102 protein-coding genes, 3 tRNA genes and 2 pseudogenes are annotated in these 115343 nt (G+C 64.3%); 45 read left to right on the plus strand and 62 right to left on the minus strand.

The window, feature by feature from the left end; all coding sequences use genetic code 11:
• Positions 1–105: 105 nt before the first annotated feature.
• Positions 106–567 (minus strand): Lrp/AsnC ligand binding domain-containing protein, encoded by a 462-nt coding sequence (locus tag AC5V87_RS34150; RefSeq protein ID WP_495369118.1) that lies wholly within the window; start codon positions 565–567, stop codon positions 106–108.
• 114 nt (positions 568–681) lie between these two features.
• Here AC5V87_RS34150 and putA point away from each other — a divergent pair, with 114 nt between their 5' ends.
• The 3 genes from putA (at position 682) to AC5V87_RS34165 (ending at position 5837) form a co-directional block, all read left to right on the plus strand.
• On the plus strand, positions 682–3678 hold the full coding sequence (gene putA / locus AC5V87_RS34155; RefSeq protein ID WP_495369119.1) for a bifunctional proline dehydrogenase/L-glutamate gamma-semialdehyde dehydrogenase PutA: 2997 nt from the start codon (positions 682–684) through the stop codon (positions 3676–3678).
• Positions 3679–3828: 150 nt separating this feature from the next.
• Entirely contained in the window at positions 3829–5034 is a 1206-nt protein-coding gene (locus AC5V87_RS34160) for a CaiB/BaiF CoA transferase family protein (protein WP_456842728.1), read from the plus strand.
• A 155-nt stretch (positions 5035–5189) separates the two neighbouring features.
• Entirely contained in the window at positions 5190–5837 is a 648-nt protein-coding gene (locus AC5V87_RS34165) for a glutathione S-transferase family protein (RefSeq protein ID WP_456842727.1), read from the plus strand.
• 158 nt (positions 5838–5995) lie between these two features.
• Here AC5V87_RS34165 and AC5V87_RS34170 read toward each other — a convergent pair whose 3' ends face one another.
• From AC5V87_RS34170 to AC5V87_RS34195, 6 genes are all read right to left on the minus strand, one after another.
• Complete coding sequence (locus AC5V87_RS34170) at positions 5996–6160, minus strand: hypothetical protein (RefSeq protein ID WP_456842726.1); 165 nt, start codon at positions 6158–6160, stop codon at positions 5996–5998.
• Between the two features lie 81 nt (positions 6161–6241).
• On the minus strand, positions 6242–7774 hold the full coding sequence (locus AC5V87_RS34175; RefSeq protein ID WP_495369120.1) for a hypothetical protein: 1533 nt from the start codon (positions 7772–7774) through the stop codon (positions 6242–6244).
• Positions 7775–7867: 93 nt separating this feature from the next.
• Positions 7868–8875 (minus strand): hypothetical protein, encoded by a 1008-nt coding sequence (locus tag AC5V87_RS34180; protein WP_495369121.1) that lies wholly within the window; start codon positions 8873–8875, stop codon positions 7868–7870.
• Positions 8876–9209: 334 nt separating this feature from the next.
• On the minus strand, positions 9210–9707 hold the full coding sequence (locus tag AC5V87_RS34185; protein WP_456842723.1) for a TPM domain-containing protein: 498 nt from the start codon (positions 9705–9707) through the stop codon (positions 9210–9212).
• A 3-nt stretch (positions 9708–9710) separates the two neighbouring features.
• Positions 9711–10607 (minus strand): TPM domain-containing protein, encoded by an 897-nt coding sequence (locus AC5V87_RS34190; RefSeq protein WP_495369122.1) that lies wholly within the window; start codon positions 10605–10607, stop codon positions 9711–9713.
• A gap of 138 nt (positions 10608–10745) precedes the next feature.
• Entirely contained in the window at positions 10746–11354 is a 609-nt protein-coding gene (locus AC5V87_RS34195; protein WP_456842721.1) for a LemA family protein, read from the minus strand.
• Between the two features lie 270 nt (positions 11355–11624).
• Here AC5V87_RS34195 and AC5V87_RS34200 point away from each other — a divergent pair, with 270 nt between their 5' ends.
• From AC5V87_RS34200 to AC5V87_RS34210, 3 genes are read left to right on the plus strand one after another with little or no spacing between them, the layout of a single operon-like run.
• On the plus strand, positions 11625–12479 hold the full coding sequence (locus AC5V87_RS34200; RefSeq protein ID WP_456842720.1) for an enoyl-CoA hydratase: 855 nt from the start codon (positions 11625–11627) through the stop codon (positions 12477–12479).
• A gap of 4 nt (positions 12480–12483) precedes the next feature.
• Positions 12484–13623 carry an acyl-CoA dehydrogenase family protein gene (locus AC5V87_RS34205; RefSeq protein WP_456842719.1) on the plus strand — a complete coding sequence of 380 codons (1140 nt, stop codon included), beginning with the start codon at positions 12484–12486 and terminating at the stop codon, positions 13621–13623.
• A 15-nt stretch (positions 13624–13638) separates the two neighbouring features.
• Positions 13639–14835 carry an acyl-CoA dehydrogenase family protein gene (locus AC5V87_RS34210; protein WP_495369123.1) on the plus strand — a complete coding sequence of 399 codons (1197 nt, stop codon included), beginning with the start codon at positions 13639–13641 and terminating at the stop codon, positions 14833–14835.
• A 121-nt stretch (positions 14836–14956) separates the two neighbouring features.
• Here the strand turns inward: AC5V87_RS34210 and AC5V87_RS34215 are convergent, their stop codons facing one another.
• The 4 genes from AC5V87_RS34215 to AC5V87_RS34230 form a co-directional block, all read right to left on the minus strand.
• On the minus strand, positions 14957–17281 hold the full coding sequence (locus AC5V87_RS34215) for a xanthine dehydrogenase family protein molybdopterin-binding subunit (protein WP_495369124.1): 2325 nt from the start codon (positions 17279–17281) through the stop codon (positions 14957–14959).
• A gap of 125 nt (positions 17282–17406) precedes the next feature.
• Positions 17407–18513: a S1C family serine protease gene (locus AC5V87_RS34220; RefSeq protein ID WP_495369125.1), complete on the minus strand. Its 1107-nt coding sequence runs from the start codon at positions 18511–18513 to the stop codon at positions 17407–17409.
• Between the two features lie 167 nt (positions 18514–18680).
• Positions 18681–19556 carry a dihydrodipicolinate synthase family protein gene (locus AC5V87_RS34225; protein WP_495369126.1) on the minus strand — a complete coding sequence of 292 codons (876 nt, stop codon included), beginning with the start codon at positions 19554–19556 and terminating at the stop codon, positions 18681–18683.
• A gap of 65 nt (positions 19557–19621) precedes the next feature.
• Complete coding sequence (locus tag AC5V87_RS34230; protein WP_495369127.1) at positions 19622–20587, minus strand: VOC family protein; 966 nt, start codon at positions 20585–20587, stop codon at positions 19622–19624.
• Between the two features lie 220 nt (positions 20588–20807).
• Between AC5V87_RS34230 and AC5V87_RS34235 the strand changes: the two genes are divergently transcribed.
• Both AC5V87_RS34235 and AC5V87_RS34240 read left to right on the plus strand, forming a co-directional pair.
• Positions 20808–21674 carry a S1C family serine protease gene (locus tag AC5V87_RS34235; protein WP_495369128.1) on the plus strand — a complete coding sequence of 289 codons (867 nt, stop codon included), beginning with the start codon at positions 20808–20810 and terminating at the stop codon, positions 21672–21674.
• Positions 21671–22042 (plus strand): response regulator transcription factor, encoded by a 372-nt coding sequence (locus AC5V87_RS34240; protein ID WP_456842712.1) that lies wholly within the window; start codon positions 21671–21673, stop codon positions 22040–22042. Before AC5V87_RS34235 ends, AC5V87_RS34240 begins: the two co-directional genes overlap by 4 nt.
• On the opposite strand, the gene AC5V87_RS34245 is transcribed toward AC5V87_RS34240, so the two are convergent.
• From AC5V87_RS34245 to AC5V87_RS34260, 4 genes are all read right to left on the minus strand, one after another.
• Complete coding sequence (locus AC5V87_RS34245) at positions 22037–23107, minus strand: sensor histidine kinase (RefSeq protein WP_456842711.1); 1071 nt, start codon at positions 23105–23107, stop codon at positions 22037–22039. The two genes, AC5V87_RS34240 and AC5V87_RS34245, sit on opposite strands and share 6 nt — an antisense overlap.
• On the minus strand, positions 23094–23786 hold the full coding sequence (locus tag AC5V87_RS34250; protein WP_456842710.1) for a response regulator transcription factor: 693 nt from the start codon (positions 23784–23786) through the stop codon (positions 23094–23096). Before AC5V87_RS34250 ends, AC5V87_RS34245 begins: the two co-directional genes overlap by 14 nt.
• 100 nt (positions 23787–23886) lie before the next feature.
• The gene (locus tag AC5V87_RS34255) at positions 23887–24387 is read right to left on the minus strand and encodes a hypothetical protein (RefSeq protein ID WP_456842709.1); all 501 of its coding nucleotides are present in this window, start codon (positions 24385–24387) and stop codon (positions 23887–23889) included.
• Positions 24388–24512: 125 nt separating this feature from the next.
• The gene (locus AC5V87_RS34260) at positions 24513–26843 is read right to left on the minus strand and encodes a Tex family protein (RefSeq protein WP_495369129.1); all 2331 of its coding nucleotides are present in this window, start codon (positions 26841–26843) and stop codon (positions 24513–24515) included.
• A gap of 241 nt (positions 26844–27084) precedes the next feature.
• Here AC5V87_RS34260 and atzD point away from each other — a divergent pair, with 241 nt between their 5' ends.
• Positions 27085–28194 carry a cyanuric acid amidohydrolase gene (gene atzD, locus AC5V87_RS34265; RefSeq protein ID WP_495369130.1) on the plus strand — a complete coding sequence of 370 codons (1110 nt, stop codon included), beginning with the start codon at positions 27085–27087 and terminating at the stop codon, positions 28192–28194.
• A gap of 106 nt (positions 28195–28300) precedes the next feature.
• On the plus strand, positions 28301–29770 hold the full coding sequence (locus AC5V87_RS34270; protein ID WP_456842706.1) for an amidase: 1470 nt from the start codon (positions 28301–28303) through the stop codon (positions 29768–29770).
• Positions 29771–29955: 185 nt separating this feature from the next.
• Here AC5V87_RS34270 and AC5V87_RS34275 read toward each other — a convergent pair whose 3' ends face one another.
• Positions 29956–30267 carry a hypothetical protein gene (locus AC5V87_RS34275; RefSeq protein ID WP_456842705.1) on the minus strand — a complete coding sequence of 104 codons (312 nt, stop codon included), beginning with the start codon at positions 30265–30267 and terminating at the stop codon, positions 29956–29958.
• 130 nt (positions 30268–30397) lie between these two features.
• Here AC5V87_RS34275 and AC5V87_RS34280 point away from each other — a divergent pair, with 130 nt between their 5' ends.
• Together AC5V87_RS34280 and AC5V87_RS34285 are read left to right on the plus strand one after the other, a co-directional pair.
• Entirely contained in the window at positions 30398–31306 is a 909-nt protein-coding gene (locus AC5V87_RS34280; RefSeq protein WP_495369131.1) for a PaaI family thioesterase, read from the plus strand.
• A gap of 68 nt (positions 31307–31374) precedes the next feature.
• The gene (locus AC5V87_RS34285) at positions 31375–31740 is read left to right on the plus strand and encodes a hypothetical protein (RefSeq protein WP_456842704.1); all 366 of its coding nucleotides are present in this window, start codon (positions 31375–31377) and stop codon (positions 31738–31740) included.
• Here the strand turns inward: AC5V87_RS34285 and poxB are convergent.
• The 3 genes from poxB to AC5V87_RS34300 form a co-directional block, all read right to left on the minus strand.
• Entirely contained in the window at positions 31737–33473 is a 1737-nt protein-coding gene (poxB, locus tag AC5V87_RS34290) for a ubiquinone-dependent pyruvate dehydrogenase (RefSeq protein ID WP_495369132.1), read from the minus strand. The genes AC5V87_RS34285 and poxB overlap by 4 nt on opposite strands.
• Before the next feature lie 80 nt (positions 33474–33553).
• Entirely contained in the window at positions 33554–34186 is a 633-nt protein-coding gene (locus tag AC5V87_RS34295; RefSeq protein ID WP_456842702.1) for a 2-dehydro-3-deoxy-6-phosphogalactonate aldolase, read from the minus strand.
• Positions 34187–34199: 13 nt separating this feature from the next.
• Positions 34200–35114: a 2-dehydro-3-deoxygalactonokinase gene (locus AC5V87_RS34300; protein WP_495369133.1), complete on the minus strand. Its 915-nt coding sequence runs from the start codon at positions 35112–35114 to the stop codon at positions 34200–34202.
• A 218-nt stretch (positions 35115–35332) separates the two neighbouring features.
• On the opposite strand from AC5V87_RS34300, the gene AC5V87_RS34305 reads away from it, so the two are divergent.
• Both AC5V87_RS34305 and AC5V87_RS34310 read left to right on the plus strand, forming a co-directional pair.
• Positions 35333–36430, plus strand: a complete 1098-nt coding sequence (locus AC5V87_RS34305) for an LLM class flavin-dependent oxidoreductase (RefSeq protein ID WP_456843539.1) — start codon at positions 35333–35335, stop codon at positions 36428–36430.
• A 57-nt stretch (positions 36431–36487) separates the two neighbouring features.
• On the plus strand, positions 36488–37042 hold the full coding sequence (locus AC5V87_RS34310; RefSeq protein WP_495369134.1) for a flavin reductase family protein: 555 nt from the start codon (positions 36488–36490) through the stop codon (positions 37040–37042).
• 174 nt (positions 37043–37216) lie between these two features.
• Here AC5V87_RS34310 and AC5V87_RS34315 read toward each other — a convergent pair whose 3' ends face one another.
• The 5 genes from AC5V87_RS34315 to AC5V87_RS34335 all read right to left on the minus strand — a co-directional run bounded on the left by AC5V87_RS34315 (position 37217) and on the right by AC5V87_RS34335 (position 47063).
• A complete protein-coding gene (locus AC5V87_RS34315) occupies positions 37217–39064 on the minus strand; it encodes a sigma-54-dependent Fis family transcriptional regulator (protein WP_495369135.1) in 1848 nt (615 codons plus the stop codon).
• A 222-nt stretch (positions 39065–39286) separates the two neighbouring features.
• Positions 39287–42589, minus strand: coding sequence for an acetyl-CoA carboxylase family protein (locus AC5V87_RS34320; protein WP_495369136.1), 3303 nt, complete (start codon positions 42587–42589; stop codon positions 39287–39289).
• A gap of 190 nt (positions 42590–42779) precedes the next feature.
• Positions 42780–44462, minus strand: a complete 1683-nt coding sequence (locus AC5V87_RS34325) for a methyl-accepting chemotaxis protein (protein WP_495369137.1) — start codon at positions 44460–44462, stop codon at positions 42780–42782.
• Positions 44463–44639: 177 nt separating this feature from the next.
• Positions 44640–45569: a CobW family GTP-binding protein gene (locus tag AC5V87_RS34330; RefSeq protein WP_456842697.1), complete on the minus strand. Its 930-nt coding sequence runs from the start codon at positions 45567–45569 to the stop codon at positions 44640–44642.
• Positions 45570–45572: 3 nt separating this feature from the next.
• A complete protein-coding gene (locus AC5V87_RS34335; protein ID WP_495369138.1) occupies positions 45573–47063 on the minus strand; it encodes an amidohydrolase family protein in 1491 nt (496 codons plus the stop codon).
• Between the two features lie 255 nt (positions 47064–47318).
• On the opposite strand from AC5V87_RS34335, the gene AC5V87_RS34340 reads away from it, so the two are divergent.
• The 5 genes from AC5V87_RS34340 to AC5V87_RS34360 all read left to right on the plus strand — a co-directional run bounded on the left by AC5V87_RS34340 (position 47319) and on the right by AC5V87_RS34360 (position 52159).
• On the plus strand, positions 47319–48419 hold the full coding sequence (locus tag AC5V87_RS34340) for an IS4 family transposase (protein WP_456836948.1): 1101 nt from the start codon (positions 47319–47321) through the stop codon (positions 48417–48419).
• Between the two features lie 1027 nt (positions 48420–49446).
• Positions 49447–50472, plus strand: a complete 1026-nt coding sequence (locus tag AC5V87_RS34345; RefSeq protein ID WP_495369139.1) for an alpha/beta hydrolase — start codon at positions 49447–49449, stop codon at positions 50470–50472.
• A gap of 39 nt (positions 50473–50511) precedes the next feature.
• Positions 50512–50811, plus strand: coding sequence for a hypothetical protein (locus AC5V87_RS34350; RefSeq protein WP_495369140.1), 300 nt, complete (start codon positions 50512–50514; stop codon positions 50809–50811).
• A 278-nt stretch (positions 50812–51089) separates the two neighbouring features.
• Positions 51090–51560, plus strand: coding sequence for an aminoacyl-tRNA deacylase (locus AC5V87_RS34355; RefSeq protein ID WP_495369141.1), 471 nt, complete (start codon positions 51090–51092; stop codon positions 51558–51560).
• Positions 51561–51739: 179 nt separating this feature from the next.
• On the plus strand, positions 51740–52159 hold the full coding sequence (locus AC5V87_RS34360; protein ID WP_495369142.1) for a CBS domain-containing protein: 420 nt from the start codon (positions 51740–51742) through the stop codon (positions 52157–52159).
• 99 nt (positions 52160–52258) lie between these two features.
• Here the strand turns inward: AC5V87_RS34360 and dctA are convergent, their stop codons facing one another.
• Both dctA and AC5V87_RS34370 read right to left on the minus strand, forming a co-directional pair.
• Complete coding sequence (gene dctA / locus AC5V87_RS34365) at positions 52259–53647, minus strand: C4-dicarboxylate transporter DctA (RefSeq protein WP_456842691.1); 1389 nt, start codon at positions 53645–53647, stop codon at positions 52259–52261.
• A 52-nt stretch (positions 53648–53699) separates the two neighbouring features.
• Positions 53700–54776, minus strand: a complete 1077-nt coding sequence (locus AC5V87_RS34370) for a 4-oxalomesaconate tautomerase (protein ID WP_456842690.1) — start codon at positions 54774–54776, stop codon at positions 53700–53702.
• Between the two features lie 117 nt (positions 54777–54893).
• Here AC5V87_RS34370 and AC5V87_RS34375 point away from each other — a divergent pair, with 117 nt between their 5' ends.
• Complete coding sequence (locus AC5V87_RS34375) at positions 54894–55868, plus strand: LysR family transcriptional regulator (RefSeq protein WP_456842689.1); 975 nt, start codon at positions 54894–54896, stop codon at positions 55866–55868.
• 425 nt (positions 55869–56293) lie between these two features.
• On the plus strand, positions 56294–57361 hold the full coding sequence (locus tag AC5V87_RS34380; RefSeq protein WP_495369143.1) for a helix-turn-helix transcriptional regulator: 1068 nt from the start codon (positions 56294–56296) through the stop codon (positions 57359–57361).
• A gap of 43 nt (positions 57362–57404) precedes the next feature.
• Here the strand turns inward: AC5V87_RS34380 and AC5V87_RS34385 are convergent, their stop codons facing one another.
• From AC5V87_RS34385 to AC5V87_RS34415, 7 genes are all read right to left on the minus strand, one after another.
• Entirely contained in the window at positions 57405–59396 is a 1992-nt protein-coding gene (locus AC5V87_RS34385) for an autotransporter outer membrane beta-barrel domain-containing protein (protein WP_495369144.1), read from the minus strand.
• A gap of 122 nt (positions 59397–59518) precedes the next feature.
• Positions 59519–59986 (minus strand): GAF domain-containing protein, encoded by a 468-nt coding sequence (locus AC5V87_RS34390; RefSeq protein ID WP_495369145.1) that lies wholly within the window; start codon positions 59984–59986, stop codon positions 59519–59521.
• A gap of 101 nt (positions 59987–60087) precedes the next feature.
• A complete protein-coding gene (locus AC5V87_RS34395) occupies positions 60088–60660 on the minus strand; it encodes a PAS domain-containing protein (protein ID WP_495369146.1) in 573 nt (190 codons plus the stop codon).
• 197 nt (positions 60661–60857) lie between these two features.
• A complete protein-coding gene (locus AC5V87_RS34400; RefSeq protein ID WP_495369147.1) occupies positions 60858–61106 on the minus strand; it encodes a response regulator in 249 nt (82 codons plus the stop codon).
• A 274-nt stretch (positions 61107–61380) separates the two neighbouring features.
• The gene (locus tag AC5V87_RS34405) at positions 61381–61791 is read right to left on the minus strand and encodes an alpha/beta fold hydrolase (RefSeq protein ID WP_495369148.1); all 411 of its coding nucleotides are present in this window, start codon (positions 61789–61791) and stop codon (positions 61381–61383) included.
• A 275-nt stretch (positions 61792–62066) separates the two neighbouring features.
• Positions 62067–62141 (minus strand) — tRNA-Glu (locus AC5V87_RS34410).
• 57 nt (positions 62142–62198) lie between these two features.
• Positions 62199–62543 carry a hypothetical protein gene (locus tag AC5V87_RS34415; RefSeq protein ID WP_456842684.1) on the minus strand — a complete coding sequence of 115 codons (345 nt, stop codon included), beginning with the start codon at positions 62541–62543 and terminating at the stop codon, positions 62199–62201.
• Here AC5V87_RS34415 and AC5V87_RS34420 point away from each other — a divergent pair.
• From AC5V87_RS34420 to AC5V87_RS34430, 3 genes are all read left to right on the plus strand, one after another.
• Positions 62542–63549, plus strand: a complete 1008-nt coding sequence (locus tag AC5V87_RS34420) for an RluA family pseudouridine synthase (protein ID WP_456842683.1) — start codon at positions 62542–62544, stop codon at positions 63547–63549. The two genes, AC5V87_RS34415 and AC5V87_RS34420, sit on opposite strands and share 2 nt — an antisense overlap.
• Positions 63550–63765: 216 nt before the next feature.
• Positions 63766–64665 (plus strand): RNA polymerase sigma factor RpoH, encoded by a 900-nt coding sequence (rpoH, locus tag AC5V87_RS34425; protein WP_456842682.1) that lies wholly within the window; start codon positions 63766–63768, stop codon positions 64663–64665.
• Between the two features lie 208 nt (positions 64666–64873).
• Positions 64874–65215: a hypothetical protein gene (locus AC5V87_RS34430; RefSeq protein ID WP_495369149.1), complete on the plus strand. Its 342-nt coding sequence runs from the start codon at positions 64874–64876 to the stop codon at positions 65213–65215.
• A 117-nt stretch (positions 65216–65332) separates the two neighbouring features.
• On the opposite strand, the gene AC5V87_RS34435 is transcribed toward AC5V87_RS34430, so the two are convergent.
• The 5 genes from AC5V87_RS34435 to AC5V87_RS34455 form a co-directional block, all read right to left on the minus strand.
• On the minus strand, positions 65333–65956 hold the full coding sequence (locus AC5V87_RS34435; RefSeq protein WP_495369150.1) for a peptidoglycan recognition protein family protein: 624 nt from the start codon (positions 65954–65956) through the stop codon (positions 65333–65335).
• Between the two features lie 34 nt (positions 65957–65990).
• A complete protein-coding gene (locus AC5V87_RS34440) occupies positions 65991–67202 on the minus strand; it encodes a GGDEF domain-containing protein (RefSeq protein ID WP_495369151.1) in 1212 nt (403 codons plus the stop codon).
• A 649-nt stretch (positions 67203–67851) separates the two neighbouring features.
• Complete coding sequence (locus tag AC5V87_RS34445) at positions 67852–68463, minus strand: LysE family translocator (RefSeq protein WP_456842678.1); 612 nt, start codon at positions 68461–68463, stop codon at positions 67852–67854.
• Positions 68464–68529: 66 nt separating this feature from the next.
• Positions 68530–68904, minus strand: coding sequence for a response regulator (locus AC5V87_RS34450; RefSeq protein ID WP_456843537.1), 375 nt, complete (start codon positions 68902–68904; stop codon positions 68530–68532).
• A 249-nt stretch (positions 68905–69153) separates the two neighbouring features.
• Positions 69154–69960, minus strand: coding sequence for a lytic murein transglycosylase (locus tag AC5V87_RS34455; RefSeq protein WP_495369152.1), 807 nt, complete (start codon positions 69958–69960; stop codon positions 69154–69156).
• A gap of 788 nt (positions 69961–70748) precedes the next feature.
• On the opposite strand from AC5V87_RS34455, the gene AC5V87_RS34460 reads away from it, so the two are divergent.
• Entirely contained in the window at positions 70749–70985 is a 237-nt protein-coding gene (locus AC5V87_RS34460; RefSeq protein WP_456842676.1) for a hypothetical protein, read from the plus strand.
• 212 nt (positions 70986–71197) lie between these two features.
• Positions 71198–71542 carry a hypothetical protein gene (locus AC5V87_RS34465; RefSeq protein WP_456842675.1) on the plus strand — a complete coding sequence of 115 codons (345 nt, stop codon included), beginning with the start codon at positions 71198–71200 and terminating at the stop codon, positions 71540–71542.
• Between the two features lie 247 nt (positions 71543–71789).
• On the opposite strand, the gene rpoD is transcribed toward AC5V87_RS34465, so the two are convergent.
• Both rpoD and dnaG read right to left on the minus strand, forming a co-directional pair.
• Positions 71790–73928 carry an RNA polymerase sigma factor RpoD gene (gene rpoD, locus AC5V87_RS34470; protein ID WP_495369153.1) on the minus strand — a complete coding sequence of 713 codons (2139 nt, stop codon included), beginning with the start codon at positions 73926–73928 and terminating at the stop codon, positions 71790–71792.
• Between the two features lie 376 nt (positions 73929–74304).
• Entirely contained in the window at positions 74305–76314 is a 2010-nt protein-coding gene (gene dnaG / locus AC5V87_RS34475; RefSeq protein WP_495369154.1) for a DNA primase, read from the minus strand.
• A gap of 258 nt (positions 76315–76572) precedes the next feature.
• Between dnaG and AC5V87_RS34480 the strand changes: the two genes are divergently transcribed.
• Positions 76573–77136 carry a chlorite dismutase family protein gene (locus AC5V87_RS34480; protein ID WP_456842673.1) on the plus strand — a complete coding sequence of 188 codons (564 nt, stop codon included), beginning with the start codon at positions 76573–76575 and terminating at the stop codon, positions 77134–77136.
• Positions 77137–77178: 42 nt separating this feature from the next.
• Here AC5V87_RS34480 and AC5V87_RS34485 read toward each other — a convergent pair whose 3' ends face one another.
• Complete coding sequence (locus AC5V87_RS34485) at positions 77179–77577, minus strand: gamma-glutamylcyclotransferase family protein (protein WP_495369155.1); 399 nt, start codon at positions 77575–77577, stop codon at positions 77179–77181.
• A 201-nt stretch (positions 77578–77778) separates the two neighbouring features.
• Between AC5V87_RS34485 and AC5V87_RS34490 the strand changes: the two genes are divergently transcribed.
• The gene (locus tag AC5V87_RS34490; protein ID WP_495369156.1) at positions 77779–78582 is read left to right on the plus strand and encodes an N-formylglutamate amidohydrolase; all 804 of its coding nucleotides are present in this window, start codon (positions 77779–77781) and stop codon (positions 78580–78582) included.
• 130 nt (positions 78583–78712) lie between these two features.
• Here the strand turns inward: AC5V87_RS34490 and AC5V87_RS34495 are convergent, their stop codons facing one another.
• The 3 genes from AC5V87_RS34495 to AC5V87_RS34505 all read right to left on the minus strand — a co-directional run bounded on the left by AC5V87_RS34495 (position 78713) and on the right by AC5V87_RS34505 (position 81462).
• Positions 78713–79333: a LysE family translocator gene (locus AC5V87_RS34495; protein WP_495369157.1), complete on the minus strand. Its 621-nt coding sequence runs from the start codon at positions 79331–79333 to the stop codon at positions 78713–78715.
• 147 nt (positions 79334–79480) lie between these two features.
• The gene (locus AC5V87_RS34500; protein WP_495369158.1) at positions 79481–79996 is read right to left on the minus strand and encodes a hypothetical protein; all 516 of its coding nucleotides are present in this window, start codon (positions 79994–79996) and stop codon (positions 79481–79483) included.
• A gap of 20 nt (positions 79997–80016) precedes the next feature.
• A complete protein-coding gene (locus AC5V87_RS34505; RefSeq protein WP_495369159.1) occupies positions 80017–81462 on the minus strand; it encodes an LVIVD repeat-containing protein in 1446 nt (481 codons plus the stop codon).
• A gap of 201 nt (positions 81463–81663) precedes the next feature.
• On the opposite strand from AC5V87_RS34505, the gene AC5V87_RS34510 reads away from it, so the two are divergent.
• Genes AC5V87_RS34510 through AC5V87_RS34520 form a run of 3 tightly spaced genes read left to right on the plus strand, consistent with a single transcriptional unit; the run spans position 81664 to position 82950 of the window.
• A complete protein-coding gene (locus AC5V87_RS34510) occupies positions 81664–81978 on the plus strand; it encodes an ArsR/SmtB family transcription factor (RefSeq protein WP_456843536.1) in 315 nt (104 codons plus the stop codon).
• Positions 81971–82441, plus strand: coding sequence for an SRPBCC family protein (locus AC5V87_RS34515; RefSeq protein ID WP_456842667.1), 471 nt, complete (start codon positions 81971–81973; stop codon positions 82439–82441). Before AC5V87_RS34510 ends, AC5V87_RS34515 begins: the two co-directional genes overlap by 8 nt.
• Complete coding sequence (locus tag AC5V87_RS34520; protein WP_495369160.1) at positions 82438–82950, plus strand: SRPBCC family protein; 513 nt, start codon at positions 82438–82440, stop codon at positions 82948–82950. Before AC5V87_RS34515 ends, AC5V87_RS34520 begins: the two co-directional genes overlap by 4 nt.
• A 132-nt stretch (positions 82951–83082) precedes the next feature.
• Here AC5V87_RS34520 and AC5V87_RS34525 read toward each other — a convergent pair whose 3' ends face one another.
• The 4 genes from AC5V87_RS34525 to AC5V87_RS34540 form a co-directional block, all read right to left on the minus strand.
• Positions 83083–83853, minus strand: a complete 771-nt coding sequence (locus tag AC5V87_RS34525; RefSeq protein WP_456842665.1) for a DUF2189 domain-containing protein — start codon at positions 83851–83853, stop codon at positions 83083–83085.
• A 275-nt stretch (positions 83854–84128) separates the two neighbouring features.
• Positions 84129–85739, minus strand: a complete 1611-nt coding sequence (locus tag AC5V87_RS34530) for an acyl-CoA synthetase (protein ID WP_495369161.1) — start codon at positions 85737–85739, stop codon at positions 84129–84131.
• Positions 85740–85754: 15 nt separating this feature from the next.
• A complete protein-coding gene (locus AC5V87_RS34535) occupies positions 85755–86465 on the minus strand; it encodes a hypothetical protein (RefSeq protein WP_495369162.1) in 711 nt (236 codons plus the stop codon).
• Positions 86465–86923 (minus strand): GatB/YqeY domain-containing protein, encoded by a 459-nt coding sequence (locus AC5V87_RS34540; protein ID WP_495369163.1) that lies wholly within the window; start codon positions 86921–86923, stop codon positions 86465–86467. Before AC5V87_RS34540 ends, AC5V87_RS34535 begins: the two co-directional genes overlap by 1 nt.
• 227 nt (positions 86924–87150) lie before the next feature.
• Between AC5V87_RS34540 and carA the strand changes: the two genes are divergently transcribed.
• Positions 87151–88341, plus strand: a complete 1191-nt coding sequence (carA, locus tag AC5V87_RS34545) for a glutamine-hydrolyzing carbamoyl-phosphate synthase small subunit (protein WP_456842661.1) — start codon at positions 87151–87153, stop codon at positions 88339–88341.
• A gap of 152 nt (positions 88342–88493) precedes the next feature.
• Positions 88494–89015, plus strand: a complete 522-nt coding sequence (locus AC5V87_RS34550) for a cupin domain-containing protein (protein ID WP_456842660.1) — start codon at positions 88494–88496, stop codon at positions 89013–89015.
• A gap of 112 nt (positions 89016–89127) precedes the next feature.
• Here AC5V87_RS34550 and AC5V87_RS34555 read toward each other — a convergent pair whose 3' ends face one another.
• Positions 89128–89652: a Dps family protein gene (locus AC5V87_RS34555; RefSeq protein ID WP_456842659.1), complete on the minus strand. Its 525-nt coding sequence runs from the start codon at positions 89650–89652 to the stop codon at positions 89128–89130.
• 113 nt (positions 89653–89765) lie between these two features.
• On the opposite strand from AC5V87_RS34555, the gene AC5V87_RS34560 reads away from it, so the two are divergent.
• Complete coding sequence (locus AC5V87_RS34560) at positions 89766–90467, plus strand: class I SAM-dependent methyltransferase (RefSeq protein ID WP_456842658.1); 702 nt, start codon at positions 89766–89768, stop codon at positions 90465–90467.
• Between the two features lie 54 nt (positions 90468–90521).
• Positions 90522–90597: transfer RNA gene (locus AC5V87_RS34565), tRNA-OTHER, on the plus strand.
• An 86-nt stretch (positions 90598–90683) separates the two neighbouring features.
• On the opposite strand, the gene AC5V87_RS34570 is transcribed toward AC5V87_RS34565, so the two are convergent.
• Together AC5V87_RS34570 and AC5V87_RS34575 are read right to left on the minus strand one after the other, a co-directional pair.
• The gene (locus tag AC5V87_RS34570; RefSeq protein ID WP_456842657.1) at positions 90684–91055 is read right to left on the minus strand and encodes an ArsR/SmtB family transcription factor; all 372 of its coding nucleotides are present in this window, start codon (positions 91053–91055) and stop codon (positions 90684–90686) included.
• Positions 91056–91213: 158 nt separating this feature from the next.
• Positions 91214–91330 (minus strand): annotated as a pseudogene (locus AC5V87_RS34575) (MFS transporter); the annotation flags it as partial.
• A 14-nt stretch (positions 91331–91344) separates the two neighbouring features.
• Here AC5V87_RS34575 and AC5V87_RS34580 point away from each other — a divergent pair.
• The 3 genes and pseudogenes from AC5V87_RS34580 to greA all read left to right on the plus strand — a co-directional run.
• Positions 91345–92340, plus strand: a pseudogene (locus AC5V87_RS34580) (MFS transporter); the annotation flags it as partial.
• A gap of 253 nt (positions 92341–92593) precedes the next feature.
• On the plus strand, positions 92594–96058 hold the full coding sequence (carB, locus tag AC5V87_RS34585; protein WP_495369164.1) for a carbamoyl-phosphate synthase large subunit: 3465 nt from the start codon (positions 92594–92596) through the stop codon (positions 96056–96058).
• Positions 96059–96268: 210 nt separating this feature from the next.
• Positions 96269–96742 (plus strand): transcription elongation factor GreA, encoded by a 474-nt coding sequence (gene greA / locus AC5V87_RS34590; RefSeq protein ID WP_027563740.1) that lies wholly within the window; start codon positions 96269–96271, stop codon positions 96740–96742.
• A 148-nt stretch (positions 96743–96890) separates the two neighbouring features.
• Here greA and AC5V87_RS34595 read toward each other — a convergent pair whose 3' ends face one another.
• The gene (locus AC5V87_RS34595) at positions 96891–97370 is read right to left on the minus strand and encodes an Lrp/AsnC family transcriptional regulator (protein ID WP_200498109.1); all 480 of its coding nucleotides are present in this window, start codon (positions 97368–97370) and stop codon (positions 96891–96893) included.
• Positions 97371–97635: 265 nt separating this feature from the next.
• Between AC5V87_RS34595 and trxB the strand changes: the two genes are divergently transcribed.
• The 5 genes from trxB to AC5V87_RS34620 all read left to right on the plus strand — a co-directional run bounded on the left by trxB (position 97636) and on the right by AC5V87_RS34620 (position 101600).
• On the plus strand, positions 97636–98601 hold the full coding sequence (gene trxB / locus AC5V87_RS34600) for a thioredoxin-disulfide reductase (protein WP_456842654.1): 966 nt from the start codon (positions 97636–97638) through the stop codon (positions 98599–98601).
• Positions 98602–98606: 5 nt separating this feature from the next.
• On the plus strand, positions 98607–99530 hold the full coding sequence (locus AC5V87_RS34605) for a LysR family transcriptional regulator (RefSeq protein ID WP_027563737.1): 924 nt from the start codon (positions 98607–98609) through the stop codon (positions 99528–99530).
• 445 nt (positions 99531–99975) lie between these two features.
• Positions 99976–100884 (plus strand): 4-hydroxy-tetrahydrodipicolinate synthase family protein, encoded by a 909-nt coding sequence (locus tag AC5V87_RS34610; RefSeq protein ID WP_495369165.1) that lies wholly within the window; start codon positions 99976–99978, stop codon positions 100882–100884.
• A 289-nt stretch (positions 100885–101173) separates the two neighbouring features.
• On the plus strand, positions 101174–101320 hold the full coding sequence (locus tag AC5V87_RS34615) for a hypothetical protein (protein ID WP_283084047.1): 147 nt from the start codon (positions 101174–101176) through the stop codon (positions 101318–101320).
• A 133-nt stretch (positions 101321–101453) separates the two neighbouring features.
• On the plus strand, positions 101454–101600 hold the full coding sequence (locus AC5V87_RS34620; protein WP_456842652.1) for a hypothetical protein: 147 nt from the start codon (positions 101454–101456) through the stop codon (positions 101598–101600).
• 120 nt (positions 101601–101720) lie between these two features.
• Here the strand turns inward: AC5V87_RS34620 and AC5V87_RS34625 are convergent, their stop codons facing one another.
• On the minus strand, positions 101721–102398 hold the full coding sequence (locus AC5V87_RS34625) for an AAA family ATPase (protein WP_235547902.1): 678 nt from the start codon (positions 102396–102398) through the stop codon (positions 101721–101723).
• 460 nt (positions 102399–102858) lie between these two features.
• Positions 102859–103236, minus strand: a complete 378-nt coding sequence (locus tag AC5V87_RS34630) for a hypothetical protein (RefSeq protein WP_495369166.1) — start codon at positions 103234–103236, stop codon at positions 102859–102861.
• 423 nt (positions 103237–103659) lie between these two features.
• Between AC5V87_RS34630 and AC5V87_RS34635 the strand changes: the two genes are divergently transcribed.
• Complete coding sequence (locus AC5V87_RS34635) at positions 103660–104604, plus strand: AEC family transporter (protein ID WP_495369167.1); 945 nt, start codon at positions 103660–103662, stop codon at positions 104602–104604.
• Between the two features lie 10 nt (positions 104605–104614).
• On the opposite strand, the gene AC5V87_RS34640 is transcribed toward AC5V87_RS34635, so the two are convergent.
• From AC5V87_RS34640 to AC5V87_RS34670, 7 genes are all read right to left on the minus strand, one after another.
• Positions 104615–105091 (minus strand): RES family NAD+ phosphorylase, encoded by a 477-nt coding sequence (locus AC5V87_RS34640; RefSeq protein ID WP_495369168.1) that lies wholly within the window; start codon positions 105089–105091, stop codon positions 104615–104617.
• A 9-nt stretch (positions 105092–105100) separates the two neighbouring features.
• Entirely contained in the window at positions 105101–105688 is a 588-nt protein-coding gene (locus AC5V87_RS34645) for an Xre family toxin-antitoxin system antitoxin (RefSeq protein WP_495369169.1), read from the minus strand.
• A 398-nt stretch (positions 105689–106086) separates the two neighbouring features.
• A complete protein-coding gene (locus tag AC5V87_RS34650; RefSeq protein ID WP_495369170.1) occupies positions 106087–106830 on the minus strand; it encodes a hypothetical protein in 744 nt (247 codons plus the stop codon).
• 553 nt (positions 106831–107383) lie between these two features.
• Entirely contained in the window at positions 107384–107953 is a 570-nt protein-coding gene (locus AC5V87_RS34655) for a Swt1 family HEPN domain-containing protein (protein WP_495369171.1), read from the minus strand.
• A 3-nt stretch (positions 107954–107956) separates the two neighbouring features.
• Positions 107957–108559, minus strand: coding sequence for a DUF5343 domain-containing protein (locus AC5V87_RS34660; RefSeq protein WP_495369172.1), 603 nt, complete (start codon positions 108557–108559; stop codon positions 107957–107959).
• 225 nt (positions 108560–108784) lie between these two features.
• Positions 108785–108861: transfer RNA gene (locus AC5V87_RS34665), tRNA-His, on the minus strand.
• Between the two features lie 336 nt (positions 108862–109197).
• Positions 109198–109632: a phasin gene (locus tag AC5V87_RS34670; protein WP_456842646.1), complete on the minus strand. Its 435-nt coding sequence runs from the start codon at positions 109630–109632 to the stop codon at positions 109198–109200.
• 749 nt (positions 109633–110381) lie between these two features.
• Here AC5V87_RS34670 and AC5V87_RS34675 point away from each other — a divergent pair.
• Complete coding sequence (locus tag AC5V87_RS34675; protein WP_495369173.1) at positions 110382–113783, plus strand: PAS domain-containing sensor histidine kinase; 3402 nt, start codon at positions 110382–110384, stop codon at positions 113781–113783.
• Between the two features lie 93 nt (positions 113784–113876).
• Here the strand turns inward: AC5V87_RS34675 and ltrA are convergent, their stop codons facing one another.
• The gene (ltrA, locus tag AC5V87_RS34680; protein WP_456837647.1) at positions 113877–115256 is read right to left on the minus strand and encodes a group II intron reverse transcriptase/maturase; all 1380 of its coding nucleotides are present in this window, start codon (positions 115254–115256) and stop codon (positions 113877–113879) included.
• Positions 115257–115343: the final 87 nt, after the last annotated feature.

Genomic DNA, 115343 nt, shown 5'->3' on the forward strand with positions numbered 1-115343 from the left:
CCAGTGCATTCGACGACAGGCGTTGCGACTGCACACGGAAAGCTATTTTTCCCGCGAAAACCGCATCCTTAACGCCACAGCAACGACAATCGCGACCGCACTTCGTTACTCCACCGGCAACGGTGCGTCGCGCTTGATCTCCTCCATCACCGCATAGGTTCGCGTCTCGCGCACGCCGGGCATCGACAGCAGGGTCTCGCCGAGGAAGCGTCGATAGGCGGTCATGTCCGCAAGCCGCGCCTTCACCAGATAATGGAAGCCGCCTGCAACCATGTGACACTCGAGCACCTCAGGGGCGAGTTTCACGGCGCGCGCGAAGCGCTCGAAATTGTCGGGCGTGGTCTTGTCGAGCAGCACCTCGACGAACACCAGAAGACCGAGGCCGAGCCGGTGCGGATTGAGCCGCGCGCCGTAGCCCTCGATAAAGCCCTCGCGCTGCAACCGCTTCAGCCGCTCGCCGATCGAGGTCGGCGACAGGCCGATGCGCTCGGCCAGCTCGACATTGGCGATTCGCCCGTCCTGCTGCAAAACCGAGAGGATCTTGCGGTCTATGCGGTCAAGTTCCATATTTTCTTTGGCTAGATCATCGATAATCTTCATTTCTTAAGGCAAAACAACTAGATTGTCTATCGAACGACGGTCATGCCGGCCTTATCTTGGATTTCAGCCACAGGACACGCCATGCCGAACATTCCCCCCTTCACCGCGCCGTACGCGCCCGACGATGCCGAGATCGCGGCAAAGCTTCTGCCCGCCTCGCATCTGGCGCCGCCGCAGGAGGCGCGGATCGACCGCACCGCGACGCGGCTGATCGAGGCGATCCGCAAGCGCGATGACCGGCTCGGGGGCGTCGAGGACATGCTGCGCGAGTTCGCGCTCTCGACCAAGGAGGGGCTGGCGCTGATGGTGCTGGCCGAAGCACTGCTGCGCGTGCCTGATACCCGCACGGCCGACCAGTTCATCGAGGACAAGCTCGGCGAGGGCGACTTCATCCATCACGAGACCAAGTCCACGGCGTTTCTGGTCAATGCCTCGGCCTGGGCGCTCGGCTTGTCGGCGCGGGTGATCCAGCCCGGCGAGACGCCCGACGGCACCATCGGCCGCCTCGTGAAGCGGCTCGGCGCCCCGGCGGTGCGCACCGCGACGCGCCAGGCGATGCGGCTGATGGGCAATCATTTCGTGCTGGGCGAGACCATCGAGCAGGCGCTGGAGCGGGGCAGGCCGCGCTCAGGCCAGAAGCCGCGCTATTCCTTCGACATGCTCGGCGAAGGCGCCCGCACGGCGGCGGACGCCAAGCGCTATTTCGATGCCTATGCCAGTGCGATCGAGACTATCGGCAAGGCGGCCGGTGATCATCCCCTGCCCGACCGACCCGGCATCTCGGTCAAGCTCTCGGCGCTGCATCCGCGTTTCGAGGCGATCAGCCGCGACCGCGTGATGGCCGAGCTGGTGCCGCTGCTGCTGGACCTCGCTCAGCGGGCCAAGGCCCACGACTTGAACTTCACCGTCGACGCCGAGGAGGCCGACCGGCTGGAGCTGTCGCTCGACGTGATCGCGGCGACGCTCGCCGATCCCTCGCTGGCCGGCTGGGATGGCTTTGGTCTCGCGATCCAGGCCTATCAGAAGCGCGCCAGCGCGGTGATCGATTATGTCGACGCCCTGGCGCGCGCGCATGACCGCAAGCTGATGGTGCGCCTCGTCAAGGGCGCCTATTGGGACACCGAAATCAAGCGCGCGCAGGAGCGCGGGCTCGACGGCTATCCCGTGTTCACGCGCAAGGCAATGACGGATCTCAACTACGTCGCCTGTGCCGCCAAGATGCTGGCCTTGCGGCCGCGCATCTTCCCACAATTCGCCACTCACAACGCGCTGACGGTCGCGACCGTGCTGGAGCTTGCGCACGGCAGCGGCGGCTTCGAATTCCAGCGTTTGCACGGTATGGGTGAAGCGCTCTACGAGCAGCTCGCCAAGGATCACCCTGATATCGCCTACCGCACCTATGCGCCGGTCGGCAGCCATCGCGATCTGCTCGCTTATCTGGTGCGGCGGCTCTTGGAGAACGGCGCCAACTCTTCGTTCGTGGCGCAGGCGGCCGATTATCGCGTCCCCGTTTCCGCACTGTTGCAGCGGCCGGCGGATGTCATCGTCCGACCCGAGGCGGCGGTGCATCCCAAAATTCCGTTGCCGGGCGATCTGTTCGCGCCGGAGCGGCGCAATTCGCGCGGCATCGAGTTCGGCGAGCGCGCCGCGCTCGATCGGTTGCTGACGGACGTCAGGGCTGAAGCGGCAGATTTGAAGCCCATTGCCGATGCGACGCCGGATCAGGCCAACGCGGCGGTGGCCTCGGCACGTGCCGGCTTCGCAGCCTGGAGCCGGACGCCGGCGGCCGTGCGCGCGGCAGCGCTGGAGCAGGCCGCGCATCTTCTGGAGAGCCGGGGCGCGCATTTCATCGCACTGCTGCAAAGCGAGGGCGGCAAGACGCTCGAGGACGCGCTGTCGGAGCTGCGTGAGGCCGCCGATTTCTGCCGTTACTATGCCGCGCAGGGCCGAAAACTGTTCGGCACCGATGCCGCGATGCCGGGGCCGACCGGCGAGAGCAACGCGCTCGCGATGCGCGGCCGCGGCGTATTCGTCGCGATCTCACCGTGGAATTTTCCGCTGGCAATCTTCCTCGGTCAGGTCACAGCGGCGCTGATGGCCGGCAACAGCGTCGTGGCAAAACCGGCCGAGCAGACGCCGCGCATCGCGCGCGAGGCCGTCGCTTTGCTGCACGAGGCCGGCATCCCGAAAAGCGCGCTGCATCTCGTCACCGGCGACGGCCGCATCGGTGCCGTCCTGACTGCGCACCAGGACATCGCCGGCGTCGTGTTCACCGGCTCGACTGAAGTGGCGCGCCTGATCAACCGGACGCTTGCTGCCAAGGACGGGCCGATCGTGCCGCTGATCGCGGAGACCGGCGGCATCAACGCGATGATCGCCGATGCGACCGCGCTGCCGGAGCAGGTTGCCGACGACGTCGTGACATCGGCGTTCCGTTCCGCCGGCCAACGGTGCTCGGCGTTGCGGCTCTTGTTCGTGCAGGAGGACGTCGCCGACCGCATGATCGAGATGATCGCGGGCGCGGCGCGCGAATTGAAGATCGGCGATCCCGCAGATGTCGCAACCCACGTCGGCCCGGTGATCGACCGGGAGGCCAAGCAGAAGCTCGATGCGCACATCGCGCGAATGACGCGCGAGGCGAAGCTGCACTTTGCCGGCAGCGCGCCCGAAGGCTGTTTCGTCGCGCCGCACATCTTCGAGCTCAAGGAAGCCGGCCAGCTCAAAGAGGAAGTGTTCGGCCCGATCCTCCACGTCGTGCGCTACCGTGCCGAGAACCTCGAGCGCGTGCTGCAGGCGATCGCGCGCACCGGCTACGGGCTCACGCTCGGCGTCCACTCGCGCATCGACGACACCATCGAAGCCATCATCGATCGCGTCCAGATCGGCAACATCTATGTCAACCGCAACATGATCGGCGCCGTGGTCGGCGTGCAGCCGTTCGGCGGCAATGGCCTGTCTGGAACCGGCCCCAAGGCCGGCGGCCCGCACTATCTTGCGCGGTTTGCGACCGAGCAGACCGTGACGATCAACACCGCGGCAGCAGGTGGCAATGCGGCGCTGCTGGCGGGGGAGGAGTGAGGACGCGTCTGAATTCGCGGCCCGGATGCAGCTGGGCCCTGCGCCCGGCGCCGTTGCATCCCGGCGAAACATCGGTCTAAGTGCTCCGTGACTTTGCCTGCGCCAATTCCAGCGCGCGGGAAACGACAAGAGCGAGGGAGCAACGCCGCGATGGACAAGGGCATTTTTGCGGGGCTGAAGGTTCTGGACTGCGCGAGCTTCATCGCAGCGCCCGCGGCCGCGACCGTGCTGTCGGATTTCGGCGCCGACGTCATCAAGATCGAGCCGCCCGGCGCTGGGGATCCCTATCGCAACCTGCCCAACCTGCCCGGCTATCCCACCGGCGAGCACAATTTCGCCTGGCTGCTGGAGGCCCGCAACAAGAAGAGCATCGCGCTCGATCTCGCAAAGCCGGAAGCACAGGCCGTGCTCTACAAGCTGGTGGAAGAGGCCGACGTCTTCATCACCAACATGCCGCCGCCGGTGCGCGCCAAGCTCGGCATCACCTATGACCACCTCGCCCATCTCAACGACCGGCTGATCTATGCCTCCTTCACCGGCTATGGCGAGAAAGGCGAGGAAGCCAACAAGCCCGGCTTCGACAGCAACGCCTATTGGGCGCGCTCCGGCCTGATGGACCTCGTCCGCGCCGATACCAACACCACGCCGGCGCGCTCGGTCGCCGGCATGGGCGACCATCCCTGCGCCATGGCGTTCTACGGCGCGATCGTCACCGCGCTGTACCAGCGCGAGAAGACAGGCAAGGGCTCGCATGTCGCCTCCAATTTGATGGCGAATGGCGTGTGGGCCGCGAGCGTGCTGGCGCAGGCAAAGCTCTGCGGCGCCAAGTTCGGCGAGCGCCGCCCGCGCGAGCGCGCGCTCAACGCGGTTGCCAACCACTACCAGTGCAAGGACGGCCGCTGGCTGATCCTGTCGCTGCTGAACGAGGAGAAGCAGTTTCCGACGCTGGCGAAGTGCCTCGGACGCGAAGACCTCATCACCGATCCGCGCTTCGCCACCAAGCCCGACCGCCACGCCCGCTCGGTGGAACTGATCAAGATCTTTGACGAGACTTTTGCCACCAAGGATCTCGCCGAGTGGCGAAAGATTCTCGACGGCAACGGCCTCGTGTTCGGCATCGTCGGCATTCTCGACGACATCCCGAACGACAAGCAGATGCTCGACAACGAGGTGCTGGTGCCGTTCGAGAATGACACCATGCTCACCATCTCCAGTCCGATCTGGATCGACGGCGTCAAGAAGGTCCAGCCGCGCAAGCCGCCCGCGGTCGGCGAGCACAGTGACGAGATTTTGCGCGGGGCGGGATACGACGAGGCGGCGATCAAGGAGCTGCGGTCGAAGGGGGCGGTGGGGTAAGGGACGCACCGCTCTAACCCCGTCATTGCGAGCGCAGCGAAGCAATCCAAAATCCCACCGCGGATGCATTGCTGGATTGCTTCGCTGCGCTCGCAATGACGACGTAGAGCCGGCGCGGTATAATCATCGGCAAAACACAAATGCCGTGAGGTCCCATGCCCAGCTACCGCCTGCACTACTTCCCGGAATCCGGCAACAGCTACAAGCTTGCACTGATGCTGACGCTTTGCGGCGAGACCTTCGAGCCGGTGTGGACCGACTTTGGCGGCGGCGTCACCCGCACGGCGGAATGGCGTAAGGCCGTCAACGAGATGGGCGAGATTCCCGTGCTCGAAGTGGACGGCGTGAAGATGACGCAGACCGCGCCGCTCCTCTTGAGACTCGCCGAGCAGTATGGCCGGTTCGGTGCCGAGACCGAGGATGAAAAATTCGAGCTGTTGCGCTGGCTGTTCTGGGACAACCACAAGCTCACCGGCTACATGGCAACCTATCGCTTCATGCGCGCCTTCACCGAGAAGAACGACCCGCAGGTGCTGAAGCATTTTCGCCGGCGGCTGGACGACTTCCTCGGGATTCTCGACGGGCACCTCCAGCACAATGTATTCGCGATCGGAGCAAAGCCGACGGTCGCCGATATCTCGATGATGGCGTATCTGCACTATCCGAGCGATGAGCACGGCTTCGATTTCGCGGCGAGCCATCCCGCGATCCACGCCTGGCTCGGCCGCATGGCCGCGCTGCCCGCCTGGAAATCGGCGTATGAGCTGTTGCCGGGTAAGCGGATGACGAATTACGCGAAGTGAGGGTTTCTTCTCCCTCGCCCCGTTCTTACGGGAGAGGGTTGGGGTGAGCGGCCTCTCTCCACACGTGAGACGGTCGATGGACCTGTACCCCCTCACCCGGATTGCATCTTCGATGCAATCCGACCTGGCCCCGCAAGCAGGACGAGGTGAACTCGCACCTACCTCAACGCCAGCCAGCCGAGCGTGAACAAAACCCCGCCGACGATCACGACCACCGCGACCGCCCAGATGCTGACGCGCACGCTGCCGGTGACCTGTTTGGCCTCTTCATTGCGCGCGATCTCGCGATTGCGCTCCTTGTTGGCTTCGCTGGTGTCCGTCATGGGTCAATCAAATCGCTTGCTTGGCTTTATCTTGCGCGTGATCTTTTCGAAAAACCGCTACACACTTTTTCGGATCACGCGCTAGCGCGTCTTGATGAAGCACATGCCGATGCGGCGCGAGGCCGCGGCAGCCTGACAGGTCAAACCTTTAGCACAGCTCCATGACGTAAAACTCTCGTCCCGCGTTCCCGATCCCGCATTTTGCAGGGAACAATGTGCGCCCCAGCCGTCCTGATATTCGCTGCCGGCGAGCTCTTGGCTGCCGCGGGTCTGCGGCCGGCTGGCAAATCCGCGTGAGAAATCGGGGCGTTTGCCCGCGGCGAACGCGGTCAGTATCTCGCGACGGCGGAGCTGGTCGCCGACAAAATGCGGCGAGGCCGGCACGATGGTGGAGTTGGACGGCTTGTCCGCGAGCCAGTCAACGCCCGGGAAATGAAAGCCGCCGATGCCGCGGGTCTGGTGGCAGCCGGCGCAGGTGACGTCGTTGAGGCGGCGCTGGAAGCCGGCGACCGAGCGGATGTTCTGGATGTCTCCGCGCGCAGCCGCCTGCTTCAGCGCGCCGACCACGTCGTTGTCGGTGAACACCGGATTGTCCTTGCCCTCGCCCTCCATCATGCCGAATTCCGGCTGCAGCGCGGAGGCATCGAGCCCGGCCGGCGTCGGCACCAGCGCGGCCTTGGCCAGGAATATCTCGGGGATCAGCACGGTGCCGCGATCGAACGCGCGCAGATTTTCCGGCGCAAGCAGCCAGTCCCTGAATTCGCGGCGAAGCGCATCGTCGGCGAGGATGCGGTCGCGGTCGATCTGGTTCTCCAGCGCCGATTCCTCGAACGTCTTCGTCGCGGCATCGTACTTGAACACCTTGAGCAGATAGTCGGAGCGGAAATCGTGCAGCGCCGATTTCGGCGCGACGGAGACCTGGATGTTGGTCTCGATGCGGTCGAGCATGGCGTCGGAGGGATGAATTCCGCCGCCGATTAGCCCCTGCCAGCCGCTATTGTCGAGCCAGCGCCGCGCGACCTCGGCGCAGTTGAGCGGCTTACCGCTCGCATCCGTCTGGCGCGGGTCCCTCGCCTTCATCACCAGATTGAACGTCATCGGCAGGCGCGTTGCCGTCTTGGTCCCATCCGGCCCCGTGTCGAAACGTGCCAGTCGATAGATCAACCTAATTTCGCCGCAGGATTCTTCCGAGACATAGGCGCGGTCCATGCGGTTGACGATGCCGGCCATCACGAAGCGCGTGTCGGGCGATTTCAGATTGGCCCGGTCGAACAGCTGCACGTCGAAGCCTTCGCCGACGCCGATGGTCTCGCTCGGCCAGGCCACCTTCTGCTGGGCGACGTAGCGCTCGAGCTCCGCGTCGATCGCGGGTGGAATCTGCTTGAGCTGCGGCAGCTGCGAGAACATCTGCTCGGTCGTCAGCGGAGAGTCCGCATTCCGCTCCGGCCAGAGCAGGCGCGAGATCGTGAGTTCGTCGTGCTGGTCGAGCTTCTTCAGCAGATCAGGATCGGTGATCGCCGTGCCGCGCATCAGCGCGTTCTCCGCCGCGAAAAGCGGAACGGCGCCGGCGACCAATGCGGCAACAGCAACCAGAATTCGCAACGCGCGGCTCATGCCTGAGGTAACACCGCGCGAGGACACCTATTCAAGCAAAAAGGCGCTTCACAGGGTGGTGAAGCGCCTCTTCGGAAGTCGGATATGAGCCACTCAGCGCGCCACGATCAGGCCCTTGCTGGTGACGACCACCCAGCGGCCGTCCTGGCGCCGGATCGCATCAACACGACCCAGGCCGGGAATGGGATCGCCGGCATAGACCTCATAGAGGCCGTCGCGGCCCTCGATCAGTGCGCCGCCATTGGCGACGTCGCGCAGCCTCCAGCCTTCGAGCGTCGGCAGGCGGCCGACCTCGGTCTTCGGCGCGGCCGGCGCGGGAGCCGGTGTGGCGGCTGCGGCCGCAGCCTGGGTCGGCGCGATCGAGCCGGTGGTTTCCTTGGCGGGCGCTGCCGCAGCCTGCGCGGGAGCGGCGGGCGGCGTGGCACGGAGCTTGTCGACGGTCTCCGAAAGCTTCGCGATCTTGGCCATCGGCTCGGCCTGTGCCTTCTCGAGCTTGTCGAGGCGATCATTGGCCCGGTTGAACTGGCTTAGGCCGGTCTTGGAAGTGTGCTCGACATTGGCCCTGAGAGCGGTGAGGTCAGCATCGATCCGGGCGATCGAGGATTCCAGTGCGCTGGTATCGGCGACCTGCACCGGCGCGGGGGGCGGCGCTGCGAAATGCATCATGCCGGCGGTCGCCAGCGCGCCGCTGATGGCACCGACGCTGGCGGCGATCGCGACCACCGCGGCCATCGCCGAGCGGCGGCGGGTGTCGCCGGTCGCGCGCGGGGTGTCCGGCTTCACATGCGGGGCAAACTCCTCGCGCTCCCAGGACCGCTCCGAGGGCGCCATCACGATGAGCTGGGCGGGCTTCGGCTCAGGCTTCGTCTCGGGCTTGGTCTCGGCCTTGCTCTCGATCTTGGCTTCGAGCTTCGGCACCTCGATCCGGGGCGGTTCGATCCTGGGGGCATCTGCTCTCACCGGATCAGGCTTGGGCGGCGCCTCATGATCGGGGGCGATCGAGGGGGCCTCGATGCCGGCGGCAGCCTCCACGGCCTCCGGCGCGGCGGCCTCGGCAACGCTCGTCTGTTCGCCGGTTTCCTGGGCAGCCTGCTCGGGCATTGGTTCGCTCACAGCTCAAATACTCCAGTCTGGATTGACCTTTTGGTAACTTTCATTGCTTGCGAAATCCTTACCTGCGGACCCCGCTTACGGAAATTTTAGGAACTCATCCGGGGCCGAATTGGGTCGGGAAAATGGAACCGGCGTGGCGGGCGTGAAACAATTTGTAACCAGGCAAGATGAACGGCCGCGGAATGGCCGCGTCCACAGCGTCATTGCGAGCGCAGCGAAGCAATCCAGAGTCCTTCTGCGGCGACAGTCTGGATTGCTTCGTCGCAAGGGCTCCTCGCAATGACGGAGCGGGCGGTGCCTGCTCCGTCCACATCATTATCCGTCACATCACCACCGGCGCATCCGGCAGCTCGTTCGGATGCGGGCCGGCCGGTGGAAAGTGCTTCGCCAGCTCCCGCGACACCGCAGCGATGCCGCCGATCACGCCGGGCTCGAACCGGCCCGCGGCGAACTCCGCCTCCATCGCGCGGCAGATCGTCTCCCAGCCCGCTGCACCCACCTTCGCGTCGATGCCGCGATCGGCGACGATCTCGACGTCGCGGTCGGCGAGCAGGAGATAGATCAGCACGCCGTTGTTATGCGCAGTGTCCCAGATCCGCAAATGCGAGAATACGTCGAGCGCGCGCTCGCGCGCCGGCTGATTGCGGAACAGCGGGCGGCCGTCGAGCGCGCCTTCCACCACGAAGCGGACCTGGCCGCAATGGGTGGTCTCGCCCTGCTTGATCGCCTGCGCGATGCGGTCAAGCACGGCTTGCGGAAATATCTGCTTTGCCCGCCAATGATGCTGCACGAGATGTCTGGCAATGCGCTTGATGCTCATGACCTACCAGCTCCCCGAGGCGCCGCCGCCGCCGAAACCGCCGCCCCCGCCGCTGAAGCTACCGCTGTCGCTGGATGACGATCCGCTGCTCCAGGCCCCTCCCGAGCTGCCGCTCGACCACGCGCCGCCGCGCGACGACCGCGTAGCCGGCGCCATCGCCGAGGACAGATCGGCAATGAACCCGATGATGAAGCCGAGGACGCCGAGCGCCATGGCCAGCGCAAAAGAGCCGAGAATGAACCAGCTCAACGCTGCGATGATTCCGCCAGTCGCCAGCGAACCGAGCAGCGGCCCCAGCATGGCACGGAAGAACCCGCCGACCCCGATTGAGGCGAACAGCGTCACGACGAAGAGCGGCCCGAGGTCGTCCAGATTGCCGAAATTCACGCTCGGTGAGGGAACCGGCAGTGGCTCGCCGTCGATGACGCGGATCATCCGGTCGACGCCGTCCGAGATGCCGCCGCCAAAATCGCCTGTCCTGAATTTCGGCGTGATGATCTCGTCGATGATGCGCCGCGAGGTGACGTCGGTGAGCGCGCCTTCGAGGCCGTAGCCGACCTCGATGCGCAAGTGCCGGTCGTTCTTGGCGACGATCAGGATCGCGCCATCATCGATCTTCTTGCGGCCGATCTTCCACGCTTCCGCGACGCGGATCGAGAACTGCTCGATCGTCTCGGGCTGCGTCGTCGGTACGATCAGGACCGCGATCTGGCTGCCCTTGCGCGTCTCGAAGTCGCGCAGCTTCTGCGACAGTGTGGCGATGTCGCTGCTCGACAAGGTGCCGGTCTGGTCGACCACGCGGCCTGTGAGCTGGGGGATAGCGACGTCGGCGAGGGCGGGGAAGGGGAAGGTGAACACAAGAGCGACTAGGGCTATCGCCCCCCACAACCTCGCTGTCATCGCGCGGTTTGACCGGGCGATCCAGTATTCCAGAGACGCCTGCAGGATACGGAGAAGCCGCGGCGTACTGGATTCCCCGCTTGCGCGGGGAATGACGGTGGTGGGTGGGGTGAAGCCCATTCGCAAAACGAACTACACTTACTTCGACGGCGCAGGCGCAGGGTTGAAATCCACCTTCGGCGCGGTCGAGATCTCCTTCTCGTTCTCGACCGAGAAATTCGGCTTCTCCTTGTAGCCGAACGCCATCGCGGTGAGGTTGGTCGGGAACGAGCGGATGGTGACGTTATAGTCCTGCACCGCCTTGATGTAGCGGTTGCGGGCGACCGTGATGCGGTTCTCGGTGCCCTCGAGCTGCGACATCAAATCCCTGAACAGCGCGTCCGACTTGAGCTGCGGATAGTTCTCGGTGACGACAAGGAGCCGCGACAGCGCGCTGGAGAGCTCGCCCTGGGCGGCCTGGAATTTCTGGAAGGCGGCGGGATCGTTCAGCACCTCCGGCGTCGCCTGGACGCTGCCGACCTTGGCGCGCGCATTGGTGACGCCGAGCAGCACGTCCTTCTCCTGCTGCGCAAAGCCCTTCACCGAGTTGACGAGATTGGGCACGAGATCGGCACGGCGCTGATACTGGTTCACGACCTCGGACCAGTTGCCCTTGATCTGCTCGTCCTCGGTCTGGATCGCGTTGTAGCCGCAGTTCGTCAGAGTCAGCGAGGTCAGCGCCGCCAGCACTGTCAGGATCTTGCGCATCAAATTTCTCCCGGTGGAATCTGGTGCAAATTACCAGATTGAGCGCGCACGGCGCCAGCTTGGCGACGTCATTCCGGGGCGCAAAGCGAACTATGGTGCGCAATTGTGCACCTGAGAATCTCGAGATTCCGGGTTCGATGCTTCGCACCGCCCCGGAATGACTCAAACCACATCTCAACCACCAGCCGACAAACGCAAGCCTCTTGCCTATCCCCGGCTGGCATAGTCAACTCCGGCAAAACAACATAGGAAACGCCGGGAGGAAGCACGATGTCCTCGTTCGAGACCATCCTCGTGGAGCGGCCGGAGCCGGCGATCGCCCGGATCGTCATGAACCGGCCCGAGGCGCGCAACGCGCAGAACCTGCAAATGACCTACGACCTCAACGCCGCCTTCGACGCGGCGGTGCAGGACGATGCGGTCAAGGTCATCATCCTCGCCGGCAACGGGCCGCACTTCTCCTCAGGCCATGACCTGCGCCCCGGGGCCAAGAATGTCGCAGGCGTTCATTTTCCGCCGGTAGGAAATTGGGGCGGATTTGCTGAACCCAATGCGCATGGCCGCTTCGCACGCGAGCAGGAAATCTATCTCCAGATCACGCGGCGCTGGCGTAATCTCGCCAAGCCCACGATTGCCGAGGTGCACGGCAAGTGCATCGCCGGCGGTCTGATGCTGGCCTGGGCCTGCGACCTCATCGTCGCCAGCGAGGATGCGCAGTTCTGCGATCCTGTCGTCACCATGGGCGTCTGCGGCGTCGAATGGTTCGTGCATCCCTGGGAGCTCGGCCCGCGCAAGGCCAAGGAATTTCTGTTCACCGCGGACAGCTGGAGCGCGCAAGAGGCGCATCAGCTCGGCATGGTCAATCAGGTCGTGCCGCGCGCCGAGCTGTCATCGCGCGTGCTGGAACTGGCGCGCCGGATCGCGTCAAAACCATCCTTTGCGCTGAAGCTGACCAAGGAGGCGGTGAACCGCTCGGTCGACGTGATGGGCCAGCCCGCCGCGATCGATCAGGCCTTTGCGCTGCATCAGCTCTGTCACGCCCATAATCTTCAGGAGTTCGGCATGATCGTAGATCCGTCCGGCCTGCATCCGTCCGTGCGCAAGCCGCCGGCGGCCGCGGAGTAACGACATGGACCTCAATCTCAGTGACGAGCAACGGCTGCTGCGCGAGAGCGCAGAACGTTTTGTGGCCGAAAGCTACGACGCCGACCACCGCCGCAAGATGGCGAACGATCCGCTCGGATACAGTCCTGATGTCTGGAAGCAGTTCGCCGAGCTCGGCTGGCTGGCGCTGCCGATCCCTGAGGAGTTTGGCGGGCTCGGCGGCGGCGCGGTCGAGATCGGGATTCTGATGGAAGCCTTCGGCCGCGGGCTGGTGTCCGAGCCGTATATCGCGACAGTGGTGCTCGGAGCGGCGCTGGTCGAGAAGTGCGGCAGCACCGCGCAGAAGCAGGCGCGGCTGCCGAAGGTCGCCGACGGATCGCTAAAACTCGCCTTTGCGCATTCCGAGCGCGCGGCGCGGTTCGATCTCGCCAAGGTCGCGACCGTCGCCCACAAGACGGCGGAGGGCTGGCGCCTTTCCGGCAGCAAGATCGCCGTGCTCGACGGCAAGGCTGCCGACGAGATCATCGTCTCCGCGCATATCCACGATCATCAGGGACCTTCGGGACGGATCGGCCTGTTCCTGGTACAGGCGAAAACGCCGAGCGTTGCCATGAGTGACTATCAACGCCTCGGCGGCGGACGGGCCTGCAACATCGAGCTGTCAGGCCTCGAGCTGCCGGAGGACGCGCTCCTCGGTGGCGGCAGCGACGCGCTGCCCGCGATCGAATGGGCCGTCGATCGCGCCATGGCCGCGCTTGGCGCCGAAGCCGTCGGCATCATGCAGACGCTGCTCGACACCACGCTGGACTACACCAAGATCCGAAAACAGTTCGGCCGGCCGCTCTCGGCCAACCAGGTGATCCGCCACCGCCTCGCCGACATGGCGATGCAGGTCGACGAGGCGCGTTCGATGGCGCTGCGGGCGGCGTTGAAGGTGGATGCTGCGCCGCTCGAGCGCGCACGGGCGGCATCAGGCGCGAAAGCCAAAATCGGCAAATGCGCCCGCTTCGTCGGCGAGCAGTCGATCCAGCTTCATGGCGGCATGGGCGTCACCGAGGAGCTCGAGGTCGGCGCCTATTTCAAGCGCCTGGTCGCCTTCGACACGCTGTTCGGCGGCAGCGCGCATCATTATGCCCGCCACGCCCAGCTTGGCCGCACAACCTGATCCAAGGAGCGCATCATGGACCTCACGTTCAATGCCGAGGAGCGCGCCTTCCAGAGCGAGGTGCGCGGCTTCATCGCAAAGAATCTCACCGACGAGATGAAGCGCGCGACCGCGCTGACGCCGTCGGTGTTCTCCGACCCGGATATCGGCATGGCCTGGCAGCGCGCGCTGCACAGGCAGGGCTGGGGCGCGCCGGGCTGGCCGGTCGAATATGGCGGCCCGGACTGGACGCCGGCGCAGCGCTGGATCTTTGAAACCGAATCTGCGCGCGCGGGCGTGCCGAATGTGAACGTGATGGGCGTGAAGATGGTCGGGCCCGTCATCATCGGTTTTGGCTCGCCGGAGCAGAAGAACTTTTACCTGCCGCGGATTCTCTCCGGCGAGGATTACTGGTGCCAGGGCTATTCCGAGCCGGGCTCCGGCTCCGACCTGTCCTCACTGAAGACGCGCGCGGTGCGCGACGGCGACGACTACATCATCAACGGCACCAAGATCTGGACCACGCATGCCCATCACGCCAACCGCATGTTCGCGCTGGTGCGCACCAGCGAGGGCGAGCGGCAACAGGACGGCATCAGCTTCATCCTGATCGACATGAAGACACCGGGCATCACGACGCGACCCATTCTCACCATCGGCGGCGACCACGAGGTCAACCAGGTGTTTTTCGACGACGTACGCGTGCCCGTCGCCAATCGCGTCGGCGAGGAAGGCAAGGGCTGGACCTATGGCAAGTACCTGCTCGAGTTCGAGCGCGGCTCCGGCATCGCGTCAGCGAAGCTGCGCGAGGGGCTGAAGGCGGTCGCAGAGCTGGCCGAGTCCGACCTGACCGGACGCGCGATCAACAGTCCGGATATTGCGACGCGCATCTCGGAGATCGAGATCGACATCGACGCGCTGGAGATGACTGAGCTGCGCGTGCTCTCGGCGCTCCAGACCGGACAAAATCCCGGCGCGGTGTCGTCGATCCTGAAGCTGCGCAACAGCGAGATCCGCCAGGCCGTGACGCGGCTCGGGGTCGACGTGATCGGCCACGACGCCCTCGCCGTCGAGCCGATGCGCCCGCTCTACAGGCTCAACCACGAGCCGGCGATCCCGGAGGAGATGCTGACAGTGGTGCCGGAATATCTCAACGGGCGTGCGTACACGATCTTCGGTGGCACGTCGGAGATCCAGCGCGATATCATCGCGAAGATGATGCTTGGGATTTGAGGGGCCTGGGATTTAACCCAAGCTGGTACGGCACACTCAACTGTCGTCCCGGACAAGCGAAGCGCCGATCCGGGACCACAGTTGAGTGTGTCGCGCCAGCCAGCGCAACAGGGCGCCGCGCTTACCCTGCCGCCTTCGCATCCGTGATCGCCTGCCAGATCTTCTGCGGCGTCAGCGGGGTGTTCAGCTGGGTGATGCCGAGCTCGGCGAGCGCATCCATCACGCCGTTGGTGACGCAGGGAGGACCGCCGATGGCGCCGGATTCTCCGCAACCCTTGGCGCCGAGCGGATTGGTGCGGCAGGGCGCGGAGTCATCCAGCGTCACCACGATCGGCGGCACGTCGTCGGCGCGCGGGATGCAATAGTCCTGGTAGCTCGCGGTGAGGAGCTGGCCGTCCGCGTCGTAGGACACGCCCTCATACAGTGCCTGGCCGATTCCTTGCGCGACACCGCCATGGATCTGGCCGGTGACCAGCATCGGGTTCACTGCGACGCCGACGTCATCGACCGTGGTGTAGCGCACGACCTTGGAGACGCCGGTCTCCGGATCGATCTCGACCTCGCAGATATGCGTGCCGTTCGGCCAGCTCGGACCATCGACCTCGCCCTCGGAATCCACGCTGAGCTTGGCGCCGCTCTCCTTTTCGGCGAGATCGAACAGGCTGATGCGGCGGTCGGTGCCGACCACGGTGAGCATGCCGCCCTGATATTCGATGTCCTCGACCGAGGTCTCAAGCACGTTCGCCGCTTTCTCGCGCGCCTTCTGGATCAGGTCGTTGGAGGAGACCGCCACCGCCGTGCCGCCGACGAACAGCGAGCGCGAGCCGACGCTGCCGAAACCCATGGCCAGATCAGTGTCGCCCTGGACGACGTCGATCTTGTCCATGGGGATGCCGAGCGTGTCGGAGATCATCTGCGTGTAGGTGGTCTGCAGCCCCTGCCCCATCGCCATGGTGCCGGAATGCAAGACGACGCGCCCTTGCGAGGTCGCGTGCAGGCTGACCTTCTCGGTATGGGCGCGGCCCCCGGTCCATTCGATGTAGGAGGTGAGGCCGCGGCCGTAGAGCAGGCCCTTCTTCTTCGCCGCCTTCTTGCGCGCGGCAAAGCCGTCCCAGTCGGCGAGCTTGACGGCGCGGTCGAGCATGTGCGCGAACGCGCCGGAATCGTAAACCTGGCCGGCCGCGTTGGTGTAGGGCAACTGCGCCGGCTTGATGTAGTTCGCTTTCCGGATCGCGCGCGGATCCATGCCGATTTTTCGCGCGGCAGCATCAAAGAGGCGCTCGACGATGAAGACGGCCTCGGGCCGGCCCGCGCCGCGATAGGCACCGACGGGCGCGGTGTGGGTCATCACCGACTGCACCTCGAAATGCACCAGTGGCAGGTCATAGACGCCGGTCTGCACGAACGGCCCGAGCACCAGCGGGATGATGTTGGCCGCACCCGAGGAATAGGCGCCGGTGCAGCCGATCGACTTGACGCGATAGGCCAGCACCTTGCCTTTCTCGTCGAGCGCGAAGGAGGCGGTCGAGGTGAGATCGCGGCCATGGGTGCCGCCGACGAACTCGTCGGTGCGGTCACCGCGCCAGCGGATCTTCCTATTCAGCTTGGTCGCGGCATAGGCGACGATGCCGTCCTCGGGATAGAGGTTGGTCTTCTGGCCAAACCCGCCGCCGATGTCGCCGACCAGCACGCGCACGCTGTCCTTCGGACGCTTGAGCACGGCTTCCGCCAGCACGTCGCGAGTCGAGGCCGGGGTCTGCGACTGCACGTGCAGGAGCAGGCGGCCGGACTTCTTGTCGATCTCGGCAATGGTCGAGCGCGGCTCCATCGCGGAGGGCACCAGGCGCTGGCTGACGAGGTCGAGCTCGACGGTGTGCGCGGCCTTGGCGAACGCTTCGTCCACCTTGGCGGCGTCACCATAACTCATGGCGCCGACAATGTTGTCGGGCGCCTCCGGCCACACCACGGGCGCGCCGGGCTTTACGGCCTCGACCGGATCGACCACCGCGGGCTGCACGTCGTATTCGACCACGATCGCTTCGGCCGCGCTCTGCGCCTCAGCGCGAGACGAAGCGACGACTGCGGCGACGGACTCGCCGGCATAGCGCACGATCTCATGGGCCAGCAGCCGGCGCGGCGGCACCGTCATCGGCTTGCCGTCCGGGCGCTTGAAAATGCTCAGGGTCGGGATGGCGCCGATGTCGTCCTTGACGAGGTCGGCGCCGGTGTAGACCGCGGTGACGCCGGACATCGCGGCCGCCGCGCTGGTATCGATCGAGACGATCTTCGCGTGCGCATGCGGCGAGCGCAGCACGTGCAGCCACAGCGCGCCGTCTTCCGGCTTGTCGTCGATGAATTGCCCCTTCCCGGTGAGCAGCCGCTGGTCTTCCAAACGCTTGACGGGCTGGCCCGCTCCGAAACGCAAATTGCCGGGAAGAATGTTCATTCCGCTGTATCCTCGAGATCCGGAAAACGACCGCGGCGGTTTTAACCGATTTTGCGCGCCAGACAACCGAGCCCCGGCACATCTGCAATGCGCATCGGAGCCCCTTGCAGGCTTGTATTTCGCCGTCAGGAACGCTCGATGTCGACGATGCCCACATTCACGTCGCGAGCGTCCGAGCCGCGCTTGACCGAGAGCCGGACGGTCTTGCCCGCCCCGGCCTGCTCCAACGCATCGGTGAGATCGGAGAGGCGCCGCACCGGTTTGCCATCCACGGCGGTGATGATGTCTCCGACCGCCCCCGTCGAGAAGTTCACGCCGCGAATCCCTGCCCGCTCGGCAGGGCTGCCGGGCGCCGTGCGCACCACGATGACCCCCTCGACGCCAAGCCGCGTCGAGACATCCTCGCCGGCGGCCACGATGCCGATGCCCGGCGTCGGCACCCGGCCGTTGCGGATGAGCTCGGGCACGATCCGGTTCACGACGTCGACGGGCACCGCGAAGCCGATCCCGGCGTTCGATCCGGAGGGCGATATGATCGCGGTCGTGACGCCGATCAGCCGGCCGGCGGAATCCAGCAAGGGCCCGCCCGAGTTGCCGGGATTGATCGCGGCATCGGTCTGGATGACGTTGGCGATCTCCCGGCCGCCATGGGTCGGGAGCCTGCGCTTGAGCGCGCTGATGATACCAGAGGTCATCGACTGATCCAGCCCGAACGGATTGCCGATCGCGAAGGCGGATTGGCCGACCTTCAGGTCGCTCGAACTGCCAAGAGCGACCGGCGACGGAAGCCGGCGCACGCTGCGGATGCGCAGCACCGCGAGATCGTAATTGGGAGCCGTGCCGACCAGGTCGACCTGGGCCACTTCTCCCGACGCAAAGCGCACGGCGATCTCGCCGCCACTGGCGACGACATGATTGTTCGTCACCAGGTGCCCCTCGCGGTCCCAGACGAATCCCGTGCCGGAAGCGCCGCCACCGCCCTGGCTCTCCTCCCCCATCAGGGGACTTGCCGCCGACCTGACCGCAACCTGAACGACCGACGGCGATACGCGCTCGAAGATGTCGATGGTCGCCCTTTCTGCGTCCGACAGCGGGCCGCGCTGCTCGACGGCACGTGCGGAGGGCGCCGCCCAGGGCACATACGAGGACGGAACGTGCAGGATCTTCGCGGCCGTGACGGCGAGCAGCAGGGCGGCGAAGGCTGCCGCGACAATCGCGTAGCGACGATTCATTGGTGATCACCGTGTCTTGTGCTGAATGCGGGCTTTGACATGCGCATGCGTAGGCGACAGACGTCCCTGACGCAGCAACGTCGGAAACGGACGGAAGTTTCTCGGTTGGGTAAGGGCCTTTTTGGCCCCCCGCAGGGAGCCGGGGCATATTGCCGCGTGGCAAACAGCTATTTCAGCTCGCGCAACGCCGCTTCCACCACCTTGCGCGCATCGGCCGCCAGCGGCGCCTGCGGCGGGACGGGGTCGCCGACGTCATAGCCCTGGATCGTGAGGCCCGCCTTGATGCAGGCGGCGAGGTTGAAGCGGGCGAAGGCTTCGTTGATGCGCCACAGCCTGCGCTGGAGCGCCATGGCCTCGTCCCAGCGGCCGGCCTTGCAAAGGTCGTAGAGCGCAACGCTCTGGCGCGGGATGATGCAGGCCGGGCCTGCCATCCAGCCGAGCCCGCCGATCAGCATCACTGCGGCCGGGATATGGGCGGAGGCCGAGAACACGCGCAAGCCATCGCCGCAGCGGTTCATGATCGAGAGCAGCCGGCCGGTGTTGGTCGAGGCGTCCTTGATGTAGCCGATGCGCGGATGCTCGGCGAGGCGCGCGATGACGTCGAGCGTCAGATCAGAACGCTGGAATTGCGGGTTGGTGTAGATGACGACGGGGATATCCACGGCATCCGCGATGGCGCGGAAATAGGATTCCACCTGGGCATCGGTGAGCGGGAAATACGCCTCCAGGATCGCCAGGATGCCGTTCGCACCACACGTCTGGTACGCCTTCGCCTGCGCCACCGCATCCGCCGTCGAGGTGGAGGCGACGCCGGCCACGACCGGCACGCGGCCCTTCGCAGCCTCGATCGTGGTCTGCACGATCGCCATCCGCTGCGCGGAATTGAGATAGGCGAACTCGCCGGTCGATCCCAGCGGGGTCAGCCCGTGCACGCCGGCGCCGATCAGATCGTCGCAGAGCTTTGCCAGCACCTGCCTGCGGACCGCGCCATCGGCATCGACGGGCGAGACGAGATAGGGGAAGACGCCGTGGAAGTCGCTCATGTCAGGTGGGGCCCCCGGGAAGCTGGCTAGCGCCTGACCGGTCTTAGCAACGCCCGCGCCGGCGATCAAACCTTGATCAGCCGCACCCGCGTGCCCCAGGGATCGACGGCTTCCACGCCATCTGCAAGCGAGGTGACCTTCGCGCCGCCCTTGCGCAGGCGTTCCTCCTGTGCGGCGAGCAGCTCCTGCTTCGCCATCACCAGCGAGAACCAGGCAAGGCCCGTCGCAGTTTCGTCGCGCTGGCCGGCGCCCTGGCTCTGCCAGACATTCATGCCGAGGTGATGGTGATAGCGGCCCGACGACAGGAACGCCGCGCCGTTGCGGCTGCGGGTCGGGTCGAGGCCGATCGTGCCGTGATAGAAACTCTGCGCCTGCGCGAGATCGCCGACCCGCAGATGCGTGTGGCCGATGCGCAGCCCGTCCGGCGCCCTGGCATAATCAGGCACGCGCGTATTGGTGAGCGACAACAGGTCGGGAATGTTGAGCTCGTCCGTTGCCATCTTCACGCTGCCCTCGCTCCACTGCCATTGCGAGGGATCGCGGTCGGCATAGACCTCGATGCCGTTGCCTTCGGGATCGTCGAGATAGACGGATTCGCTGACGAGGTGATCGGCAAAGCCCGACAGTTTCACGCGATGCGAGGCTGCGTGCACCAGCCAGCGCGCGAGATCCTTGCGCATCGGCATCAGGAAGGCGGTGTGGTAGAGGCCGGCGGCGCTGCGCGATTCAATCGCGGCCTCGGGACGGGCTTCCAGCACCAGCAGCGCGATGCCGGCCGTGCCCAGCTTTGCTGCGGCCGCCGAGCGCTCCATCACGGTGAGCCCGATCACGTCGCGGTAATAATTCGCGACCGTGTCGAGATTCTTCACCCGCAGCGTCACCATGCCGACCCGCATCGGCGTACGGCTGGCATAGGTCGGTCCGCCGCCTTGCAGCGTGCCCTCGGCGCGCGCAGCCGCAGCCGCGGCCATCGCGAGCGAGGTTGCGCCGGCGAGTTGAAGCAGGGTGCGGCGTGTGAGGTCGATGGTCATCAATCGGGGCTCGCGAGACGGGTTTGAGGCCGGGCGGTGCAATTCGGCGATTGCTACACGTTCCCGTGAGCGCCTCCCAATCACATATTCGTCGGCCGTGGTCCTACGGGAGCCAGGTCCTGACGCGAAGTCCTGGCCACCCGGCCAGTTTCGCAAATGCCGGCGACATCCCAGATTGAGGACAGCTTACAGGAGCCTTGATACCTTGCAGGAGCCTTGCATGACCGATCCCACTCCTCTGTCTTCGCTCTCGTCCGCGCTTGCGGACGTCGTGGCGCGCACCGCACCGTCCATCGTCGCGGTACATTCGCATCGCTCGCGCTCCACCGGCTTCGTCTGGAAACCCGGCCTGATCGTCACCGCCGACGAGGCGCTGGCCGAAGAGGGTGAGGTCCAGGTCGGCCTGCCCGATGGCAATACCGCCGTCGCCACGATCGCGGGGCGCGACCACACCACCGACATCGCGCTGCTGCGCACTGAGACCAGCATCGCCCCGGTCAGGCTGACTACGGCGGTGCCTGCCCTCGGCACGCTCTCGGTCGTCGTCGCCACTGACCGCGACGCGCCGAGCGCGACGCTTGGCATGGTCTCGGCGTCGGGCAAGGGCTGGCGCTCCTTGCGCGGCGGCGACATCGATGCGCGGATCGAACTCGATGTCCGCCTGCGCGATAGCCAGGAGGGCGGGCTTGCGCTCAATGCATCGGGCGAGGCCTTCGGCATGGCGGTGCTCGGGCCGCGACGCGTGCTGGTGATCCCGACGGCGACAATCGAGCGCGTCGCGGCGCAGCTCGAGACGCGCGGCCGCATCGCCCGCGGTTATCTCGGCCTCGGACTCCAGCCGGTACGGCTCGAGGATGGCGTCGGCGCGATGGTGATGAATGTCGACAAGGCCGGACCTTCGGCCGCGGCCGGCATCCGCCAGGGTGACGTGATCGTCGCGGTCAACGACCAGAAACTATCAGGCGTGCGCGCGCTGTCGCGGACACTGGGTCCCGCGAGCGTCGGCACGGTGGTCGATGTCGCGGTGCGTCGCGGCGGCGAGCCGGCCAGCTTCAAGGTCACGATCGGCGAGAGGCCGGAAACGTGAGCGCGGACACGACGCCGGAGATCGTGCTGTCGCTGGAGATCGACGATCCTGCGCTGGCCGATCGCCTCGCAACGCTGCTCGGCAGCGTCGCGGGGCTTCGCCTTGCCGGGCCAGGTGAGCAGGCTGCGGCGACAGTCATCGCGCGCGATCCGCGCCGCATGCCGGAGGATATCGCGCTGACGCAGCGCGAGCTCGACGTGCTGGCGCTGATGGCGGAAGGCGCTTCCAACAAGATGATCGCCCGGCAGCTCAACATCTCCGTGCATACGGTGAAATTTCATGTCGGGTCGCTGCTGGACAAGCTCGATGCCACCGGCCGCACCGACGCGGTGGCGCATGCTGCACGCCGCGGCGTGATCGAGCTATGACGTCGTGGGGAAGCTGAGCCGGACCGTGAGACCAGGCGCATTGTCGTGCAGGGTGATCTCGGCGCCATGGAGCCGCGCGACCGCAGCGACGAGGCTGAGGCCCAGGCCGTTACCCGGCGTGTAGCGGCTCTGCTCGAGCCGGTAGAAGCGCTTGAAGACGTGATCGCGCTGCTCGGCGGGAATGCCCGGGCCGTCGTCCGCGACCGCGATGTCCGCCCCGCCATCGGCGCTGCGGCAGGTCACGGTGACCTGCCCGCCCGCACGGCCGTGCTTGATCGCATTGTCGACGAGATTGGCGATGGCGTCGAACAGCAGGTCGCGGTCGCCCGTCACGGAGACCTCGCGCTCGCCACTGATGCTGAGACGGGTCGCGACCTCTTCGGCAGCAGCGTCGTAGAGCTCGACCACCTCGCCGGCAACCTCGACGAGATTGAGCCTGCGGAAAGCGCCCTTGCGGGCGCGGCTCTCGATCTCCGAGATCCGGGTGATCGAGGCGAACATGCCGAGCACGGCATCGAGATCGGCGATAGTGTCGCCGATCAGCGCGGCGTCGGCTTCGCTGTCGCGCGGGGTGTGGTACGCCTTTTCCAGCCGGCCGCGCATGCGCGTCAGCGGCGTGCGCAGATCGTGGGCGACGTTGTCGCTGACCTGCTTGACCTCGCCCATCAGCGTCTCGATGCGGTCGAGCATCTGGTTAAGGTTCTCGGCGACGCGGTCCCATTCGTCGTGACTGCCGCGCAAGGGAATGCGCCGGTCGAGGCCGGAGAGCATGATGGCGCGGCTGGTGGCATTGATCTCCTCGATCCGCCCGACCGTGCGCCGCGTCACCAGCACCGCCGCCAGGCCGGCCAACATCGCCAGCAGCATGGCGACTGCGATCATCGCAAGCTCGATCATCGCGGTGAAGTCACCGTGATCGCCGGCATCGCCGACACGGCTCCGCACGTAGGCAACCGTGCCGAAATAGACATAGGCCATGATCGCCGCGACGATCAGCCCGAACACCGCGATCGCGATCAGCGCCAGGCGAAAGGTCGAGGAGCGGAGCGTCTTAGCCAGGAGCACGGAGGCAATATCCGATGCCGCGGATGGTGTGGATCAGCGGATAGGCCTGGGCATCGTCGACCTTGCGGCGGACGCGGCCGACATAGACGTCGATGATGTTGGTGGACGGATCGAAATGCAGGTCCCAGACATGCTGGAGCAGCATCGCGCGCGAGACGACGCGCCCCTCGTTGCGCACGAGATATTCGAGCAGCTGGAATTCGCGCGGCAGCAACGGAATCTTGCGGCCGCGGCGGCTGGCGTTGCGCGCAATCAGATCGACGGCGAGATCGCCGACGCGCAAGATCGTTTCCTTGGCGATGGTCTCGCTGCGACGGCCCAACGCCTCAAGACGGGCAAGAAGCTCGACGAAGGAGAACGGCTTGACGAGATAGTCGTCGCCGCCGGCGCGCAAGCCGCGCACGCGGTCGTCGACCTCGCCGAGCGCCGAGATGATCAGGAAGGGCGCGGCGATGCCGTCGTCGCGCAGCTGGCGCATCACAGTGATGCCGTCGATATCGGGCAGCATGCGGTCGATCGTGATCACGGCATAATCGCGCGCCGCGCCGTGGCTAAGGGCCTCGCGCCCCGTAGCGGCGAGATCGACGTCATAGCCCGAGCTGGTCAATTCCTCGACGAGCTGGCCTGCGGTCTCCGGATCGTCCTCGACGACCAGGATGCGGCGGTGACCTCCGGTCATACGAAACTCCGCGCGACGATCGCCACCAGACTATCCCGTTCCGGGGCTGAGCGGAACCGCCCGGTGGCGATCGCGACAATGGTGCGGTACGGCGATGCGACTACCAATAGTCTCCGCACACATTGACCCATTGCCATCCCCAGGGCGTCCAGCTCCGGCGCCAGCAGCCGTCATAGTAGCCGGCGTAGATGAAAGGCGCGCCGAAGAAGGCGAAGCGGTGGAAGCGATGATGCCGGAAGAAGAAGGCGTGGCGGCCGATGAAGGGTCTGCCGTGCCAGCCGGCGCCGGCAAAGCGCGGTCCGATCGCCGCATGCGCGAAGCGTGGTCCGCCGAAGCCAGGTCGAGCAAAGCCCGGTCCGCCGACACGGGCGAAGCTGGCGCCGCCCATCCCGCCGGCGCGCATGCCGCCGAAACCTCCGGCATGCATGCCACCGCCGAAGCCACCCGCATGCATCCCGCCGCCGCCGAAATGCCCGCCGCCGCCGAAGCCGCCATGGCCGCCGCCACCGAAGCCGCCACGAGCGAGTACCGGCGGCGAAGCGAGCGCCATCATCGCGGCGAGCGTCACCGCGGTGAGGCCTTTGAGAAGCCTGTTGTCCATCGAAGCATCCTCCTTGCAGCGCGGCGCCACGCCTGCCGCGCGAGGAGGATCAGATGAGGGGAAGGAACGGGCAGCTTCAACTTACAAACGCGCCAGATTCTGACGCGGGTGTTAGGGAGGAAGAGTCACACCCGCTTGCCGTTGCTCTTCTCGGCGGCGCGGCGCATGGCTTCGGCGAGCGCGCCGCCGCCGGAGGATTCCTGCTTGCGCGGCGCCGACGAGGTCATGCGGCTCGTGTTGCGTGTGTTGTCGCGCGGCATGCCCGGCGCGTCCTTCTTGGCGCCGACCTCGTCATCGAGGCGCAGGGTCAGCGAGATGCGCTTGCGGGCGACCTCGAAGTCCAGCACCTTGACCTTGACGATGTCGCCGGGCTTCACCACCTCGCGCGGATCCTTGATGTAGTTCCTGGACATCGCCGAGATGTGCACGAGGCCGTCCTGGTGCACGCCGATGTCGACGAAGGCGCCGAAGGCGGCGACGTTGGTCACGGTGCCCTCGAGGATCATGCCCTTCTGGAGGTCCTTGATCTCCTCAACGCCTTCCTTGAACACCGCCGCCTTGAACGCGGGGCGCGGGTCGCGGCCGGGCTTTTCCAATTCGCGCAGGATGTCGGTGACGGTCGGCAGACCGAAAGTCTCGTCGACAAAGTCCTTCGGCTTCAGCGTACGGACGATCTCGCCAGAGCCGATCAGCGCCTTGATGTCGCTCTTGGTCGCCGCGAGAATCCGGCGCACCACCGGATAGGCTTCCGGATGCACGCCGGAGGCATCGAGCGGGTCCTCGCCGCCGAGGATGCGCAGGAAGCCGGCGCACTGCTCGAACGCCTTCGGCCCGAGCCGCGGCACGTCCTTGAGCGCCTTGCGCGACTTGAACGGACCATTGGCGTCACGGTGCGCCACGATGCTCTGCGCAAGACCCGCTCCGACACCGGACACGCGGGCGAGCAGCGGCGCGGACGCCGTGTTGACGTCGACGCCGACGGCGTTCACGCAGTCTTCGACCACGGCATCGAGTGATTTGGCGAGCTTGGCCTGGCCGAGATCGTGCTGATACTGGCCGACGCCGATCGCCTTGGGCTCGATCTTGACGAGCTCGGCGAGTGGGTCCTGCAGACGGCGGGCGATCGAGACCGCGCCGCGCAGGGTGACGTCGAGGCCCGGCAATTCCTCCGACGCGAAGGCCGAGGCCGAATAGACCGACGCGCCGGCTTCCGACACCACGATCTTGGACATCTTCAGCTCGGCAAGGCCCTTGACCAGCTCGCCCGCGAGCTTGTCGGTCTCGCGCGAGGCGGTGCCGTTGCCGATCGCGATCAGCTCGACGCGATGCTTCATCGCGAGCCGGCCGAGCGTCGCCAGCGACTCATTCCACTGCCGCTGCGGCTCGTGCGGATAGATCGCGGTGGTATCGACCACCTTGCCGGTCGCATCGACGACGGCGACCTTGACGCCGGTGCGGTAGCCGGGATCGAGACCCATGGTGACGCGGGTGCCGGCCGGCGCGGCGAGCAGCAGGTCGCGCAGATTGGAGGCGAACACGCGGACGGCCTCGGTCTCCGCCGCATTCCACAGCCGCATGCGCAGATCGATGTTGAGATGCACCTGGATCTTGGTGCGCCAGGCCCAGCGCACGGTATCGATCAGCCAGCGGTCGCCGGGACGCTTGAGGTCGGCGATGCCGAAGCGCTTCATGATCTTAAGCTCATAGGCCCCCGGAACGCCGGCGGGCGGCGCTTCCTCGGCCTGGATCTGGAGATCGAGGATTTCTTCCTTCTCGCCGCGGAACATCGCGAGGATGCGGTGCGACGGCAGCTTGGTCAGTGGCTCGGAGAAATCGAAATAGTCGGCGAACTTCTCGCCCTCGGTCTTCTTGCCGTCGCGCACCTTGGAGACCATGCGCGCATTGGTCCACATCTCCTCGCGAAGCGCGCCGATCAGGTCGGCGTCCTCGTCGAAACGCTCGACCAGGATGGCGCGGGCGCCGTCGAGCGCAGCAGTGGCATCCGCAACGCCCTTCTCGGCGTTGATGAAGCCTTCGGCCACGACCTTCGGGTCGTTGCCGGGCTCGGCGATGAGCTGATTGGCGAGCGGCTCGAGGCCGGCTTCCTTGGCAATTTCCGCCTTGGTGCGGCGCTTCGGCTTGAACGGCAGATAGATGTCTTCCAAGCGGGCCTTGCTGTCGGCGGCCATGATCGATGCTTCGAGCGCGGCATCGAGCTTGCCCTGCTCGCGTACGGACTCCAGAATGGCCTTGCGGCGATCCTCGAGCTCGCGCAGGTAGACCAGGCGCTCCTCCAGGGTGCGCAATTGCGCGTCGTCGAGCGCGCCGGTCGCTTCCTTGCGGTAGCGGGCGATGAAGGGAACCGTGGCGCCGCCGTCGAGCAGCGTCACCGCCGCCTCGACCTGCTCGGCCCGAACCCCAAGCTCCTGCGCAATTTTCTGGTTGATATTGGCCACGCCAGAATTCCCTCCAAGCACGCGACGCGAACCGAACCCGGCCGCGGGACGCCGCTTATGGACCAACCGAGGTTGATTCATCAAGGTGCGGCGGAGGGCCGTCGACAGAGGTTTTTTTGCCAGACCGATGCGATCTCGCCACAATCGTGGGGATGCCAACGCACCGCTTGTGGCTTGACAGAAGCCGCTGTTCCACGGCTGGTGGACTCGCCGGACGACCGAACTCCACACGAGGACTATCATGCGGACCACTGCGGTCGGCGTCTTCAAGATCGCCACCACCGGCCCCGGCGACGTCTCCGGCCTGATGGCCATGATCGGCTCCGGCGCGATCGACCCCACATCCGTCCTCGCCATCCTCGGCAAGACCGAGGGCAATGGCGGCGTCAACGATTTTACCCGGGAGTACGCCGTCGCCGCACTGTGCACGGCATTGGCGCCAAGGCTCAGTCTGTCGCCAGAGGCGGTCGAGCAGCGCATTGCCTTCGTGATGTCCGGCGGCACCGAGGGGGTGCTCAGCCCGCATATCACCGTGTTCACGCGTAGCGAGGCTGAGCGGCCGGCAAGCCTCTCCGGCAAGCGGCTCAGCATCGGGATGGCGCACACGCGGGATTTCCTCCCCGAAGAGCTTGGCCGCGCCGCGCAGATCACGGAGACGGCCAAGGCCGTGAAAGCCGCGATGGCGGATGCCGGCATCAACGATGCCGCCGATGTCCATTTCGTCCAGATCAAATGCCCGCTGCTCACCAGCGAACGGGTCGAGGCGGCAAATGCGCGCGGCAACAAGACGGCGACGACGAGCGCCTACAGCTCGATGGCCTATTCGCGCGGCGCCTCCGCGCTCGGGGTTGCCGTCGCACTCGGCGAGATCGCTTCCGACATTCGCGATGAGGACGTGCTGCGGCGCTACGATTTGTTCTCGAACGTCGCCTCGACCTCGTCGGGCATCGAGCTGATGCACAACGTCGTCATTGTGCTCGGCAATTCGGGAAGCTCCGCAAGCGATTTCGAGATCGGACATGCCGTGATGAGAGATGCGATCGATGCCCCGGCTGTAATATCGGCATTGACGAGTGTTGGGCTTGGCGTCGCACCGCAAGTTGCTGCGAACCGCGAGCTCGTCAACATCTTCGCCAAGGCCGAGGCCTCACCCGACGGCGCCGTGCGCGGTTTCCGCCACACCATGCTCGAGGATACCGACATCAGCTCGACGCGCCACGCCCGCGCTGCGGTCGGCGGCCTGATCGCCGGCCTTGCCGGCACCGGCGCGGTCTACGTCTCCGGCGGCGCCGAGCATCAGGGACCCGCGGGCGGCGGCCCGGTTGCGGCGATAGCGCGGCTCTCCCATTGAGCGGCCACCTCTCCGCTCGGCGCAACCCTGCCCCTCGCGGCGGCTCAGTTGATTCACGCTGGCCCTTGCGAAAAAGGTGACGCCACACCTTGAGGGATCTGACTTTATGACTTTGCCGATGAGCTGGAATGAATGGACGCAGCATGACGGCGTCGGACTTGCGGCGCGCGTCCGCAAGGGCGAGCTGACGGCGAAGGAGTTGGCCCGTCAGGCGGCCGCTGCCGTCGCCAAGGTCAATCCGGCGCTGTCGGGCGTGGTCGAGCTGTTCGAGGACGTGATCGCCGATCCCGCCAAGGACGGCGCCAATCTCGCCGGTCCGTTTGCCGGCCTGCCGTTCCTGATGAAGGATCTCGGTCCGACCATGAAGGGCCGGCTGCAGGAGATGGGCTCGCTGTTGATGCGCGGCAACCGCGCCGCGGCCGACACGTTCCTCACCGGCAAGTTTCGCCAGGCGGGATTGAACCTGATCGGGCGCACCACGACGCCGGAATTCGGCGTGTGCTCTTCGGCCGACAATCCCGCGGTCTATGTCACGCGCAATCCCTGGAATACCGACTACACCACCTGTGGCTCGTCGGCCGGCAGCGCGGCGATGGTCGCGGCCGGCGTCGTGCCGATCGCGCATGCGACCGACGGCGGCGGCTCGATCCGCATTCCCGCCGGCGTCAATGGCAATATCGGCCTGAAAGTCTCGCGCGGCGTGTTCTCGCTGGCGCCGCACATGTCAGACCTCACCGGCCTCGTCTCGATCCAGGGCTGCCAGTCGCGCTCGGTGCGCGACACCGCCGCCTTCGTCGATCACGCCCGCGGGCCCGCGCCCGGCGAGTTCATGCCGTTCTGGACCACGGCGCAGCCTTATTCGGAGATGATCAAGCGCGATCCCGGCAAGCTTCGCATCGCGCTGTCGCACACCTGGGGCGATTACACCGCGACGCCCGAGATCGCCGCCGAGCTGGAGAAGAGCGGCCGTTTCCTCGAAGGCCTCGGCCATCACGTCGAGTACGCGCTGCCGGAGCTCGATTTCCGCGCTGCTTTCGCCGCGCAGACCACCTGCTACATCAGCAATTTTGCGGTGGTGATCTCCAACATGCTCGCCGCACGCGGGCTGGAAAAGCCGCCGGAAGATCTGATCGAGCCCATGAACATCCGCATCTGGGAGGCCGGCCGTCACACCAGCTTCGCCGAGCGCGCGAAGATGCAGGCCGTGTTCAACACGACCTCGCGCGGCTTCGGCGCGTTCTTTGAGCAGTGGGACGTGATCCTGACGCCGATCACGGCGCTGCCGACGCCGAAGGTCGGCACGAAGGAATATCTCACCATCTCCGACAATCCCGACGTGCTCGACTGGTTCGGCAATCTGTGGCGCTTCTTCGCCTTCACGCCGCTCGCCAACCTCTGCGGCATGCCGGCGATCTCGATGCCGATGGCAGCGCAGGACCACGGCCTGCCGCTCGGCATCCAGGCGATCGCCAAGCAGGCCAATGACGGCCTCCTGCTGCAACTCGCCGCCCAGATCGAACGTGCGCTCGACGGCAAGTGGAACGGCGGCAAGAAGCCGAAGGTGCATGTAGGCTGACGCAGGCCTGTTTGTTTCGTAAGCCCCGCGCTTGCGGCTATCCTTCGAGACGCCCGCCGTTCGCGAGCCCTCAGGATGAGGACTTGTTTCGCGGCGAGATGTTAAGACCCCTGATGGTGAGGAGCGCCGCGTTGCGGCGCGTCGCGAACCATGAAGGCCCGAACACGATCTCCAAGAACGCGTCGTCAGTTCTTCACCGCCGGAATGTCCTCCGCCGGCTGCTGCTGACCCTGCTTGTACATCGCGAGCGCCTTGTCGAGCGCTTCGCGCAGCGCCAGCGCTGCGGCGACGCTGCAACGCAGGTGTGCGGTCTGAACCACATCGACCCTGACCGCGGCGCCGACCGGCATCAACAGGTTCGCGGCGAGCTCGATCTGGATCGCGCCGTTGTGATGGCCAAAGCAGGAGGCGCCGTCGAAATAGATGATCGGCGCGCGCTCCGAACTGGAGCTCGAAATGGTGACGGGCCCCTGAGCGGGCGTTTCGGGGTCGGTCATGGGCGCTCCTTGCGGCTGGTCGAACGGATGCCCACCATCGTTGCTTCCGTCCGCCCTGTCGAGGCCCAACTGCCCTCCGGCAGCCTGTTCCGGTTTTGCACCGCGCGCGGCGCTGGTCTAGAACATCACCATGTCCACTCTACCGACCACTCTCCCCTTCGAGGAACTCGCTGAGGCCATCCGGGGGCGCCGTTCCGATTACGGCCATATCAGCGGGCTTCAGCTCGATCGCTTTGCGCCGGGCGAGGCCTGGTCCAGCCTGTCCTACCGGCCCGTCTTCGTGGGCGACACCGAGACCGGCGTGCTGCATGGTGGCGTCGTCACCGCGATGCTGGACGAGAGCTGCGGCATGGCCGTGCAACTTGCGCTCGACGGCACACGCGCGATCGCAACCCTGGACTTGCGCATCGACTATCAGAAGCCGGCAACGCCGGGCCTCGACATCAAGGCGCATTCGGTCTGCTACCGCACCACGCGCTCGATCGCCTTCGTGCGCTCCACAGCCTATCAGGAATCCGAGGACGATCCGGTCGCGACCGCAACCGCCTGCTTCATGATCGGGGCCAACCGCACCAACATGCTCGCCGACCGCAGGATGGATGCGCGCAACATCCCGACGCTGGAGGCGCCGGATGATCCGGACGGCCCGTTCGCAAGCAGCCCGTTCGCGCGTTGCCTCGGCATCCGTATCAACGACGACGGCACGCTGACGATGCCGTTCTCGCCAAAAATCATCGGCAACCCGATCCTGCCCGCGATCCATGGCGGCATGACTGGCGCCTTTCTCGAGACCACCGCGATTGTCGGCGTGACGCGCGAGCTCGGCACCGCTGCGCTGCCCAAGCCGATCGGGCTCACCGTCAATTATCTACGCTCCGGCCGCGCGCTCGACAGCATTGCCAATGTTTCGATCGTGAAGCAGGGCCGCCGCATCGTCGCCTTCGAGGCGCGGGCCTGGCAGGACGATGCGGACAAGCCGATCGCCACCGCCTTCGGCCATTTCATGCTGCGGCCGACGCCTGGAAGTGACGAGGAATAGTCGTATTTTCCCTTGACGGCAGGGGGCCGGACCACAACGATAGCACGTTTCCTGCGAGAGGTATTGAGTTGCGGCATCCGCTCGACATCGTCGCCATGTTCGCCGCGCTCTGGCTGCTGGCAGCGATGGTGCTCGATGCGCTGACGCCAAAAGAGCTGACGGCGGTGATGATCGGCATTGCGATCGGGCCCGCCATCGTCATCACCGCGGTATTCTACTATCTGCGCTGCCCGCGCACCGATTTCGCGGTGATGTTCGCAGCGCTCTGGCTGATCTCCGACATCGCCATGGCCTTCATCTCGCCGACGCAGCTGCCGCATTTCCTGATCGCGCTCGGCTTTCTGCCAGCCTTGCTGATCGGCCTCGTGCTGCACTGGCAACGCTTCCAGCGCCGCCACGAACGGCTGCCATTGCCTTCGGCAAAGCGCGGTTAGCGCGGCAGCAGGTTGGTCTTGGCGAGGTCGAGCACCTCGTCGCCACGGCCGTTCATCACCGCGCGCAGCACCCAGAGGCTGAAGCCCTTGATCTGCTCGGGCGTGATGGTCGGCGGCATCGACAGCTCCTGCTTCGCCGTGATGACGTCGAGCAGCGCCGGCCCGTTGTGCGCCAACATTTCCTTCATCGCGCCCGGAAGCTCGCCAGGATCCTCGACGCGTTTGGCGAAGATGCCCATCGCGCGCGCCATCGCCGCGAAGTCCGGATTCTCCAGGTCGACATTGGTGTCGACGAAGCCGGCCGCCTTCATCTCCAGCGCGACGAAGCCGAGCACGCCGTTGTTGAAAACAACCACCTTTACCGGCAGCTTCATCTGCGTCAGCGTGATCAGATCGCCCATCAGCATGGTGAAGCCGCCGTCGCCCGAGAGCGAGATCACCTGCCGTCCCGGCTGCGCGGCCTGCGCGCCGATCGCCTGCGGCATCGCATTGGCCATCGAGCCATGCACGAACGAACCGATCAGCCGACGGCGGCCATTCATGTCGAGATATCGCGCGGCCCATACCGTGGGCGTGCCGACATCGGCGGTGAACACGGCATCGTCGGACGCGTGGTCGCTGATGACCTTGGCCAGATATTGCGGATGGATCGGTTTGCTGCCGGGGGTGCCCTTGGCGAGCGAGTCGAGGCCTTCGCGGGCCTTCTTGTAGTGCGCGATCGCATCCTCGAGATGCCGGCGCTGCGTCTTGGTCTTGAGCAGCGGCAGCAGCGCCTCGATGGTCAGCTTGACGTCGCCGACGAGGCCGAGATCGATCTTGCAGCGGCGGCCGAGATTTTCCGGGCGGATGTCGATCTGCGCGACCTTCGTATCGGTCGGAAAGAACTGCTTGTAGGGGAAATCGGTGCCAAGCATCACCAGCGCGTCGCAGGCATGCATCGCGGCGTAGCCCGAGGAGAAGCCGATGAAGCCGGTCATGCCGACATCGTAGGGGTTGTCGTATTCGACATGCTCCTTGCCGCCGAGCGCATGCACGATCGGGCTCTTCAGGGCTTCGGCCAATTGCATCAGTGGCGCGTGCGCGCCGGCGCAGCCGCGGCCGCAGAACAGCGTGATGCGCTCGGCGCCGTTGAGGAGATCGGCCAGCGCCTTCAGCTCATCGGCCTGCGGCACGATCTTCGGTGCGGACAACGCGAGGCCACGCGTCGTCGACAGTGCACGCTTTGGCGGCGCGCGGAAAGCGACGTCGCCGGGCATGGCAACGACGGCGACGCCGCGCAGGCCGACCGCCGCGCGGATGGCGTTCTCCAGCACATAAGGCAATTGGCTCGGATCGGAGACCAGCTCGCAATAGTGGCTGCATTCGCGAAAGAGGTTTTGCGGATGGGTCTCCTGGAAATAGCCGCCGCCGATCTCGGCGGTCGGAATCTGCGCCGCGATCGCCAGCACGGGGACGCGGCTGCGATGCGCATCGAACAGGCCGTTGATAAGATGCAGATTGCCCGGACCGCAGGAGCCCGCGCAGACTGCGAGGCTTCCCGTCATCTCGGCTTCGCCAGCAGCGGCGAAGGCCGCGACCTCCTCGTGCCGGACATGGATCCATTCGATAGTGCTGCGGCGGCGCAGCGCCTCGGTCAGCGCGTTCAGGCTGTCGCCGACGATGCCGTAGATGCGCTTGACGCCGGCCTGCTCGAGCGTTGCCACGAACAGATCGGCCACGTTGTTGATCGCCATGTCGGTCTCCTGATCTCGCTGATGCAGCAAGATAGGATAACGCGGGGCGGTGACGGCATCACGGCTTGTTTATTGCGCGCTCAGTCTTTCGCAATCGCCCGATCATAGGCCACAATCGTCGCCTTTGCGCGCGCCGCGACGTCGGCGGCCGACATGCCGGGCTTGTAGAGGCTGGAGCCGAGTCCGAACGCAGTCACGCCGCCCTTGATGTACTCGGCAAAATTCTGGTCGGAGACGCCGCCGACGGCGGCGATCATCACACCCGCAGGCAGCACGGCGCGGATCGCAGCAACGCCGGAGGCACCCAGCACGCTTGCCGGAAAGAATTTCAGGCCCGATGCGCCGGAGCGCGCCGCGAGCAGCGCCTCGGTCGGCGAGAACACGCCGGGCAGGGTCACCATCCCGTGCTGATGCGCGCGCGCCAGCACGTCAGCATCGACATTGGGCGAGACCATCAGCTTGCCGCCGACGTCGTTGAGCCGATCGACATCCTGCGCGGCGAGCACCGTGCCGGCGCCGATCAGCACGCCGGCCGGCGCGAGCTTCACGGCGGTTGCGATCGAACGGAACGGATCGGGCGAGTTCAGGGGAATCTCGATCGCGGTCATGCCGGCCTCGATCAGCACGCCGACGATGAGCTCCGTCTCCTCCGGCTTCACGCCGCGCAGGATCGCGACCAGCGGACGCTGCATCGATGGAAAAGGTATACTCATCTCAAAAATCCCTCTACGTCGTCCAGATCGCCGCGGCGGCCATGGACAGGCCGCGGCGGACCGCTTCGTCCGCATCGACCGGCCGCACGGTCACCGACAATGCATCGAAAGCATGGCGATACAGCGCCGCCAGCCGCCCCGACGCAATCAGTGTGATGCCGGCGTTCGGCAGAGCGCCCGAAAGCCCCGCCGCCAGCTCGGCACCGATCAGCGTGCCCGACAGCGTTTCGCGCGCCGCAGCCGGCGTGCCGCCGAACAGCAGCTGACGCGAGCGCGCGGTGAACAGAAGGTTGGCGGCGAAGGCCGGAGCTTCGTAAGCAGCTTTCACGGCGGCCTCGAAGCTCGCAACGTCCTCGGCGTCACCGGCGCCGGCCACCGCGAGCGACAGGATCGTCTCGCGCGAAACGACGCTGAAGAGCTCGCCAGTCATGAAGGTGGAAAAGTGGACGACCGTACCGTCCTTCACCCCCACCCATTTCGAATGGGTCCCGGGCATGCAGACCAACGCCTCGCCGGCGGCATCGAGGCCAAGCGCGCCGAGCAGTTGCGTCTCTTCGCCGCGCATCACGTCCGGCGCGCTTGCGTCGCGCTGGGCGATGCCAGGCAGGATGCGAATGTCGCGGGCCTCACCCGGCACGCGCGCGGCCTGCTTCAAAATGGCCGCGAGCGGCGCCGGCGTGTCGACATAGCCGGCCTCGATCCAGCCGGTTTTTGCGCCGGCCATGCCGCAGACGAGAATGGGCAGACGAGCGGGCGCCTCGACTGCGGCAAGATGCGATTGCAGCACGCCGGCAAACCCGGTTCTGGCTGCGGCCAGCATGCCCTCGCCGCTGCGGCGCTCGGCCAGCACCTGGCCGGCACGATCGACCAGCCAGAGGCGAAAACTGCTGGTGCCCCAGTCCACCGCGACAAAAGCGGGTTCGGTCATTGTGGCGCGCATCCTTGTCTCACCGGCAAGACGGCGTCTCGCGACGATGAGACGGACGCTTGCAAATCCGCCCCGGGATATCGGCTATTGCGGCCGCGAACCAGTGTTTTATCGCAGGTCTGAGGCGCGGGCCGCGCTGGCACACGCCTTGCTGAAGCCTCTCCACTCACATCCGTGAACCGCGCAGCAAGACGCGTCAATATCAGATGAGGAAACCCATGGAGATCGGCTATTTCACGATGCCTTCGCATCCGCCAGAGTGCGGCCTGAAGGAAGGAAACGACTGGGACCTGCAAGTCATGCGCTGGCTCGACGAGCTCGGCTATCAGGAAGCCTGGGTCGGCGAGCACCACACCGCCCCCTGGGAACCCAATCCCACGCCGGACCTCCTGATCGCACAGGCCTTGATGCAGACCAAGCGCCTGCGCATCGGGCCGGGCGGCTTCCTGCTGCCCTATCACCACCCGGCCGAGCTCGCCAACCGCGTCGCGATGCTCGACCACATGTCCGAGGGCCGGCTCAATTTCGGCGTCGCGGCGAGCGGCCTGCCGAGCGACTGGGCGATGTTCAACGTCGACGGCATGAGCGGGCAGAACCGCGACATGACCCGCGAGGCGCTGGAGATCATCCTGAAGCTCTGGACCGAGCCCGCGCCGTTCACCCACAAGGGCAAATACTGGACGGTGACCAAGCCGGACACGATGTTCGACTTCCTGAAGCCGCACATCAAGCCGCTGCAGGCCCCGCATCCGCCGATCGGCGTTGCGGGCCTGTCGAAGAACTCGGACACGCTGAAGCTCGCCGGCGAGCGCGGCTTCATCCCTATGAGCCTCAACCTCAACCCGGCTTATGTCGGCAGCCATTGGGACTCCGTGGAAATCGGCGCGGCCAAGACCGGTCGCAAGCCGAACCGGCAGGACTGGCGGCTGGTGCGCGAGGTGTTCGTCGCCGACACCGACGAGGAGGCCTGGAAGCTCTCGACCGGTGACATGATGGGCCGGATGATGCACGAATACTTCCTGCCGCTGCTCGGGCATTTCGGCTTCAAGGACTATCTCAAGCACGCCCCTGACGTGCCCGACAGCGACGTCACCGTCGAATATTGCGCCAAGCGGAACTGGATTGTCGGCTCGCCCGCTACCGTCGCCGAGAAGATCGAGAAGATCTACGAGGAAGTCGGCGGCTTCGGCGTGCTGTTGGTGTTCGGCTTCGACTACAAGCACAAGGCCGAAGCCTGGCACCATTCCCTCTCGCTGCTCAAGAACGAGGTGATGCCGCGCCTGACGCATCTCGGCTCCGCGCGCAAGGCAGCTTGACCCGATACGGGTGCGGCGCGATCGTGCCGCACCCGCTTTCATTTCGGAGAATTCCGCGTGAGCGTCGACGCAAAGGATTTCAAGCAGGCGATGCGGCAGTGCGCCGGCGCGGTCGCGCTGGTCACGGTCGGCGCCGAGCACGGCAAGCGCACGGGATTGACGGTGACGTCGGGCTGCTCACTGTCCGACAATCCGCCGTCGCTGATCGTCTGTGTCAACCGAAACGCAAGTGCGCACGCCCGCATCCGCGAGGAAGGCGCCTTCGCGATCAACTTCCTGCACGAGGATCACGCGATGCTGGCGCTGACCTTCAGCGGCCAGAAGGGCGTCAACGGCGATGACCGTTTTGCGTTCGGCCAGTGGACGCGCGGGGTGACCGGCGCACCGGTGCTGACCGACGCGGTCGCCGCGTTCGACTGCGTGCTGGCGCAGGAGTTCGAGACCAAGACGCACTCGATCTTCGTCGGCGAGGTGCGCGGTGTAACGCATTCGGCGACCGCCACACCGCTCGTTTACTTGCGCAGCAGCTTCCACACGCCGCAGGAAATCCGCGAGACCGTTACAGCCGGCGATCTCGATTCGCGGCATCTGAGCTGGACGGATTTTTCGTAAAGGCGCTCCTTCCCTTCTCCCCTTGTGGGAGAAGGTGGCGCGTAGCGCCGGATGAGGGGTATCTCTCCGCAAATTCGAGTGAGAGTTGGATTCGCGGAGAGATATACCCCTCACCCGTCTTGCCGCTTCGCGGCGAGCCACGCTCTCCCACAAGGGGAGAGGGGAAGAGGGGCGCTACCGCGTCGTCTCGATCTTCAGCTGCTTGATCTTGCGATACAACGTCGCGCGGCTGAGTTTTAGGGCACGCGCTGCTTCCGTCACGCGTCCGCCGTGCTTGCGGAGCGCATCGGTGATCGTCGCGCGCTCGGCTGCCGCAAGATCGGTCCCCGCGGCTCTGCCGCCGAACGGCGGCAGATCCAGATCCGCATCCGTGATGACGCGGTCCTCCGCCGTGCAACCGGCAAGCCGCAGCACGTGGCGGAGCTGGCGCATGTTGCCGGGATAGGGATACGCCGTGAGCAACAACCAGGCGTCATCCGACAGGCGGCAGTTCGGCGCTTCCTCGCGCGCGACCTGGCGGATGATATCGTCGCGGTCCGCGCGATCGCGTAAGGCCGGCAGCCGCACCTCCATGCCGCGCAGGCGGAAATAGAGATCGGGACGGAAGGCGCCTTCCTCCGCCATGCGGCCAAGATCGCGATGGGTGGCGCTGATCAGGCGGATGTCGACCGGCACCGGCCTGCGCGCGCCGAGCGGCCAGACCTCGCGGTTCTCCAGCACACGCAACAAGCGCGTCTGCAGCGCGATCGGCATGTCCCCGATCTCGTCGAGGAACAGCGTGCCGCCGTCGGCCTGTACGATCAGGCCCTTCGAGCCGTCGCGCCGCGCGCCGGTGAAGGCGCCGGCCTCGTAGCCAAACAGCTCGGCATCGATCAGGCTTTCCGGCATCGCCGCGCAGTTCAGTGCAACGTAATTGTTGCGCGCGCGGTTGCTCGCGGCATGAATGGCGCGCGCGAACACGTCCTTGCCGACGCCGGTCTCGCCATGCAGCAGCACCGGCAGATTGTGATCGCCGATGCTCCGCAAACGCTTGACGCTCTTGACCAGGCCGGGATCGCGGCCGGCGAGCCGGTTCAGCGCGTCGAAGCGGTCCGCAGGCACATCGCGGCGCGGAACAGGCGACCTCGTACGTAGCGGCGGCGCGATATGGCCCTGACCTAATGCACTGCCGTCGGCGCGGCGCAGCTCGACGCGTTCGTCCGCGTTATGCGCGGCGTGATGATCGAATTTGATGTAGCGCGACAGATCGATGCCGGATGCGATCATGCCATCGGTGAGACCGAGCAGCGCACGCGCCGAGCGGCAGGCGCCCACGATGCGGCGGTCATCGTCATAGGCGATGAGTCCGTCGCCCGGCACGGTCGCGATCCAGGCATTGCGGAAATGACCGCGGAAGATCGCGCCCTCCATCCGCCGCGTCGCCTCAGTCGTCACCGCCAGCGCGAGCTGATGCGCGGCGCGCTCGAGATCCTCGCGGCAGGAGGTGATGTTGATCGCGCCGGCAAGCCGCCCGGCCTGATCGAACAGCGGCGCCACCGCGCAAGAGAACATGTGCCACTGCGCACGGAAATGTTCGTCGCGATGCACCAGGATGGGCTTCTTCTCCGCAAGCGCGGTGCCGAGCCCGTTGGTGCCCTCGAAGGTCTCGGCGAAGTTGGAGCCGGTGTAGATCTTCCAGTCCAGGAACATTTTTGCGTCGGCCTCGCCGGGCAGGCGGCTGAACAGCATGGTCGCATTCGCGTCAGCCAGATTGACGCAGTAACCGGCATCGCGCAGCACGCGCGCGAGATCGTCGAGCTCCGGCGTCGCGAGCCTTATCACCTCTTCCAGGGGTTCTGCGACGTGACGGATCTCGGCCTCGGTCAGCGTCTGCGGCGGGCCTTGGCGGGCGGGATCGAGCTTGTGGCTGATCAGGCAGCGCCGCCAGGAATTGGCGATACGCGAGGAGGCATCGACGTCGGCCACATGATTGGCGACGGATAGAACACGGGCGACATGGTTCGAGGCCGATAAGCTGGCCATCGCGGACGTCTCCACCCTGTATTGTTGTGCAAAGTCTGGCAGCACGGGCGGGGATGTCAATCGGGAACCGGGAACGACCGAGTGGCGCGCTGTCTCGAGCTGTCATTCCAGGGCGATGAAGCATCGAACCCGGAATCCCGAGATTCCGGGTTCGCGCTGCGCGTGCCCCGGAATGACAGCTGGAGCAACGGCCGCGGCACAATCAAAATTGCTGCACCGCCCTCACCACGTGTCGATACACGGCCGCTTCTTCTCCGTCCTTGGCGCAGGCTTCGGCACCGAGCGCAGGCCGGCCATGATCCAGCGCCGTGTCTCTGCGGGGTCGATGACGTTGTCGATCTCGAACACCGAAGCGATCGAGACCGCCTTGCCGTTGGCATAGAGCTCGGCGACCTTGTTGCGATAATACGTCTCGCGCTCCTCGGGGTCGGCGATCGCCTCCATCTCCTTGCGGAAGCCGAGGCGGACATAGCCTTCCAGACCCATGCCGCCGAACTCGCCGGTCGGCCAGGCCGCGGTGAAGAACGAGGCATGGAAGCCTCCGCCGATCATCGACTGCGCCCCTAAGCCATAGCCCTTGCGCAGCACGATGCCGAACAAGGGCACGGTGAGGCTCGCACCGGTCACGAACATGCGCGAGACATGGCGGACGATCGCGGTTTTCTCGGCCTCGGGGCCAACCATGAAGCCGGGCGTATCGCAGAGCGAGACGATGGGCAGATCGAAGGCATCGCAGAGCTGGAGGAAGCGAGCGGCCTTGTCGCCGGCGTCGGCATCGATGGCGCCGCCGAGATGGCGCGGATTGTTGGCGATGAGGCCGAACGGCTTGCCTTCGATGCGGATCAATGCGGTGATCATGCCGACACCATAGTCGCGGCGCAGCTCCAGCACGCTGTCCTTGTCGGCGACGAGGTCGATCACGCTGAGGATGTCGTAGACGCGCAAACGGTTCTCCGGGATGGCGCGGCGAAGCAGGCGCTGGTCGGCGGCTTCCCACTCCGTCACCGCGCCCTGGAAATAGGACAGGTATTTTTGCGCGACACGCGTCGCTTCCTCCTCGTCCGCGACCAGGATGTCGATGACGCCGTTCGGGGACTGGAATGTAACGGGCCCGACCTCGGCTGGATGACAGACACCGAGGCCGCCGCCCTCAATCATGGCGGGACCGCCCATGCCGATCGAGGCGTTCTTGGTGGCGATGATGACGTCGCAGCAACCGAGCATCGCGGCGTTGCCGGCGAAGCAATAGCCGGAGACGACACCGACCACCGGCACGAGGCCGGAGAGCTTGGCGAACTGGACGAAGGACGGGCCGTCGAGGCCGGTCATGCCGAGCCGGTCGGTATCGCCGGGACGGCCGCCGCCGCCTTCGGCGTAAAACACCAGCGGCACGCGCCAGTCTTCCGCAAGCGTGAGCATGCGGTCGATCTTCTTGTGGTTCATGTGGCCCTGCGTGCCCGCGAGCACGGTATAGTCATAGGCGACGACGATGCATCGCGCGCCTTCGGGTCCGAACTTCTCCGCGTTGACGGTGGCGATGCCCATGACGAGGCCGTCGGCCGGCGTGTTCTTGATGAGATCGTCGAGCTTGCGGCGACGGCGCTGGGCGGCGATCGCAAGACTCCCGTATTCCATGAACGAGCCATCGTCGACGAGCTGGTCAACATTCTCGCGCGCGGTGCGCTGGTTGGTGTTGCGGCGGCGCTCGACCGAGGCGGGGCGGTTCGCATCGAGCGTGTTGGCCTGGCGCGTGATCAGCTCGGCGAGATCAGGACGGATATGGTCGAGATCGATGTCGGCTTCTGCCGCCGTGCTGTCAGCCGCGACGTCGAGCGGCTCCAGATACAGGATCGGCTCGCCATGCATCAGCGTGACGCCGTCGCCGGCGACGAGTTTTGTCACGCGACCGCCCTGCTCCGCCATGACGAGATGCTCCATTTTCATGGATTCGATCACGGCGAGCTGCTGGCCGGGTCGGACGATTTCGCCCTCTTTCACCTGGACGGTGACGATGGTGCCCTGCAGGGGCGCTGCGACCATCACTGACCCTTCGGGCACGATTTGCGCGATATGCGCTTCCGCGCCGTGACCGCTGCGCTCCGTCGCCGCAAAATAGAGCGGCTTTGCGGCACCATCGGCCGCTTCGACCAGTTTTGCGATGTTGCGATCGATGAAGTCGGTCGCGATCCGGTTGGTCCTGAAATCGGGATGCGCCAGCACTGCCTGCAGAAAGGCGATGTTGGTGACGACGCCGTCGATCCGGAACTCGCGCAAGGCGCGCGAGGCCTTCGCGACCACATCATGCCAGGCTTCGCCCGGTGTGTGCACGATGACTTTTGCCAGCAGCGAGTCGAAGGCGGCGCTGGTCTTGTAGCCGGCATAGCCAAAGCTATCGACGCGGACGCCGGGTCCGGACGGCGGCTCGAACACGGCGAGCACGCCGCCGGTCGGATGGGTCGCGCCAGTTTCGTCCAGCGTCTCCATGTTGACACGGAGCTGCATGGCATAGCCGCGCGGCTTCGGGATCGCGCCCTGCGCAAGGCCGAGCGAGGCCAGCGTGCTGCCGGCTGCGACCGCGAGTTGGGCCCGGACGAGGTCGAGGCCAAGCACCTCTTCGGTCACGGTGTGCTCGACCTGGAGCCGCGGATTGGCTTCGATGAAGGCAAAGCTGTCCTCGGCAGCGCCATCGACCAGGAACTCGAAGGTGCCGAGATTGTCGTAAGCCGCAGCTGCCGCAAGCTGCTTCGCCGCCTCGATGATACGGCCGCGCAAACCGTCGCTGAGCGAGGGGCTCGGCGCGACCTCGATCAGCTTCTGATGGCGGCGCTGGATCGTGCATTCGCGCTCCCAGAGATGGGAGATCGCGCCGTGCTTGTCGCCGATGATCTGCACCTCGATATGGCGCGCCTGCCGGACCAGTCGCTCGGCGTAGACGCCGTCGAGACCGAACGCCGCCTTGGCCTCGGACCGGCAGCGGGCATAGGCCTCCGCAAGATCACACGCCTTCTCCACCACGCGCATGCCGCGCCCGCCGCCGCCGGCCATCGCCTTGATCACGATCGCGGCGCCCTTGCCGAGGGATTCGAAGAATGCCGTGACCTCCTCCAGCGACGACGGGCCGCTGGTACCTGCGATGATCGGCACGCCGTAGCGCTTTGCAAGTTGCCGTGCCGCAACCTTGTCGCCGAACAGCTCCAGCGCGGCCGGCTTCGGTCCGACAAAGGCAATCCCTGCGTCAGCGCAGGCTTTCGCGAACGCGGCATTCTCGCTGAGGAATCCATAGCCGGGATGCACGGCATCGCAGCCTGCGTTCTTCGCCGCCTTCACGACAGCGTCGGTGTCGAGATAAGCCCGCGCGCCGCGGCCAGGAATTTCGACCGCCTCGTCGGCGACGCGCACATGCAGCGACAGCGCATCGTCAGCGGGATGGATCGCGACCGTCGCGATGCCGGCATCGGCCGCCGCGCGCGCGATGCGGATCGCGATCTCGCCGCGATTGGCGATCAGGAGTTTCTTGAACGACATGCGGCGTCTCCATGCCCGCGCGGGCCGCGGGTCGGCAGGTTCGATGATCCTGCTTCTTCACTTTAGCCGCAGCCGTCAAGGGCTGGAAAGCCGGTCGGACGTCGGGTCCCGCCCTCCGGAATATCAATGGCCCGCACGCGCCGCCACGCGGTGAATTATCCGCGCCACGGCAGACGCGACTGGCGCCGCATCAAGCCGCCCGCACGCCCGCCACGAAGGCGCTGACCTCGTTCTCCAGCGATTGCAGCTTCTGAGTCAGCCGACCGCTCGATTGCAGCACGAGGCCGGCGGCCTGGCCGGTTTCCGCCGTCGCATCAGTGACGCCGGAGATGTTTTGCGAGACCTGGTCGGTGCCGGAGGCAGCTTCCTGCACGCTGTGGGCAATCGCCTGCGTCGCGGCGCCCTGCTCCTCGACGGCAGCCGCGATCGAGGAGGAGATCTCGTTGACCTCCATGATGGTCTTGCGGATGCTGTCGATGTTGCCGACGACCTGGTTGGTCTCGGCCTGGATCGCGGCGATCTGCGCGCCGATCTCGTCGGTCGCTTTCGCGGTCTGGCTCGCCAGCGACTTCACTTCGCTGGCGACCACCGCAAAACCCTTGCCGGCTTCGCCCGCACGCGCCGCCTCGATGGTGGCGTTGAGCGCGAGCAGATTGGTCTGCGAGGCGATCTGGTTGATGAGGTCGATGACCTCGCCGATCTTGTGCGCGGCGGCGGCGAGCCCCTGCACGGTATCGTTGGTGCGCTGGCCGTCGGCGGCAGCCTTGTCGGCGACGCTCGCTGCCTGCGCGACGCGCTGGCTGATCTCGGTGATCGAAGACGACAGCTGGCCGGCGGCGGAGGCCACCGTCTGCACGTTGCTGGAGGCCTGCTGGCAGGCGGTGGCGACGAAGCTGGCGCGGTCCGTCGCCTTGTTCGCGATTTCCGACATGCCCTGCGCGGCCTGCTGCATCGCGCGCGCCTCATTGAAGACGTCGCGGACCACGGCCTGCACGCTCGCCTCGAACTTGCCGGCGAGATCGGCCATGGTCTTGCGCTTCTCGTCGTCGGCCTTCTGCTTGGCTTCCTGCTGCTCGGCATGCATCCGGCCCACCGCCGACGCATTGTCCTTGAACACGGCGAGCGCCTTGGCGAGCCCGCCGACCTCGTCGCGGCGATCGGTATAGGGCACATCGAAGGCGCTGTCGCCGCCGGCAAGGCGTTCGGTCAGCGCGGTGATCTTCGCCAGCGGCTTGGTGACGCTGCGCCCGATCACGAAGGAGGCGCCGAGCACGAGCGCGAACACCGCAAGGCACACCAGCGCGAACGTCGTCGCGTCCTGCCGGAACACGGCGTCGACGTCGTCGAGATAGATGCCGGTGCCGATGATCCAACCCCAGGGCGCAAAGCCCTTCACATAGGAGATTTTCCCGACCGGCTGGTCGAAGCCGGGCTTCGGCCAGAGATAGCCATAGAAGCCCGCGCCCTGTTTCTTGACGACATCGACGAAGCCGAGGAACAGCGCATTGCCGGCGGGGTCCTTCATCGCGGAGAGATCCTTGCCGTCGAGCTCGGGCTTGATCGGATGCATGACCATCTTCGGGGTCATGTCGTTGATCCAGAAATACTCGACCTTGTCGTAGCGCAAGCTCTTGATCTCGGCCATTGCGCCGGCCTGGGCCTGCTCGCGCGAGAGCTTTCCGTCGCTCTCGAGCTTTTGGTAGTGCGCCAGGATGCCGTAGCCGACATCCACCATGTGCTGCGTCTTGGCCTGGCGGTCGGCGATCATCTGGCTGCGCAGGGTCGACAGCGCGATTGGCGCCATCGCGATCATACCGAGAAGGCTGATGCCGACAATCAGGACCAGCTTGAAACTGATGCGGGAGAAAATCATCGGTGCTCGCACGAATGAAGAGGGCTGATATGCCAATTTATCCCGGCTCCCTTAGCAAAGCTTTAAACATTCGGGTTCCCGTCGCCCGAGGCGGAGTGACATGGCCGCATTCCGCGGGAGCTGCCTGTGCGGCGAGGTCCCGAGTTAACCTGACGCCCGCGCGTGACGCGATCCGCGCTATCCGACCGCAACGCATGTCTCCATGATCCGGTCGAGCTCGGCCTTCGAGAGCACGCCGAGCTCGGCGATGAAGACGATCCGCGATCGCGGCACGCCTTCCGCGGGTGCATCGCCCGGCGCGAGCGTGGCGCGGCCGCCGGCGAACTGGAACACCATCATCCGGCCGGGCTGCTCGATCGTCTCGAACAGGCCCTTCGCGCGCGCAAGCTTGGGCGCGAGCCGGCCGATCGCCTGCTGCAAGCGCGGCAGCGAGAGCGGCTGCTCGGAGGTCCAGCTCAGCGTCTCGAACCGCTCCTCTGCCGGGCGCTTCGGCCCTGGATCGCGCGGCGCGGGCACACGATCCTGGGTCGCCGGGAATAGCAGCGCGGACGGAATCTCGCCGTGGCTCGCATCGACCACCACGGCGGGGACGCGCTGTGCGCGGATGGCCTCGCGCATTCGCGCGCCGGCGCCCTCGTCCGCCAAATCGAGCTTGCTCAGCGCCACGATATCGGCGACGCGCAGCTGCGAGCGCTGAAGAGCGTCTTCGAGCGCTCGAGGCGGCGTCGCCGCGTCGATCACGCAGAGCACGGTCTCCAGCGGCGCCTCGCGCAGGATCACGGGGTCCATCAGGTTACGGACGATGTCGGCGGGATCGGCGACGCCGCTGGTCTCGATGACGATGTACTCCGGCTTCGGATCGCGCCGCAGCAGCGTCGCGAGCGTACGCAACAGATCGCCTTGGAGCGAGCAGCAGATGCAACCATTGGAAAGGTTGACCACGCCGTCGCTCGCACCCGCGATCAGCTCCGCATCGATGTTGATCGCGCCGAAATCGTTGACCACGGCGGCGATTCGCCGTCCCTCCGCGTTCGCCAGCAAGTGATTGACGACCGTGGTCTTGCCGGCCCCCAGAAAGCCCGTCACCAGGAGAATGGGGACCGGCATGGGTCAGCCCTCGACCATTGGTCGGCGCACGGGTTTTCCGGGCCGCGCGGCCACATCGAGCACGCCGTCAGTGATGAGCGGCTGGCCGCTGACGATTAGATGCTGCACGCCTTCCGACGGGCGGTTCATCGCCGTGAAGGTCGCGCGGTCCGAGAGCTTCTCGTAGTCGAACACGACGATGTCGGCATCGGCGCCCCTATCGAGCCTGCCCTTGGCGCGCATTGCGGGCGTGCTTTGCGACAGGATCTCCGCCGGGATCAGCGCGCATTTGCGCACGCCTTCGAGCAGCGACACGGTCTTGCGCTCGCGCACCCATTCGCGGATGAATTTCGTGAAGCAGCCGGCCGAGCGCGGATGCGAGGTGGCATCGTCAGGCAGTGGCCAGGCGTCGCCGGTGTAGGTCTTGCCATCCGACGTCGTCCACGGCATCGCATCCGACGCGATCGCGCCGCCGGGATACAGCACCGACATGTCGAGCAGGTCGCGGTGATGCGCATTGTTCTCGGTGTCGAGGATGTGCCAGAGCACGAGCGAGGACGGCTCCTCGGCCTGCGCCTTCAAGAGCTCCTCGCGGTCGTGGAACCGATAGCCGTCGGTGACGCGCTGCACCGAGTCGTAGCCGGTGCCGTTGCGCTCGACGAATTGCGGATCGCTGAAGAAGGCGGCGGCCAGCACGGTCGAGCCGGTGCCGTAAGGATAGGCCTCGACCGTGATCGGCAGGCCCTGCGCCTGCGCCTTCTCGACCAGCACGCGGCAGCGCTCGATGTCGGTCTTGCTCGAGGAGTTGAAATGGCAGATGTGCATATGCGCGCCGGTGGCGCCGGCATAGCCGATCAGGCGGATATAGGCCTCGGCCGCACTTTCCGGGTCGATGCGCGACATGTAGGCGACGTGGGTGAAGGTCGGCACGTTCTGCTTGGCGGCGAGCTGGCAGACTGCGGTCAGCTCCTGCACGCCGGCGCCCGGCGCATAGGCGTTCAAAATGCCGATGCCGATGCCGCCTTCGTTGAGGCCGCGCGAGAGGCGCTCGAGAATGCCTGATACCTCCGCGTCGGTTGCGACATTGTCCATCCAGCGGCGGTCGCGCATCGCGTTGCCGAACGCCTCGAGCGAGCTCTCGGCATTGGAGCCCGTCATCGCGCCGATGCGGGCAAAGGCCCAGTTGGTGGCGGCGCCGTAGTTCAGCACGCGGCCCTTGCGCGCCTGGCGGTCATACCAGGAGCCGACCGGCAGCACGCCGGCCTCCAGATCAAGCGTGGTCGTCACGCCGTCGAACGCCTGCATGCGGTCGGCCGGGATCGACTGGCCATGGGCATGCAGATCGATGAAGCCGGGGGCGACCACGAGGCCGCTGGCGTCGATCACCCGCTCGGCGCCGCCGAGACCTGTGCCGACCGCGGCGATCTTGCCGTCCAGCACCGCCACATCGCCAATGGCATCCATCCCGCTCGCGGGATCCACCACCCGGCCGCCAGAGATCACCAAGCCGCTCATGTCAAGACTCCTCCGCGCTGAAACAGCATCAAGGCAGATTCCAGGAACAACGACCACCCTCCTCGATGCCGATGCATCATGCTCGGATAGGAGGTCATTTGGCAGGTGGGTGTCGGACATGCGCCTGCAGTCTCGCGGCATGGTTTGCCCGAGCTGTGCTTTTCGCTTCACCGCTTCAAAAAAAGGGCGCAGGGAAGACCGCATAGGCGTTAAGTTTATTCTTGAGTGTTGGAATCACACGTGATTCCAAGGGGCATGGCAGACGAATCGCTTCTAAATGAGGACTGGACGAGAGTGGTTGCGCAGCTGGGTGGGGCTGAGCAGCTTGAGATAAGCGCGCGCCAGACGAAGGCTTTCGCGCGGCGGCGCCAAATTCCAGACGCGGTGGCGTTGCTTCGGCTGATGCTGGCCTATTGTTTAGGGGAAAGAGGATTGAGATCGACAGCTGCGTGGGCGGCTTCTGTTGGCCTTGCGGACCTCAGCAGCGTGGCGTTGTTCTATCGCCTGCGTCAATGTGGCGATTGGTTTGCAGTGCTGGTGGAGAGCTTGCTCGATGCGGCAGCGCCGAAGGCGAGCCGAGGCCGCCTGATCCGCATCGTCGATGCGACGACAGTACCTCAGGCCGGGCCGACTGCCCGCAGGAGCAGTGAGCTTTGGCGGCTTCATAGTGCATTTGATCTGCCAAGTGAGCGCTTTGGTCACTTCGAGCTAACGGATCAGCAAGAGGGCGAAACGTTTGACCGGATACCAGTAGTCAAGAACGAGATCCGCATTGCTGACCGCGCTTATCTGCAACCTGACCGCATCGCGGCTGTCCGCGCGGCTGGTGCCGACGTTCTGATCCGAGCAGGCTGGAAGAACGCGCGCTGGCTTGATGCCCAAGGCCTTCCATTCGATCTGATGGCCCAATTGCGTGCGGCAAAGGCACGCGGACTGATCGATCGGAGGATTTGGATCAAACGCAAGGACGGGGCGCCTCTGGCTATGCGTCTGGTTGCGGTCAAGAAGCCCACCGGTGCGGCCGCGGCTTCGCGTCGTAAAGCTCGGCGAGACGCACGAGACGAAAACCGCATCATCTCCAAAGGGACTCTGGAAGCCGCGGATTGGGTCATTCTGGTCACGTCGCTCGCACGGGACGAGTTCTCCGCCAAGGATGTGCTTGCACTCTATCGACTGCGATGGCGGATCGAACTTGGCTTCAAGCGACTGAAAAGCCTGATTGGTCTCAAGACACCGCCTGGAACTGATCAGCGTTCGGCGAAGCCCTACCTGCTGGCTCACCTCTTGATTATCCTGCTGCTCGAGCCGCTTGTCCGCGACTTCGAGGACTCTCCCCACTGGAAGCAGGCCGCCTGACGACACCTGGCGGTTGGCGTATCTTGCAACAACTCGTTGCATCCTTGCTGCAAGCAATCATTCCACAACCAACCATCCGCCGCTTGCGCCGCAGTAAGCGAGCGCTCGGGCGGCACCTGCGCGAGCCTCCCCGAAAACGTCAATATCAATCAATGCTTGCGCTACCTTAACGCCTATGGGGAAGACCGGGCGCCAGCTGGCACCCACAAAACCCCTGCGCTGAACGAATGCACACGCAATGCACAGGGGAGACACAGGGCAGCCGAAACCAGGCCTTCCCTGCGCGATGGTTTGACGGCTTATGCGCGCTCTCCCGGGAGCCGAGTTCCTTCTGGCCTCCCTCGCCCTCGCGAAATGCACGGCAACGCGCCGGTTGACGCGATGACGCCTTCGCCAGGGCTTGACCGTAGCAACGACGGCCAGGACCACGCGGTTTCGCCGTACGCAGGCTTTCATGCGTCGCCAAGAGGCTTCGCAAGACATTGGGCGCCGTCCGTCTTCGCGGTTCGCGCCATGCTCACGAGGTTCATCTCGCCCTGCACGCGCCAAACCGCCTTAACGCCGCCCGCGTCCACCGCAACTCCCAGCCCGCGTTCGAAACGACGTACGACCGCCCCTTTGGTGGGCTCGGATGGCCGACACATACGACAATTCCGAATTTCGGTAAAGTGGAATATTTTTGACGAGAGGGGATTGACAGCGGATTGGGGTGTTCTGACCGTCGGGTGTTTCCTACCGCAGGCCTATGAGGCCCGGAGTTAAACGGGGCGCCGATCCGAAATTCAAGTCGCTGCTCCCGCGACGAGGTGCGATCGATCGCTAGCACGCCTACGAGAATGAGGCGGCGAAGCGGGCATTGCGCGACTGGTGTAAGCTCCATTCGATTGACGTCATCGACTGATCCGGCAATCGACCGGAGACCACCACTGAAGGGCCGCGACACAGCTCTGCCGTCTTCTCGCCCGCATTGTCATTCAGGGAGACGGGCGGGGCGGCTTACGGTGGGCAAAGTTCCCTGGGGTTCCGTGTGATCGTCCGACATCCTCTGCAACGCGATTCCCGTCATTCTGTTTCGCGCCGCGCTCTCCTCCGCGGATTTGTATCGGCAGGGAGTGCCCTCGCGCTCGGCGGATGCGCCGGCCTGGGCGCCACCGGCGCGCGATTTGACGCCTCGTCCCTCTCCGTCGACCCCACCTTGCTTGTCACCACCACGCGCAAGCCCGTGAACGGCGGCCGCACCAAACCATGGTTTGGGCCGGAGCGCGCGACCGCCATGACGGTCGCGAAGGCAAAGCTGGTGGCGCCGGACGAAAGCCGCCTGTCGCTCGCCTCGGTGGGACTCGGCGATTGGCGCCTCGATCGGATCGAACCGGTGTCGGCCGACGCGGCCGATCTCGCTACGCAGACTGGCGGAGGGGACGTGCTGATCTATGTGCACGGCTTCAAGCAGACATTCGAGACCGCGGTGCTGGATGCCGCCCATCTCTCCGATGGCATCAGGTTCCGCGGACGGACCATGGCATTCTCCTGGCCTTCCAAGGCAGGCCTGTTCGACTATGCCTATGATCGCGACAGCGCGATGTGGTCTCGCGACGATTTCGAGCGCGTGCTCTCCGCGCTCGTGTCGGCCCCAGGCGGCGGCCGCGTGCATATCGTTGCGCACAGCATGGGAACCATGCTGACGCTCGAAAGCCTGCGTCAGCTCCATGCGCGATACGGCGACACGGTGACGAGCAAGATCGGCGCGGTCGTGTTTGCCGCGCCCGATATCGACATGGACGTGTTCTCATCGGCAATCCACCGCATCGGCCCGCTCGCCGGCAAGATCACCGTCATCGCCGCGACGAACGATCGCGCACTCGCGCTGTCGGGCCAAATCGCAGGTGGAATGACCAGGGTCGGCGCCGCCGAGAAGGATGTCATTCAGCGGCTCGGCGTACGCGTGGTCGATGCCTCCCAGGAGGGCTGGGGCATCATCAACCACGATCTGTTTCTTTCGAACGCCGAAGTCCTGCGGGTGATCCGCCGCTCGATCGACGGCACGACGGCGTGAGAGCCCACGTACTCGGCTCGGAACGCAAGGATCAGGGTCTTGCCCGATCCGGCGATGCCGCGAATAATGCGATACCCCGCCCAGACTGCGCGCGAGCTGCTCCTGATGCAGGTCCATGACTGCAAGCGTCCGGTCCGAAGGATCGGCCTCGGGCGCGTGGTCGAGAGGCAGGGCAATCTGCCGGATGCGGATCTCCGGAAAGAGCAGCGCGCGCAGGCGGTCGAACTGCGGCATGGAGAGCGGCTCGCCGGGACGCGGATGAACCATCTGCCACAGCAATGGCTTAGGATTGGGCTGGCGATCCGCTCAGAGGAAAGTCGCAGCCTCTCATCTGATTGAAATGCTTCATAATTTCGACGAGACCTCTTGCGCTCAAGCGGAGCGCAGCCAGAGCCAGTTCGAAAAGGAGGCGCGTGCGGCATCCGCATATTCTCAACCGCCGGACAGGACGATGACCAAACGATCTCGCCACGAAGTTGGTCAACGATGATGAATTGCAGCTTGCGGATGGAAGACCTATGTTGGGCCTCTAGTCAGGCAGCCGCCCATCGTTTGGCGAGAGTCTGCAAGGTCGACCTCACGGTGGATGGTTTCCATTCTGCATCGGAGGTGATGCCATGGCCATTGCTCCCACGCTCCAGAAATACCTAGCCGCTGAGAACATCCAGTACGAGGTGATCCCGCACGAACTCAGCATGACGTCCGCTCGAACGGCCCAGACATGCCACATCTCGGGCGACCGCCTCGCCAAGGGCATCGTGTTGCGGCGCGACGGCGGATACATGCTGGCGATCTTGCCCGCATCGCATCATCTCCGCCTGTCGGACCTGAGGACCAGCCTCGGCGACAATGTCCACATGGCCAATGAAACCGAGATCAATCGGCTGTTCAGCGACTGTGCACACGGCGCAGTTCCTGCCGTCGGCAAATGCTACGGATTGGATATCATCGTCGACGACAGCATCGAGGCACAGCCGGACGTCTATATGGAAGCCGGCGATCACGAGACGCTGCTTCATATGGGTCACGCGCAGTTTGCACGCCTGACGGCCAACGCACCGCACGGGCGCTTTAGCGCGCATGACTGAGGATCGTGCGCCGCCCATGGCCCTTGCGACCCTGGGCGGGATCTCTGGCCGCGAGCTCGCCGCCATACTGTTCAGCAGGTTGGCGGCGGGAGTGTCAGCGCCTGTCCGGTCGGAGTTCGGAAGATGGGAGTAGCGCTGCATCGCATTGACGCACTTGCAACCCACGAAAGGAGGCCGCCATGAAAGTCAAAGACGTGATGCACAAGGGTGTCGACTGGGTCAGCCCCGACACCCCGATCACCGAGCTTGCCAAACTGATGCGGGCCCATGACATCGGCTGCATTCCGATTGGCGAGGACGACAAGTTGGTCGGAATGGTGACCGACCGCGATATCGTCTGCAAAGGGCTCGCGAGCCACAGCTTCAATGCCGGCCGCGCCACGGCGCGCGACGTGATGACCGAGGGCATCCATTGCTGCCGCGAGGACGATGACCTCGCCAAGGCGATGCATCATATGGAGAAGCTGCAGGTTCGCAGGCTGCCGGTGATCAACAAGAACAAGCGGATGGTCGGCATCATCAGCCTGGGTGACGTCGGCCATTCCGCGTCGGGTGACATGCTCACCGAGACCGTCAGGAGCGTTGCGGCGCATCACTGAACTTGCGGCCAGGGCTCTCCTCGCGATCGCCGCTCGAACAGGCGTTGAGGGGAGCCCGAGCCATGCGCTCATCGTGTGGTGTCGCAGAAGGTCGAGGAATCAAGCGGCCGACTGAGTCGTCGAAATCCACGGACGGCAGTCTTGCGCAACGTCCACCACACCGGCGGCCGAATCCAAGGCGGCCTTCAAGGTGGGCCCGTCCTGATCGAGTTCACGGGCCAGCACCTCGCGATCGCAGGCATTCTCCCAGAGCGAAACCGTGATGCTGGCGACGCAGTTGCTGATCATGCTCGTCAGCGCCCGCGCTTCCGACATGAAACGGTCAATGCCGATCAGCAGCGCCACGCCGGTCACCGGCAGATCCGGCATGACTGTCAGCGTGGCAACGAGGGCGACGAACCCGCTGCCGGTGACCCCTGCCGCGCCTTTGGAGGTCAGCAACATCAGCCCGAGCATCGCCGCGATCTGCCCCCACGACAGGTGAATGTCGCAGGCCTGCGCGATGAACATCGAGGCGAGCGTGAGGTAGATCGCGCTGCCGTCGAGATTGAACGAATAGCCCATCGGAAGCACAAGTCCGGACACACCCTTCTGGCAGCCGAGTTGTTCGAGCTTGCGCAACGCGCCAGGCAGCGCTGGCTCCGACGACGACGTGCCGAGCACGATCAGCAGCTCCTCCTTGAAGTAGCGCATGGTCTTCCACAGGCTGAAGCCGTTCACCCACGCCAGCGTCCCGAGCACCACGACAACGAAGACGGAGCAGGCGAGGTAGAATGTCAGGATCAGAAGCCCGAGCGAGCCGATCGAATGGATGCCGTATCGGCCGACGGTGAATGCCATCGCACCGAAAGCGCCGAGCGGGGCAAGCTTCATGACGAAGCTGAAGGACGCAAACAGCACCTGCGAGAACGAGTCGATCCCCTTCATCACCGCGCTACCGCCATCGCCGGCACGGCTCAGACCAAACGCCACCAGGATGGAGACCAGCAGCACAGGCAGCACTTCGCCGTCGGCGAAAGCGCCAAAGAACGAGTGCGGGATGATGTGGAGGAGGAAATCGGCAAAGCCGGACACGGCCGCCTGCTTGGAATATTTCGCAGCCACCGACGGATCCAGCGTGCTGACGGAGACGTGCATGCCGACACCCGGCTGGATCAGCATCACGGCGGCGAAGCCAGCCAGCAGCGCGAGCGCGGTCAGCAAATAGAACAGCGCCATGGATTTGACCAGCGTGCGGCCGATCTCGCGGGAGTCGCTGATGCTGTTGATGCCGCTGACGATCGTGCAGAACACGATCGGCGCGATCATCATCTTGACCAGTTTAACGAACCCGTCTCCCAGGGGTTTCAGCGCAGCGCCGAATTCGGGCCAGAAATGGCCGATGGTGATACCCAGCACGAGTCCGATCAGCACCTGAACGTAGAGAATTTGGTAGAACGGCTTTCGTGTTTCACGGGACGAGCCCGCAACCGACGCTTCGATTCGCATTTTCATTTCTCCCTGTGCTTATTTTTTTCAGCAACGTCGCCCCGGACGAAATTCACGCCGCGAGAACGGCCTCCCGAGGCACATGCGACCGCCGTGCGAACACCATGCCTTCGAAGATTCGCCGGGCTGTGCGCTGCACCCGGGCAACCGGACCTGACTCCAACCGGACCACGAGATGGCCGGAAGGATGGGCGAGTGTCACCGATGCCGGAAGATCCAACCGGCCCACCATCTCGGCGGCGAGCGTGCCCGATGTTACGCAAGCGGTCGCGACAGCGACGGCCCCGGTCACGGCCAGCGCGCTATGGCAGTCGTGCGGCATGAAGTAGCGGGTGTTCAGGGTGGCGTTCATGGCCGGCGCGATCATGATCGGCTTCGGAATCACCATCGACCCTGGATCGGCGAAGCCCATGCGACGTCCGGCTTCGATGCGCAAACCTTCCAGTCGTGCGCGAAAGCCGGGGTCGACAAATGTGGAAGGGGCTTCGCAGCCGGTCCATCCGAGGTCCGCGGCGCGGATCAGCATGACGGGCATGGCGGCATCGACGCAGGTTACATCGATCCCATCGATCACGTCGATCGGGCGTCCGGTCGGCAGCAAGCGGCCGGTGCGTGCACCGGCAGCGTTGGGGAACGACAGCTCGATGGGCGCAGCTCTGCCTGGTACGCCGTCGATCTGTGCCTCGCCCTCGTAGGTCACCCGGCCCCCGGGGGTCGCGACCGTGGCCTCGATCAGCTTGGCGGTGTTGACGTTGTGGATGCGCACATGAGTGCGATCACCGGTGGCGGCAACCAAACCGGCTTCAATCGCGAAGGGCCCTACCGCCGCCAGCATGTTCCCGCAATTGGGCGAGGTATCGACGATTCCTTCGCGGATGCGCACCTGGGCGAACAGATAGTCCACATCGGCCCCTGGCACCGACGGCGGCCCGACGATCGCTACCTTGTTGGTGACGGCGTTACCGCCGCCGATACCGTCGATTCCGAGATCGTGCCCACCTCCCATGACCGACAACAGCAGAGCGTCGCGCAGCCTGGGATCGGCCGGCAGATCGCTGGCCAAAAAGAACGGGCCGCGCGAGGTGCCACCGCGCATGACCACGCAGGGAATAGCGATCTGATCGTTCATGGGGCCTTCCTCGCGCGACATTTCTCACTTGCGCCAGACCATCCCTCACCCCCTTAATTTTGTGAAATGCAAAGATTTGATCTATTATTGCGGATATCGAAATAGAAGGAATTCGCCATGAATGCTGAATTGCTCGATCTCAGAGCGTTCGTCACCATCGCTGAGTTGGGCAGCTTCGTCCGCACTGCGAAGGCCTTGAACCTGTCGCAACCGGCACTCAGCCGGCGCATCCAGAAATTGGAAGAAAGCCTTGGTGCGCCATTGCTCGAACGGTCAACGCGCCACGTCAATCTGACCATGGTCGGCCGCGACTTCCTGCCCAAGGTGCGCCGCCTCATCGACGAGTTCGAGACCTCGGTGCTCGGCATCCATGACCTCGGAGCGCGCAGTTCGGGTCTGGTTTCGGTCGCCGCCGTGCCGACCGCGGTTTTCTACTTCCTGCCGCGCGCGATCGGCCGGTTCGCCGCGGCGTATCCGCGCATTCGCATCCGGATTCTGGATATCGGCGCCAATGAAGGGCTGGAGGCGGTGGCGCGCGGAGAAGCCGATTTCGGCATCAATTTCATCGGCGCCTCGCATGCCGAAATTGAATTCCAGAAACTGGTTGAAGACCCTTTCGTCCTTGCATGCCGTCACGATCATCCACTGGCGTCTCGCAAGGAGGTGAGTTGGCCGGAATTGGTCTCGCACCGCATCATCACTGTCGGCCGCAACAGCGGCAATCGCGCGCTGATCGACAATGCATTGGTGCGACACGGCCTGCAGCTGAACTGGGCCTACGAGGTCGCACATCTCTCCGGCTCGCTTGGTCTCGTTGAAGCCGGACTTGGTGTCGCCGTGCTACCGAAGCTGGCGACGCCGGCGGCCGGCCATCCGATCATCCGCACCATCCGGCTGGTCGAGCCGGAGGTATCGCGGACGATTGGAATCGTGCGCCGGCACGGAGCGACACTGTCGCCTCATGCGAGCCAGTTCCTCAACATGCTTCTGGAGGCATGGCGCTCTCCTTCACCGACGCGGACAAGGCAGGCCGCGACGCATGGAGAAGCAAGTTCGAGCGCCAGGTCGAAGAGCCCGAAGCGGAAGCGCTGAGTACCCGCAGCGGGGCTCGGCTCCACTTCGCCGCTCAGGTTTGCGAGGCCTCACGTGATCCTGTGCGAATTGACAAACCAATAGGACGCGCTCCTCAAGCGGGGCGCATCGTACAATTGGCCTGGCCGCTGACGAGCCGGCGTTTGCAATGTACAAAAAACGTTGCGAACTGGCTCTTTCCAGATTTTTCTCGCAAGAATCTCCTGAGATCGCTTGCAATTCGCTGTGCTGTCGCGAGAGAGTTCCAGGTTGCCGGCCCACCTGTTGGAGCAGGGGATGAGCCGGGCCGGCACGCAGGCTCTTGTGTCTGGGGGCTTGCCGTGTCGGAGAACGAACGCCTGTGCAGCCGTTGGAGGAAACGGACGCCACGGGAATAAGCGGAAAGGGGCCCGCTCTTGGGGACGAATGGAATTGATAACGATCAATTGTCGAAAGTCATCGATCGATTTGGGGAGGCTGCGGTGGATCCTGCCGCTTGGCCCGCCATCATGGACGACATCTGCAGGGCGGTCGGCGCATCGGCGGCCGTCCTTCTCCAGAGCGACGTTCGGACGCCGGACGTCCCGCGGACGCAATCGATGGATGAGGGCACCCAGTTCTACTTCAAGGAAGGTTGGCACCTGACTGACCCGCGAGCCGCTGGATTTCCGCGCATGATGTCCGGCGAGATCGTCACCGACCACGATATCCTGACACCGGAGCAGATTCGCTCCGACCCCATGTACAACGAGGTGCTTTATCCGTTCGGGTTGCAATGGTTCGCGGGTGTTGGCTTTTGGGCCGGGTCCGCCGCATGGGCGTTGGCCATCCAGCGGACCGGGCACGAGGGTCCGTTCGAGGCGCGGGAGAAGCGCTTGCTTGCACGGCTTGCGCCGCGTTTGACGGAGACGGCCACCCTTTCGACCGCGGTAGGCCGGGTCGCCCTCACCTCCATGACGGACGTGCTGAGCAGGATCCGCCAGCCTGCACTGGTTATCGACCGGCAGGGCATGGTGCTGAGCACGAACGCTGCGGCCGATGCCGGATTTGACGAGGAAATCCGGATTAGAGATCGACAACTGGTCGTACGTGACAAGAAGGCGGCCGCCGAGCTTGATCAACTTGTCGACATGATCCGATCGACGCCCGATACCGCCGCGCTGCCCGCCGCCCCTGTGGTGGTCCGTCGCGCTGAAAAGCCACCGGTCGTCATCCGCATGTTGCCCGTCGATGGTGCGGCCCGCAGCGTCTTTCTCGGAGCGCGGTCGCTGCTTGTCTTGTCCAACCTGACTCCACGCACGCCCGAGCCCGCGTTGATTTCGCAGGCGTTCGATCTCACCTCGGCTGAATCCCGGCTGGTATCGCTGTTGGCGAGCGGCAGGTCTCTGGACGAAGCGGCACAACAGCTAGGGATTGCGCGAGAGACAGCACGTAATCAGCTGAAATCAGCGTTCTCCAAGACGGGTACGCACCGCCAGGCTGAATTGGTCAGCCTGGTATCGCAGCTGGCATGAGCAAAACGATCGCATCAGCACGCGTGCCAATCTCAGTGCTTTCTCAGTACTTGGGACGAACTGCGGAGGATTCGAACGCAACGTTCAGTCCGAACTGCGCGCCATAAGTGGCGACATTGTTCTGGCCGAATTGAGAGTAGAGCGCCGCGAAGGCGGTCGTATTGGGCGCGAACTTGACGCGCGTGCCAACCGTACCCGAGCCCCAGTCCTTTCCGAGCAACACTGCCGGCAGCGAATAGCTCGGGGCCGTGATGCTGAGCAGTGACGCCGTAACGAGCCTGCCGCTGCCGGCGAGTTCGTGATTCCACACCGCCCTGGCGTAAGGCTCCCAGATACCGAGGTTCAAGCTCGCCTGATAGCCAAGCTCGCTCACCGCGGAATTGCGAAGCTGGCTTCCGAACGCCAGGTTGGTCGGAGCGCCACTCGCATTGGTTTCCGCAAACGCGTCGATGTGCACCTGCTGGGCGATGATTCCGACGATGGGCCCGTGCGTGAGATAGATCGGCGCGGCCGCCGGTGCCTTAAGAGCCCTGCCAGCTCCATCGGGAAGGGCTCCGACAGCGGTCCGGAAGTGATAACCCGTCTCGGCCGCAACCGAGATGTTGGTACCATTGGTGCTTCCTCTGTTGGACTGCGTCGTGATGCCGAGCGGGACCACGCGATTGATCCCGTCGCTCAATGCGCCCCAAGTCGCAATGCCGTTCAGCCAGAACGCATCCTTGCGATACGCGCTGTAGAGGCTGATCGCGTATTCGGTCTGCCGGTAATCGCCGCCAAGGCTGAAGCTCTGCTTGGTGGTGCCGCCGGAGAATGCCGCGCCGACCAGCCAGTCGCGCGTGACCGCGTAGTCAAATCCGGCCGTCGCCGCCACCGGCGTTCCTGGATCGTCCGGAAAACCTGGAGAGCTGTTCGTCATCTTCAGCCAGGAGACGTCGCCGCTGACCCAGCCGTGGAACGCGCCAGGGGTGCTGAAGGACAGCGGGATCTGGTTGGTGATCGCGTTGACCACTGCGGTTCGCGTTTTCACCGGCGCCTCGGCCAGGTACGATATCTGGCTTGGCGCGACGATCAGGCCATAGAAATAGTCCGCTTCGATTTTATATCCGGTCGGTGAAAGATGCTGGTCATCCGAGAACAAACTCGTCAGCAAGGAATTCTGCGAGTTGAGATACGCCGTGCCGTTTAGTCCGGCACCGGCCGGCGTCGTCGAGGGAACGCAAATGAGGCCATAGCCTTGCGCGGCCGGGGCGCCAATCGGCGTGTTGCAAGCAGAAACGCCGCCGCTTGCTGTTGGCAAAACCGATGTAAGGCCGAACGCCGCCGGGTTCGCAACGACGAACTGTCGAAGCGCGCCTGAATCTGCGGGAATGAATTTGACGCCGCCGGCCGAGAGGTCTCCCCAAAGCTGCTGGTGATAAGCCACGAAATCAGAATTGGTCGTGAAGTAGGTCGGCAAAATGATGTAGCGCGCACCGGCTGCGCTCAGTTGGCCGATCGATGCCTCCAGAGCGGCCAGGCTGGGCTGCACGGCCACGTTGAACAAGCCGGCCGGCGGTGAGGCGCCGCCGTGGGTGGCCTTGTAAGCGTTGACGAAGGCGGTGCGGTCATTACCACCGGAGCGGATGATGTAGAGAGCGTCCGGATTGGCCTGCCCGCCCGTCGACGCAAGATAATTGCCAATCTGCTGCACGGTGGAAGGGCTGGTACCTCCTCCGATGTTGGGCGAATTGTTCTTCGCGCCGGAGACCGCAAAATTCGTTCCTCCGCCTGGCGCATCACTCGGCGCCAGCGTCAGCCCGAAGGAGGCGGCCAGGAAATCAGTGTTCATGACTCCGGCGGACGGCGTAATCGACCCGCCATTGGCGCGCGCCGTTACAAATCGGGCTTCATTCGACCAGCCCGAGCTCATATACCGAAAGTATCCGCTGTCGAGCGAACTATCGCCAAATCCAACCAGCTGATTGAAGGTCTGTGCCGATGCGGAACCCGCGATGATCAATCCCAGACTCAGCGCCCCCAGGCCGCGCAACATCATTTCGGACCCCAAAAGTATGCACCCCGATACCTTGCCGCTCATAATGTTTCGGCTCTGATCGGGCATGACCCAATTGGGTTAATCCAAGCAAAGAATTCTCCTCATCGCGGTGAGCGAGGTCGCTATGATCCAAGTCCCGCGAGCAGCCGCTGACGGGAGGCAAAGCCATCCAACTCGAGAAAAGCGGATTTCGCAGCGCGCCAACGGAGTATGCCGTTAGCCGTTCGCATGGCTAAGCTTCTGATCAGACCCAGTTGTTCCTCACTTGGGGTGTGTTGGCCGTGCGTCGAAAGTACCCCGACGAGGGCGCCAGAGGAGGTCATAAGCGGGGTCGATTGGACGGCCTTGAACCCAGCCCGTTCGGCGATTCCCCGAAAAGGCAGAAATCGCGGGTCTATCGTGATGTCATTGAGAACGATCGGCTGCCGATTAAACAGCGCACGACCGCAGACACAGCCATCGCGGATCGTTACACGACGAAAGCAGTCGAGAAACTCTTGGGTAAAGCCCTGCTGAGCCATGATCTCCAGGTGGCCCACCTTCCAGTCAATCAGTTGAACGTTCCCCAGCTCTTGGCCGGTAATAACCAAGGGCCTCGCTCAAAGCTGATTGCAGGAGCGGCAGTTCCGAAACGTCATGCATGATGGGAGCCTTCCGCAACCCAATTGGCATCAGTTGGACGCTTTCACCTTTAGCCGGAGCCCTGAGGAGGCAAACTCTCCTCGATCAACGCGCGAGATACCAAGATTGCCTCGCAAGTTTCCCTTACAATCTCGCGCGCCTCGAAAATCGCCTTGTCAGCCGACTGCAAGAGCGCCTCAGACGAAGAAGGAGGCGGACCGGCTCTCTCAGCCTTTCTGGCCAGAACAGCGGTCGTTGCGTCGGTCACATGATGGACCACCGCGACGATCGCGCCATTGTCATCGAGGACTGGCCAGTTCTTAGGGTGCCAATAGCGGACTTGCCAAGGGCGTCCTTCAGGGTGGATATCATATCTTTGCAGAGGCATCACCTGCCCGCGCCTTTCGTGAAGGACTTTGCCAAACGACGCGGCCAGATTGGCAACGCCGTCGGCACGCGTCAGGTGCGGATTGTCAGGGAAGGCCTCGAACATATCCAAACCGGCAAGCGTATCTCTTGAGCGAGAGACGCCGCCGAGATATGCGTCGTTGCCATTGACAATCTTCAGATCCGGCGTGAGCAGAAGTACGGGTATAGGGCAATGCTCGAATAACCGATGCCACGCGTCTTGTGCGCCGGCCAACAAAGCTTTCGGGGACCGGAAGTTCGGTTGCATAGTCGTCATTATCGACCCGTGCCTCTGAGATCCCCCTTAATTTCGATCTTAGCTAAACCCGGCTCTTACGCCATCGAAAGGCGGCACCGTAGAATTACGGCCCCCACCAGCTAGGGAACCACCATTCAAAGGGCTGAATTTGAAGCTCCGTCCAGCCAACGAGTTCAATGACGACCGCACAAGCGGAGAATTCGCTTTGCGATGCAGGAGGGCTCGAAGAGCTTTTCAAACCTCAACACGTCTGAGAACCGCGACGGAATGGCTTGCGGTGAGTAGCCGGTCGCGAAGACGAATGGGATGCCTCGGCTCCCCAGTTCGTGCGCGAGATCATACCAGAACTCGCCTTGCAAGTTGATGTCGATCACAGCGGCATCAAAGCGATCCTTGTCAACCTCGCGAAGTGCGTCAGACAAGCCGCAGATTGGCCCAACAAGCTCGGCGTTCAGTCATGTGAGAGAAAGCCGAACACGGCCGCGCTGAAGACCGGAGCATTATCGATAAACATGTTATGCGCGGCGTTTGGCACAACAATTGGCTCGGCTATCGGTTTGCAGTCTCGCACGGCAGCCGACATAGCATAAAAGTTCTTCGGACTATTCTCCCCGTGCAGGATCAAAATTGGGAAATTCAACTTTGCAACTTGCTCGCAACTCGTTGCAGGAGCCAAGGCCATCTGCGCCGCAGTACTTAAATTGTCGAACAGCCGCTGTCGTTGTGCGGGGGTTCGCGTAGCCCAAGCCCCCGGCGCATTGAGCGAGTCAACAAAGACCTGCGCAGCAAGCTCAATATTACCGGGGGCAAGATTCTTCCGGAGCGTATCGATGCGATCCTGGTCATCTGCGCAGTTTTTTGAGATTCGGGCGTGTTAGGGAGCATCGCCTCAAATCCAACCGCGTCAGCAAGGATCATTGTCTTGATGACCTCCGGATGGGTTTTGGCCACGGTCACGACAACCCCGCCTCCCCTTGAATGGCCGAGCAGATGCACCTGTCCAAGATCCAACCTGTTGATCAGCGGCACGACGTCGTCCGCGTGTTGCTCAAAAGAAAAAATCGTTGCCGAGAAGATTTGTAGAAGAATCTGAGGTGCGGTTGACAACGTTTGACTGCTAGGCCGCTCGCGCTCCGGCACGCGCAGTGAGTGGGCTGTGTTCCGAGAAGATCCGACCTTCTCTCGTTCCACGAGAGCGGGGTTCAAGTGACACCAGCCTTAGTGCTTCATTTCGACCCGAGCCGGGCCAAACGCTAGTTGTTGCCGCACTAAGGGGCGTAAGCCCTCGCTGTCGATCACCGAACGCCAGCTATAACTGAGATGCCGCTATAGAACGCCGCTAGGCGCGCTATTCGTCCGGCTAAGTTATTGAAGTTATTTGCTGGCGCTCCCTAGGGGAATCGAACCCCTGTTTCAGCCTTGAGAGGGCCGCGTCCTAACCGCTAGACGAAGGGAGCATGAGGGCTAGCCAATAGCCTCGAAATCTGTCCGCCGCAAGGACCCGAACCGCCCTTTTACGGTTCATTGGCAAATTTCAGCTTTCCGGCCGGCTTCAAGGTGTGGGCGTCGAAGGTGCGGATCTCGATGACCCCGCCGATATCGAGCGTGACCACCAGCCGGTCGCCGGCAACGGCGGTGGCTACGATTTTGGCGCCCTTGGGCAGGGTGGCGGTGACATCGCCGGCGGCTTCCGCCGCCCTTCCCTCCGACTTGAAAAGGCGGTAGCCCACTGCGATCAAGACGGCGCAGATCGCCAGCGCCGTGGTCAACCCCGCGATCAGCATCATCCGCCGCACCCGCGCGAACAGCGCGGCCTGCTCGGGGGTCGGTTCGGGAACAGCGGTATCAGTCGTCGTCATGGAAAGTCTTGGCTCTGCGCAAAGGTTGGAGGTCGTGGTCGAAGGCTCCGAGGGCTCGGCCCGGCTCGACCGCGTGCTGGCGGCGCGCCTGCCCGAGCTGTCGCGATCGAGGCTCAAAACCCTGATCCTGGCGGGCGCGGTGAGCCTTAAGGCCGCCGCCATCCGGGACCCCGCTTATCACGTCGCATCCGGCGATACGATCACAATCGACGTGCCGGAAGCGGCGCCCGCCGAGCCGAAGGGCGAGGAGATCGCGCTGGATATCGTGTTCGAGGACGACGACATCATCGTCATCAACAAGCCCAAGGGCCTCGTGGTGCACCCCGCAGCCGGCCACGAGACCGGCACGCTGGTGAATGCGCTGATCGCCCATTGCGGCGCTTCGCTGTCGGGCATCGGGGGGGTGCGCCGGCCCGGCATCGTCCACCGGCTCGACAAGGACACGACGGGGCTGATGGTGATCGCCAAGAACGACATGGCGCATGCCTCGCTGTCGGCGCAGTTCGCCGATCACGGCCGCACGGGCGAGATGCGGCGCGGCTATATGGCCTTCGCCTGGGGGCTGCCCGGACGTCATCGCGGCACGGTGGACGCGCCGATCGACCGCCATCCGCATGCGCGCGAGAAGATGGCGGTGCGCCAGGGCGGCCGCGAGGCCGTGACGCATTGGGAGATCATCGAGAGCTTTGCCGGGCGCGACGGCAAGGGCGTCGCCGCCCTGCTCGCCTGCGAACTCGAGACCGGACGCACCCACCAGATCCGCGTCCACCTCGCCTATATCGGCCATCCCCTGATGGGGGATGCCGTCTATGGCCCCCATTTCAAGACCAAGGCCAACCAGCTCGGCCCTGAGTCGCAGGCCGCCTTGGCGGCGCTTGGACGCCAGGCATTGCATGCCTATTTGCTGGTATTGCAGCACCCGCGGACGGGAGAATTACTCCACTGGGAGGCGCCGCTGCCGAAGGATTTGCTTCTCCTTCGAGGCGCGCTGAAAGCGGCGCTATGACGCAGGCAGTTTCAGAAAAGCGTTACCTTACAAAAAGTTATAGCTGCCACACGGGGACGTGACGTCAGCAATCCTTCCCTTTTCGACCCCCCATGGGGTATAGTGCCCCTGCGTTGAAATGACCAACGCGGAACATCGCAGCCCGGCCGGCTTTGACACAGCGGTCGTCTGCCTGGCCCGCCGCTATCGGGGGCCTGAACCTTTGGAGGGCGCACTATGGCCCGTACCGTTGCTTTGCCGGTCCTCAATGGAGAATCCGGCCTTTCTCGCTACCTCGCCGAGATCCGCAAGTTCCCGATGCTGGAACCCCAGCAGGAATACATGCTCGCCAAGCGTTGGCGCGAGCATGACGATCGCGACGCGGCGCACCAACTCGTCACCAGCCATCTCCGGCTCGTCGCCAAGATCGCCATGGGCTATCGCGGCTACGGCTTGCCGATCTCCGAGGTCGTCTCGGAAGGCAATGTCGGCCTGATGCAGGCGGTGAAGCGTTTCGAACCCGAGAAGGGGTTCCGTCTCGCCACCTACGCGATGTGGTGGATCAAGGCGTCGATTCAAGAGTACATCCTGCGTTCCTGGTCGCTCGTGAAGATGGGCACCACCGCGAACCAGAAGAAGCTCTTCTTCAACCTGCGCAAGGCGAAGAGCAAGATCAACGCGCTGGACGAAGGCGATCTCCGCCCCGACCAGGTCGCGACCATTGCCAAGCGCCTCGGCGTGACGGACCAGGACGTGATCGACATGAACCGCCGCCTCGGTGGCGATGCGTCGCTCAACGCTCCGATCCGTGATGACGGCGAAGCCGGCGAATGGCAGGACTGGCTGGTCGACAATACGCCCAACCAGGAAGCCATGATGGCGGAGCACGAGGAGTATGATCACCGCCGTGACGCCCTCAACGGCGCCATGGGCGTGCTCAACCCGCGCGAACGCCGCATCTTCGAGGCCCGTCGCCTCGCCGATGAGCCGATGACGCTGGAAGATCTTGCCGCCGAGTTCGGCGTGTCGCGCGAGCGCGTCCGCCAGATCGAAGTCCGCGCCTTCGAGAAGGTGCAGTCCGCGGTCAAGGGCACCATCGCGAGGCAGGAACAGGCTGCGCTGGAAGCCGCGCTGTAAAGCGGCGCGACCGGCGCCACAAGTTGGCGGATCGAAAGACAGAAAGCCGGCGGTGACGCCGGCTTTTTTGTTGGGAGTGAAGTTTCTTCGCCTCTCCCCCGTGCGGGAGAGGGAGACATCCACCTCGACAAGACGCGCGAGCCTGCCTTGAACCCGCGCGGCCGGTCCACCGACCCAAAATGACCGACAGCATCCATGGATGGACACCATGTCGATCATCCTCCAGTCCACCGTCGGCGGCTTCTCCGCCCAGTTCATGCGCAAGCTGCCGCTGGTCGAGCAAGCGATGCGCGAGCACGGGCTCGATCCCGCGGCGTTCGTGATCTCCAAGGATTATGCCTCGACTGCGACGGTGCCGCTCGTCGGGCCGTTCTTCTATGACTACAGCGTGTTCTTCGGCGACGAGAAGTTCACCGTCACCGAGCCGAACGACATGGTCTTCCTGGACTACTTCTTCAAACGCGTGCTGGCGGCGGACGGCCCCCCGGAGGTGCCGCGGCGGCCTGGATTGATCCGGCGCCTGTGCGGCTGGATGGCGGCGCCGGTGTAGCTGCTCGTCAATCCGAAGCGCGCGCGGCGCGAGCCCGGAATCCATCGAACCGCAGCGTGAGTGGATGAATGGATTTCGGGCTCGCGCCTTCGTCGCGCCCCGCAATGACCGCCAACGCTACTCCCCCCACACCCGCGCCAGCGTCGCGAGCCAGCAGCCTTCGCAATAGCGCGCGTCCTTGTAGTCGATCCAGTTGTGGGCATAGACGTGTTCGAGCGGGATGTCGTAGCGCGCGCGCAGCACCTTGACGAGGATCCTCCAGGCCGCGACCTGCGCCTCCGTCGGTCCGGTCGCAACATCGGGATAGTTGCCGGCGAACTCGACGCCGATCGAGTTGTCGCGCACCACCTGGCGGTAGGTCGATCGGTTGTCGATGTACTTGTTGTCGTTGCGGTTGGCGCCGTCGCCATGGGTCGGCACCAGGTCTTCCGCGACCGCCCAATACACCGTGCCGTCGGTCTCGACCCACACCGTGACGCCGCGGCGCGTCGGGTTCTTCGCCTGCTCCGCCGCGCCGCCGCGCGCCGAGCCCGATGGCCCCTCGGTCTGGTGCACGATGATGTTGCGCCAGGCATGAGCCTTGGCGACGTCGCCCCACGGCGCCAGCCAGACGATCTTCAGGCCGGGAATGTCGGGCGTGCCTGAGGCGCGCGCGAGCTTTGCGAGCTCGGCGTCGGCGGCGACAACGGGAGAGATCAGGAGCGCGGCGAGAATGGCGGCGAGCAGGCGGGAGATCATCATGCGGGTCCAATGTGGACCTAAATCGTAGCAGGCTTTACGCGAATGTGCGCTTGCTCTCGATCGGCCCGATCGCCCCCGGCGCGAGCGGCGGGGCCGGATCGTAAACCGCGAAATTGTTCTTGCCGTTCTTCTTGGCGGCATAGAGCGCGTGGTCGGCATGCGCGATCAGCCTATCAGGGAATTGACCGACGCTGTGGTCCCACTCGGCAACGCCGATCGAAATCGCGATCGGGATGTCGGCGCCGGTGCAGCTCGCGGCATCCTGCCGGCACACGTCGAGCACGCGGCGGGCGATCGCCGCGCCCTCGCGCAAGGAGGAGGACGGCAGCACGACGCAGAACTCGTCGCCGCCGCTGCGGGCGAGCATGTCGCCGGGCCGCAGGCGCGTCTGCGCCATCAGCGTGAAGTGCCGCAGGCAGGCATCGCCGGCGGCATGGCCATGGGTATCGTTGATGGTCTTGAAGCCGTCGAGGTCGATCACCAGCAGCGAGAACGGCTCGCCGCTGCGCTCCGAGCGGGCGCATTCCTCGGACAGGCGCTGCAACAGGTGCCGCCGGTTGGCAACGCCGGTGAGATCGTCGAGCAGCGCGAGGTCGGCAACCTCGCCGCGCAGGCGGTCCATCGCCATCAGGAGGAAGCCGAAATTGAGCGTCATCGAGAGGAACAGCAGCACCAGCACCATGACGGCATGGTTCTGACCGCCAGCCACGGCCGAGAAATCATAGTCGAGCAGGTTGCCTACGACGCGCGTGCTGAACGTCGCGACCAGGGCGATGATGACGATGCCGGACAGCCGGGCTCCCGGACTAACTCGCCCTTCTGGCGGAGACAGCAACAAATGCAGCGAGCACAACAGCGGCAAGGACTGCCCGAGTGTGTAGCAGAGCATCCGCAGCGGCATGTGATCGAAGCCGAACTTGAAGAAAGCGACTGTGCTGAGGCTCAGGGCCGACGTCGCGACCATGAACCGCCAGGAGACTGGCCGATCATAGAAGCGTTGGATGCCCATTGCGGCGAAGCAGCTCGCCGCGATGATGCCGGCGCCTGCAATCAGAAGCGGGATAGGAGACATGGCCGAGAGGCCAATCAGGGCGACCATCGCGCCGGCCGCACCGACGAAGGCCGATGCCATCCAGAACCGCGCAGCCGCGAAACTCGGATAGGAGCGCGTCACGTACGCCCAGATCACGCCGAGCGCCAGGAAGTTGACGATGAAGACCGTCCACAATGTCGGTACGTTCAGCATGGCGCGTACAGCACGCGCAGCGTCCCGCCCCCCGTTCCCGGCAGCCGTCCGTCCATGACCCATCCCCGTTTTCTTGCGGAAGACAATGCGACGGTTGCGCTTAATGGAGTCTCACTGCGACCTGCGAAAACGCGCCTTTGGTTTTGGATTCATGAACGTCACGCGGCCGTTGTCGGATCGTTAAGCCTGTCGCCGCCGATGCGCCGTGCTGACGCGTGAGGCGAATTCGCGACCAAAAATCATCCGGAAATGCATCTGAGCTGTGGATAACGCGATGACACCGATGTGACAGCGCGGGGCAGAGGCTCGCGAATCTGCTGAGTTTGTCATCGAGGATATTGCGAGGCTGGCCCTCCGCCGAGCATCCCTCGTGTCGCGTTTAACCATGAACCCTTTGAGAGGATACTATGGCTAAGAAAGCGAAGAAGGCGGCGAAGAAGAAGGCGAAGAAGGCCAAGAAGGCGAAGAAGAAGTAACGAGGCTTCTTTTTCTTTGCCCGGGTGGAGCCTCGCTCCGCCCGGGTATCGAGTCAGGCTGGTTTGAGGTGGCGGGCGAGAGGCCCGCTTTTTTGTTGGTGAGTTATCGCGACACGCTCTGTCTCTCACTCCCTCTCCTCTCCCCGTTCTTACGGGGAGAGGTGAAGAAGAAGCTACCGCTCCGCGAACGCCAGCTTGGCGCCGAGCATCGCAAACCCCGCGGCAAAACTGCGGCGCAGCCAGGTCATCACGGCGGGACGGGAGATCACACGCTCGCGCACGGAGGCGGCGCAAAGGCCGTAGACGACGAACACGGCAAACGTCATCGCCATGAAGGCGCCGCTCAATTCCAGCATCCGCGTCAGGACATGCGCCTCGTCCGCGGCGATGAACTGCGGCAGGAAGGCGAGGAAGAAGATCGACAGTTTTGGATTGAGGATGTTGATCAGGAAGCCGGTGACGATGACGCGGCCGGCCGATCGCTCCTTGATCCTGCTCTCAAGCGCGAGCGCCCCGGTCTCGCGCAGCGCCTGCCAGGACATCCACAGCAGATAGAGCACGCCGCACCATTTCAGCGCGGCGAAGGCGAGCGCGCTGGTGTGCAGCACGGCGGCAAGCCCGAGCATCGCCGCCATCATGTGCGGCACGATCCCGAGCGTGCAGCCGAACGCGGCCGCCACGCTGGCACGCGAGCCGCGCGTCAGCGCCGCCGCCAGCGTGTAGAGCACGCCGGTGCCGGGCGAGGCGACGACGATCAGTGAAGTGAGCAGGAAGGACCAGGTCATGGGCGGAGCTTAGCAGTCCGCCTCACGGCGAGAAAGCCGGACCTCGCTCCCTGAACAATCGGGCCGTCAAGCCAGCTGCGCGAGCTCTGCCTCGCGCAGCACGTCCAGCGGCGCCCAGGGCTTGGCCCAGAATTTCGCGCCGTCAGGCAAGGGCTGCTTCAGGGGACGGCCGGAGGTGACGACGACGTCGAGCCGGGGGTTGCGATCCTTGGCGACGTGCGCGAGCTCGACCCCGTTCATGCGGCCGGCGAGCTGCACGTCGGTCATCATCAAACAAAGCGCGCCTGCGTTCTTGTCCAGGATGCGCTCGGCGGCCTCGGCGCTGTCGCACTGGATTACTTGGTAGCCGCTTTCTTCCAGCAGGACACAGAGCATCTCCCGCTGCATGACGTCGTCTTCAACAATGAGCGCTGTCGCGCGAAATGGCTGTGCTTGTCCCATCAGCGGCTCCAATGCTTGGCCTCATAACGTATGTTAAAAACTCGGGGAGGCTACGGTTCGGTTTCGTTTTCAAAAAAATGTAAGGCACGGTTCCATCGTCAGGGCTTGACGGGGAATATGGCGCGAGCAGCCGACGTTCCACAAACTCGTCATGCCCGGGCCCGGCCATGACGATGTGGAAACGGCAGCCCCAAAAGTTACGCCGTTTTCATATGCGATAGCCCTCACCCTTCCAGGTTCGGGTGAAGCTCACTGCCCCATCAGCCGGTCCGCGAAATAGCCGATCGTCTTGCGGTAGACCACTGCCCTGTTCCACTCGCGCATCGCCTCGAAATTGGCACTGCCCTCGCCATAGGGCTGGCCCATCTTGAAGCCGCTCGAGTGCAGCAGGTTCGCGGTCGAGGCGAGCACGTCGGGGACGCTGTGGCGGAGATCGACATGGCCGTCGCCGTCGAAGTCGACGCCGTATTTGATGTAGGACGACGGCAGGAACTGGGTCTGGCCGATTTCGCCGGCATAGGCGCCGATGACATCGCGCAGCGGCAGGTCGCCGCGCTGCACGATCTTGAGCGCGGCGAGCAGCTCGCCCTGGAACAGATCGGTGCGGCGGCAGTCATGCGCGAGCGTCGCCAGCGTGCGGATCACCGGCAGCTTGCCCATATCGCCCTTGCCGAAATCGCTCTCGAGGCCCCAGATCGCGACCAGGATCTGGCGGGGCACGCCGAACTGCTGCTCGATGCGCGAGAGCAGCGCGGCGTGGCGCTGCAGCAGCGCGCGGCCGCCATTGATGCGGCCGGCGCCGACGCGGGTCGAGACATATTGCTCGAAGCTCTTGTTGAAAGTGTAGCGCTGGCGCCGGTCGAAGGCGAGCACCGCGCCGTCCTGGGTGATGCCGCTGAACGCCGCGCTGGTCACGCTCGCCGAGACGCCGGCGGCTTGCGCCTCCGCGGCCATGCTGGCGATGAAGCTGTTGAAGTCGCCGCCGCAGCGCGCAGCCTCCGCCGCTCCACCGGCCAGCGAGACGATGACGGCGGCGGCGAAAAGCGATCTCAACATGCGAAAGCATCCTCATGAGGTGGGTGCGAAACAGATGGTGATCATGCCCGGGAACGGGATTCGCGTCAAAGCGAGCTGGATCAGATCATATCGGATGCCCGCGCCGACGGCGGCAAAACAAAAATCGCAAAACAACCCCATGCACAGTAGGAGCACGGCGAGGATCGCTTACGCCTATTCCGAATTTCGGTTGACCCGTCGGGCAAAACAGGGATATTGTGTCAGCATCGCAGACTCCGGAGCTTGACGCCTGCCCGCGCCGCACCTTGAGAGCCTCGTGCGATCCACACATCCCCGACGACACATGAATGCCGATGTTGCATCCCGCTGCGCATGGTCGGGGGCTTCGTGCAGCTCAATCCCAGCCCTCGCGCGCGTTCTCGCTGCCTTGCGAGAGCGCGGCAAGATGAACAAAGTACTTCGATGATTCAAGCATCTGCTTTTCGAATTGCGGGAACTCGCGATGCCATCAGCTGAATATCTGATGCGCCCGCTGCGACACCATCGCCGCGACGATTTGCCTTGCGATCACAGAGCGCAAGGGATATTATTCTATTTTAGGTTGTCGCCCTGCCAGCCCCGGGCGGCGCTGAAGACCAAAAATAAACGGCGGGCTTTCGCGGCCCGCCGTTTATTGAGGGCGCGCATCGAACCTTGCGAAGCGCCGGGCGCTTCAATCTCACGAACAGATGTCGCCGATTGGCGGCCAGAGCGGCAGCCGCTCACTTTCGCGTTTGACAAGTCGCGAAGTCATTTGACTGCGGCGCACTGATCGACGACAAGCCGCCATGGCCAAAAAACCCGGTACCAATCCCAAAGGCGAATTCGCCTTCTTCAACGTCGTCTATGAAGACGGCTCCCAGCGCTCGAACCGCCGCGTCCCCGCCGAGCTGCTCGGCGGCCTCGACGGCGACGAACCCGCGCGCGCCTTCATCATGGAGCAGGACCGCGAGATCGCGGAAAAGAGCGGGCGGCCGGCGCTCGAGATCAAGCGGATCGAGCGGGTCGGGGCGAAGAAGAAGTAGGCTTCGGCTCCATCCACGTCGTTGCGAGCGCAGCGAAGCAATCCAGAAATGCGTCGGCGGAGATGGGCGGCAGAGCAGACCGTATTTGCTCAACCTGAGTTCTTCGCATTTTGACCCACAGCTACGCCGCCGCACTTGTTTTAGCGATCCGGCTAATCGTCCCTTAGCAAATACTGATCTTCTGCCGGATACAACTGGGTCATGGGCTGAACATGAGTGGGATCGATCTCCTGACAATCATTGCGGCCACGTGGGTCGGCACGTTCGCTATCCTCCTGCTCCCTGGCCGTTGGCTCGGAAGTTGGATTGCCGCAAATAGCCCGAACACTTTCTTCAGTGTACTGTACTGCTTGGTATTCTCGAAGCTGCTGATAGTCATTCTGGCGGTGGTGGCCGTATTTGTTCGGCTGCCATTCCTGCCTCATGTCAATACAGACGAAGGCTTCGCGCTTGCATTCATGGCGACGCTGTTCTTTGTGCCGGCGGTGGTAGCTCAGTTTTTGGGTTTTCGTCGTGCGAGGGCACAGGGAAAATTCACAAGCATTGCTGCGAACTAAATGCCCAAAGGCCGCTACCGTAGCATCTTAGATGACCGCTTCTGGCGCATCTCGGAAGTCGGGCACCGTCCGCTCTTTTGTTGCTGTTGGAATAGGAGCGGACAGGGGTCGGGGAATCGCCTGGTGATTACAAGACGCAGCCTGGATTGCTTCGTCGCAAGTGCTCCTCGCAATGACGGGGTGAGAGCCGAGTCAAAGAAAAAGGCGGGCTGTTGGCCCGCCGTTTTCGTTCTGATTGAAATTCGGATCAGTTATCCAAGAAGCTCCGCAGCTTCCGCGACCGCGACGGATGCTTCAGCTTGCGCAGCGCTTTTGCTTCGATCTGGCGGATGCGCTCGCGCGTCACCGAGAACTGCTGGCCGACTTCTTCCAGCGTGTGATCGGTGTTCATGCCGATGCCGAAGCGCATGCGGAGCACGCGCTCTTCGCGCGGGGTGAGCGAGGCGAGCACGCGCGTGGTGGTCTCGCGCAGGTTGGACTGGATCGCGGCGTCGATCGGCAGGATCGCGTTCTTGTCCTCGATGAAATCGCCGAGATGTGAATCCTCTTCGTCACCGACCGGCGTCTCCAGCGAGAGCGGCTCCTTGGCGATCTTGAGGACCTTGCGGACCTTCTCCAAGGGCATGCCGAGCTTCTCGGCGAGCTCTTCCGGGGTCGGCTCGCGGCCGATCTCGTTGAGCATCTGCCGGCTCGTGCGCACGATCTTGTTGATCGTCTCGATCATGTGCACGGGGATGCGGATGGTGCGGGCCTGGTCGGCGATCGAGCGGGTGATCGCCTGCCGGATCCACCACGTGGCGTAGGTCGAGAACTTGTAGCCGCGGCGGTACTCGAACTTGTCGACCGCCTTCATCAGGCCGATGTTGCCTTCCTGGATCAGGTCGAGGAATTGCAGGCCGCGGTTGGTGTACTTCTTCGCGATCGAGATCACGAGACGGAGGTTGGCTTCCACCATCTCCTTCTTGGCCTGGCGTGCCTCGCGCTCGCCCTTCTGCACGGAGTGCACGATCTTGCGGAACTCGACGATCTCGAGGCCGGTCAGCGCGGCGAGCTGATGCACCTCGTGACGGAGGTCCTTGATGCGGTCCTTCTCGTGGTGGACGAAATTCTTCCAGCCCTTGGCCGACAGCTTCGAGACGCGGTTGAGCCAGCGCGGATCGAGCTCCGAGCCGGTGTAGTTGCGCAGGAAGTCGTCGCGCGCGACGCCGTGGCTGTCGGCAAGGCGCATCAGGCGGCCCTCGTACGAGACGAGGCGCTTGTTGATGTCGTAGAGCTGCTCGACGAGACTGTCGATGCGGGCCTGGTTGAGGCGCAGCGACTTCACCTCGACGATGATCTCGTCCTTCAGCTTCTTGTACTTGCGCTCCTGGTGCGGCGAGAGCGACTCGTTCTGGAGCTGGTTCTGGATGTCCTGCTCCTGAAGCTTGCGCAGCTTCTTGTAGCTGTCGGCGATCTTGTCGAAGATCTCGACGACCTTCGGCTTGAGCTCGGCCTCGATGGCGGCAAGCGACATCTGGTTCTCGAACTCGTCGTCGTCCATGTCGGCTTCGGCCGCGACCTCGCCCGGGTCCTTCTCCTCGCCGGCTTCGTCGCCGGCGGCAGGCGCGGCGCGGAACGGGGTCGGCGACGGCGGCGCCGCGGGCGGGGCGACATGCGCGGGCGCAGCGGCGGCGGCGACAGCCTCACCGCCTTCAGCCGGGGCTTCGCCGTTCTCGGTTGCCGGGGCGCCGATCATCGCGGTGTTCATGCCGCCCTTGGCGTCGGGGCCGGCATAGGTCGCTTCGAGATCGATGATGTCGCGGAGGAAGATCTTGCCCTCGTTGAGCTCGTCGCGCCAGATGATGATGGCCTGGAAGGTCAGCGGGCTTTCGCAAAGGCCCGCGATCATCGCCTCGCGGCCGGCCTCGATGCGCTTCGCGATCGCGATTTCGCCTTCGCGGGAGAGCAGCTCGACCGTGCCCATCTCGCGCAGATACATGCGCACGGGATCGTCGGTGCGCTCGCCCGGCTCGCTCTTCTTGACCTCGGTGACAGCCTTCTGGGTGACCTCGACGAGCTCGTTATCGGTCTCGTCGTCGGCCTCGTCCTTCTCTTCCTCGCCGTCGGTGTCGTCGGCTTCGGTGACGTTGATGCCCATGTCCGAGAGCATGGACATGATGTCCTCGATCTGCTCGGGCGAGGTCTGGTCGGACGGCAAAACTTCATTGAGCTGATCGAAGGTCACGAAGCCGCGCTTCTTGGCCTGCTTGATCATCTTCTTCACGGCCGCGTCGGACAGATCGAGCAACGGCGAGGGCGCGTCCTGGGAATCCTTCTCCGGAGCATCCGCTGCCTTGTCGTCTTTTTCCTTGTCCTTCGCCTGCAGCGTCTTTGCCTTGGTGGCCATCCATTGCTCCTAAACGCGCTTCATGCGAGACGATCGCCGCGCCCCGCGTGAATTCACTTGAACCTGTTGCTCGACGCTCTCGCTTCGGCAGCTCTCGACACGGAAAGGGCGGCGCACGTCTCTCTCGCCACCCCCAACTCTCTCTCGCCGGATTTGCCTAACGCTTCGTGAGCCTCTTTGTCGCAGCGGATGCAGGTGTAGTGCCAACAGCGATTGCGCGGATTCATTCCTGACGCGTCTGTTCTGCCTGCGGCCGCTTCTGGGCCAAAGTGCTACAAGACCGTTAAGCCTCGATTAACCCTGTTTTTGCCGCCAAACCTTGGATTTGGCGAGTCTTTTAGCGGTCGCGGCCCCGGCCGTCCGCATGATTCTTTCATCACACGCTCTTCTGGAACCGGCCCGACAGCTCACCAAAACCCTCGATCAGGGCCTCGGTACCGTCGACCTCGGCCAGCCGAGCCTTCACATCACGCAGCCACGCCAAATTGGCCTCGCTGGGGTCCTCCCCCAAGGCCAGCTCGGCGTCTTTCAGCTCTCTAAGTAGTGAATGGTATTGCCGATGCAAGGCAACGAGCTGATGCCAGGTGGCAAGAACATCATCCCGCGCCGCTCCCTCGCGGGCGCCAAACACCGCGGCGGTGGTGATGGCATTCTCAACCCTTTGAAGAACCTGCGAAAAACCGCTCTTTTCGAGGTCGCCGCGCATCTTCTCGGCCTGCTCCTCGGGGTCCGGGGAGTGGTGATGGTCGTTGGCGAAGGCGGCGATGATGCCGGCCCTGAGCTTGTGGGCCTCGGGATGGGCCAGCTCCAGGGCGGCCACCTCCTCGAGGTGCTCATGCAGCAGCCAGGGGTGGTTGATCAGGCATTGCAGGATCAGGGCCTCCCGGCGGGAGATGGCGCTGCGTTGCCCCTTCATGATCGGGCTGGCCGCCAGCTGCGGGCTCGCCGCCTGGTAGGGGCCGGAGGGCAGCAGGGTCGGACCGGGCGCGCCGCGGCGCCCTTGGCCGCCGAATCCCTGGCCGCCGAATCGATTCGCACCGGCCGCGCCCCGCGGCTGGAACGGGCGGCCGCCGCCGGGGCGGAAATTGCCCCGGCCGCCAAAGCCGCGCCCGCCCTCCGGAGCAAACGTGCGCTGAAGCCGCTCGACGAAATCGTCGCGATAATAGCGCCGCACCACCTCGTCGCGAATGCCGTTCGTGAGCTCCTTGATGCGCGCCTCCAGCGCAGCGCGGCGCTCGGGGGTGGCAAAATTGCCGCCTTCGAGCTCGCGCGACCAGACCATGTCGGCGAGCGGACGCGCAGCTGAGATCACCTCCTCGATCGCGCCGCGCCCACCGGAGCGGACGAGATCGTCGGGATCCTGCCCTTCCGGCAGCAGCGCAATACGCAGGCTCTTGCCGGGGGCGAGGAACGGCAAGGCAAGGTCCGCAGCACGATAAGCCGCCTTCTGCCCTGCGCGGTCGCCGTCGAAGCAGAGGATCGGCTCGTCCGCCATCTTCCAGAGCAGCGCGAGCTGGCTCTCGGTCAGCGCGGTGCCGAGCGGCGCCACAGTGCCGGCAAAGCCCGCGGTGACCATGGCGATGACGTCGACATAGCCTTCGACCACGATCAGCGCGCCGCCGTCATGCGTGGCTTTGCGCGCGGTCTGGTGGTTGTAGAGATTGTCACCCTTGTGAAAGAGCGGCGTCTCCGGCGAATTCAGGTATTTTGCCGGAACGTCCTTCTCCAGCGCGCGCCCGCCGAAGGCGATGACGCGGCCGCGCAAGTCGGTGATCGGAAACATCACGCGATCGCGGAAGCGGTCGTAAGGAACGGGAATGTCGTTGCCGGCGACCAGCAGCCCGGTCTCGACCATGTCGTCGACGGAGATGCCAAGCTTGCCGAGATGCTCCTTCAGCGCGAAGCGATCCGGCGGCGCATAGCCGAGGCGAAACTGCAATTGCGTCGCCGGCGAGATCGCGCGGTCGGCGAGATAGCCGCGCGCCTTGGCACCGACCCGCGAGGCCAGTGTCTCCGCGAAAAACTGGGCGGCGAGATCCATGACGTCATGCAGCGACTTGCGCCGCTGCTCGAACCGCGCCGCATCCGGCGTCACCGCCGGCAGCGGCAGGCCCGCCATGCCCGCGAGGCGCTCGACGGCTTCCGCGAACGGCAGGCCGTCGGTCTCCATCACGAAGCTGATGATGTCGCCATGCTTGCCGGAGGAGAAGTCGTGGTAAAAGCCCTTCTGGTCGTTGACGTAGAAGGACGGCGTCTTCTCCTGCTGGAACGGCGACAGCCCCTTCCACTCCCGTCCCGCCTTCTTCAGCTTGACGCGCTTGCCCACGACCTCGGAGACCGAAAGCCGGGCACGAAGCTCGTCGAGAAATTGAGGCGTGAAGCGCATGGCGTGGGTTTAGCGCAAACCGGGATGAGTCGGGCGAAGGATCAGGGATATAGGTGCGGGCTGGCCAGAAGTCAGGTTTAGGCGGGTTATCCGGCTTATTCGACCTATTCACAGGGCGTTCCGTCATTCCTGGGCTCCCTGCCGCCTTCGAGGCTCACATGGCTATGCCGTGGGAGTACCTCAGGATGACGGGACCAATATCCCGGAATCACGGTGGCAAGGCTTGAACCGCGCCCGGTTCCACGCTTCCATAGCTGCATGTTCAGGACCTTTCGAGGCGGTCACAGCGGGGGCTGGCGCGTCACCTCGATTTCACCGGTGACGGGCGAGCCCCTGCCCTTCGTGCCGGCGGTGTCGGTCACCGACAGCGAGGCCGTCTCGTTGCCGCTGGTGCCCTCGCGCAATGCGTGGCGGCTGGTCGGTGTGCCCTCTAGCTTGCGCTATACCGAGCGGGCCGAGAAGGAGCAGCTCGTGGCCGTGCAGGCCGGGCTCGGCCGTCCGGAGGCAACCAGCGCCGCGCTGATCCCGATCCGCAAATCGGACGCCTGGTGGGAGCTGACGCAGGAAGAGCGCCGCAAGATCTTCGAGGACAAGTCGCACCACATCGCCAGCAGCCTTCGCTTCCTGCCCGCCATCGCGCGCCAGCTCTATCATTGCCGCGACCTGGGCGGCCCCTTCGATTTCCTGACCTGGTTCGAATTCGCGCCCGCGGACACCTCGCTGTTCGATGAGCTGGTGGGGATGCTCAGGCAGACCGAGGAATGGACTTACGTCGAGCACGAGGTCGACGTGCGCGTGGTGAAGGAAGTGCTGTCGGCCTAGAGCATGATCCGCAAAAGTGCGCCGCAGTTTTCCGACGAACAATCAGTGTTCGAGAAAGCGCCCGGATGCGATGCGCGGCAGGTCGTGGACGGGCCAGTTGTAGATATAGGCCCAGGCCTTCCCAGTGACGCCATCCGCGTCCGTCACGTCGATCAACCGGCGCAGATATTCCGTGGGCTCCGGAAAGCCTTCGCCGCAAGCCTCGTACATGTCGAGCTCGGCCAGCAGCTCGTCCGGCGCGCGCAGGTGAAACAGCTCGCCATGAACGATGTCGGAGGCCGCATCCGACAGCAGCAGGCCCGGATAATGCTTCACCAGGACGAGCCGGCCGCGGCAGGTCGCTTCACCCAGGAAATCCGCGTGGCCCGCAAGCAGCCGCGCCATCGGATGGTCGAAGCCGCGCATCAGGGTGCCGTAGACGAAGAGACGATCGGAGGTCATGGCGTGTCTATAACCGCCAATCGCGCGAAGCGACAGCATCGCGCGTCACAAATGTCGCCCCAGTCAAGGGCGGAGCGCGCGATATTCGCTCTTGAGATGAATCGCCGCTGGCGGCATCGTCCGGCAAGCCGGATCAATTTCGAACAGGCGATTCCTGCCTGATTTCGAAGGGGCAATTGCATTTTCGGTAGGCAATCAGGAATGACGCTGGACGCAGTCGATACGGCCGATCAACTCCTTGGCGAGGAGGATATTCCACCAGTGCATGAGGTGAATGTAGCAGGCGCATCGCCGTTCCTGCTCACCTCGGATCATTACGGACGGGTGCTGCCGCGCGCGCTCGGCGACCTCGGCCTCGCCGAGAGCGAGCTTTCCAGGCACATCGCCTGGGACGTCGGCATTGCCGGCGTCGCCGAGCGGCTGGCAAAAGTGCTCGATGCGCATCTGATCGCGCAGCGCTATTCACGGCTCGTGATCGACTGCAACCGCTCGCCCGCCGTTGCAAGCTCGATCCCCGTGATCTCGGAAGCCACCAGAATTCCGCGCAACGAGGGCATCTCCGAGAGCGAGCGCACGGCACGGCGGCGCGAGATCTTCGAGCCCTATCATCATCGCATCAATGCTGCGATCGAGCGCCGCCTGCATCACAAGCGGCCGACCGTGCTGGTGTCGCTGCACAGCTTCACGCCGGTCTATGCCGGCGTCGCGCGGCCCTGGCATATCGGCGCGCTCTACAACCGCGACACCGTGCTGCCGCAGCTGCTGCTGAAACATCTGCGCAGCGAGGGCGATCTCGTCGTCGGCGACAACGAGCCTTATGCGGTGAGCGATCTCAGCGACTACACCATCCCCGTCCACGGCGAGGCCCGCGGCCTCGTCAACACCGGCATCGAGATCCGCCAGGATCTGATCGCCGATCAATCCGGCCAGCAGCAATGGGCCGAGCGGCTGGGAAGGATCTTTGCCGAGATCGAGGTGGAGTTGCGGGCCGAGCAGCGGGCCTGAAGCATGACCCGGAAAAGTGCGGAGCGGTTTTCCCTCGCGACAAACGCGGAACGCGTTTGCGCGGAGATCATGCGCAAACAACAACCGAAAGCGCGATGAGGATTGATCACAATCTCATCGCGCTTCGGACTCATTTCGCCCGGGTCAGCGCCAGCCAGATGCCGCCGCCGATCATGAAGCCGCCCGAGATGCGCGACATCATCCGGGTGCGGCGGGCCGAGAAGAACTTTCGCGCGCGGCCGGCGGCGATGGCGTAGAGCGCATCGGTCATCACCGCGGTGACCATGAAGGTGGCGCCCAGCAAAGCGACTTGCGGAAAGTGCGGCTGGCTCATGTCCATGAACTGCGGGATGAAGGCGCCGAAGAACACCAGCACTTTCGGGTTCGACAGCAGCACCAGGAAGCCCTGCAGGAAGAAGCCGCCGCGCGGCGGCGCCGGCGGCTCGCCGACATTGACGCCCTCGGCCGGCGTCCAGATCAGCTTGATGCCGAGCCAGACCAGATAGGCCGCGCCGGCAAAGCGCACCCAGTCGAACCAGTAGCCCATGGTCGCCATCAGCGAGGTCAGGCCGACCGCGACGATGCCGATCACGATCGCGAGTCCCGCCTGCGCGCCGGCGACATTGGTCAGCGCCGCGCGCGTGCCATGGCGCAGGCCGTTGGCGATGACGAGCGTGACGATCGGCCCCGGCAGCAGCGCCAGCGCAATGCAGGCGGCGACGAAGGCGAGATAGGCTTGCAAGGACATCATGGGCGGGACTCGGCTGAGGAGGGTTTGGGGATATTAATGCATGGGACAGGCCGGGAGGGAAGGCGTGACTGCGTGGCACCGAGGCCTCTCAATTGCCGGTGTCATCAGCCGTGAAAGCGGGTGATGACACCGGAGGTGGTGGAGACTTCACCGGCCATCCAGCGCCGTCGTCATCCATCCCCTCATCTCCTCCGTCTCCAGAAACACGAGCGCCGCGCGCTGCATCGCAGCCGCCTCTCCAGGCCCCTGCACCACTGCAACGAGCAGATCGCACCTGCGCGAGACTGCGACCCCGATCGCGGCGTGATGAACACCGTCGGAGATGTCGAGATCATACCGCCTCGCGCGGCCAGGCATCGCTGCAACGCTGACTTCCTCCCCTGCCGCGACAGCTGCAAAGCGCGGGCTGACCAGATCGATGTCGGTGACACGGTCGACTTCGTCGTCATCGGCAACGCCGTTGTCGCAATTGCAGAAACCCCGCTTGGCACGCACGTAGAGCTCGGCTCCATTGCAGCCGCGCGCGGTGCAGCGGAACGCACGGCCCGCGGGCCAGCCGTCGCGGGGAAACGGCCATGTGATCTCCCGCCATTGCCCGACGCGTTCCGCCTCGTCTGCGCACGCGCGCGACGGCGCGCCGAGAGCGATCATGACCATCAGCATGATTGCCCCGCGCCGCATCGTCAGTTCTTCGGCAGGCCGGCCACGGCGCGCGCGGGTCCTGTCAGTTCGAGGATATGCAGGCCGGTATTGGCGCGATCGACGATGTAGATGTAGCCGCGATCGTCGGTCTCGACATTGTTGGTCTGGATCGCGACCTTGCAGCGCTCGCCGCCCTCGACCGGGATGCAGCGCTTGTCGGTCGCGCTCGTGATCGACGGAATGAAATAGCCGACCTCCTTCGGATGATAGGGATCGCGGATGTCGAGCGCGCGCACGCCGGCATTGAAGAAGGCGATGAAGGCCATCTTCTTGTAATAGACCGGCGCCATGCTCTCGTTCGAGGAATGTGAGCCGAACCGGCCACCGCGCTGGCAGAACCGCCCGCTCTCCTCCGGCACGGTGTAGCTGGAGATCGTCATTGGCCGCGTCTCGGTGGTGACGTCGGCGAACCACACCATCTGCCGCGCCTCGCCGCATTCGTTGAGGATCGCCTCGTCGACGATCATAACGATGTCGCGGGTCCTGCCGTCCTTGTCCTCGGCGAACTCGGCGACGGGCATGTCGAGCATCGGAAACGTGGTGTGGGCGCCGTTGAAAGCGGACATCGGCAGCCGCGCGATCTCGGGGTAGCGCAGATTGTCCGCCGTCGGCTCCTTCGGCCCGTTCAACAGCTTCTCGCGATCGACGATCTGCAGGATGCCGGCCTTGTTGGTGCCGTAGCCGAAATAGACGCGATTGCCGTTCGGCCCGGTCGAGATCGGCCCGTGCAATTCGATCGGCACCGCGCCGGTCGAGCCAGGCTCCTGTCCCGGCAGGCCGAAATCCCGGATCTTCTGCGGATGCGCGGGATCGCCGAGATCATAGACCTGCGTCATCCGCCGCGTGCGCCAGTCCGGCGCGCCCGAGACGAGAAAGGCGATGCCGGTGTCGCATTCCCACCAGCTCTTGTGCGTATCCTTCAGACCGCCAATGCGCGTGAGGAGCACGGGATTGGCGGGATCGGCCACGTTCCAGATCTCATGCGCCTCGCTGCCGAAGGTGCGCAGCATGTAGACCGCGTTGGGATCGCCCTTCGGCAACGATTTGCCGTCGCAGACCCGCACCATCTGCGCGCCGCCGGATTCGTATTTGCCTTCCTGCCCCGGCAGATGTCGCAGATATTTGGGATGCGCGGCATCGGTGACGTCGACGATCGAGGTGCCGTTCGGCTCCGCCTGCCCCGTCATCGGATTGACGGGAGACGGCACATCGTCGGTGCCGCCATGATGGCCGATATAGGCGATCCAGCGGTCGCCCTGATGGTGAATGGTGGGCTGGTAGGCGCTGCGCGCCTGGAGATCGTTGGTGCCGACCAGCTTCATGTTGGAGGCTTCCGGCGGCGCGCCGATGGTCTGCTTCTGCGCATGGACAAAGGTGCTGCCGGCGAAAAGGACCAGACAGGCAGCAGTCAGGACGCAACGGAACATCAAAGTCCTCCCGGAACCAATCGGTGCTGGCTGAGCTTCAACGCTAGCACGGCAAATTGCACGGACCAAAGACACGTTCTTTTGCACGTCATTCCGGAAACCGCGGAGCGGCGAATCTCGAGATTCCGGGTTCGCGCTTCGCGCGCCCCGGAATGACGTCACGCTTGACATGCAACCATTTGGTTGCCTATTATCGCCGCCATGGATGAGGTCTTCAAAGCGCTCGCCGACGCGTCACGACGCTCGCTCTTGGACAGGCTTCACGCCAAAAACGGCCAAACGCTCAACGAACTTTGCGAAGGCCTCGCGATGACGCGGCAGGCCGTCACAAAACATCTTGTCATTCTCGAAGAGGCCAACCTGGTCACGACCATCAGGCATGGCCGGGAGAAGCTGCACTACCTCAATCCGGTGCCGATCCATCAGATCGGCGAACGCTGGATCAAGAAGTTCGAGCGCGGCAAGCTCGCCGCGCTCAGCGAGTTGAAACGCCAGTTGGAGAAGCGCGATGAGTAAGCCGCAATTCGTCTATGTGAGCTATATCGAGACCACCCCGGAAAAACTCTGGGAGGCACTGACGTCGAGCGCGTTCACACGGCAATACTGGTTCGGCGCCGAGGTGAAGTCGGACTGGAAAGTCGGCTCGCCCTTTGCGCTTTCGCTGGACGGCGAGGTCACCGATTCCGGTGAGATTCTGGAGGCCGATCCGCCGCGGCGCCTGTCCTACAGCTTCAAGCACCACAAATACGAAGAGCTGCGCGGTGAGCCGATCTCACGCGTCGTCTTCACCATCGAACCCTTTGGCCAGGTCGTGCGTTTGACCGTGCTGCATGACGGCTTCATCGAGGGCGGCAAATATCTCGGCGCCGTTTCCAACGGCTGGCCGGCGATCCTGTCGCAGCTCAAGAGCCTGCTGGAGCGAGGCCAGGTGCTCGCCATTCCGCGCGCAGCCCTCAACAAGGGACTCGACGCAAGATGAACCTCGATCAATTCAAGCCGCTGACGGTCTACACCATCTACATCGCCTCCACGCCGGAGAAGGTGTGGGAAGCGCTGACCTCGGCCGAGTTCAGCAAGCTCTATTTCTTCGGCAATAGCGTGGAGGTGGAGCCGCGCCATGGCGGCGCGTTCATCGTGCGCACGCCTGATGGAGCCCTGCACATCAGCGGCGAGGTTCTCGCCTACGATCCGCCACGAAAGCTCTCGGTCACGTTCAACGTGAACTGGCCCGAGCTGATCGAGAAGCTAGGGCCGACGCTCGTCACCTACGACATCGAGCAGGTCGGCGACGCGGTGCGCCTGAGCATGAGCGAGAGCCACGACCGGCCGCTCAGTGACGACATCCTCGCCGGCGGCCGCTCCGGCTGGCCCGCGATCCTGTCGAGCCTGAAGAGCCTGCTCGAGACCGGCAAGCCGCTGGTGGTGAAGATGGGCCCGCCGCAGCGTATGCTCGATGCGCTGAAAGCGATGGGGATCAAGACGCCGTAGGCGTATTGGTCATTCCGGGGCGCGTCACCGGGTCCGCGCAAGGCGCGGCCCAATGACCACTAGGCGGGCACCGGCACCACCATCGCTTTGCCCACCCGGCACTGTCCGAGGGGCGAACGACAAGCGACGACCTCACACCGGCACCACCAGCCGCCGATACAGATGCCACGTCGCATGCCCGAGCACCGGCAGCGTCACGACCAGACCGAGAAAGTAAGGCAGCGCCGAGACGATCAGCAGCATCACGATCACGGCGGCCCATCCGATCATCGGCAGCGGGCTCGTCACCACCGCGCGCACGCTCGTCACCATCGCCGTGACGAAGTCGACCTCGCGGTCGAGCAGCAGCGGAAACGACACCACCGTCAGCGAGAACAGAATCAGCGACAGCGCGGCGCCGACCGCGTTGCCGATCGCGAGGAACAGCAGGCCCTCGTTCGTCGTCAGCACCACCGTCATGAACTCCTGGAGGCTGGAGAACGAGGCGTGCAGACCGAGCAGCAGCGCGATCAGGAGCCTCACCTGGTACATCCAGATCACGAACATGAACAGCGTGACGAAGGCCATCCAGCCGATCTCGCTGCGCGAACGTACCGCCGACCAGATCGCACCGAACGAAACCGGCTCGCCGCATTCGCGGCGGCGGCTGACCTCATAAAGGCCGATCGCCACGAAAGGCCCGATCAGCGCGAAGCCGGCGGCAAGGGGATAGACCAGATAGACCATGCCGAAGGCCGTGAGGCAGAGCATGATGACGATGCCGCCCGCGGCATAGAGCGCGCCGAAGGCGAGGCCGTAGAGCGGCAGCGCCTGGAAGTCCCGCAGCCCCTCCACCAACGCCTCGGCGATGTCGGTCGCCGCGACGGCACGCACTACCGGATCGACCTTGCCCGAGATGGACATCGGCTTCCTCCCTCGTTTGCGGGCGCGATCTTTCGTCGCGCGCGGACCACAATATTAGCGCTGCCGCGCGGACGCGCAACGTGATGCCCCGCAGCGCAAAGATTGCCATGACGCAGCAATGCTCGCAGCGTGAAATGCCTCTCGTCCGTACGATTTTCGAGCCTATACCTATGGACTGTCCGCAGGGTGGTGCCGCAAATTGTACCTCCGAACAAACATGCGTGAAGAGCGGACCCGCCCATCGATGAGCCTGCGTACCCCGTTACTGATCCTCGTCATCCCCTCGCCCGCAGCTCGCGCCGCAGCACCTTGCCGGTCGCCGTCATCGGCAAGGTCTCAGCGAACTCCACGAAGCGCGGATATTCATGGGCGGCAAGCTGCACCTTGACGAAGTCCTGGATCTCGCGCGCGAGCGCATCGCTGCCGGTAAAGCCCGGACGCAGCACGATCCACGCCTTGATCGACTCGGTGCGGATCGGATCGGGAATGCCGACCACGGCCGCCATCGCCACCGACGGATGCTTCATCAAGGTGTGCTCGATCTCGGAGGGGCCGACGCGGTAGCCGGCGGTGGTGATGACGTCGTCCTCGCGGCTGACATACCAGAAATAGCCGTCCGTATCCTGCACGCCGAGATCGCCGGTGAGCAGGAATTCGCCGGCATATTTCTTCGCCGTCGCTTCCGGATTGCGCCAATATTCAAGCATCGTGCACGGGCACGGCTGGCGCACGCCGATGATGCCGCGCTGGCCGCGCGGCTGCTCCTCGCCCCTGTCGTCGACGATGCGGACGTCGAAGCCCGGCGTTGCCTTGCCCATCGCGCCAGGGCGGATCGGAAACAGGTTCGAGTTGCTGCCGATCACGAGATTGCACTCGGTCTGCCCGAACACTTCGTGCGCGTCGATGCCGAAGGTCTCTCGCACCCAGCCGAGCAGCTCACCGCCGAGCGATTCACCGCCGGTGAAAATGCTGCGCAGCTTGACGCCGGGATGCTTCACGCCCGCCTGCCGCATCAGCTTGAGCGCCGTCGGCGGCAGGAAGACGTTGCGGACGCCGAGGTCGGCCATCATCTGCATCGCCGCCTGCGGCTCGAACTTTCGCGCGCGATGTCCGACCAGCGGAATGCCGTGGTACCAGAATGCGAACAGGCCGTTGATGAGGCCGCCGATCCAGGCCCAGTCCGCCGGCGTCCACATGAGATCGCCGGGCCTCGGCAAGAAGTTGTGGCACATCTCGACATTCGGCAGATGGCCAAGCACGACGCGATGCGCATGCAGCGCGCCCTTCGGATTGCCCGTGGTGCCTGAAGTGTAGATGATCAGCGCGGGATCGTCGCACGACGTGTCGACCCGCGCGAAGTCGGGCGAAGCGGCCTTCAGCGCATCCCAGAACGATTTGGTGCCCGAGGGCGCGCGCTCCCCGACGACATAAACGTGCTTCAGATCCGGCAGGCGATCGCGGATCTTTGCCAGCTTCTCCCAGCCGCCCTCGTCGGTGACGATCGCTTTGGCCTGCGAGTTGGACAAGCGGAATTCCAGTGCGTCCTCGCCGAACAGCGCGAACAGCGGGATCGAGATCAGACCGGCGCGGAATGCCGCTACATGCGCGATCGGCAATTCCAGCGACTGCGACAGGAACACCGCGACGCGGTCGCCGCGCACAAGGCCGTCGGCCTTCAGCACGTTGGCAAAGCGCCGCGACATCTCGGCGACCTCGTCGAACGAGGTGCGCGTGGTCGCGCCGTTCTCGTCGACATAGACCAGCGCGAGGCGCCCGGTGCCGTCGGCATGGCGGTCGCAGCACGCCTCCGCCATGTTGAAGCGCGCCGGGATGTCCCAGCGGAAGTTGCGGTAGAGCTCGTCGTAGGTTGCGGCTTCGGTGAGCATGGCCTGTGATTCCAATCAGTCGTCAGAATCCTCGATAGTCATTCTCCAAAGAGACGCGTCGTCATCTTTCTCATCAGCAAGGATATTCCGATCAACGAACGTTGCGCCATTGTCGCTGAATACCTTCTCTTTCCAGCGCACATGAATGGCGGCGAAGGGATCGACCGGTTGGGCGAGCAAAGAGCGAATTGCGCCTTCAGTTTGTTTCTGCCGAATCCCGTACTCCCCAATGTTGAGATATACAAACAGCTCCGTGGATTGAGGATATGACTTGGCCTTCTTCTTTTGGATTGCGTGGGCTAGAGCGCCGGGAATAGCATGTGCTCGACGAATCCAATTTTCGACCTGGTCCATAGAAATGCTCGGAGCATGTGGACCAAATTCAAGGTTTCGCTTTCGTCCGGGCTCTAGAACCTCCAGAATTTCGGCAGGTATCTGTTCGTTCCCTCGACCAATATATCCATCTGGCGGATCTCGCGGGCATAACCTGATCCTTGGAAGGTCCATCGGGACCGCGCATTTCGCTAGCACCCAGATCTCGCGCAACTGCTTTGCCTCGCGATGAGTGACGAACGCGCCACTGAAGAGCGAATAGTCTGATAGGATCGTTCTGTTAATACGATCCAGCTCCTTAAGAACCTCGGCCGGCGAACGCCAGTGCCAAAACCACTCTCTGCTAGAAGAAAGAAGCGCCTTCAGCCGCGCGTGGTCATCAAGCTCCAACATCAGCCTCCCGACAGCGCCGCCTTCACCAAGCCGGACGCCTTGCCGAAATCCATCTGTCCCACATATTTCGCGCGCAACAGCGCGATCACCTTGCCCATGTCCTTCATGCCGGCCGCGCCGGTTTCGCCAATGGCGTCCGCGATCGCCTTCTTCACCTCGTCGTCCGACATCTGCTTCGGCAAATACGCCGAGATCACCGCGATCTCCTCGCGCTCCTGCGCGGCGAGCTCGGCGCGGCCGCCCTTGTCGTAGAGCTCGACCGATTCCTGGCGCTGCTTGATCATCTTCTGCAGCACCGCGAGTAGGTCGGCATCGGTCAGCGGCGGCTTGCCCTGCCCGCGCGCGTCGATGTCGGCGTTCTTGATGGTCGAGTTGACCATGCGCAGCGTGGACAGCTTGCGCTCGTCCTTGGCCTTCATGGCCTCCTTGACCGCATTGTTGATGTCGTCGCGCAGCATGGCCGGGGTCCTCTCAATCTGTCGCGCCTGATCTAAGCCGTTCGCGGCCAAGAGGCCAGACTGGACCGGCTTCCGGTGCTTTGTTTCCCGATCGGGGGCCGAAATGGCGCAAAGTTGCTGGTTCCTGCCTAAGTGCCTGAAGCCGCCCGTCAAATATGCAAAAACGCATGTGAATCGGCGTTTGTCCGCTTTGACGGGCGCCCGTGGGGGGCTTATGAAGCGGGCTCATGACCCAACATGAAAACGATACCGCCTGGCCGGACCATAAACCGACCGCGCTCCTCGTGCTCGCCGATGGCACGGTACTCGAAGGCTTCGGTCTCGGCGCCGAAGGCCACGCCGTCGGTGAAGTCTGCTTCAACACCGCGATGACGGGCTACGAGGAGATCCTCACCGATCCCTCCTATGCCGGCCAGCTCATCACCTTCACCTTCCCGCATATCGGCAATGTCGGTACCAACGAGGAAGACATCGAGACGGTGAACATGGCGGCGACGCCCGGCGCGCGCGGCGTGATCCTGCGCACCGCGATCACCGATCCCTCGAATTACCGCGCCACCAAGCATCTCGACGCCTGGCTCAAGGCGCGCGGCATCATCGGCCTTTCCGGTATCGACACCCGCGCGCTGACCGCGCTGATCCGCAGTAAGGGCATGCCCAATGCCGTGATCGCGCATTCCAGGAGCGGCGAATTCGACCTGCACGGCCTCAAGGAAGAAGCGCGCGAATGGCCGGGCCTCGAGGGCATGGACCTCGTGCCGATGGTCACGAGCGGCCAGCGCTTCACCTGGGACGAGACGCCGTGGGCCTGGGGCAAGGGCTTTGGCCGCCAGGACAAGCCGGAGTTCAACGTCGTCGCCATCGACTACGGCATCAAGCGCAACATCCTGCGCCTGCTTGCCGGCGTCGGCTGCAAGGTGACGGTGGTGCCGGCGACAACCTCGTCGGAAGACATCCTGGCGATGAAGCCGGACGGCGTGTTCCTGTCGAACGGTCCGGGCGATCCGGCCGCGACCGGCAAATACGCCGTGCCCGTGATCCAGGACGTCATCAAGTCGGGCACGCCGACCTTCGGCATCTGCCTCGGTCACCAGATGCTGGGCCTCGCGGTCGGGGCTAGAACTAAGAAGATGCATCAGGGCCATCACGGCGCCAATCATCCCGTGAAGGACGAGACCACCGGCAAGGTCGAGATCACCTCGATGAACCACGGCTTTGCCGTGGACGAGACGACGCTGCCGAAGGGCGCGACGCAGACCCATATCTCGCTGTTCGACGGATCCAATTGCGGCATCCAGCTCGACGGCAAGCCGGTGTTCTCGGTGCAGTACCACCCCGAGGCCTCGCCCGGTCCGCGCGACTCGCACTATCTGTTCCAGCGCTTTGCCGATCTGATGCGGCAGAAGAAGAGCGCGTAAGGCGCGCTCCGGCTCTCGTGCTCCGGGCGCAGTGCGATAGCGCGTCGAAGAGCGCGTGAACGCGCTTCGCTGCATCGCGTCCGGGACACGAGAGGAACGTACTACGGGCAATGCCAGTTGACCCCTGCTACGCTCACGCAGGAGTCCCAGCAATGTCCGTCGTCCGCAACAATGCCGAGCCGCTCGCCATCGTGTTCGAGGATGACGGGCTCGTGCCGAACAACATTCTTCCCTTCCTCGTCTACCAGGGCGCCGTGAAGCTCGATCCCGAGCATCCGGAAGAGACAATCGAAAACCTGTTCGAGGCGAATGACTGGGGCGGCACGTGGCGCAATGGCGTCTACGATTATCTCCACTATCATTCGACCGTGCATGAGGTGCTCGGCGTCGCGCGCGGCCATGCGCGGGTCCGCTTCGGCGGCGACCACGGCCAGGAGCTGGAGATCAAGGCCGGCGATGTCGCGATCCTGCCCGCCGGCACCGGGCATCAATGTATCAAGGCGAGTGACGATTTCTGCGTGATCGGTGCTTACCCGCCGGGTGCCAAGATGGAGATCACACGGCCAACACCGGAGAACCACGCCAACGCGCTGAAGACGATTCCGAAAGTGGCGCTGCCACCGGCCGATCCGGTGACAGGCAAGGATGGCGCTTTGATGCGATTGTGGCGATAGCTGCAAGGGCGACGCCGTCGGGTGGGTTAGCGAGGCGTAACCCACCTCTTCTCCTCCCGTGGATAGACAAGCGGTGGGTTGCGCCTTCGGCTAACCCCCTTACGCAATTCCCCTACGCCTCGTTGCCGCCTTCCTGCCGCGTGGCTTCGAACAGGAACCAGGTCCGCCGCTCGGTCTCGTCGATGAAGACTTCAAGGATGCTGGCGCTGGCGACATCGCCAGCCTCGTCGCAGACCTCGTGAGCCTTCCGCATGGCAGCCGCGACATGCTTGTTGTCCTGCATCAATTCGCGCAGCATCTCGCGCGGCGGGACGTAGTCGTCGTTGTTGTCCTTGATGGTCTGGAGCTTTGCGACCTGGCCGATCGATTTCAGCGTGGTGCCGCCGATCTTGCGGACGCGCTCGGCAAGCTGGTCGGTGGTGGCGAAGATCTGTTCGGACTGCTCGTCGAGCAGCAGGTGGTAGTCGCGGAAATGCCGGCCGCTGATGTGCCAGTGGAAATTCTTGGTCTTCAGATACAGCGCGAACGCGTCGGCCAGAAGCACGTTGAGCGCCTCCGAAACCTTGTTGACTGCCTGGGGTGACAGATCGGTGGGCGTGTCGAGGTCGGGCGAGACCTTGCTGGGGGCTTTGCTCACGATGAACCTTCCTGTTAGGACGCGGACATTGACGGCGCGCCGTCGCACCCCTAACGCAAGGCGGCAGCGCCGGTTCCTTCCCAGGAACTATTCGGCCGGGACCCTCGGATATCATGGACGATTGGATCGATTATTACGACTCGACGCATACGATCTATGTCAGCAAGCTGCATCGCGACTTGCATTTCCAGATCATCGCGCGGGACATCATCGGTTACATCCCTTCGCCGGACGCGGTGGTGCTGGACTATGCCTGCGGCGAGGCGCTGTCGGCGGGCCTGGTGGCATCGGCCTGCGGCAAGCTGATCCTGGCCGAGCCGGCCCCCGGCGTGCGCGGCCGGCTGATCGCGCGCTTCGCCCCGAACACGAAAATACGCGTCCGTTCGCTCGACGACGTGCGCAAGATGCAGGACCAGTCGATTGACCTCGCGGTGATGAACTCGGTCGCGCAATACATGACACCGGAGGAGCTCGACGCCGCGCTGCTCAACATCCGCCGCATCCTGAAGCCCTCCGGCAAGCTGGTGCTCGGCGATATCTTGCAGCCCAATGTGGGCATGGGCCGCGACGTGATGGCGCTGCTCGGCTTCGGCCTGCGGCACGGCTTTCTCAAGGACGCGTTGATCGGGCTGATCAGCACCGCGCTGTCCGATTATCGTCACTTGCGCTCGCGCATCGGACTCCAGCGCTACAGCGAGGACGAGATCACCGCCAAGCTGAAAGCGGCGGGCTTCGCGGTCCAGCGCGCCCACGGCAATATCGGCCACAATCGCTGGCGCATGACCTTCATCGCGCGACCGCCCATGGTTCGTTAAGCATAACAGGTAGCTGAGGTGGCTTGCTGAACCCCGATCAGGCATGATCCTGACGGCCCGGTGGCGGAAGCGTCTACGCGAGGGCGGTGCAACGCTCTTCATCCTGGTTCAAATCCAGGCCGGGTCTCCACGCTTCGCCCTTCCGGGCTACGCGTGGCGCAGCTTGTCGCGTAGCTGGAGCGAAGCACAAGCGAAGACCGCACCACCCTCTCAGCTTCAATCCGCCTCGACCACATCGCATTCCGGAAGCAGCTGAAGCCGGTCCGCATCCTTGGCCGCCGAGCTGATCACGGCATCGAGCAGGCCCGGAAAGCGTGCATCCAGGTCCTCGCGGCGCAGCCGCATGAAGCGGTTGGTGCCGGCGATGCGCGTCAGCATCAGGCCGCATTCGCGCAGCTTGGCGAAGTGATAGGCGAGGTTGGATTTGCCGGCGAGCGCGGAGAAGTCGCCGCAGCAGAGTTCACTGCTGACACGTTCCTGCCGCGCGAGCTGGTAGACGATCGCCAGTCGGATCGGATCGCTCAGGCAATCCAGAACCATCGGCAGCTCGATCTGCTCGCGGGTGGGATGGAGGGGCGTGCGGCTCATGATCTGCGAATCATAGCAAAGCGGCCTCAATGTTCAATACTTCTTGAACCAATTGACACCAAAGCCGTTGCGTTCGATAGTTCAATAAGCATTGAACATATGGACCGACCTCAATGAGCGTATTCTGGCTGGCCCTCGGGGCCTTCGCGATCGGCCGCTACGGCCAGGATCGGCGAGCCCACGGCATAGCTGAGGGCATAGGCGGTGACGAGCTGGCCGGCGGCCGAGACGGAAATCGAGAGATCGGTCGCGATCGCCGGCAAAAGACCAGCAATGACAAAGCCTTCGGCCGCTGAACAATATCGACCGCCGCACCGTGCTGGCCTTGGCGCTGACCACCTTCATCGCCGGCAATCTCGCGGCCATGGTGGCGACCAACTATGCCCTGCTGCTGGCCTCGCGGATGCTGATGGCACTGGGTTCGGGCTTGTGCATGCCGACGGCGCTCGCCGTGTCGGTGGCCGTCGCCTCCCCCGCGAGGCGAGGCCGCGCGGTAGCGCTGGTGACCTCGGGCCTCACGGTGGCCACGGTCATTGGCGTTCCCCTCGGCAATCTCGTCGGCAGCCTGCTCGGCTGGCGCGCGACCTTCGCCATGGTCGCGCTCATCGGCGCCGTCGCGCTCGCGGGCCTCCTGCTCGGCCTGCCCCGCGGCCTGCCACGCAACACGGCCTCGCTCGCCGAACGGCTGGCGGTCGCACGTCACAGCAACGTCGTGATCGCGCTATTGATCACCATTCTCTGGGCGCTCGGCGGATTCACCGTATTCACCTATTTCGCGGTCCCGCTGCGCGGCCTCGGCTTCGATGCCTCCCAGATCAGCCTCGCGCTGCTGGTGTTCGGCGGCGCCGCCGCGATCGGGAACATGCTCGGCGGCATCCTCGCCGACCGGCTCGGCACGCTCGCGACGGCAGCTCTTGGCCTCGCCGGCATGGCGAGCGCGCTGATCCTGCACTCGGTGGTCCTGAAGCTGATGCCGGGCCAGGCGCATTACGCGGTGCTGGGCGCGATCTTCCTCTGGGGCCTCTCCGGCTGGGCGTTTTATCCAGCGCAGATCGCCAGCATCATCCGGATCGAGCCGCAGGCGTCGATGATCGCACTCTCGCTCAATGCCTCCGCGATGTATCTCGGCTTCGCCATCGGCGGGGCGCTCGGCGGCGCGGTGCTCGCCACCCTCACGGCAACCGACCTCGGTTGGATCGGCGGATCGAGCGTTACGGCCTCGCTTCTGGTGCACCTCGCCCGCGGCTGGCAGGCACGGCCAAAACCCGTCAAAATTGCCGGTTGATGGGCGTTTTTCGGGGTTTCGCCGCTCGGAAAACTGGTCTAAGACCCACCCGCGCGCGAGGGAAGACCCCGCGCGCGCGCATGATCCGCCAAAGTGTAGGCGGTTTGGCGTTGAGATCATGCGCTTCTTCAAAGAGTAGAAGCGCGATCGGACGCAAAACCGGTGGCCACTTTTGCTGATCGCGCTTTGACACAAGGGGACGCGCGGCAAGCGCGCCCTTTTTTGTGCCTAAATTCCAGTTCGGCGAGAGTTGATGCCCAAACGTACAGACATCACCACCATCCTGATCATCGGCGCCGGTCCCATCGTGATCGGCCAGGCCTGCGAGTTCGATTATTCGGGCACGCAAGCGGTGAAGACGCTGAAGGAAGAGGGCTATCGCATCGTCCTCGTCAATTCCAACCCGGCCACCATCATGACCGACCCGGAATTGGCCGATGCGACCTACATCGAGCCGATCACCCCCGAGATCGTCGCCAAGATCATCGAGAAGGAACGTCACGTCATTCCCGGCGGCTTCGCGCTGCTGCCGACCATGGGCGGCCAGACCGCGCTGAACTGCGCGCTGTCGCTGCGCCGGCAGGGCACCCTGGAGAAGTTCGATGTCGAGATGATCGGCGCCACCGCGGATGCGATCGACAAGGCCGAGGACCGCCAGCTGTTCCGCAACGCCATGGAGAAGATCGGGCTGCAGACGCCGAAGTCGCGGCTCGCGAACGCATCCGAATTGAAGAAGTCGTTCCGCGACAAATACCTCGCCGAACGCGAGAAGCTGTCGGGTGCCGCGCTCGAAGAGCTCGACCGGCAATGGACTCTCGGCGAAAGCGACCGCCGCAAGCGCTATCAGGAATATGCGCTCGGACAGGCGATGATGGCGCTGTCCGAGATCGGCCTGCCCGCGATCATCCGCCCCTCCTTCACCATGGGCGGCACCGGCGGCGGCATCGCCTACAACAAGGAAGAGTTCCTCGACATCATCGAGCGCGGCTTAGATGCCTCTCCGACCAACGAAGTGCTGATCGAAGAATCCGTGCTCGGCTGGAAAGAGTACGAGATGGAGGTGGTGCGCGACAAGAAAGACAATTGCATCATCGTCTGCTCGATCGAGAACCTCGATCCGATGGGCGTGCACACCGGCGATTCCATCACGGTCGCGCCGGCGCTGACGCTGACCGACAAGGAGTACCAGATCATGCGCGACGCCTCGCTGGCGGTTCTGCGCGAGATCGGCGTCGAGACCGGCGGCTCCAACGTGCAGTTCGGCGTCAACCCCGAGGACGGCCGCATGGTCGTGATCGAGATGAACCCGCGCGTGTCTCGCTCATCCGCGCTGGCCTCGAAGGCGACAGGCTTCCCGATCGCCAAGGTCGCCGCCAAGCTCGCGGTCGGCTACACGCTGGACGAGATCGCCAACGATATTACCGGCGGCGCGACGCCCGCCTCGTTCGAGCCGACGATCGACTACGTCGTCACCAAGGTGCCGCGCTTCGCGTTCGAGAAATTCCCCGGCGCGTCCACCACCCTGACCACGTCGATGAAGTCGGTCGGCGAAGTCATGGCGATCGGCCGGACCTTCCAGGAAAGCCTGCAAAAGGCATTGCGCGGGCTCGAGACCGGCCTGACCGGCCTCGACGAGATCGAGATCGAAGGCCTCGGCCGCGACGACGACAAGAACGCGATCCGCGCCGCGCTCGGCACGCCGACGCCGAACCGGCTGCTCCAGGTCGCGCAGGCGATGCGGCTCGGCTGGACCGACGAGGAGATCTTCAAGTCCTGCAAGATCGATCCTTGGTTCCTCGGCCAGATGCGCGGCATCGTCGACATGGAGGAGAAGGTTCGCAAGAACGGCCTGCCCGGCAATACCTTCGGCATGCGCACGCTCAAGGCCATGGGTTTCTCCGACGCGCGGCTCGCGGTGCTCGCCCAGACCACGGAAGCCGAGGTGACGGCGAAGCGGCACGCGCTCGGCGTCCGTCCCGTCTACAAGCGCATCGACACCTGCGCGGCCGAATTCGCTTCGCCCACCGCCTACATGTACTCGACCTATGAGGCGCCGTTTGCGGGCGCGGCGGCCGACGAGAGCACGCCGTCCGAGAAGAAGAAGGTCATCATCCTCGGCGGCGGGCCCAACCGCATCGGCCAGGGCATCGAGTTCGACTATTGCTGCTGTCACGCCTGCTTCGCGCTGCATGACGCAGGCTACGAATCCATCATGGTCAACTGCAACCCGGAGACCGTGTCGACCGACTACGACACCGCCGATCGGCTCTATTTCGAGCCGCTTACCGCGGAGGACGTGCTGGAGATCATCGCGAAGGAGCGCAGCAACGGCACGCTGCACGGGGTGATCGTGCAGTTCGGCGGCCAGACGCCGCTGAAGCTCGCGCGTGCGCTGGAAGCTGCCGAAGTGCCGATCCTCGGCACCTCGCCCGACGCCATCGATCTCGCCGAAGACCGCGACCGCTTCAAGCGCGTGCTCGACAAGCTCAGGCTGAAGCAGCCGAAGAACGGCATCGCCTATTCGGTCGAGCAGGCGCGGCTCGTTTCCGCCGATCTCGGTCTGCCGCTGGTGGTGCGCCCGTCCTACGTGCTCGGCGGCCGCGCCATGCAGATCATCCGCGAGGAGAACCAGCTCAACGATTATCTGCTCGGCACGCTGCCGGAGCTGGTGCCCGCCGACGTCAAGGCGCGCTACCCGAACGACAAGACCGGGCAGATCAACACCGTGCTCGGCAAGAATCCGCTGCTGTTCGATCGCTATTTGTCCGACGCCACGGAGATCGACGTCGACTGTCTCTGCGACGGCAGGGATGTCTTCATCGTCGGCATCATGGAGCACATCGAGGAGGCCGGCATCCATTCCGGCGACAGCGCCTGCTCACTGCCGCCGCATTCGCTCGACGCAGAGATGATCGACGAGCTGGAGCGGCAGACCCGCGAGCTCGCGCTCGGCCTCGACGTCGTCGGTCTGATGAACGTGCAATACGCCATCAAGGACGGCGAGATCTATGTGCTCGAAGTCAATCCGCGCGCCTCGCGCACGGTGCCCTTCGTCGCCAAGGTGATCGGCACGCCGGTCGCGAAGATCGCCGCGCGCATCATGGCCGGCGAGAAGCTCGCCGACTTCAAATTGAACAAGGGCGAGTTCAAGCACGTCGGCGTCAAGGAATCGGTGTTTCCGTTCGCGCGCTTCCCCGGCGTCGACACTGTGCTCGGCCCGGAGATGCGCTCGACCGGCGAGGTCATGGGCATCGACCGCAATTTCGAGGTCGCCTTTGCCAAGAGCCAGCTCGGCGGCGGCACGCGGGTGCCGCGCAAGGGCACGGTGTTCGTCTCGGTGCGCGAGAGCGACAAGACGCGCATCGCGGACGCCGTGCGCGAACTGCATTCGCTCGGCTTCAAGGTGCTGGCGACCTCAGGCACGGCACGCTTCCTCACCGACGAGGGCATCCCGGCCGAGAAGGTAAACAAGGTGCTGGAAGGACGGCCGCACATCGTCGATGCCATCACCAATGGCGATGTCCAGCTCGTCTTCAACACCACCGAAGGCCCGCAGGCGCTGGCCGACAGCCGTTCGCTGCGGCGCGCGGCCCTCTTGCATAAAGTGCCGTATTACACCACTCTTTCCGGGGCCGTGGCGGCCGCGCAGGGCATCCGCGCCTATCTGGGCGGGGACCTTGAGGTTCGTACCCTGCAAAGCTACTTTTCGGAAACCTGATCGCGGGCGCGGAAAGCTGGCCTTTCCGCTAAGTGATTGGCAGTGAAGCCACAATGGCCGGAGGAACTGTCCGGCCATGTGGTTGTTCTGTTCCGGCGCCAGACCCACATAACCCTCCGGTGGCCGCGTGCTCCGCCCCGGACATTGCGACGAATCAAGGTTACCGCGCCCTCCGTTTCGGGGGCGCGAAGCCGAAGGACGAGAGAAGAGATGGAAAAGGTTCCGATGACCCAGGCCGGCTTTGTCGCGCTCGGGGAAGAATTGAAGCAGCGCCAGTCCGTGGACCGTCCGCGGATCATCGAGCATATCGCCGAGGCGCGCTCGCACGGAGACCTGTCGGAGAACGCGGAATATCATGCCGCGAAGGAAGAGCAGTCGCACAACGAGGGCCGCATCGCTGAGCTCGAGGACAAGCTCGCGCGCGCCGACATCATCGACATCTCGAAGCTCTCCGGCGACACCATCAAGTTCGGCGCCACTGTGACGCTGGTCGACGAGGACACCGAGAAGAAGACGGTGTGGCAGATCGTCGGCGAGGTCGAGGCCGATGCCAAGAAGGGCCGCATCTCCATCACCTCGCCCCTTGCCCGCGCGCTGATCGGCAAGAAGAAGGGCGCCTCCGTCGAGGTGAATACGCCCGGCGGCGCCAAGGCGTATGAGATCACCAAGGTGGAGTGGCGGTAGGGATTTGCGGCGGCGCCTGCCGACGTTTCGAAAAAGGCCGCGCGATGCGCGGCCCTTTTTCTTCGGCATTTGCGTGGATGTCAGGGCCCGTGCTCGCCTCAGGAAGACTCTGGATTGCTTTCGCTCCGTTCGCAATGACGGATGGGCGCTACCTCCGCCCCTTCACATCCAGCGGCACCGCCGCCTCGTATTTCGAATTGTGCAGCACCAGTGACGTCCGCACGTTGCGCACGTGCGGGGCGGCGGTGAGGTGCGTCACGAAATCCTGGAAGGTCGCCATGTCGGGCGCGACGCATTTCAGGATGAAATCGACCTCGCCCGACAGCATCCAGCATTCCCGCACCAGGGGCTCGGCGCGGACGAATTCCTCGAAGGCGCGCAAATCCGCCTCGGCCTGGCTGGAGAGGTGCACGGCGGCGAACACGGTGACGTCGAAGCCGAGCTTGCGGGCGTCGAGCAGGCCGCGATAGCCGTGGATGTAGCCCTCCTCCTCCAGAGTCCGGACCCGGCGCAGGCACGGCGGCGGCGAGATGCCAACCCGCTTGGCCAGCTCGACATTCGTGATTCGACCGTCGGCCTGGATTTCGGTGAGAATTTTCAGGTCGATCTCGTCTAGGTTCCGCGACACGTGATTGGAACTCCTGGCCTTTGCAGCGGTATTGGGTGGTTTGTCGCAATCCTCATACCCAGTCCGCGCGGCCAGCGCAATTTTATTGCGCGTGCAGCGCGATCGACTTTTGTTCCGTGTTGGAAAAATCCGCCGACAGGGAATGCAATTCTTGCATGGCTCACCAGAAGGCTTAGATTAGCTCTGATATTTCAGCGCCTCCGCAAGGCCTCCCGGCACGTTCCGCGCCCGCGCTGCAAATCCCCCGTGAAAGGCGTCCATCGAAATGTCCGCTCCTGTTCATGCAAAGGTCGTCATCATTGGCTCCGGGCCCGCCGGCTACACCGCGGCGATCTACGCCGCGCGGGCGATGCTTGAGCCGATCCTGATCCAGGGCATCCAGCCGGGCGGCCAGCTCACCATCACCACCGACGTCGAGAACTATCCGGGCTTCGCCGACGTGATCCAGGGCCCCTGGCTGATGGAACAGATGGAGAAGCAGGCGGTGCATGTCGGCACCAGCATCGTCTCCGATCTGGTGATCAAGCTCGACACCTCCCAGCGGCCGTTCCGCCTGACCTGCGACTCGGGCGACGTCTATCTCGCCGATAGCGTGATTCTCGCCACTGGCGCGCAGGCGCGCTGGCTCGGGTTGCCGTCCGAGGCGAAGTTCCAGGGCGGCGGCGTCTCGGCCTGCGCCACCTGCGACGGATTCTTCTACCGCAACAAGGACGTCATGGTGGTCGGCGGCGGCAACACCGCGGTCGAGGAAGCCCTGTATCTCACCAACCACGCTTCGCAGGTCACCATCGTGCATCGCCGCGATCATTTCCGCGCCGAGCGGATCCTGCAGGAGCGTCTGTTCAAGCATCCGAAGATCAAGGTGATCTGGGATTCCGCGGTCGACGAGATCTGCGGCACCGAGAACCCGAACAAGGTCACCCATGTGCGCCTCAAGAACGTCAGGACCGGCGCCCTCACGGAGGTGAAGACCGACGGCGTCTTCATCGCCATCGGCCATGCGCCGGCGACCGAGCTCGTGAAAGACCAGGTCAAGCTGAAACCGTCGGGCTATGTCGAGGTCGCCCCGAACTCGACCGCGACTTCGGTGCCGGGCCTGTTCGCCGCCGGCGACGTCGCCGACGAGACCTACCGCCAGGCGGTCACCGCCGCGGGCCTCGGCTGCATGGCAGCTCTGGAAGCCGAACGATTCTTGTCCCTGCGCGCCAGCGAGCGCGCGGCAGCGGAATAACGATCATGCCTCGAACACGCGACGGATTTACAGACATGGACTGGGACAAGCTGAAGGTGTTTCACGCGGCGGCGGAAGCAGGCAGCTTCACGCATGCGGGCGAGCAGCTCGGCCTGTCGCAATCGGCGGTCTCGCGCCAGGTCTCGGCGCTGGAGCAGGAACTCTCGGTCTCGCTGTTCCATCGCCATGCCCGCGGCCTGATCCTCACCGAGCAGGGCGACCTGTTGTTCCGCACCGCGCATGACGTGTTCATGCAGCTGCAGGCGGCGCGCGCCAAGCTGACCGACAGCCGCGAGCGGCCGAGCGGCGATCTCAAGATCACCACCACGCCCGGCGTCGGGATCAACTGGCTGATCCCGCGGCTCGGCGAGTTCACCGCGCTCTATCCGGAGATCCGGATCTCGCTGATCGTCACCGACGAGGAGCTCGACCTGTCCATGCGCGAGGCGGACGTCGCGATCCGCACCCGCAAGCCGACGCAGCCGGACCTCATCCAGCGCAAGCTGTTCGCGATGGGTTTCCACGCCTATTGCTCGCCGGAATACATCAAGCGCTTCGGCACGCCGCGCACGCTGGAGGAACTCGACTCCCATCGCATCATCACGCTCTCCGACGGCAACTTCGCGCCGCATCTTCAGAACCGCAACTGGCTGGTCGAAGCTGCGCGCAACGGCTCGGGTCCGCGCGAGGCCTATTTCAAGGTCAACAACATCCTCGGTCTCGTCCGCGCCTGCCAGCAGGGCCTCGGCATCGCCGCGCTGCCGGATTATCTCGTCGAGGAACAGAGCCGCCTCGTGCAACTGTTCGGCGAGTCCGATTCGATCCAGCTCGACACCTATTTCGTCTATCCCGAGGAGTTGAAGACGGTCGCGCGCGTGCAGGTGTTCCGCGACTTCGTGGTGAGCAAGGCGCAGCGCTGGCCGTCCTGATTTCCGCATGTCTGACATGCGGCCTCGGCTGTTGCTGCATGGCGCTGGAGAAGCCCATACTGATTGCACGCTGAGCCTTCGCGTTGCGCATTTGTCCCCCTCCTCCAGTGGCGCGGGAGTTCAGTAATCCCTCTTGGAAGGTGATTGTGTCGGCCTCACGTGGCCAATACCTAAGCCGGGCCCGTTCGGGTCCGGCTTTTTTTCGCATCATTCGGCTTTCGCCCTCCGCGTGTATTGACAGTTCCAGGCATACCCCGCATCATTTGCCCATGATCACAAAGTCGTGCGCCCTGGTTTCGAAAAAAAGCCCCCAGCCGGGGACCTCGGAATCTTGCGCGCGCTAGGCTGACTTCGTCATCGCGACAATCCCGAAAACCCCGCCACCTGGACGGGGTTTTTTCATGTGCCCTCCGTCTCAGGTTTTTTCCCGAGAAGGAGATGGAACATGACCGGACTACGCGATCAATTGCACGGGCTGTGGCTGCCGCTGGTGACGCCGTTTCAGGACGGCCAGCTCGACGAGGCCTCGCTGCGGCGGCTGACCCGGCACTATTGCGGACAGGCTGTCGATGGTTTCATCCTGGGGGCGACCTCCGGTGAAGGCATGACCTTGCGCGAGGCCGAGCTCGAGCGCCTCGTCGCCGTGGTGCGCGAGGAGATGGCGGCGGGCCGCCGCAGCATCCCGATCTGCCTCGGCCTGTCGGGCGCGGACACGGCGCGGCTGAAGGATCGGCTCGACGAGACCGCGGACTGGCCGATCGACGGCTATTTGATCGCGAGCCCCTATTACGTGCGGCCGTCGCAGCGCGGCTTGTCAGCGCATTTCGAGGCGCTGGCCGATCACGCCGCCTGGCCGCTCGCGCTCTACAACATTCCCTACCGCTGCGCGGTCAACATCACCAACCAGACCATGCTGCGGCTTGCCGAGCATCAAAACATCGTCGGCCTCAAGGATTGCGGCGCGAGCCGCGAGCAATCGATCGCGCTGCTGCGCGACCGCCCGAAGGATTTTCGGGTGCTGACCGGCGAGGATGCGAACTATCTCGAAGCGCTCACCGACGGCGCCGACGGCGGCATCGTGCTGTCCGCCCATGTCGAGACCGCGACATTCGCGGCTATCTACAGCGAGCACCAGCGCGGCAATCACGACGCGGCGCAGGCGCGCTGGAATGAGGTTGCGGAGCTGACGCGGCTGTTGTTCGCCGAGCCGAGCCCTGCACCGGCAAAGTATTGGCTGTGGCGCAGTGGTCTGATCGACAGCCCCGAAGTGCGCCTGCCGATGGTGGAGGTGAGCAGCGAGCTCGCCGCCACGATCGATCGCGAGATCGCGCGGCGGATGAAACTCGCAGCATAGTCACGCTCTCCCCAAGGACGCTGCCCTTCTCCCCTTGTGGGAGAAGGTGGCGCGAAGCGCCGGATGAGGGGTCTCTGTCCACGCGCAAGACTGCCCGTGAGGAGAGAGACCCCTCACCCGTCTCGCCGCTACGCGGCGAGCCACCCTCTCCCGCAAGGGGAGAGGGTAAGAGGCGCCGTGGTTGACCGTGCGCGAACTCCCTTCGCAGGCGCCGCATGGTGCATCCACGTCTCGTTTACGCTTCCGGTCCTATCGTTTCTCTCAAAGTCTACCAAAGGGGGAATATCCAATGGGGAATCGCAACCGGCCTACGGCCGCGAGCCAGTTCGCGCCCGCCGATCTCTTGCAGGGAATTCTCGTGGTGTCGTCGTTCGGATTCTGGGCGGTGGTGCTCGGCCTGATGCCGGTGCTGCTGTTTCGGATCTGGCTGACCTGAAGGCGGCGCGCGGCGCGAATGGTTAATCCGTGGTGGCAGATGCGCTCGCAAAGCGCAGGAGCTTGCGGGGCGGAATCTTAAAACATCCCGCCTATCGTCCACGCCCATAAGCGAAGAAATCGCGGGGGCGTTTGTGAATAATCATAACGAGGCGGCGTCGCATTACGACGCCACGCAGCAGAGCTTTACCACCGAGGACATTCTCTGGGCCGTCGGCATCTGGTCCGTGATCCTGACCCTGTCGCCGGTCATCGTGTTCTACATGCTGATGGTGGCGTGAGCTTCATCTCGAGATTCCGGGTCCGGCGCTTGCGCGCCATCGCGGAATGACGAGTGAAGCCCAGAAACGCAAAACGCGCGGACCTCCGCGCGTTTGTCGTCCGGGGAATGAATTGTGAAATTATGCTGCCTGCTTGTGCATTGCGCCGGACGCCGACGCCGTGCCGCGAATAGCCTTCACTGAACGCTCGATCGCCGCCCACAGCCTTGCGATCTCCTGAGCCGCGCGGCTCTCGGCCTGATACTCGCGCGCGCCTTCGCCGTGGCTGAGCGCCATCAGCAAATCCGAGCGGTTGGTGATCTGGCCGCCCCACACCGGAGCGCGGAATTTCGCCAGCGCCTCGCGGGCGATGGTGACGATCGGGCTTTCGGCTTCGTCGCGCTTGGCCGGCGCACCGTTGAGCACGACCGCGTAGGGCTTGCGCGCCGCACGGCACATCTGGATGGTTTCCTGCACCGCGTTGACGTCGAACACGCCGGGACGGGCCGGGATCACAACCATGGTGGCATTCTTGATCGCGTCGTCGACGACGGCCGAGAGGTTCGGCGGCGTGTCGATCAACACCCATTCATAACCGTCGCGCTTGGCAGCGGAGACGATGCCGCTGACAGAGTTCACCGCCGCCTTGATCGGCGGCTCGTTGGTGCCACGCAGCTTGTGCCACAGCGTGAGCGAGCCCTGCGGATCCGCATCGACGAGCAGAATGGGCTTGGTCGCCTTGATCTGCGCGGCGAGATGTGCAGCCAGGGTGCTCTTGCCCGAGCCGCCTTTACGCGATGCAAAAACAATAACGTTCATACCTTCGGCCTCCAGATTGACCCCAGGCCACGAAAATGAATCACGACGCTGATTCGTGAAAGAAAAATTTATCGGGAGTTGCGTCGCCGCCACGAAATAACAAGACGTGTTGGCTTTTGAGTCACACTGCCAAACACGACGAGACACGAAGTGCAATGAAACATGGGCGGCGCGTGCGCTTGTGCGCTTTTTGAGCAGCGTGGCGGGCAAAACGCAATGCAACCTGCCCGCGCAAACCTTCCAGCGACTCTTTTCCATCGCGGCCGTTCGAATTCACCGCAAATCGGCGCGGGGCCCACGCGAACAAAACGAGTCCGGCGGCTGTCGCGAGGCGGAGGCCGCACCGGCCCCTTTCCCGATGTGAGTTGCGTCACATCTCCTGCCATCGGAGGACGGAACGCAAATGCCCGGGCAGGCGGCCGGGCATCACGCGGTTTCAGAAGCGGAACGCTGGTCGCGCTCAGCTCTCGTCGGTTTTCTTCTTCTTGCTCGCCTTTGCCGGCTTCTTCTTCGCGGTGGTCGAGGCGCTCCTTGACGCAGTCTTTGGCGCGATGTTGGCCGGCCTGCCGGCGCGCGGCGTGGCCGCCTCGCCTCCCTCTGGCCCACGGCGGAAGAACACCGCACATTCCGGCGAGAGCTGCGACTTCTTCTGGATCATGCAGGCGGTGATGGCGTCGACGTTCGGAACGAACTCGCCGCACAGCCGCATCGCGTCCGGCGTGCAGGCCTGCTGCTGCTCCGGCGTGTAGGCAAAGCCAGAGCCTGGATGGACCAGGACGGCCAGGGCAAGCGCGAGGCCTGCAGCAGCCACGGATTGTCTGAAGCGAAGCAGCGGCATCGATCCCCCCAAATGTCGAACAGGAGAGAATAGTGGGTGAACGGCGGTTCGTTGGCAACCGAGGGGGGAAGCGAAAACGGGCCGCTGTGCGCTCTCGGCAACAGCGGCGGGAGGCTCCCCGTCTTGCGCTGTCGTCGCCCGGCTTGACCGGGCGACCCAGTACTCCGAGACGCCTGACGTTGCTCGATGAGCCGCGGCGTACTGGATCCCCCGCCTTCGCGGGGGATGACGGCAGTGGGGTCCGCCAAAAAGATTCGAAACAACCCCATGCACAGTAGCCATGGCCCTGCGCCGCCTCGCGATTTCGCAACATTTGCGGATTTTACGAAATCCATTTGACTCGTCGGGCAAAACAGGGGCATGATGGCACCATCGAGGGCGCGTGGGGTGGTGAGGCCATATCCCCGTGAGGTTGAGGGGTGCATGGCCACCATATTGATCGTCGCGCCGGTGTTCGCCCTGATCGCGGCGGGCTATGCGTCGGTGCTGTTCCGCTTCGTCTCGGAGAGCGCGCACAAGGGCATCAGCGAATTCGCCTTCAGCATCGCGATCCCCGCGCTGCTATTCCGCACCATCGTCGTGTCGGAATTCCCCGACGTCAGCCCTTACAGGATGTGGGGCGCCTATTACGGCGCGCTCGCGCTCACCTGGATCGCGGCGCTGATGCTCTCGGCCCTGCTCCGCGCGCGGCGCGACGACCGCGAGGACGGCGTCGTGTTCGCGATCGGCTCGGTCTACGGCAACATCGTGATGCTCGGCATTCCGCTGGTGCTCTCGGCACTCGGCAACGAGGCGGCGGGGCCGATGGCGCTGATCCTGTCGGTGAACACGCCGCTGCTCTGGCTCTGCGGCATCCTGCAGATGGAGCTGGTCAGCCGCAAGCGCACCGGCTCGCCGCTCTCGGTGATCCGCCCCGTGCTCGCAGACCTCTTGCGCAACCCTTTGATGCTGGCGATCGGCTTCGGCGTGGTCTGGCGCTTCACCGGCCTCGGCCTCAACGCGGTCGTCGACAGGACGATCGAGCTGCTCGCGCAGGCGGGATCGCCGGCCGCCTTGATCGCGCTCGGCATCAACCTGTTTCGCTTCGAGGTGAAGGGCGGGAAGCTCAGCATCTTGGTGATGTGCGCGCTCAAGCTGATCGCGATGCCCGCGGCGGCGTTCGTGCTGGCAAAACTGCTCGGCCTGCCGCCGTTGGCTGCCGGCGTCATCGTGCTGTTCGCGGCGATGCCGACCGGCGCCAACGCCTACATCTTCGCGGCGCAGTATCAGCGGCTGGTGAACCCGGTGTCGGGCGCGGTGGCGCTGGGCACGCTGCTGGCGGCGGTGACGTTGCCGGTGGTGGTGATCGTGGTGGCGGGGGTGAGATAGGGCAGCAGCGTTACGCGTTTCCCGTCCTGCGCCCGAACAGCCTGAGATCATAGGGGTAGCGGGCGACATGCGACACGCGGATGCGCGCGGCATCCTGGTGCCGGGGATTGATGATGTAGTTCTGCGCAAACGGCATGATGACTGAAGGCACCGCGACCATCGCCGTGCGCGCCTGGTCGTACCACGGCCGCAGCAGACCGCGCGTCACCCTGGGATCGTCGGCCCAATCCTTTGCTATCTTCTCGATGTCGGTCAGGCTCACTGTTTCGACGGCGAGATCATCCGGCACGTCGATGCCGAGCAACTGGTACGTCGTCGGCAAGTCCTCGAAATCGATCTCGAGATGCACCATCACTTCGAGCAGCGCCGAAGCCGGATGATCCGCGGCGTAGACCGCGTGCCGTCCGCGATCATGCCAGCGGCCACTGGCTTTCAGGCCACCTACTCCCGACAGATCGCTGAAATTGGAAATCCGCCAGATCCTCACGCCAAATCCTCAAGCGAGGATGCCGTGATCGATCCGGTGCAACATCTCCTCGACAACGCGCGCGCCCGCCTCCGTCGCGAGATAAGCCAGTGGCGTTTCTCCGCGGAGCGCCTTCTTCGGCTTGCGCAGCCAGCGATGCGCCTTCGACGCATCGCCGAACACGTTCGCGGCCAGCCGGTCGACCCGCGCCAGCCGCACGGCCTTGTCGGTTTCCTCGACCGTCAACGGCTCGCCATCCGACAGCCGCCGCGCCAATGTGCGCTTCGGCACGACGAGCGCGTGGATTTCGTCGTCGCTGTAATTGGCGAGGCGCTTGAGCGCCGCCGGCTCGATGCGAAACAGGCTGTTGGCATCGATGACGACGTTGAACAGCTCGGCCGATGGCAATTCATCCCCTGCACCTCTGCCAAGCCCGACAGAAGGCGCATCGGTAACAGTGGAAAGCCCCGTGACCGCATCGAAATGCCCGCGCACGACCATCGCGCCGCCCTGTGGTTGATAGGTCTGATCCGGCTCGGCGACGGACAAGCGTTCAGGCGCTGCCGGCTTGCGCTTGCTGGCGCGGATGCCCTTGCTCGTGCGAAGACCCTTGCCCATCTCGAACCGCCTCGCGCCAAATGCCCAGAAAGTTCGGCCAAGTGGCATTTAAGCATAATGGGGGAGCGGCTCAAGTGTGGTCTGGCTTCCTGAGACGGCGAAGAAGCCATTAGGGAACGGCAAGGAATACGGTGACAGTGCTGGGCCAGCGTTTCAGATAGCGCCGGATCAGTGCATTGGCACAGTTGTTCGCGGTGGCGGGAAATAGTGGCGGCAGAGCTTTTGACCCAAATGCGGCGAACAACCTGGGATTGCCAAAACAATTAAGCTGCACCACGCTATCCAAACTCACCCTTGGAGGTCACGATGACAGCCATGCAGCCAGCGCTAGCCGATATGGATCGATCTGGCTCGGCGCGTAACTGGCGGCATACAGCTATATTCTCTGTTCTGCGTGTCTATCTTCTTGCATATTGCTTCAGCAATGCGCGATGACGCTCCATATCCTTGGCGTCGTCCTCCCCGCGATGCTGTCGCATAAAGCTGTAATCCTCTGCCGTATAACGCGCACCGCGCCGTACAGCCCATTCGGCCTGAAAGCGATACAAGCTCTCCCATTCGCGACGCTCGCGAGCGGCATCCTTATAGCCCTTCTGCCAAGGCTTATGGCCATATTCACTGAACGCATCGCTTCGTCCGTTGCCGTAACCGATGAGAATCTCGCCGCCCATGTGAATTAGGCGTGGCTCGGGCATGAGCAAATATCCATCGCCCAGTTTCTTCCAATGATCTGTCGAGACCTGCCGCTCCGGGTAGAGCCATTCCTTCCTGGCAGCGGCGATGTAGCGGTATGCACGGCGCTTGATGATCATGTTGATCATCAATACCTCGTCCTCCGTCAGAAGCCGGCCGACCTGAATGTCGGTGAACTTGAACATGGCTTCACGCATGAGCCGAGGATTTGGTCGGAGCTTGAGTTCGTTCTGATAGGGGTCACGAACCCAGTTCAGATTTGTGAAAATCAGAATCTTGTCTAGCGAAAGCGGGAAGATTGTATGCGTCCCGGCCATGCGAATGTCCGGATCCTGAAATCCAACACAATATTTGGAGAGCCACGGGCAGGCGCGGTTGTAGACCGTTACAGGGTGATCGGAGATGATGAACTTGGTCGGCGAATTGGACGCGTCGGCAATCTGCCACACGCATTCCGTCCAGGTCGCGCAAAAGATGTGTTGGATACGCTGAAGCGTCATCAGCCCGTAGGATGGGTTGAGCCCTTGCGAAACCCATCTAACCTGTTTCGTCGTAGCATCACATCATGGCAATTGCCCTCGTGACTTCGTTTCGGTGGTTGCTTCTTCGCCGTCAGTCTGGCGGAACGGAAGCTGCCGTTGCTGACGCATCGTATCGCGCTTACGGAAAACGGCGGCCAAGAAGAGATGGGTTTCGCAAGGGCTCAACCCATCCTACGAGCTTCTTCTTGTATTCCCAAGCAAAGAAGTTCTTCTTGCAAACGTCAGCAAAGCCCTCACCACCACCCGTCTTGGATGCGCCTTTCTCGAATGTAAACCACTCCCCTTTGGGATCGGCCGAAACGGGATCGGGATGATCAAACAACTTACATAGGTCGATAAAATGCGTGTGCGCGGCGGCCCGCTCAGTCAGCGCGACGGGCTTCCATTTCTGCGGGAGTCATTAGCATCAAGGAAGGAGAGAGAAAGGGACAAGCAGAGGAGGCGCGAGTTGACGGCTATATCACTCCATTAGGCGGAACCAATCTCGCAAGCTTAATCTCAATCTCAACACCTCGTCTTCTGCAAGCATTGAGCAATGGGCTATCGGCGCGCGCAAAGTATTAAGGCGCGCTATCACGTTCTGCACTGCCTTTTGGTCCGTGAACGTATCGCTGAAGATAGCCCAATTCGTCGTGATGATCTGTCCGAGTTCACCGAAATTAGTATAACTGAGCCAATCATCGGAACGTGGTGTAACGCCAGCCTCCGTCTCCCTTTTCTTGTTCAGCGCAGCGTTGTCTCGGATGGCTTGTGGAACAAATTTATCCCACCAATGCTCCTTATCTATTTCTTCCAATCGAGCGCGGATTGTGTCGCGAATCGAGATTTCAAGCGAATAGAACAACTCGTAGTGCTGTGCCATAACAGCTGCGTCGTGCCGGATTTGCTCAGAAATCTGCGAATAGTAGGCGTCTCGCGAGCTCTTCGTTCGCGAGGGTCGGAGCTGTATCTTCTTCTCACGAGACACTCTGCGCAGATCATTTTCGAGTGCGACGTTATTGAGTCCGAAGTACTTGATCGAATGCTCCATTTGCTAGACCTTCAACAGATTGTCTTTCAAGCTTCGGAAGATCGCGTTGAAGACCTCGACATCGGAAGTCTCCGGCAGATTGAGGTTGATTGTGTAGGACAAGTTCAGCCCGGTCGGGTTCTGGGATGATCGAGGTGGAGGCGGTGGGCTTTCGTCGTTGTTCATTACCACGACCTTGCTGCCGTTCTGCGGCTTGCTGCCATCATACTTTGCGTATGCCCTCAGATTGGTGAAAGTGTTGACGATGGAGCCAATGGACGGGTCACCTTTTTCTGCACCCGTCACTTCCATCACCATATTTCGCAGCTTGTCCTTGTCCAATTCGTGCGCGTATTCGCTGCGGTCGTACAAATCCTTGTAGGCAGTGCGGAGGCCTTCAGCCATGGCATCGCCACGCGTGTCGGGGTTGCGGAAACGGCCATACAGCGCGGTTGGCGTTCCATCGGACGTGATGAAGTTTAGTTTCTTGAGGAGCGGAATGATCGGTCTTGCGCTGCCGCTTCCGTGACCCAGCTTGTTGCTCAAGAAATCGAGCGTAAAGCGGTCGGGCTGTGGAGCTTCAATGATCTTATCGAGAATCCTCGTAACTAAGCCGTAGGCGTTCATAAAGGGCGGAGCTATCTGTCCTCCTCGCGAATCGGATGCTGAAGGATGATGCCTCTGCCGATGGTTGTGGAGTCGGGTTCCTGTTTAATCCAGGGATAATAGATGGACCGATGGCTTCCTTTCGCCAGGGACTGTCGGCGACCGAATCTGTCCCCGCGTGGTAGCTAGGTGGTAGCTCCGCGACTTCTTCGAACTATCCGATTCAGGCTAAGCCAGTGATTTAATTGGTACAGTTGGGTGGGCTCGAACCACCGACCTCCTGTTCCACAGACAGGCGCTCTAACCAACTGAGCTACAACTGCATCCTTGCGAGCCGCGCCTTGGGGCGCCCTGGGAGGGCCGGTCACCTGAGGGGGCTGGACGGGGCGGAAACTAGGTGCAACGGCCGCTTTTGGCAAGGCCGCAAACGGACGAAAAACCAGCCGAAATCACACTCGACGCGACGAAATCTAAAGGATTCGACGGTCTGTCAGGGATTGAGGGGCCGCGTCGGCTCGTGAGACCTGAACCCCTCGCCCGGCTCGCGCCGGACGATGCTTCGCATCGCCGGGGCGATCCGACCTCTCCCTCCGGGAGAGGTGAAGAAAAACCCGGGCCTCGCGGCCCGGGTGTCTTAAACGTGCGATCCGCCGTTTTGATCAGGCTGCGGGCTTGTAGAACTTCGACGCGCTGGCCTTGATCGGCTCGGCGGTCTCGTTGGCGATGCGCTGGGTGAGCTCGACCAGCTCCTTGGCCTGGGCCTGGAAGGTCTCGAGCTGGGTGCGGGCGTGGCCGGTCCACAGCGTGAACGCATCCGAGGGGGACTTGGCGGCGAGCAGCTCCTGGGCGAAGTCGAGCGAGGCCGAGGTGTTGGCCTTCATGAACTCCACCAGCTTGGCGGTGTACTCGCTCGCGCCCTTGCTGGCGGTGGTGAACACGGCCTCGACGGTGCCGTTATGGGTCTCGGCGGCATCCTTGAACTTGGCGTAGTTCTCGCGGGCCTGCGACACGCCCTTCTCGGCGAACGCACGCATCTGCTCAGGAACCTCGAACGGAATGATCGAGGCAGAAAACGGATCAGTCGCACCTGTCATGTTGGTCCCTCACGCTAATGAAAAATGGAGTGAGCCTTCTGGCGCGCCCGCCGGGCCCCGATCTAGGCCACAATTCGGCGGGTACGAAAAGACTGGCAACGCGAAACAATGAAGATGGCTCGCCCAGCGCCGCCACTATTGCTGCCCATCATGTCAACATTGTGCAGCGCAACGCGATGTCGGGAGCGGCGCGAAAATTTAATCTCGGAGGATGAGGTTCCCAGGGTGAGGAACCATGGGTTGAGGTATTTTGGTGCTGATAACTAGCGAACGCCGGCCGTCCTACCCTCCCCTGGAGGGGGAGGGTCGATCGCGCGAAGCGCGAGCGGGCTGAGGTGATCTCTCCACTCTGGCACCGGCTCTACTAAGGAGGTTCGCATTGCATGCGAACCGATCCTCCCCTTTCAGGGGAGGATGGGCATGCCGGCGCGGCTGACGATCTGGTCCATCGCGGATTCCTGCGGATGCAACCGGGGACGGCTTGCGGGTTCAGCCACATTAAGGTTATCGCGGCTTCGGCCGCCCCCCACGGACCGGGGCCGTGGACCTGCCCGCGCCTGCGGGCGATACTCAAGCGCGATGAGATTGTGTCAACGCGCTTTAGGTCGTTGTTTCAGCATGATCTTTTCGGAAAACCGCTTCGCACTTTTCCGGATCATGCTGTAACACTTTCTTAAGGCTGCCATTCCCGGCAGTCTTGGCCTTGATCTTGCTCCTGAGACAGACACGCGGGACTTAAAGCCGGTCGGATGACGAGTTCGGATTTCCACTTGCGAGGCGTCGGCGATCCCCGGCTGGCCGTGCACGCGACCTCGCCATTGCCGAGCTGGCTCTGGACGATCGATGGCGCCCGCGTGCTGTGGGCCAATCCGGTCGGGGCAAAATTCTTCGGCGCGGCTCACGCCGCAGCGCTGGCGGAAAAGACCTTCGGCCCGGCCGACAGCCATCGCCGCCAGGTCGCGCGGCTGGCGCGGCGGCTGCCCATGGGCGGCGCTATCAGGCTGGAGCGGCTGCAAGGCTTTGGCGCAAGGCTCGGCATGCTGATGACCTGCGCCTGCGCGCGGCTCGACTTTGCCGATGGCAGCTCCGGCGTGCTCGTCACCGCGATGGACGCCGCGACGCGCATGCCGCTGACCGAGCGGCTGCATCGCCTCGTCGCCGGCGCCAAGGTGCCGATGGCGGCGTTCGCGCCCGACGGACTATTCGCCGGCGCCAGCGAGGCCGCCCGCCCCCTGCTCGGCTGCCACGATCTCTCGGAGGCCGGCCTCGCGCGAGCGCGCAGCGATGCGCTGAGATACGGCCGCGCCGAGGCGGCGATCGCTAGCGGGAAGATGGTGCTGCAACGGGTCGGCACCGGAGGGGATGTCGCGCTGGTCGCGCTGATCGCGCCGGCTGTGCAGCATGCGGCGGCGGCTGCGCGCGCGCCTGCAAGCGTGCCGGAGGCGCCGGTTCAAGCCGCGCAGCAGGCCGCCGAGATCCCGGGCGAAGCGCCGCCAGCGCAGGATGCGCCTGCCGGTATCGACCTGTTCGATGCTTTCGCGGAGCCGATCGAGACGGTGGACGATACGATCGAGACTTCGCCCGAGCCGGCTGCGCGCGAAGCGGCCGCAGAGATCGAGCCGATCCAGGACGCGGTCAAAGCGGCTGAGGAGCCCGTCCACGACTCGCAGGACAACGCGGCCAAAACTCCGGTTGAAAACCACCCCGCAGCCATTGTGCCGCCCCAAGCCGCGCCGATCACATCAGTCATGGGCGAGTCGCCGTCACCAGCGTCACCGCGCCAGCATCCGCTGCGCTTCCTGTGGCAGATGGATGCAGAAGGCCGCTTTGTGCTCGGCTCGGACGAATTCATCCGCCTGATGGGCGCGCACACCGCCGCAGCCTTCGGCCGGCCCTGGCGCGAGATCGCGGAAGAATTCTCGCTCGATCCGGAGGGCCGCGTCGCGCAGGCGCTGGCGAGCCACGACACCTGGGCCGGCATCACCGTGAACTGGCCGGCCGATGGCGGCGAGCATATTCCGGTCGAGCTTGCGGGCCTGCCGATCTACGACCGCGACCGCAACTTTGCCGGCTTCCGGGGCTTCGGCGTCTGCCGCGATCTCGACGGCCTCAACCGGCTCGATGCGCTGCGCCGCTTCGAGCTGCTCGTCGAACCAATGGCGCCGCGCGAGGCGCCCGCCGATGCCGCCGCGGCTGAGGCCGAGCCTGAGATCGAGCCCGAAGCAGCCGCGCCGCCGCCGATCGAGCCGCCCGCACCTGAGCCTGAACCTACGCCTGAGCCTGTCGCCGAACTGCCCGATCCCACCCCCGACGCGAATTCACATCCAACCGATCCGGAAATGCCAGTGGAAACGCCCTCGGAAATTCCCTCGGAAACTCGCTTGGAAACTCCTTTGGAAACCCCGCCCAATGTCGTGCCGTTCCGCCCGCCCGGCGACGCCAGATCGCCGACGCTGACGCCGGTCGAGAACAGCGCGTTCAACGAGCTCGCGAGGCAACTCTCCGAGCGGCTCGAACGCGAGCGCGAGGCGCTCGGTGCGGCCGAGCCGCCGGCCGCCGAGATCGCGCAGCCGTTCGCCGAGCCCGAGGCGCCGCACGCGCCGGCGCAATGGCTGCGCGAGCCCGCGCCGCCCGCGTACGGCCACAGCATGCGTGACCGCGCGCTGCTCGACCTCGTGCCGACGGGCATTTTGATCTACCGCCTCGACCGCCTTCTCTATGCCAACCCCGCCTTCCTCGCGCGCATGGGCTACACCAGCATCCACGCGCTGGAGGAGGCCGGCGGGCTCGATGCGCTCTATGTCGAGCCGGGCGTGTCCGCGGCGAGCAGCACCTCGCAAGCCGGCACGCCGGTGACAATCAGCGCGGCGATCGCCAATGGCGAGGCGCCGCTTGCGACCACCGAAGCGCATCTGCACACGATCGACTGGGACGGCGACAGCGCGCATGCGCTGATCTGCGCCCTGCCGCAGGCCGCCATCGCGCCTGTCGTCGCCGAGCAGGTCGCGACGGTCCCGGTCGAGCCGGAGCCCGAAGCAGGCGATGCCGACGCAGAAGATCTCGCCGCGATCCTCGACACTACGGCCGAGGGCATCGTCATGTTCGATGCCGAAGGCAACATCCACGCCTGCAACCGCAGCGCCGAGGCGCTGTTCGGCTATGACGGCGCGGCGCTGCTCGAGCAGAACCTCGTCAGCCTGTTCGCACCCGAGAGCCAGCAGGTCGTGATCGACTATCTCCAAAGCCTCAAGAGCCAGGACATTTCGAGCCTGCTCGACCACGGCCGCGAGGTGCTGGGCCGCGAGAAGAAGGGCGGCGTCATTCCGCTCGCGATGATCATGGGCCGCACGCGGCCGGACGGGCCGAACTTCTTCGCCGTGTTCCGCGACCTCTCGCACGCGAAGAAGGGCGAGAGCGAGTTGACGCAGGCGCGCCGCCTCGTCGACGGCGCGGCCAACGCCAAGGCCGACCTGCTGGCGCGGATCAGCCACGAGATCCGCACCCCGCTCAACGCCATCATCGGCTTTGCCGAGGTGATGATCTCCGAGCGCTTCGGCGCGCTCGGCAACGAGCGCTACGGCGAATACATGAAGGACATCCGCGCCTCCGGCGAGCGTGTCATCGCCATCATCGACGATCTGCTGGAGCTGTCGCGGATCGAGACCGGCAGGCTCGATCTCAATTTCGCCAACCTCAACCTCAACGACCTCGTCGAAGCCTGCGTCGTGGTCATGCAGCCGCAGGCCAACCGCGAGCGCATCATCATCCGCACCTCGCTCGGCCATGCGCTGCCGCAGGTCGCAGTCGATGCGCGCGCGATGCGGCAGATCACCATGAACCTGATCTCGAACTCGATCCGCCTTGCCAGCGCCGGCGGCCAGGTGATCGTCTCCACCGCGATGACCGACCGCGGCGAGATTGCGCTCCGCATCCGCGACACCGGCCACGGCCTCTCCGAGCGCGAGCTCGCCGCCGCGATGGAGCCGTTCCGCACCCCGCCGCCCGGCGACGCCGCCGACAGTTCCGCGCTCAGCCTGTCGCTGACGAAAGCACTGGTCGAAGCCAACCGCGCCCGCTTCAACATCAAGAGCGCAGGCAGCTCGGGCACGCTGATCGAAGTCGTGTTCACGCCGGTGGCGGCGGGGGCGTAGGAAGTACCACCCAATCGGGATAGGGGGGAGTCTCGCGACTCCTCCCCTCCCACACCACCGTACATACGGGTCCGTATACGGCGGTTCGGCGGATTATGCAGGCCACTGTCCCGTGACGGAAGCCAAGCCGAGCGAAGCGAAGAAGCTGTTTGGCAGAGCAATGGCAAGCGCGGGGCTGTTCGCGAGCCGCCAAGGGCCATGCGGGGCGCCGGCAGTTTGCGCTGCCAGATCCCGGCCGACGCCACGGCGTCGCAGCTCGGCGAAGCGAGCGGGTCCATACTTCCATTGCTTCCAGACGACGGCGCGCAGCCGCCGCCTGATCCACCGGTCAAGCACGCGCAACACCGACGGGGTTTGGCAGAAGCCGAAGTAGCCGCGCCACCCGATCAGGTAGGCTGACAGCTCCTTGGTAATCTGCACGAGGCTTCGACCGCACGTGCGTCGCGTCAGCTCCAGAACTTTTACCTTGAAGCGGGCGAGCGCCTGCGGCGCGATGCGCCGTCGCGGTGGTTCACTTCCGCCGGTAAAGCTGAAGCCCAGGAACTTGCGAACGCTCGGTTTGGCGACCGCACTCTTGGCCTTGTTGATCTTGAGCTTGAGGTGCTTTTCGAGGAACCGTTCGAGGCCGGCCAACACCCGCTCGCCCGCCTTCTGACTGCGTACATAGATATTGCAGTCGTCGGCGTAGCGCACGAAGCGATGGCCGCGTTTCTCCAGTTCCTTGTCCAGCACATCCAGCATCAGGTTCGACAACAGCGGCGAGAGCGGTCCGCCTTGCGGCGTACCCTCCTCCGTCGGGCTGACCAGCCCTGCCTCCATCACACCCGCAGTCAAGAAGCCACGGATGAGCTTGAGGAGGCGCTTGTCAGCGACCCGTTTGGCAATGAGCCCCATCAGGATGTCGTGGTTGACCCGGTCGAAGAACTTTTCCAGATCGATGTCGACGACGACGGCGTAACCGGATGCGATGTAGGTCTGCGCCCGTTCCACCGCCTGATGCGCCGAGCGGGTCGGCCGGAAGCCGAAGCTCGCCTCGGAGAACGTTCCGTCCCAATCTGCCTGCAACACCTGCATCACCGCCTGCTGGATGAAGCGGTCGAGCACCGTCGGGATGCCGAGCGGCCGCAGGCCGCCCGACGCCTTCGGTATCTCCACCCGCCGCACCGGCTGTGGCTTATAGGTGCCGTCAAGCAACTGGGCGCGGATCGTGAGCCAGTGCTCCTTCAGATAGGCCGATAGCTCGCCGACGGTCATCCCATCGACGCCTGCCGCACCCTTGTTGCGCTTCACTTGCGCCAATGCTGCTTGCAGATTCTCACGCTCGACGACTACTTCCATCGACGGTCCTGCGACCGCCGGGCGTTCGAGGCTGGCTCTCACCGCGCTTGCTTCGGTCTCTCCGGCGGCGGAGCTTGCGGCTTCACCGCCTGCTCCGGTGCCCAAGTTCAGTTCGACCTGATTCTTCTGCCGCATGGCTCGCGCGAGATCGTTGCTCTACTAACCACTTCCACCGTTCGGGCCTTCGGCGGCACACGCCACCTACTATGCCCTCAGCTGACT

The sequence above is a fragment of the Bradyrhizobium sp. SOJA106 genome, assembly GCF_059448745.1.

Coding starts and splice junctions, on each gene's coding strand:
- AC5V87_RS34180 (WP_495369121.1), bottom strand. CDS start 8,875: ATGCCCGAGCAGGCTGCCCAGGAAACCGGCGAACAGACGAGCGTTGCC.
- ltrA (WP_456837647.1), bottom strand. CDS start 115,256: ATGCGGCAGAAGAATCAGGTCGAACTGAACTTGGGCACCGGAGCAGGC.
- AC5V87_RS34610 (WP_495369165.1), top strand. CDS start 99,976: ATGACCGGACTACGCGATCAATTGCACGGGCTGTGGCTGCCGCTGGTG.
- AC5V87_RS34320 (WP_495369136.1), bottom strand. CDS start 42,589: ATGTCGTTCAAGAAACTCCTGATCGCCAATCGCGGCGAGATCGCGATC.
- AC5V87_RS34160 (WP_456842728.1), top strand. CDS start 3,829: ATGGACAAGGGCATTTTTGCGGGGCTGAAGGTTCTGGACTGCGCGAGC.
- AC5V87_RS34605 (WP_027563737.1), top strand. CDS start 98,607: ATGCCTCGAACACGCGACGGATTTACAGACATGGACTGGGACAAGCTG.
- AC5V87_RS34220 (WP_495369125.1), bottom strand. CDS start 18,513: ATGAATCGTCGCTACGCGATTGTCGCGGCAGCCTTCGCCGCCCTGCTG.
- AC5V87_RS34325 (WP_495369137.1), bottom strand. CDS start 44,462: ATGATTTTCTCCCGCATCAGTTTCAAGCTGGTCCTGATTGTCGGCATC.
- carA (WP_456842661.1), top strand. CDS start 87,151: ATGACCCAACATGAAAACGATACCGCCTGGCCGGACCATAAACCGACC.
- AC5V87_RS34280 (WP_495369131.1), top strand. CDS start 30,398: ATGTCCACTCTACCGACCACTCTCCCCTTCGAGGAACTCGCTGAGGCC.
- AC5V87_RS34255 (WP_456842709.1), bottom strand. CDS start 24,387: ATGGACAACAGGCTTCTCAAAGGCCTCACCGCGGTGACGCTCGCCGCG.
- AC5V87_RS34550 (WP_456842660.1), top strand. CDS start 88,494: ATGTCCGTCGTCCGCAACAATGCCGAGCCGCTCGCCATCGTGTTCGAG.
- AC5V87_RS34330 (WP_456842697.1), bottom strand. CDS start 45,569: ATGCCGGTCCCCATTCTCCTGGTGACGGGCTTTCTGGGGGCCGGCAAG.
- AC5V87_RS34520 (WP_495369160.1), top strand. CDS start 82,438: ATGAACCTCGATCAATTCAAGCCGCTGACGGTCTACACCATCTACATC.
- AC5V87_RS34540 (WP_495369163.1), bottom strand. CDS start 86,923: ATGCTGCGCGACGACATCAACAATGCGGTCAAGGAGGCCATGAAGGCC.
- AC5V87_RS34660 (WP_495369172.1), bottom strand. CDS start 108,559: ATGAACGCCTACGGCTTAGTTACGAGGATTCTCGATAAGATCATTGAA.
- AC5V87_RS34185 (WP_456842723.1), bottom strand. CDS start 9,707: ATGAGCATCAAGCGCATTGCCAGACATCTCGTGCAGCATCATTGGCGG.
- AC5V87_RS34175 (WP_495369120.1), bottom strand. CDS start 7,774: ATGAGCCGCGCGTTGCGAATTCTGGTTGCTGTTGCCGCATTGGTCGCC.
- AC5V87_RS34465 (WP_456842675.1), top strand. CDS start 71,198: ATGAGTGGGATCGATCTCCTGACAATCATTGCGGCCACGTGGGTCGGC.
- AC5V87_RS34165 (WP_456842727.1), top strand. CDS start 5,190: ATGCCCAGCTACCGCCTGCACTACTTCCCGGAATCCGGCAACAGCTAC.
- AC5V87_RS34250 (WP_456842710.1), bottom strand. CDS start 23,786: ATGACCGGAGGTCACCGCCGCATCCTGGTCGTCGAGGACGATCCGGAG.
- putA (WP_495369119.1), top strand. CDS start 682: ATGCCGAACATTCCCCCCTTCACCGCGCCGTACGCGCCCGACGATGCC.
- AC5V87_RS34635 (WP_495369167.1), top strand. CDS start 103,660: ATGGCCACCATATTGATCGTCGCGCCGGTGTTCGCCCTGATCGCGGCG.
- AC5V87_RS34535 (WP_495369162.1), bottom strand. CDS start 86,465: ATGTTGGAGCTTGATGACCACGCGCGGCTGAAGGCGCTTCTTTCTTCT.
- AC5V87_RS34525 (WP_456842665.1), bottom strand. CDS start 83,853: ATGTCCATCTCGGGCAAGGTCGATCCGGTAGTGCGTGCCGTCGCGGCG.
- AC5V87_RS34375 (WP_456842689.1), top strand. CDS start 54,894: ATGAATGCTGAATTGCTCGATCTCAGAGCGTTCGTCACCATCGCTGAG.
- rpoH (WP_456842682.1), top strand. CDS start 63,766: ATGGCCCGTACCGTTGCTTTGCCGGTCCTCAATGGAGAATCCGGCCTT.
- AC5V87_RS34485 (WP_495369155.1), bottom strand. CDS start 77,577: ATGACCTCCGATCGTCTCTTCGTCTACGGCACCCTGATGCGCGGCTTC.
- AC5V87_RS34420 (WP_456842683.1), top strand. CDS start 62,542: ATGGAAAGTCTTGGCTCTGCGCAAAGGTTGGAGGTCGTGGTCGAAGGC.
- AC5V87_RS34335 (WP_495369138.1), bottom strand. CDS start 47,063: ATGAGCGGCTTGGTGATCTCTGGCGGCCGGGTGGTGGATCCCGCGAGC.
- AC5V87_RS34570 (WP_456842657.1), bottom strand. CDS start 91,055: ATGAGCCGCACGCCCCTCCATCCCACCCGCGAGCAGATCGAGCTGCCG.
- AC5V87_RS34430 (WP_495369149.1), top strand. CDS start 64,874: ATGTCGATCATCCTCCAGTCCACCGTCGGCGGCTTCTCCGCCCAGTTC.
- AC5V87_RS34305 (WP_456843539.1), top strand. CDS start 35,333: ATGGAGATCGGCTATTTCACGATGCCTTCGCATCCGCCAGAGTGCGGC.
- AC5V87_RS34295 (WP_456842702.1), bottom strand. CDS start 34,186: ATGAGTATACCTTTTCCATCGATGCAGCGTCCGCTGGTCGCGATCCTG.
- AC5V87_RS34210 (WP_495369123.1), top strand. CDS start 13,639: ATGGACCTCACGTTCAATGCCGAGGAGCGCGCCTTCCAGAGCGAGGTG.
- atzD (WP_495369130.1), top strand. CDS start 27,085: ATGCGGACCACTGCGGTCGGCGTCTTCAAGATCGCCACCACCGGCCCC.
- AC5V87_RS34515 (WP_456842667.1), top strand. CDS start 81,971: ATGAGTAAGCCGCAATTCGTCTATGTGAGCTATATCGAGACCACCCCG.
- AC5V87_RS34450 (WP_456843537.1), bottom strand. CDS start 68,904: ATGGGACAAGCACAGCCATTTCGCGCGACAGCGCTCATTGTTGAAGAC.
- AC5V87_RS34235 (WP_495369128.1), top strand. CDS start 20,808: ATGACCGATCCCACTCCTCTGTCTTCGCTCTCGTCCGCGCTTGCGGAC.
- AC5V87_RS34200 (WP_456842720.1), top strand. CDS start 11,625: ATGTCCTCGTTCGAGACCATCCTCGTGGAGCGGCCGGAGCCGGCGATC.
- AC5V87_RS34615 (WP_283084047.1), top strand. CDS start 101,174: ATGGGGAATCGCAACCGGCCTACGGCCGCGAGCCAGTTCGCGCCCGCC.
- AC5V87_RS34360 (WP_495369142.1), top strand. CDS start 51,740: ATGAAAGTCAAAGACGTGATGCACAAGGGTGTCGACTGGGTCAGCCCC.
- AC5V87_RS34670 (WP_456842646.1), bottom strand. CDS start 109,632: ATGACAGGTGCGACTGATCCGTTTTCTGCCTCGATCATTCCGTTCGAG.
- AC5V87_RS34370 (WP_456842690.1), bottom strand. CDS start 54,776: ATGAACGATCAGATCGCTATTCCCTGCGTGGTCATGCGCGGTGGCACC.
- AC5V87_RS34435 (WP_495369150.1), bottom strand. CDS start 65,956: ATGATGATCTCCCGCCTGCTCGCCGCCATTCTCGCCGCGCTCCTGATC.
- AC5V87_RS34500 (WP_495369158.1), bottom strand. CDS start 79,996: ATGCTGATGGTCATGATCGCTCTCGGCGCGCCGTCGCGCGCGTGCGCA.
- AC5V87_RS34315 (WP_495369135.1), bottom strand. CDS start 39,064: ATGGCCAGCTTATCGGCCTCGAACCATGTCGCCCGTGTTCTATCCGTC.
- AC5V87_RS34445 (WP_456842678.1), bottom strand. CDS start 68,463: ATGACCTGGTCCTTCCTGCTCACTTCACTGATCGTCGTCGCCTCGCCC.
- AC5V87_RS34440 (WP_495369151.1), bottom strand. CDS start 67,202: ATGCTGAACGTACCGACATTGTGGACGGTCTTCATCGTCAACTTCCTG.
- dctA (WP_456842691.1), bottom strand. CDS start 53,647: ATGCGAATCGAAGCGTCGGTTGCGGGCTCGTCCCGTGAAACACGAAAG.
- AC5V87_RS34300 (WP_495369133.1), bottom strand. CDS start 35,114: ATGACCGAACCCGCTTTTGTCGCGGTGGACTGGGGCACCAGCAGTTTT.
- AC5V87_RS34215 (WP_495369124.1), bottom strand. CDS start 17,281: ATGAACATTCTTCCCGGCAATTTGCGTTTCGGAGCGGGCCAGCCCGTC.
- carB (WP_495369164.1), top strand. CDS start 92,594: ATGCCCAAACGTACAGACATCACCACCATCCTGATCATCGGCGCCGGT.
- AC5V87_RS34355 (WP_495369141.1), top strand. CDS start 51,090: ATGGCCATTGCTCCCACGCTCCAGAAATACCTAGCCGCTGAGAACATC.
- AC5V87_RS34415 (WP_456842684.1), bottom strand. CDS start 62,543: ATGACGACGACTGATACCGCTGTTCCCGAACCGACCCCCGAGCAGGCC.
- AC5V87_RS34205 (WP_456842719.1), top strand. CDS start 12,484: ATGGACCTCAATCTCAGTGACGAGCAACGGCTGCTGCGCGAGAGCGCA.
- AC5V87_RS34510 (WP_456843536.1), top strand. CDS start 81,664: ATGGATGAGGTCTTCAAAGCGCTCGCCGACGCGTCACGACGCTCGCTC.
- AC5V87_RS34675 (WP_495369173.1), top strand. CDS start 110,382: ATGACGAGTTCGGATTTCCACTTGCGAGGCGTCGGCGATCCCCGGCTG.
- AC5V87_RS34385 (WP_495369144.1), bottom strand. CDS start 59,396: ATGATGTTGCGCGGCCTGGGGGCGCTGAGTCTGGGATTGATCATCGCG.
- AC5V87_RS34505 (WP_495369159.1), bottom strand. CDS start 81,462: ATGTTCCGTTGCGTCCTGACTGCTGCCTGTCTGGTCCTTTTCGCCGGC.
- AC5V87_RS34340 (WP_456836948.1), top strand. CDS start 47,319: ATGGCAGACGAATCGCTTCTAAATGAGGACTGGACGAGAGTGGTTGCG.
- AC5V87_RS34230 (WP_495369127.1), bottom strand. CDS start 20,587: ATGACCATCGACCTCACACGCCGCACCCTGCTTCAACTCGCCGGCGCA.
- AC5V87_RS34225 (WP_495369126.1), bottom strand. CDS start 19,556: ATGAGCGACTTCCACGGCGTCTTCCCCTATCTCGTCTCGCCCGTCGAT.
- AC5V87_RS34195 (WP_456842721.1), bottom strand. CDS start 11,354: ATGCGCAAGATCCTGACAGTGCTGGCGGCGCTGACCTCGCTGACTCTG.
- AC5V87_RS34190 (WP_495369122.1), bottom strand. CDS start 10,607: ATGACAGCGAGGTTGTGGGGGGCGATAGCCCTAGTCGCTCTTGTGTTC.
- rpoD (WP_495369153.1), bottom strand. CDS start 73,928: ATGGCCACCAAGGCAAAGACGCTGCAGGCGAAGGACAAGGAAAAAGAC.
- AC5V87_RS34625 (WP_235547902.1), bottom strand. CDS start 102,398: ATGAACGTTATTGTTTTTGCATCGCGTAAAGGCGGCTCGGGCAAGAGC.
- poxB (WP_495369132.1), bottom strand. CDS start 33,473: ATGGCGATCAACAACGTGGCCGATCTGTTCGTGGCAACGCTCGAGCAG.
- AC5V87_RS34530 (WP_495369161.1), bottom strand. CDS start 85,739: ATGCTCACCGAAGCCGCAACCTACGACGAGCTCTACCGCAACTTCCGC.
- trxB (WP_456842654.1), top strand. CDS start 97,636: ATGTCCGCTCCTGTTCATGCAAAGGTCGTCATCATTGGCTCCGGGCCC.
- greA (WP_027563740.1), top strand. CDS start 96,269: ATGGAAAAGGTTCCGATGACCCAGGCCGGCTTTGTCGCGCTCGGGGAA.
- AC5V87_RS34170 (WP_456842726.1), bottom strand. CDS start 6,160: ATGACGGACACCAGCGAAGCCAACAAGGAGCGCAATCGCGAGATCGCG.
- AC5V87_RS34270 (WP_456842706.1), top strand. CDS start 28,301: ATGACTTTGCCGATGAGCTGGAATGAATGGACGCAGCATGACGGCGTC.
- AC5V87_RS34150 (WP_495369118.1), bottom strand. CDS start 567: ATGGAACTTGACCGCATAGACCGCAAGATCCTCTCGGTTTTGCAGCAG.
- AC5V87_RS34490 (WP_495369156.1), top strand. CDS start 77,779: ATGACGCTGGACGCAGTCGATACGGCCGATCAACTCCTTGGCGAGGAG.
- AC5V87_RS34480 (WP_456842673.1), top strand. CDS start 76,573: ATGTTCAGGACCTTTCGAGGCGGTCACAGCGGGGGCTGGCGCGTCACC.
- AC5V87_RS34630 (WP_495369166.1), bottom strand. CDS start 103,236: ATGCCGCTGCTTCGCTTCAGACAATCCGTGGCTGCTGCAGGCCTCGCG.
- AC5V87_RS34645 (WP_495369169.1), bottom strand. CDS start 105,688: ATGGGCAAGGGTCTTCGCACGAGCAAGGGCATCCGCGCCAGCAAGCGC.
- dnaG (WP_495369154.1), bottom strand. CDS start 76,314: ATGCGCTTCACGCCTCAATTTCTCGACGAGCTTCGTGCCCGGCTTTCG.
- AC5V87_RS34275 (WP_456842705.1), bottom strand. CDS start 30,267: ATGACCGACCCCGAAACGCCCGCTCAGGGGCCCGTCACCATTTCGAGC.
- AC5V87_RS34455 (WP_495369152.1), bottom strand. CDS start 69,960: ATGTTGAGATCGCTTTTCGCCGCCGCCGTCATCGTCTCGCTGGCCGGT.
- AC5V87_RS34460 (WP_456842676.1), top strand. CDS start 70,749: ATGGCCAAAAAACCCGGTACCAATCCCAAAGGCGAATTCGCCTTCTTC.
- AC5V87_RS34560 (WP_456842658.1), top strand. CDS start 89,766: ATGGACGATTGGATCGATTATTACGACTCGACGCATACGATCTATGTC.
- AC5V87_RS34495 (WP_495369157.1), bottom strand. CDS start 79,333: ATGATGTCCTTGCAAGCCTATCTCGCCTTCGTCGCCGCCTGCATTGCG.
- AC5V87_RS34655 (WP_495369171.1), bottom strand. CDS start 107,953: ATGGAGCATTCGATCAAGTACTTCGGACTCAATAACGTCGCACTCGAA.